General features: G+C 67.1%; 96 protein-coding genes, 1 tRNA gene and 1 riboswitch (2 of these 98 cut by a window edge). Of the genes, 60 read left to right on the top strand and 37 right to left on the bottom strand.

Annotation, left to right across the window (positions count from 1 at the left end; translation table 11 throughout):
• Positions 1–1,652, bottom strand: partial view of a bifunctional diguanylate cyclase/phosphodiesterase gene (locus tag QY917_RS11605; RefSeq protein WP_123676104.1) — the 5' portion only. 439 nt of this gene lie to the left of the window's left edge; only the first 1,652 of its 2,091 coding nucleotides appear in the window; its start codon is at positions 1,650–1,652; the stop codon falls past the left edge of the window.
• A gap of 125 nt (positions 1,653–1,777) precedes the next feature.
• Between QY917_RS11605 and QY917_RS11600 the strand changes: the two genes are divergently transcribed.
• Genes QY917_RS11600 through dbpA form a run of 3 tightly spaced genes read left to right on the top strand, consistent with a single transcriptional unit; the run spans position 1,778 to position 4,614 of the window.
• Entirely contained in the window at positions 1,778–2,737 is a 960-nt protein-coding gene (locus tag QY917_RS11600) for a cation diffusion facilitator family transporter (RefSeq protein WP_011806800.1), read from the top strand.
• Positions 2,734–3,195, top strand: coding sequence for a D-aminoacyl-tRNA deacylase (dtd, locus tag QY917_RS11595; protein WP_123676105.1), 462 nt, complete (start codon positions 2,734–2,736; stop codon positions 3,193–3,195). Before QY917_RS11600 ends, dtd begins: the two co-directional genes overlap by 4 nt.
• Before the next feature lie 9 nt (positions 3,196–3,204).
• Entirely contained in the window at positions 3,205–4,614 is a 1,410-nt protein-coding gene (dbpA, locus tag QY917_RS11590) for an ATP-dependent RNA helicase DbpA (protein ID WP_123676106.1), read from the top strand.
• 27 nt (positions 4,615–4,641) lie between these two features.
• Here dbpA and QY917_RS11585 read toward each other — a convergent pair whose 3' ends face one another.
• From QY917_RS11585 to QY917_RS11575, 3 genes are all read right to left on the bottom strand, one after another.
• Positions 4,642–5,418: a sulfite exporter TauE/SafE family protein gene (locus QY917_RS11585; RefSeq protein ID WP_123676107.1), complete on the bottom strand. Its 777-nt coding sequence runs from the start codon at positions 5,416–5,418 to the stop codon at positions 4,642–4,644.
• Positions 5,419–5,575: 157 nt separating this feature from the next.
• Positions 5,576–6,034 (bottom strand): rRNA maturation RNase YbeY, encoded by a 459-nt coding sequence (gene ybeY, locus QY917_RS11580; RefSeq protein ID WP_011806796.1) that lies wholly within the window; start codon positions 6,032–6,034, stop codon positions 5,576–5,578.
• Between the two features lie 65 nt (positions 6,035–6,099).
• Positions 6,100–7,053, bottom strand: a complete 954-nt coding sequence (locus tag QY917_RS11575; protein WP_041838940.1) for a PhoH family protein — start codon at positions 7,051–7,053, stop codon at positions 6,100–6,102.
• A 56-nt stretch (positions 7,054–7,109) separates the two neighbouring features.
• Between QY917_RS11575 and ruvA the strand changes: the two genes are divergently transcribed.
• From ruvA to QY917_RS11560, 3 genes are all read left to right on the top strand, one after another.
• Positions 7,110–7,682 carry a Holliday junction branch migration protein RuvA gene (gene ruvA, locus QY917_RS11570; protein WP_011806794.1) on the top strand — a complete coding sequence of 191 codons (573 nt, stop codon included), beginning with the start codon at positions 7,110–7,112 and terminating at the stop codon, positions 7,680–7,682.
• 38 nt (positions 7,683–7,720) lie between these two features.
• A complete protein-coding gene (locus tag QY917_RS11565; RefSeq protein WP_123676108.1) occupies positions 7,721–9,172 on the top strand; it encodes a serine protease in 1,452 nt (483 codons plus the stop codon).
• 105 nt (positions 9,173–9,277) lie between these two features.
• Entirely contained in the window at positions 9,278–11,188 is a 1,911-nt protein-coding gene (locus QY917_RS11560) for a trypsin-like peptidase domain-containing protein (RefSeq protein WP_123676109.1), read from the top strand.
• A 33-nt stretch (positions 11,189–11,221) separates the two neighbouring features.
• Here the strand turns inward: QY917_RS11560 and QY917_RS11555 are convergent, their stop codons facing one another.
• From QY917_RS11555 to QY917_RS11540, 4 genes are read right to left on the bottom strand one after another with little or no spacing between them, the layout of a single operon-like run.
• Complete coding sequence (locus QY917_RS11555; protein ID WP_123676110.1) at positions 11,222–14,077, bottom strand: Hsp70 family protein; 2,856 nt, start codon at positions 14,075–14,077, stop codon at positions 11,222–11,224.
• Positions 14,078–14,081: 4 nt separating this feature from the next.
• On the bottom strand, positions 14,082–14,675 hold the full coding sequence (locus QY917_RS11550) for an NAD(P)H-dependent oxidoreductase (protein WP_123676111.1): 594 nt from the start codon (positions 14,673–14,675) through the stop codon (positions 14,082–14,084).
• A gap of 10 nt (positions 14,676–14,685) precedes the next feature.
• Positions 14,686–16,596: an Hsp70 family protein gene (locus QY917_RS11545; RefSeq protein ID WP_123676112.1), complete on the bottom strand. Its 1,911-nt coding sequence runs from the start codon at positions 16,594–16,596 to the stop codon at positions 14,686–14,688.
• An 8-nt stretch (positions 16,597–16,604) separates the two neighbouring features.
• A complete protein-coding gene (locus QY917_RS11540) occupies positions 16,605–17,243 on the bottom strand; it encodes a DUF2760 domain-containing protein (RefSeq protein WP_123676113.1) in 639 nt (212 codons plus the stop codon).
• 224 nt (positions 17,244–17,467) lie between these two features.
• On the opposite strand from QY917_RS11540, the gene ruvB reads away from it, so the two are divergent.
• Positions 17,468–18,538 carry a Holliday junction branch migration DNA helicase RuvB gene (gene ruvB / locus QY917_RS11535; protein WP_011806788.1) on the top strand — a complete coding sequence of 357 codons (1,071 nt, stop codon included), beginning with the start codon at positions 17,468–17,470 and terminating at the stop codon, positions 18,536–18,538.
• 4 nt (positions 18,539–18,542) lie between these two features.
• Here the strand turns inward: ruvB and QY917_RS11530 are convergent, their stop codons facing one another.
• The 5 genes from QY917_RS11530 to QY917_RS11510 form a co-directional block, all read right to left on the bottom strand.
• Positions 18,543–20,336, bottom strand: a complete 1,794-nt coding sequence (locus QY917_RS11530; protein WP_123676114.1) for a lysoplasmalogenase family protein — start codon at positions 20,334–20,336, stop codon at positions 18,543–18,545.
• 182 nt (positions 20,337–20,518) lie between these two features.
• A complete protein-coding gene (locus QY917_RS11525) occupies positions 20,519–21,319 on the bottom strand; it encodes an rRNA pseudouridine synthase (protein ID WP_123676115.1) in 801 nt (266 codons plus the stop codon).
• Complete coding sequence (locus QY917_RS11520; RefSeq protein WP_123676116.1) at positions 21,312–23,018, bottom strand: MBL fold metallo-hydrolase; 1,707 nt, start codon at positions 23,016–23,018, stop codon at positions 21,312–21,314. The genes QY917_RS11525 and QY917_RS11520 overlap by 8 nt, the downstream gene beginning before the upstream one ends.
• 34 nt (positions 23,019–23,052) lie before the next feature.
• A complete protein-coding gene (locus tag QY917_RS11515; protein WP_123676117.1) occupies positions 23,053–23,253 on the bottom strand; it encodes a hypothetical protein in 201 nt (66 codons plus the stop codon).
• An 83-nt stretch (positions 23,254–23,336) separates the two neighbouring features.
• Positions 23,337–23,534: a hypothetical protein gene (locus QY917_RS11510; RefSeq protein WP_015914278.1), complete on the bottom strand. Its 198-nt coding sequence runs from the start codon at positions 23,532–23,534 to the stop codon at positions 23,337–23,339.
• Positions 23,535–23,728: 194 nt separating this feature from the next.
• Between QY917_RS11510 and dapF the strand changes: the two genes are divergently transcribed.
• The 24 genes from dapF (at position 23,729) to ftsZ (ending at position 51,932) form a co-directional block, all read left to right on the top strand.
• Positions 23,729–24,607: a diaminopimelate epimerase gene (gene dapF, locus QY917_RS11505; RefSeq protein ID WP_123676118.1), complete on the top strand. Its 879-nt coding sequence runs from the start codon at positions 23,729–23,731 to the stop codon at positions 24,605–24,607.
• Entirely contained in the window at positions 24,604–25,296 is a 693-nt protein-coding gene (locus QY917_RS11500) for a DUF484 family protein (protein ID WP_088888329.1), read from the top strand. The genes dapF and QY917_RS11500 overlap by 4 nt, the downstream gene beginning before the upstream one ends.
• Before the next feature lie 99 nt (positions 25,297–25,395).
• The gene (gene xerC, locus QY917_RS11495) at positions 25,396–26,367 is read left to right on the top strand and encodes a tyrosine recombinase XerC (protein ID WP_123676119.1); all 972 of its coding nucleotides are present in this window, start codon (positions 25,396–25,398) and stop codon (positions 26,365–26,367) included.
• A gap of 83 nt (positions 26,368–26,450) precedes the next feature.
• Complete coding sequence (locus tag QY917_RS11490) at positions 26,451–27,638, top strand: class I SAM-dependent rRNA methyltransferase (RefSeq protein WP_123676120.1); 1,188 nt, start codon at positions 26,451–26,453, stop codon at positions 27,636–27,638.
• A 107-nt stretch (positions 27,639–27,745) separates the two neighbouring features.
• Entirely contained in the window at positions 27,746–28,864 is a 1,119-nt protein-coding gene (locus QY917_RS11485) for a GTP-binding protein (RefSeq protein WP_123676121.1), read from the top strand.
• A 23-nt stretch (positions 28,865–28,887) separates the two neighbouring features.
• Entirely contained in the window at positions 28,888–29,733 is an 846-nt protein-coding gene (gene dksA / locus QY917_RS11480) for an RNA polymerase-binding protein DksA (RefSeq protein WP_312035125.1), read from the top strand.
• Between the two features lie 53 nt (positions 29,734–29,786).
• Positions 29,787–31,595, top strand: coding sequence for an STAS domain-containing protein (locus tag QY917_RS11475; RefSeq protein WP_123676122.1), 1,809 nt, complete (start codon positions 29,787–29,789; stop codon positions 31,593–31,595).
• A 93-nt stretch (positions 31,596–31,688) separates the two neighbouring features.
• The gene (gene hslV / locus QY917_RS11470) at positions 31,689–32,234 is read left to right on the top strand and encodes an ATP-dependent protease subunit HslV (RefSeq protein ID WP_041836099.1); all 546 of its coding nucleotides are present in this window, start codon (positions 31,689–31,691) and stop codon (positions 32,232–32,234) included.
• Positions 32,235–32,329: 95 nt separating this feature from the next.
• Positions 32,330–33,670 (top strand): ATP-dependent protease ATPase subunit HslU, encoded by a 1,341-nt coding sequence (gene hslU, locus QY917_RS11465; RefSeq protein WP_123676123.1) that lies wholly within the window; start codon positions 32,330–32,332, stop codon positions 33,668–33,670.
• Positions 33,671–33,934: 264 nt separating this feature from the next.
• On the top strand, positions 33,935–34,363 hold the full coding sequence (gene mraZ, locus QY917_RS11460; protein ID WP_011806773.1) for a division/cell wall cluster transcriptional repressor MraZ: 429 nt from the start codon (positions 33,935–33,937) through the stop codon (positions 34,361–34,363).
• A 9-nt stretch (positions 34,364–34,372) separates the two neighbouring features.
• On the top strand, positions 34,373–35,299 hold the full coding sequence (rsmH, locus tag QY917_RS11455) for a 16S rRNA (cytosine(1402)-N(4))-methyltransferase RsmH (RefSeq protein WP_123676124.1): 927 nt from the start codon (positions 34,373–34,375) through the stop codon (positions 35,297–35,299).
• Positions 35,300–35,408: 109 nt separating this feature from the next.
• Positions 35,409–35,711 (top strand): cell division protein FtsL, encoded by a 303-nt coding sequence (gene ftsL, locus QY917_RS11450; RefSeq protein WP_123676125.1) that lies wholly within the window; start codon positions 35,409–35,411, stop codon positions 35,709–35,711.
• Positions 35,708–37,456, top strand: coding sequence for a penicillin-binding protein 2 (locus tag QY917_RS11445; protein WP_088888338.1), 1,749 nt, complete (start codon positions 35,708–35,710; stop codon positions 37,454–37,456). The genes ftsL and QY917_RS11445 overlap by 4 nt, the downstream gene beginning before the upstream one ends.
• Positions 37,453–38,958, top strand: a complete 1,506-nt coding sequence (locus QY917_RS11440) for a UDP-N-acetylmuramoyl-L-alanyl-D-glutamate--2,6-diaminopimelate ligase (protein ID WP_123676126.1) — start codon at positions 37,453–37,455, stop codon at positions 38,956–38,958. Before QY917_RS11445 ends, QY917_RS11440 begins: the two co-directional genes overlap by 4 nt.
• Positions 38,955–40,403, top strand: a complete 1,449-nt coding sequence (gene murF, locus QY917_RS11435) for a UDP-N-acetylmuramoyl-tripeptide--D-alanyl-D-alanine ligase (protein WP_123676127.1) — start codon at positions 38,955–38,957, stop codon at positions 40,401–40,403. The genes QY917_RS11440 and murF overlap by 4 nt, the downstream gene beginning before the upstream one ends.
• Positions 40,394–41,572, top strand: a complete 1,179-nt coding sequence (gene mraY, locus QY917_RS11430) for a phospho-N-acetylmuramoyl-pentapeptide-transferase (RefSeq protein ID WP_011806767.1) — start codon at positions 40,394–40,396, stop codon at positions 41,570–41,572. The genes murF and mraY overlap by 10 nt, the downstream gene beginning before the upstream one ends.
• The gene (gene murD, locus QY917_RS11425; protein ID WP_302076921.1) at positions 41,569–43,467 is read left to right on the top strand and encodes a UDP-N-acetylmuramoyl-L-alanine--D-glutamate ligase; all 1,899 of its coding nucleotides are present in this window, start codon (positions 41,569–41,571) and stop codon (positions 43,465–43,467) included. The genes mraY and murD overlap by 4 nt, the downstream gene beginning before the upstream one ends.
• Complete coding sequence (gene ftsW, locus QY917_RS11420; protein WP_011806765.1) at positions 43,464–44,744, top strand: putative lipid II flippase FtsW; 1,281 nt, start codon at positions 43,464–43,466, stop codon at positions 44,742–44,744. The genes murD and ftsW overlap by 4 nt, the downstream gene beginning before the upstream one ends.
• Positions 44,745–44,838: 94 nt before the next feature.
• A complete protein-coding gene (gene murG / locus QY917_RS11415; RefSeq protein WP_123676128.1) occupies positions 44,839–46,038 on the top strand; it encodes an undecaprenyldiphospho-muramoylpentapeptide beta-N-acetylglucosaminyltransferase in 1,200 nt (399 codons plus the stop codon).
• Complete coding sequence (murC, locus tag QY917_RS11410; RefSeq protein WP_123676129.1) at positions 46,035–47,468, top strand: UDP-N-acetylmuramate--L-alanine ligase; 1,434 nt, start codon at positions 46,035–46,037, stop codon at positions 47,466–47,468. The genes murG and murC overlap by 4 nt, the downstream gene beginning before the upstream one ends.
• Complete coding sequence (locus tag QY917_RS11405) at positions 47,465–48,463, top strand: D-alanine--D-alanine ligase (protein WP_123676130.1); 999 nt, start codon at positions 47,465–47,467, stop codon at positions 48,461–48,463. Before murC ends, QY917_RS11405 begins: the two co-directional genes overlap by 4 nt.
• Positions 48,460–49,293, top strand: coding sequence for a cell division protein FtsQ/DivIB (locus QY917_RS11400; protein ID WP_015914260.1), 834 nt, complete (start codon positions 48,460–48,462; stop codon positions 49,291–49,293). The genes QY917_RS11405 and QY917_RS11400 overlap by 4 nt, the downstream gene beginning before the upstream one ends.
• Positions 49,294–49,310: 17 nt before the next feature.
• Positions 49,311–50,540, top strand: coding sequence for a cell division protein FtsA (ftsA, locus tag QY917_RS11395; RefSeq protein ID WP_015914259.1), 1,230 nt, complete (start codon positions 49,311–49,313; stop codon positions 50,538–50,540).
• A 162-nt stretch (positions 50,541–50,702) separates the two neighbouring features.
• The gene (gene ftsZ, locus QY917_RS11390; RefSeq protein ID WP_011806759.1) at positions 50,703–51,932 is read left to right on the top strand and encodes a cell division protein FtsZ; all 1,230 of its coding nucleotides are present in this window, start codon (positions 50,703–50,705) and stop codon (positions 51,930–51,932) included.
• A gap of 141 nt (positions 51,933–52,073) precedes the next feature.
• Here ftsZ and QY917_RS11385 read toward each other — a convergent pair whose 3' ends face one another.
• A complete protein-coding gene (locus QY917_RS11385; protein WP_123676131.1) occupies positions 52,074–53,813 on the bottom strand; it encodes a methyl-accepting chemotaxis protein in 1,740 nt (579 codons plus the stop codon).
• 219 nt (positions 53,814–54,032) lie between these two features.
• On the opposite strand from QY917_RS11385, the gene lpxC reads away from it, so the two are divergent.
• The 3 genes from lpxC to thiC all read left to right on the top strand — a co-directional run bounded on the left by lpxC (position 54,033) and on the right by thiC (position 57,240).
• Positions 54,033–54,956, top strand: a complete 924-nt coding sequence (lpxC, locus tag QY917_RS11380; RefSeq protein WP_088888345.1) for a UDP-3-O-acyl-N-acetylglucosamine deacetylase — start codon at positions 54,033–54,035, stop codon at positions 54,954–54,956.
• A gap of 18 nt (positions 54,957–54,974) precedes the next feature.
• Positions 54,975–55,151, top strand: coding sequence for a hypothetical protein (locus QY917_RS11375; RefSeq protein WP_011806756.1), 177 nt, complete (start codon positions 54,975–54,977; stop codon positions 55,149–55,151).
• A 33-nt stretch (positions 55,152–55,184) separates the two neighbouring features.
• A riboswitch (TPP riboswitch) is annotated at positions 55,185–55,294 on the top strand.
• A 101-nt stretch (positions 55,295–55,395) separates the two neighbouring features.
• The gene (gene thiC, locus QY917_RS11370) at positions 55,396–57,240 is read left to right on the top strand and encodes a phosphomethylpyrimidine synthase ThiC (RefSeq protein WP_123676267.1); all 1,845 of its coding nucleotides are present in this window, start codon (positions 55,396–55,398) and stop codon (positions 57,238–57,240) included.
• Positions 57,241–57,291: 51 nt separating this feature from the next.
• On the opposite strand, the gene QY917_RS11365 is transcribed toward thiC, so the two are convergent.
• Positions 57,292–58,917 carry a methyl-accepting chemotaxis protein gene (locus tag QY917_RS11365; protein WP_123676132.1) on the bottom strand — a complete coding sequence of 542 codons (1,626 nt, stop codon included), beginning with the start codon at positions 58,915–58,917 and terminating at the stop codon, positions 57,292–57,294.
• Positions 58,918–59,171: 254 nt separating this feature from the next.
• Between QY917_RS11365 and QY917_RS11360 the strand changes: the two genes are divergently transcribed.
• Entirely contained in the window at positions 59,172–60,824 is a 1,653-nt protein-coding gene (locus QY917_RS11360; protein WP_123676133.1) for a methyl-accepting chemotaxis protein, read from the top strand.
• A 36-nt stretch (positions 60,825–60,860) separates the two neighbouring features.
• On the opposite strand, the gene ruvC is transcribed toward QY917_RS11360, so the two are convergent.
• The 5 genes from ruvC to QY917_RS11335 all read right to left on the bottom strand — a co-directional run bounded on the left by ruvC (position 60,861) and on the right by QY917_RS11335 (position 66,185).
• Positions 60,861–61,421, bottom strand: a complete 561-nt coding sequence (gene ruvC, locus QY917_RS11355; protein WP_015914253.1) for a crossover junction endodeoxyribonuclease RuvC — start codon at positions 61,419–61,421, stop codon at positions 60,861–60,863.
• Positions 61,422–61,500: 79 nt separating this feature from the next.
• A complete protein-coding gene (mtgA, locus tag QY917_RS11350) occupies positions 61,501–62,223 on the bottom strand; it encodes a monofunctional biosynthetic peptidoglycan transglycosylase (protein WP_123676134.1) in 723 nt (240 codons plus the stop codon).
• A 3-nt stretch (positions 62,224–62,226) separates the two neighbouring features.
• On the bottom strand, positions 62,227–63,075 hold the full coding sequence (gene aroE / locus QY917_RS11345; RefSeq protein ID WP_123676135.1) for a shikimate dehydrogenase: 849 nt from the start codon (positions 63,073–63,075) through the stop codon (positions 62,227–62,229).
• Positions 63,075–63,935: an energy transducer TonB gene (locus tag QY917_RS11340; RefSeq protein ID WP_015914250.1), complete on the bottom strand. Its 861-nt coding sequence runs from the start codon at positions 63,933–63,935 to the stop codon at positions 63,075–63,077. Before QY917_RS11340 ends, aroE begins: the two co-directional genes overlap by 1 nt.
• Before the next feature lie 78 nt (positions 63,936–64,013).
• A complete protein-coding gene (locus tag QY917_RS11335) occupies positions 64,014–66,185 on the bottom strand; it encodes a ribonuclease catalytic domain-containing protein (RefSeq protein WP_123676136.1) in 2,172 nt (723 codons plus the stop codon).
• Between the two features lie 128 nt (positions 66,186–66,313).
• Here QY917_RS11335 and QY917_RS11330 point away from each other — a divergent pair, with 128 nt between their 5' ends.
• From QY917_RS11330 to QY917_RS11315, 4 genes are all read left to right on the top strand, one after another.
• On the top strand, positions 66,314–67,045 hold the full coding sequence (locus QY917_RS11330; protein WP_123676137.1) for an RNA polymerase sigma factor: 732 nt from the start codon (positions 66,314–66,316) through the stop codon (positions 67,043–67,045).
• 108 nt (positions 67,046–67,153) lie between these two features.
• Positions 67,154–67,738: a ferritin-like domain-containing protein gene (locus tag QY917_RS11325; protein ID WP_123676268.1), complete on the top strand. Its 585-nt coding sequence runs from the start codon at positions 67,154–67,156 to the stop codon at positions 67,736–67,738.
• A gap of 38 nt (positions 67,739–67,776) precedes the next feature.
• Entirely contained in the window at positions 67,777–68,205 is a 429-nt protein-coding gene (locus tag QY917_RS11320) for a cytochrome c family protein (RefSeq protein ID WP_162844553.1), read from the top strand.
• A gap of 146 nt (positions 68,206–68,351) precedes the next feature.
• Complete coding sequence (locus QY917_RS11315) at positions 68,352–69,905, top strand: Wzy polymerase domain-containing protein (RefSeq protein WP_123676138.1); 1,554 nt, start codon at positions 68,352–68,354, stop codon at positions 69,903–69,905.
• On the opposite strand, the gene QY917_RS11310 is transcribed toward QY917_RS11315, so the two are convergent.
• Positions 69,906–70,493 (bottom strand): YqiA/YcfP family alpha/beta fold hydrolase, encoded by a 588-nt coding sequence (locus QY917_RS11310; protein WP_123676139.1) that lies wholly within the window; start codon positions 70,491–70,493, stop codon positions 69,906–69,908.
• Positions 70,494–70,584: 91 nt separating this feature from the next.
• Between QY917_RS11310 and QY917_RS11305 the strand changes: the two genes are divergently transcribed.
• The 6 genes from QY917_RS11305 to QY917_RS11280 all read left to right on the top strand — a co-directional run bounded on the left by QY917_RS11305 (position 70,585) and on the right by QY917_RS11280 (position 78,111).
• The gene (locus QY917_RS11305) at positions 70,585–73,008 is read left to right on the top strand and encodes a serine/threonine protein kinase (protein ID WP_123676140.1); all 2,424 of its coding nucleotides are present in this window, start codon (positions 70,585–70,587) and stop codon (positions 73,006–73,008) included.
• 57 nt (positions 73,009–73,065) lie between these two features.
• Positions 73,066–74,238 (top strand): rod shape-determining protein RodA, encoded by a 1,173-nt coding sequence (gene rodA / locus QY917_RS11300; RefSeq protein WP_011806742.1) that lies wholly within the window; start codon positions 73,066–73,068, stop codon positions 74,236–74,238.
• A gap of 61 nt (positions 74,239–74,299) precedes the next feature.
• Positions 74,300–75,760 carry a metalloprotease TldD gene (gene tldD / locus QY917_RS11295; RefSeq protein WP_123676141.1) on the top strand — a complete coding sequence of 487 codons (1,461 nt, stop codon included), beginning with the start codon at positions 74,300–74,302 and terminating at the stop codon, positions 75,758–75,760.
• A gap of 22 nt (positions 75,761–75,782) precedes the next feature.
• A complete protein-coding gene (locus QY917_RS11290; protein ID WP_123676142.1) occupies positions 75,783–76,331 on the top strand; it encodes a hypothetical protein in 549 nt (182 codons plus the stop codon).
• Between the two features lie 255 nt (positions 76,332–76,586).
• Entirely contained in the window at positions 76,587–77,705 is a 1,119-nt protein-coding gene (locus QY917_RS11285; protein WP_011806739.1) for a 3-deoxy-7-phosphoheptulonate synthase, read from the top strand.
• A 94-nt stretch (positions 77,706–77,799) separates the two neighbouring features.
• A complete protein-coding gene (locus QY917_RS11280) occupies positions 77,800–78,111 on the top strand; it encodes a hypothetical protein (RefSeq protein ID WP_011806738.1) in 312 nt (103 codons plus the stop codon).
• A 48-nt stretch (positions 78,112–78,159) separates the two neighbouring features.
• Here the strand turns inward: QY917_RS11280 and mpl are convergent, their stop codons facing one another.
• Complete coding sequence (mpl, locus tag QY917_RS11275) at positions 78,160–79,584, bottom strand: UDP-N-acetylmuramate:L-alanyl-gamma-D-glutamyl-meso-diaminopimelate ligase (protein WP_123676143.1); 1,425 nt, start codon at positions 79,582–79,584, stop codon at positions 78,160–78,162.
• Between the two features lie 216 nt (positions 79,585–79,800).
• On the opposite strand from mpl, the gene QY917_RS11270 reads away from it, so the two are divergent.
• The 7 genes from QY917_RS11270 (at position 79,801) to QY917_RS11240 (ending at position 86,335) form a co-directional block, all read left to right on the top strand.
• Positions 79,801–80,412 carry a hypothetical protein gene (locus tag QY917_RS11270; protein WP_103737170.1) on the top strand — a complete coding sequence of 204 codons (612 nt, stop codon included), beginning with the start codon at positions 79,801–79,803 and terminating at the stop codon, positions 80,410–80,412.
• Positions 80,409–80,996 carry a TlpA disulfide reductase family protein gene (locus QY917_RS11265; protein ID WP_123676144.1) on the top strand — a complete coding sequence of 196 codons (588 nt, stop codon included), beginning with the start codon at positions 80,409–80,411 and terminating at the stop codon, positions 80,994–80,996. The genes QY917_RS11270 and QY917_RS11265 overlap by 4 nt, the downstream gene beginning before the upstream one ends.
• A gap of 110 nt (positions 80,997–81,106) precedes the next feature.
• Complete coding sequence (accB, locus tag QY917_RS11260; RefSeq protein ID WP_011806734.1) at positions 81,107–81,571, top strand: acetyl-CoA carboxylase biotin carboxyl carrier protein; 465 nt, start codon at positions 81,107–81,109, stop codon at positions 81,569–81,571.
• 113 nt (positions 81,572–81,684) lie between these two features.
• The gene (gene accC / locus QY917_RS11255; RefSeq protein ID WP_011806733.1) at positions 81,685–83,034 is read left to right on the top strand and encodes an acetyl-CoA carboxylase biotin carboxylase subunit; all 1,350 of its coding nucleotides are present in this window, start codon (positions 81,685–81,687) and stop codon (positions 83,032–83,034) included.
• Between the two features lie 85 nt (positions 83,035–83,119).
• A complete protein-coding gene (gene prmA, locus QY917_RS11250) occupies positions 83,120–84,013 on the top strand; it encodes a 50S ribosomal protein L11 methyltransferase (RefSeq protein ID WP_123676145.1) in 894 nt (297 codons plus the stop codon).
• Between the two features lie 63 nt (positions 84,014–84,076).
• Positions 84,077–85,360: a DUF3426 domain-containing protein gene (locus tag QY917_RS11245; RefSeq protein WP_302076890.1), complete on the top strand. Its 1,284-nt coding sequence runs from the start codon at positions 84,077–84,079 to the stop codon at positions 85,358–85,360.
• A 78-nt stretch (positions 85,361–85,438) separates the two neighbouring features.
• Positions 85,439–86,335, top strand: coding sequence for a carbohydrate kinase family protein (locus tag QY917_RS11240; protein ID WP_123676147.1), 897 nt, complete (start codon positions 85,439–85,441; stop codon positions 86,333–86,335).
• 96 nt (positions 86,336–86,431) lie between these two features.
• On the opposite strand, the gene QY917_RS11235 is transcribed toward QY917_RS11240, so the two are convergent.
• From QY917_RS11235 to QY917_RS11200, 8 genes are all read right to left on the bottom strand, one after another.
• Positions 86,432–87,070 carry a histone gene (locus QY917_RS11235; protein ID WP_302076888.1) on the bottom strand — a complete coding sequence of 213 codons (639 nt, stop codon included), beginning with the start codon at positions 87,068–87,070 and terminating at the stop codon, positions 86,432–86,434.
• A 180-nt stretch (positions 87,071–87,250) separates the two neighbouring features.
• Positions 87,251–88,441 (bottom strand): ribonucleotide-diphosphate reductase subunit beta, encoded by a 1,191-nt coding sequence (locus tag QY917_RS11230; protein ID WP_123676148.1) that lies wholly within the window; start codon positions 88,439–88,441, stop codon positions 87,251–87,253.
• 138 nt (positions 88,442–88,579) lie between these two features.
• On the bottom strand, positions 88,580–91,498 hold the full coding sequence (locus QY917_RS11225) for a ribonucleoside-diphosphate reductase subunit alpha (protein ID WP_123676149.1): 2,919 nt from the start codon (positions 91,496–91,498) through the stop codon (positions 88,580–88,582).
• Between the two features lie 356 nt (positions 91,499–91,854).
• A complete protein-coding gene (gene ampD, locus QY917_RS11220; RefSeq protein ID WP_123676150.1) occupies positions 91,855–92,454 on the bottom strand; it encodes a 1,6-anhydro-N-acetylmuramyl-L-alanine amidase AmpD in 600 nt (199 codons plus the stop codon).
• Positions 92,435–93,943, bottom strand: coding sequence for a sigma-54 dependent transcriptional regulator (locus tag QY917_RS11215; RefSeq protein WP_123676151.1), 1,509 nt, complete (start codon positions 93,941–93,943; stop codon positions 92,435–92,437). The genes ampD and QY917_RS11215 overlap by 20 nt, the downstream gene beginning before the upstream one ends.
• Positions 93,944–93,958: 15 nt before the next feature.
• Positions 93,959–95,659 carry a PAS domain-containing sensor histidine kinase gene (locus QY917_RS11210; protein ID WP_123676270.1) on the bottom strand — a complete coding sequence of 567 codons (1,701 nt, stop codon included), beginning with the start codon at positions 95,657–95,659 and terminating at the stop codon, positions 93,959–93,961.
• Positions 95,660–95,663: 4 nt separating this feature from the next.
• Positions 95,664–95,894 (bottom strand): PP0621 family protein, encoded by a 231-nt coding sequence (locus QY917_RS11205; protein ID WP_123676152.1) that lies wholly within the window; start codon positions 95,892–95,894, stop codon positions 95,664–95,666.
• Positions 95,891–96,691, bottom strand: coding sequence for an inner membrane protein YpjD (locus QY917_RS11200; protein ID WP_123676153.1), 801 nt, complete (start codon positions 96,689–96,691; stop codon positions 95,891–95,893). The genes QY917_RS11205 and QY917_RS11200 overlap by 4 nt, the downstream gene beginning before the upstream one ends.
• A 91-nt stretch (positions 96,692–96,782) precedes the next feature.
• On the opposite strand from QY917_RS11200, the gene ffh reads away from it, so the two are divergent.
• Positions 96,783–98,162 (top strand): signal recognition particle protein, encoded by a 1,380-nt coding sequence (ffh, locus tag QY917_RS11195; protein WP_123676271.1) that lies wholly within the window; start codon positions 96,783–96,785, stop codon positions 98,160–98,162.
• 122 nt (positions 98,163–98,284) lie between these two features.
• On the opposite strand, the gene miaB is transcribed toward ffh, so the two are convergent.
• The 7 genes from miaB to QY917_RS11160 form a co-directional block, all read right to left on the bottom strand.
• Entirely contained in the window at positions 98,285–99,631 is a 1,347-nt protein-coding gene (miaB, locus tag QY917_RS11190) for a tRNA (N6-isopentenyl adenosine(37)-C2)-methylthiotransferase MiaB (protein WP_015914226.1), read from the bottom strand.
• Positions 99,632–99,768: 137 nt separating this feature from the next.
• Positions 99,769–100,218 (bottom strand): hypothetical protein, encoded by a 450-nt coding sequence (locus tag QY917_RS11185; RefSeq protein WP_162844551.1) that lies wholly within the window; start codon positions 100,216–100,218, stop codon positions 99,769–99,771.
• A 102-nt stretch (positions 100,219–100,320) separates the two neighbouring features.
• Positions 100,321–100,397, bottom strand: a tRNA-Met gene (locus tag QY917_RS11180).
• Positions 100,398–100,423: 26 nt separating this feature from the next.
• Positions 100,424–101,203, bottom strand: coding sequence for an enoyl-CoA hydratase (locus QY917_RS11175; RefSeq protein ID WP_015914224.1), 780 nt, complete (start codon positions 101,201–101,203; stop codon positions 100,424–100,426).
• A gap of 50 nt (positions 101,204–101,253) precedes the next feature.
• A complete protein-coding gene (locus tag QY917_RS11170; RefSeq protein WP_123676155.1) occupies positions 101,254–103,035 on the bottom strand; it encodes a M61 family metallopeptidase in 1,782 nt (593 codons plus the stop codon).
• Positions 103,036–103,201: 166 nt separating this feature from the next.
• Entirely contained in the window at positions 103,202–103,912 is a 711-nt protein-coding gene (locus QY917_RS11165; RefSeq protein WP_011806716.1) for a DsbC family protein, read from the bottom strand.
• Positions 103,913–103,954: 42 nt separating this feature from the next.
• Entirely contained in the window at positions 103,955–105,094 is a 1,140-nt protein-coding gene (locus QY917_RS11160; RefSeq protein WP_123676156.1) for an FAD-dependent monooxygenase, read from the bottom strand.
• Positions 105,095–105,195: 101 nt separating this feature from the next.
• On the opposite strand from QY917_RS11160, the gene QY917_RS11155 reads away from it, so the two are divergent.
• From QY917_RS11155 to QY917_RS11125, 7 genes are all read left to right on the top strand, one after another.
• Positions 105,196–106,065, top strand: coding sequence for an MOSC domain-containing protein (locus QY917_RS11155; RefSeq protein WP_011806714.1), 870 nt, complete (start codon positions 105,196–105,198; stop codon positions 106,063–106,065).
• 125 nt (positions 106,066–106,190) lie between these two features.
• Positions 106,191–107,285: a redox-regulated ATPase YchF gene (gene ychF, locus QY917_RS11150; RefSeq protein ID WP_011806713.1), complete on the top strand. Its 1,095-nt coding sequence runs from the start codon at positions 106,191–106,193 to the stop codon at positions 107,283–107,285.
• Between the two features lie 196 nt (positions 107,286–107,481).
• Positions 107,482–108,693, top strand: coding sequence for a site-specific integrase (locus QY917_RS11145; protein WP_123676157.1), 1,212 nt, complete (start codon positions 107,482–107,484; stop codon positions 108,691–108,693).
• A 348-nt stretch (positions 108,694–109,041) separates the two neighbouring features.
• The gene (locus QY917_RS11140) at positions 109,042–110,103 is read left to right on the top strand and encodes a Fic family protein (RefSeq protein WP_123676158.1); all 1,062 of its coding nucleotides are present in this window, start codon (positions 109,042–109,044) and stop codon (positions 110,101–110,103) included.
• Between the two features lie 36 nt (positions 110,104–110,139).
• Complete coding sequence (locus QY917_RS11135) at positions 110,140–113,028, top strand: DEAD/DEAH box helicase family protein (protein WP_302076870.1); 2,889 nt, start codon at positions 110,140–110,142, stop codon at positions 113,026–113,028.
• 15 nt (positions 113,029–113,043) lie between these two features.
• Positions 113,044–114,708: a class I SAM-dependent DNA methyltransferase gene (locus QY917_RS11130; protein ID WP_123676160.1), complete on the top strand. Its 1,665-nt coding sequence runs from the start codon at positions 113,044–113,046 to the stop codon at positions 114,706–114,708.
• A gap of 5 nt (positions 114,709–114,713) precedes the next feature.
• On the top strand, positions 114,714–114,931 hold the 5' end (the start) of the coding sequence (locus QY917_RS11125; RefSeq protein WP_302076868.1) for a restriction endonuclease subunit S. The gene runs 1,390 nt beyond the window's last position; only the first 218 of its 1,608 coding nucleotides appear in the window; it begins with the start codon at positions 114,714–114,716; the stop codon falls past the right edge of the window.

Genomic DNA, 114,931 nt, shown 5'->3' with positions numbered 1-114,931 from the left:
GCGATCTCGCCCACCACGTCGCGCTGGCGGAACTCGATGGCCGAGAGGTTCACTGCCACCGGCACCCGGGGCAGCCCTTCGTCGTGCCATGCCTTGAGCTGGCGACAGGCTTCGTGCAGCACCCAGCGGCCAATGGGCGTGATGAGCCCGCGCGATTCGGCGAGCGGAATGAACTCATCCGGCCCCACGAGGCCGCGCACCGGGTGTCGCCAACGCACCAGCGCCTCAAAGCCCACCAGCCGGCCGTCGGCCACCCGCACCTGGGGCTGGTAGTGCAGTGCGAAGGCTCCCTGGAACACGGCCTCGCGCAGCAGGTGCTCTTGCTGCAGCAGCTCCGTGGGTTGGCCTTCCATGCCCGGTTCATAGAACATGCGCGTGCCCCGCCCGCTTTCCTTGGTGTGGTGCATGGCCGCGTCGGCGCGGCGCAGCAGCTCGTCGGGGCTGTAGCCGTCGTCCGGAAAGACGCTGATGCCGATGGAAGGCGACAGCGACAGCGGCGTGCCACCGATGGCGAACTCGGCGCGCACGCGCGCCAGCAGCGCATCGGCCACTTCGGCCGCTGTGGCGCGGTTGGCCAGGTCGGGCAGCAGCACGATGAATTGGTCGCCGCCCACACGCGCGACGAAGTCGGTGGCCTTCACCCCGTCCTGCAGGCGCCGCGCAATCTCGATCAGCAGCTGGTCGCCGGCCTGGTTTCCCAGGGACTCGTTGACCGTCTTGAAGTGGTCCAGGTCGATGAACAGCACGGCTGCGCGGGTCTGCCGCTCCTGCGCGGCACTCGCCATGCGTGCCAGCTGCATCATGAGGTGGCGCCGGTTGGGCAGTTGGGTCAGCGTGTCATGCAGCACCAGGAAGCGCGCCTGCTCCTGCGCCTGCTTGCGCGCCGTGATGTCGCGCACCACCACCACGCGGTAGTCACCCTCCTGCTGGGGCATGGTCTTGCCCACCACCTCGATCGGGATCACGCGGCCGTCCTTGTGGCGCATGGCGAGCTCGTAGGGCTTCTCGCTGCCGCGGCGCGTGTATTCCACGGCCAGCGCGCGGTACTCGGGTAGCGCGAAATCGAAGATGGACTGGCCTACGAGCTCGGCCAGCGAATAGCCGACCATGCGCTGCAGCGCTTCGTTGGCATCCAGAATGCGCCCGTCGCGGTGAAAGGCAAGTCCCTCCTCGGTAGCGATGGCGAACTTGCGCATGCGCTCCTCGCTCTGGCGCACGGCGCGCTCGGCCTCCCAGTGGTGGGTGATGTCGTTGATGAGCACGAATGCACCCACCATCGCGTTGCGTCCTTCGCGCACCCCGAAGTGCGGCTGCAGGCTGATCTCCAGCATATGCGCGCGCCCCTGCGGGCCGGCGTATTCGCGGGTGTACTGAACGCTCTCCCCAGCCAGCGCGCGCTGCACGTAGGGCAGGATCTCCTGCCAGGCCTTTTCGCCGATCGCCTCGCGCACCGTCTTGCCGATGATGCTCTGCACCGTTTGCCCGCTGAAAGTGGCATAGCGCTGGTTGGCGAACACGCAGCGCAGGCTGGTTGATTCGTAATAGGCCAGCATGACGGGCACCGAGTCGGCGATGAGCCGCAGCAGCGCATCACTGGCGCGGGGGCCCAGGTCGGGCAGGGAGGGGGAGGCAGGGGGGCGAGGGGAGGGCATATCCAGTGGGCGGTCGGTCCCGGAGCTTATATCTCAACGCCTGGCCTTTGGCGAGCAGGCGCGTCCGGCGGCGCGCCGGGCGCTTGTGTGCCAGCAGGGCGGCACGGCGGCGGGATAATCGCTGTATGCCTTCCGCACCCTCCGGCCCCTTGAGCGTTCCCGCGTGGATGACGCCCCACAACCTGCTGCGCGCCTCGGTGGGCGTGGCCCTGCTCACCATCGTGCTCAAGACGCTGGCCTGGTGGGTCAGCGGCTCGGTGGGCCTGCTGTCGGATGCGCTGGAGTCGTTCGTCAATCTGGCGGGCGCGATGTTCGCGCTGGCCATGGTGACCATTGCGCGCCGCCCGGCGGACGAGGACCACCCCTACGGACACCACAAGGCGGAATATTTCTCGTCCGGCTTCGAGGGCATTCTCATCGTGGGGGCCAGCATCGCCATCCTCTGGGCGGCCGTGCTGCGGCTGATGCACCCGCAACCGCTGGAGCAACTGGGCTGGGGCATGGGCCTGTCGCTGTTGAGCACGGCCTGCAACGGCCTGCTCGCATGGGGCATGCTGCGCGCGGCGCAGGTGCACCGGTCGCTGGCGCTGGAAGGCGATGCGCGGCACCTGATGACCGATGTGTGGACCTCCATCGGCGTGGTGGGCGGGCTACTGGCCGCTGGCGCCACCGGTTGGCTGTGGCTGGACCCGCTGGTGGCGATCGCGGTGGCGTTGAACATCCTGCGCGAAGGGGGCGCGCTGATCTGGCGCGCCTCGCAGGGCCTCATGGACGAGGCCATGGAGCCCAGCCTGCTGGCGCGCGTGTTCACGGTGTTGGGCGAGCACAACCACGCCAGCGCAGGGGTGGTGTATTTCGACAGCCTCACCTCGCGCCGCGCCGGCGCGCGCAACTACGTGGATCTGCACATGCATGTGCCCGCGCACTGGACGCTGGGGCACGCCGCCGAGCAGCGCACCGCCGTCGAGCAGGCCTTGATGCAGGCCGTGCCCGGCCTGCGCGCCACCATCGAACTGCTGCCCGAGGGGCAGGCTACGGTGTTCGAGACCGCCGAGGCGGCCGCGCCGGGAGGAGCCGGCACATGATCGGCCTGCTGCAGCGCGTGCGCGAGGCGCGCGTGGAAGTGGCCGGCGAGATCGTGGGCCGCATCGGCCCGGGGCTGCTGGCGCTGGTGTGCGCCGAGCAGGGCGACAGCGAGGCGCAGGCCGACAAGCTGCTGGCCAAAATGCTCAAGCTGCGCATCTTCAGCGACGAGGTCGGCAAGATGAACCGCAGCGTGCAGGACCTGGACGGGCAGGGCACCTGCGGCGGCCTGCTCATCGTCAGCCAGTTCACCCTGGCCGCCGACACGCGCGGCGGCAACCGGCCCAGCTTCACGCAGGCGGCACCGCCGGCGCAGGGGGAGCGGCTGTACGACTACTTCGTCGCCCAGGCGCGCGCCGTGCACCCCATGGTGGCCACGGGCCGCTTTGCCGCCGACATGCAGGTGCACCTGGTCAACGACGGACCGGTGACCCTTCCGCTGCGGATAGCGCCGGGATAATTGGCGACCATGACCATCTCTTCAGGCGCGTCGCCTGCCCCGTCCGCCACCGCCTTCTCATCGCTGCCTCTGTCCCCTGAAATGCTGGCCAACCTGCAGCAGCTGGGCTATGCGCAGATGACGCCCATCCAGGCCGCCAGCCTGCCCTTCAGCCTGCAGGGCCGGGATCTGATCGCCCAGGCCAGCACCGGCAGCGGCAAGACAGCGGCCTTTGGCTTGGCCATGGTCGATCGGCTGAACCCGCGCTGGTTCGCCGTCCAGGGCCTGGTGCTGTGCCCCACGCGCGAGCTGGCCGATCAGGTGGCCACCGAGATCCGCCGCTTGGCGCGTGCGCAAGACAACATCAAGGTCGTCACTGTGTATGGAGGCGTGCCTTCGCGCGGCCAGATTGCTTCGCTGGAGAACGGTGCCCACATCGTGGTCGGCACGCCGGGCCGCGTGATGGACCTGATGGAGCGCGGCAAGCTCGACATCGCCAACCTCAAGACCTTGGTGCTTGACGAGGCCGACCGCATGCTGGACATGGGCTTCCTGGCCGATATTGAGACCGTGGTGCGCCAGTGTCCGGCCGAGCGCCAGACCCTGCTGTTCTCCGCCACCTATCCCGACGGCATTGAGGGACTGGCACAGCGTTTCATGCGCGCGCCCCAGATGGTGAAGGTGGCCGCGCAGCACGGTGCCGGCAAGATCGCGCAGCGCTGGTATGAGGTGGATGCACGCGAGAAGGTCGACGTGGTGGCGCGCATGCTCGCGCACTTTCGCCCTGCGTCGAGCATTGCCTTCTGCAATACCAAGCAGCAGTGCCGTAACGTGGTGACTGCGCTGCAGAGCCAGGGATTCAGTGCCCTCGCCCTGTTTGGCGAGTTGGAGCAGCGCGAGCGTGACGAGGTGCTGGTGCAGTTTGCCAACAAGAGCTGCAGCGTGCTCGTGGCCACCGACGTGGCGGCGCGCGGCATCGATATTGCCGACCTCTCGGCCGTGATCAACGTCGATGTGACGCCCGATCCCGAGGTACACATCCACCGCATCGGCCGCACGGGCCGTGGCGATGCCGAGGGGCTGGCGCTGCACCTGGTCAGCATGGATGAGATGGGCAGCGTGGGCAAGATCGAATTGCTGCAAGGCCGTGCCTGCGAGTTCTTTCCGGTGGATGAACTCACCCCCACGGCAGGGGGCGAACTGCAGCCACCCATGTGCACCATCCAAATCATCGGCGGGCGCAGGGACAAGATCCGCGCCGGCGACGTGATGGGCGCCATGTGCGCCGACTTCGGCTATGCGCGCGAGCAGATCGGCAAGATCAGCGTCAACGATTTTTCCACCTACGTGGCCGTGGACCGCGCCATCGCGGCCCAGGCCTGCGCCAAGCTGAATGCGGGCCGCGTCAAAGGCAAGATGGTGAAGGCGCGCTTGCTGTAGCGCGCCTGGGGCCTTGAGGGGCGGGGTTCAGCCCTTCAGGAAGAACAGCCCCGCCATCACCAGCCCCGTGGCCACAATGCCCCAGCGCAGTACCGACGCGGGCAGTTGCCGTGCCACGCGCGCGCCGCCGTAGCCGCCCAACGTGGCGGCCACCATCATCACCAGGGCCTGCGGCCACAGCACGATGCCGCCTGCGGCATAGATGGCCACGGCAATCGCTGTGAGCAGGGCCGACACGAGGTTCTTCATGCCATTCATGGCGTTGAGCTGCGTCTGCCCCAGCAGCCCGAACAGCGCCAGCAGCAGGATGCCCAGGCCCCCGTTGAAATAGCCCCCGTAGGCCGCCACCGCCAGCATGCCCGCGCCGGCTTTCAGAGCCGAGGGCGTGCCATGGCCGGCTTTGCCGGCCCATTGCCGCAGCTGCGGGCCAAAGGCGAAGAGTGCCGTGGCCGCCAGCAGCAGCCAGGGCACGACCTTGCGGAAGGTGGCGTCGGGCGTGAACAGCAGTAGCGCCGCACCGGCCGAGCCGCCGATGAGCGACAGCACGACCACGGCGCGCATCGACAGGCCCGGCGGCGGCTGCATGTCTTCCCGAAAGCCCCAGGCACCGGCCATGTAGCCGGGCAGCAAGGCCACAGTGCCGGTGGCGTTGGCGACCACGGGCGGCACACCGGTGAACACTAGCGCGGGCAGGGTGAGGAAGCTGCCGCCGCCGGCTACAGCGTTGAGCGCACCGGCGATGAATGCGGCGGTGAGCAGAAGTGCCAAGTGGCCGATGGAGGTCGTCCAGCCCAGGATGTCCATGCGTGGGTTCTTCCCTTAAGAGATGGTCGCCGCGTGAGAGGCGGACCTGCAGGACGCAGGCGCGCGGCATCTTAGGCCGCACCGGCGGGCGCGTTTGTGACCTGGGCGCAAAACAGCTTTCCGCACCCCGGCGCCCGCGGTGGTGAGCGCCTGCCAGTTATGCCGCGTAGGGGTCCGCGAAGCCCAACTCCTGCAGGATGGCGGTCTCGTACGCCTCCATTTCCTGCGCGTCCTGTTCGCTGGTTTCGTGGTCCCAGCCCTGGGCGTGCAGCGTGCCGTGCACCAGCAGGTGGGCGTAGTGCTCCTCTAGCGTCTTGTTCTGCTCGCGGGCCTCGCGCTCGACCACGGGGGCGCAGAGCACCAGATCGGCCACGGCCACGGGCTCTTGCTGGTAGTCGAAGGTGAGCACGTTGGTGGCGTAGTCCTTGTGGCGGAACTCGCGGTTCAAGCGCTGGCCTTCCTCGGCGCCCACGATGCGCACGGTGATCTCGGCATCCACGGCCAGGGCGTGGCGGATCCAGCGCGCAACCGCGTGGCGGGGCAGGGTGGCGCGGTGCGCGGTGGCCTCCGCGTCGCGTGCAAATTGGAGGGACAAGGACAATTGGTTCAAAGCCATTTTGGCCTCCAGCGCTTATCTATCAAGCGCGAGTAGCTATGAATTTGTGAGCTTTTGGCAGGCGACTACTCGCCTGCGCCGCGGCGGCTGCGCTGCGCGTCGTAGGCATCCACGATGCGCGCCACCAGCGGGTGGCGCACCACGTCGGCGCTGGTGAAGCGCGTGACGGCGATGCCCTTGACGCGCTTCAAAACCCGCTCGGCGTCGATCAGGCCGCTCATCGCGCCCTTGGGTAAGTCGATCTGGCTCACGTCGCCTGTGACCACCGCGCGCGCGCCGAAGCCGATGCGCGTGAGGAACATCTTCATTTGCTCGGGCGTGGTGTTCTGCGCCTCGTCGAGGATGACGAAGGCATTGTTCAGCGTGCGCCCGCGCATGAAGGCCAGCGGCGCGATCTCGAGCGCATTGCGCTCGAAGGCCTTCTGCACGCGGTCAAAGCCCATCAGGTCGTACAGCGCGTCATACAGTGGGCGCAGGTACGGGTCCACCTTCTGCGTCAGGTCGCCCGGCAGGAAGCCCAGGCGCTCACCAGCTTCCACGGCCGGGCGGGTGAGCACGATGCGCTGCACGCTGCTGCGCTCCAGCGCATCCACCGCGCAGGCCACGGCCAGGTACGTCTTGCCGGTGCCCGCCGGGCCGATGCCGAAGGTGATGTCGTGCGTGGCGATGTTTTCCAGGTAGGTGGCCTGCGTGGGCGTGCGCGCGCGCAGGTCGGCGCGGCGCGTGGTGAGCTGGATGGCGCTGGCTTCGTCATCGCCCTGCATGCTGGCGTCGCCGGCCAGCATGAGCTGCAGGTGTTCTTCCTTGATGGGGCGATCCGCCATCTCGTACAGCGCCTGCAGCAACTCCATGGCTTGCGTGGCCTTGGCCTTGGGGCCGTCCACTTTGAACTGCTCGTGCCGGTGGGCGATGGAGACCTGCAGCGCCGCCTCGATGGTGCGCAGGTGCACATCGGCGGGGCCGCACAGATGGGTCAGGCGCGTGTTGTTATGGGGGGTGAAGGTGTGGCGCAGGATCACGCTGATAATTCCGGTCGAAGTTCCGCGGCGGGTGTCCGGCGCGGCAAAGGACATCCATGATAGGCAAATTGACCGGCACGCTGCTGGAAAAGAACCCCCCCGAGGTGCTGGTGGACTGCCACGGCGTGGGCTACGAGGTGCAGGTCAGCATGAGCACCTTCTACAACCTGCCCGCCGTGGGTGAGCGGGTGAGCCTGCTCACGCAGTTCATCGTGCGCGAGGATGCGCAGTTGCTGTACGGCTTTGGTACGGCGCAGGAGCGCCAGGCGTTTCGCGAACTCATCAAGATCAGCGGCGTGGGGCCACGCACAGCGCTGTCCATCCTCTCGGGCATGGGCGTGGCGGACCTGGCGCAGGCCGTTTCGCTGCAGGAAGCAGGGCGCCTGGTCAAAGTGCCGGGCATCGGCAAGAAAACCGCCGAGCGGCTGCTGCTGGAGCTGAAAGGCAAGCTGGGCGCGGACGTCGGCGTGCGTGCGCATGCGGCCAACGACAACCAGGCCGACATCCTGCAGGCGCTGCTGGCCCTGGGCTATAACGACAAGGAGGCCGCCGCGGCGCTCAAGGCGCTGCCGGCGGATGTGGGAGTGAGCGAGGGGATCAAGCTGGCGCTGAAGTCCCTGTCCAAGTAACCCCGCGGCCTGGTGGTCGCGCTCTGGAGGTCTTCACCATGAATCCATCCCGACTCGGCTGGGCGACGCTGCCCCTCGTATTGGCACTGGCTGCCTGTGGCGGCGGCGGCAACGACACGCCCTCTCCTGCGCCTCCGGTGGCGGGCGACCGCATCGAGCCCTACGATCCCAGCGGCACGGCCAAGGTGGCCACCTCGCAGCAGCCGGTGAGCCCGGTCGTCAGTGCACAGGCAACCCGCACCATCGCCCTCGGCGCGCTCACGGCCGTGAAGGGCGTGGTCTCCGCCACTCCCGGAACGCCCTTGCAGATCGGCGAGGCGCGCAGCGTGGCGGACACCGCCACCGTCGCGGCCACTGCGGCCCTGCTGCGCTGGCAACCGACGGCGCGGGGCACGCAGGCCGCTGCGCTGCGCTTCACGGCCGACGGAGCGTATGGCGTGCGTCTGGGCGTGCTCGTGCAGTCGCTGCCCGAGGGCGCGGTGCTGCGCTTCTACGGCGAGCAGGGCGCGGGGGCCATGGAGGTGCGCGCGTCCGAGCTGCAGGACATCGCCGCGCGCAATGCGCGTGGCGGTGCGGATGACACCACCGCGCGCACCTATTGGAGCCCGGACTTCAGCGGCCCGCAAACCACACTGGAAGTGGAGATTCCCGCTGCGGCCTCGCCAGCGGCCGTCCGGCTGTCCGTGCCGCGGCTGTCGCATTTCACGCTGGCGCCCGCACAGGCGGAGCAGGCCTTTGCCCAGAAGGTGGGCGAGTCGGGCAGCTGCAACGTGGACGCGACCTGCCGACCGGAGTTCAACGACCAGAGCCGCTCGGTGGCGCGCATGATCTTTGTGCGCGACGATGGCAAGAGCTACCTGTGCACCGGCACGCTGCTCAACGATGCGGCGTCCAGCGGTACGCCCTACTTCCTAAGCGCCAACCATTGCATTTCCACGCAGGCCGTGGCGTCCACGCTCACCACGGACTGGTTCTACCGTTCCAGCAGCTGCGGCACTGCCACCGTGAACCCCGCCGCCGTGCGCGTCACCGGCGGTGCGGCGCTGCTGTACGCGTCGGCCACCACGGACACGGCCTTCATGCAGCTCAACAGCCAGGCGCCTGCCGGCATCGTCTATGCAGGCTCGTACTTTGGCGGCGTGGGCGTTGGCACGGCGCTGGCGGGTGTGCACCACCCCCAGGGCGATCTGCAGAAGGTCAGCCTGGGCTCCATGCAGCGCTACAGCACATGCGTGGACAACAGTTGCCGTTCCAGTAATGCGGACGACGGCACCTTCCTTACGCTGGGCTGGCAGGAGGGCACGACGGAGGGCGGCAGCAGCGGCTCGGCCGCGTTCGTGACGTTTGGCGAGCGCCGCTATGTGGTGGGCCAGCTTCTGGGCGGAACCGCCAGCTGCGCTGCGCGCGACGGCGTGGACTATTACGGTCGTTTCGACACCAGCTACCGCACGGCGCTGCGGCGCTGGCTGAATCCCGCAGCGGGGCTCTGATCGTGGCTTGATTGCCGCAGCGGTGATGGCTTTGGGGCAGTTGCGTCTTTGGGGTAAGCGCCGCTGCCGACTCTAGAATGTGGCGCCACTACATTGGGAGAGGGTATGCCACTCAAAAAGATCCGAGGCGCCATCGCGGGGGCCGCTGTCGTCTGTCTTAGCGCGGCGTTGAGCTTCGGTGTCTACGCGCAATCAGTTCATCTCGATCCCTTGCGCGTGCAGGCTTATACCCAGCCTGGGGACACCCCCGAGGAATTCGTGCCCACCAAGCGCATGGCCGCTGCCGTGATTCCCGCCGCTCAAGTGAATTTGGGCGCCTGGGTCGCCGAGAAGGCTGCCGTACCGCTAGGTGGCGCTCTGCAGGTGGGCGCGCAGCGGACGAGCTCCACGACTGCGACACCCCAGGCACTGGGCGAAATGTTGCCCTGGCAGAGGTCTGCCAACGGTGGCTGGGTGGCTGCGGTGAGTGTGACGTCAGAAAACGCATATGGACTGCGCCTGGGCGTCGTAGTGGAACAGCTTCCCGGCAGCGCTTTGCTGCGCGTCTATACCCAGCGCAACCGCGATGCCGTATTTGAAATCGCAGGCCAGCGTGTCCTGCAGATCCTGCAGGCCAACGCCGCGGCGGGGGATGTCAGCGCCGAGGGTCGTACCTGGTGGACACCTGACAGTGGCGGTGACGAGGTGACACTGGAGATCGAACTGCCGCCCGGCACCTCCACGGACACCCTGCGCTTGTCCATTCCCCAGGTGATGCATGTCTACGAAAACCTCTCGCTGCCGCTGGAGGATGAGCAGGCCATCACAGCCAAGATCAATGAATCCGGCTATTGCAACCTGGACGCCACCTGCTACGACAACTACAGCACACAGCGCAATGCGGTTGCGCGCATGCTGTTCGTGAAGGACGGATACGGCTACCTCTGCACGGGCACGCTGCTCAATGATCGCAACAGTACGGCGACGCCTTACTTCATTACCGCGAATCATTGCATCAGCAGCCAGACCGTGGCGTCCACATTGCAAACCTCGTGGTTCTATCGCTCGCCCAGCTGCGATGCGCGCACGCTTTCTGCGTCCTATCGTGTGCTACGCAACGGCGCGACGCTGCTGTATACGTCGGACAACCCGGACTCTACCCTGTTGCGCTTGAACGACACGCCGCCCGCAGGCGCCGTCTTTGCGGGATGGGACGCCGGCACACGCTCTGCAGGCCAGAGCGTGGTAGGGGTTCACCACCCGCGCGGCGATCTGCAAAAGATCAGCTTTGGTGCGGTACGTGGCCTGAACAACTGCATTCCCGCCGATGCAGGCTCGTACCTGTGCGGTGCTTCATCCAGCGGCTACTACTACAACGTGGGCTGGAGCCAGGGAACGACCGAGCCCGGCAGCAGCGGTTCGGGGCTCTTCTTCGACGGACGTTTGACGGGTACGCTCTCCAATGGCAGTGCCACCTGCTCCACCACCGCAGGCTCCGACAACTACGCACGCTTCGACATCGTGTATCCGGCCCTCAAGCAATGGCTGGAGGCAGGTTCCGCGGGGACGCCCGGAGGCGGTACGGGTGGCTCGCGCACAGCGGTCTACCGTTTTTACAATGTACAAACCGGCGCACATTTCTACACCAACAGCGCTGCAGAGCGTGATTACGTCATCGCCACACTGCCTGCATTCCAGTACGAGAACGTGGCGTTCTATGCTTACCCCGTGCAGCAAGCGGGCTTGAGCGCGGTGTACCGCTTCTACAACACGGGCACCGGCGCGCACTTCTACACGATCAGCACGGCCGAACGCGACTATGTGAATGTCACCCTGCCGGCGTTCCAGTACGAAGGCCCCACCTGGTATGCACAAAGTGCAGCGGGTGGCAGTGCCATGCCCGTCTACCGTTTCTATAACTCCCAGACGGGCGCGCATTTCTACACGGTGAGTGCAGCAGAGCGTGACTTCGTCATCTCAACCCTCCCGGCGTTCATGTACGAAAACGTCGCCTATTACGTCTGGACGTCGCAGTAACCAGCACCCTTCTGGGTGGGCGTCTGCGAGGCCTCATCCCACCAGCACCAGCCCGGGCGGCAGGCTGTCGCCCAGGCTGCGCTGCTGGTCCTCGGCCTCCATGGCCGTGGGCTGTTCCACCAGCGCGATCCAGCGTGCGGGCGCGTGGGTGGCGCGCATCTTTTCCAGCACTTCGGTGCGCAGAGCGTCGGGTAGGTCGCGGGCGCGGTCGCCGGTCATGCGGGCGATCTGCGCGGCGGCGAACAGGGCATGCTCGTTGTGGCGCCAGTCCTCGCGCAGCGTGGCATGCAGAAACTCGGCCGCGGCCTCGGGCGGCATCACGCGGTGGGCGTTGGCTGCCAGCGGCTGGCGCGCTGCCAGGCGGCCGATGGCCCACCAGGTCTGTGCGGACTCATCGGGCCGCAGCAGGCGCTGCAGCATCCACTGGCCCATTTCCTGGCGGTACTGCCAGGGCACGGCCTCCATGGCGGCGAACAGGCGCAGCATGTCGTCGTAGCTGCCCCACGCGGCCTTGCCCTGGCTGCGTTGCACGGTCTTTTGCATGCAGCCGGCCACCGCTTCCAGCACCTGCATCTGCTGCGCCTCGTCCAGACCCGCGGCCACACGGCGCCAGAACACCCACCATTCGGTCCAGTTGGCGGCGTCCTGGCCGTGGCCCAGGCCCTGGGGGTAGAGCTGCCAGACCTGCGCGATGCGCCACGCGTCCAGCTCGGCGCCCACCCCCGGGCGCAAGCACCAGCCTGCCAGGTTGAGCCACGTGCGTTCGTGCTCGGGCGTGCGCCGGCGGCGGCGCGCACGCGCCAGCAATGCATCGAACAGCGCGCGCAGCAAGGCCACGTCCCAGCCGGCGCGGGGGCCCAGGATTTTTTCCAGCGACTGGCGCAGCTGGCGGACCTCCTTGGGCGCCACGTCCTGTGCCTGGGTGCCGAAGATGCGGTCGATCAGCGCCAGCGCCTGGGGCAGGCGTGAGGCTTTACCCTCCGAGCCTTTTTGGCCGCTGACGCTTTCTAGTTCTGTGCGAGAAGCTATCGATTTGGAAGCGCCATCGGTGCCCGCCGCGCCGCGCACGGCAAAGGGCAGCCGCCAGGATTGGTCCGCCTCCTGCGTTGCCACGCAGCGCACCTCCAGCGTGCCCACCTCGGTCATGCAGGCCTGCAATTGCACTTCCACCTGGGCGGTGGCGCGGCCTTCGGGTGCGGGCAGCGCCGTGGCCAGCGGCGGCAGTTCCGCCCAGCCGTCGCCCTCCAGCGGTGCGATCTGCCCGGCCTGCGCCTGGCCCTGGCTGCGCGCCACCAGCGCGAAGCGCACGGCCTGGCCCAGCCGCAGCGCGAAGCGCCGGCTCGTCAGGACCAGGCGCACGCCTTCTTCGGTGCCGCGGGGCAGCAGGCAGATGCCCTGCGGCGCAGTGCCCGCCTTGCCCGGCAGCACCAGCCAGTAGCTGCGCGCCGAGCCGCCGCCGATGCGTGGGACTATGGTTTTAGGAGCTGCTGGCGCTTGTCCTGACTGGGCTGTGTGCGTATTTGATGATGAATGCTGCGCCAACCCGTACGCCGCAGCGCCGCGCGCCACGGCCCAGTCGGGATGCGGGTTGTGCAGCACGCGGGGCAGTGCGCCGCGCCAGTGCGCAAGCACCTCCGTGAGCCGCTGCACCAGCGCCGGCGCATGGAATACCCCGCCGTTGAGCAGCAGGGTGTCGGGCAAATCGCCCCCAGCGTGCTGCGCCAGGAACTGCGCCAGATGGCGCGTGATGGCCGCGTCAGCGGGGTAGGGCAGGCCCAGCCCGCGCAGCGCACCCTGGCGGCGCGCCGGGCGATCGCCGATCGGTACCTGCGGCAGAAAGCCTTCCACCACGCATTGCAGCACCTGCGCGCGTGTGAGCGTGGCCGTGTGTGTCTGCGCCAGCATGCGGCTGCCCGTGCCCAGCAGGGTGACTGCGGCGCTGTCGGGGGCGCCGTCGGCCAGCAGCAACTCCTTGGCCTGCCGGCAGCGCTGCACCAGTTGGGCGAAGCGCGCGGCGGGCAAACGCGCGGCGGGTAACCGCGCGGCGGGCAGGTGGCCACCGTCGCCGGCGAACTGCGGCTCCAGCAGGTGCGCCAGCGCCAGATCCATGTTGTCGCCGCCCAGCATCAGGTGCTCTCCCACGGCGATGCGCGTCAGCCGGGGCGTGCCGCCGGCCTGCGTGTCCACGCGGATCAGCGTGAGATCCGTGGTGCCGCCGCCCACGTCCACCACCAGTACCAGGCGGCAGCCCGCCAATTGCGCGGCCAGTTGTTCGCCTTGCAGCGCCAGCCAGTCGTGGAATGCGGCCTTGGGCTCTTCCAAGAGCTGCAGCGCTGGCAAGCCGGCCAGGCGTGCGGCCTCCAGCGTGAGCGCGCGCGCGCCCTCGTCGAACGAAGCCGGCACGGTGAGCACCAGGTCTTGCGCATGCAGCGGCGCATCGGGGTGGGCGGCGTCCCATGCCGCGCGCACATGTGCCAGGTACGACGCGCTGGCCTGCACCGGCGAGACCCGGGCCACGTCCTGCGGCGCGCCCCAGGGCAGGATGGGCGCCGTGCGGTCCACGCCTGGGTGGGACAACCAGCTCTTGGCACTTTCCACCAGCCGCCCTGGCACGGCTGCACCCAGGTCGCGCGCCCAGCGGCCGAGGGTGGCCGGGGTGTCGTCCGTGGCCTCCAGGGGCGGCCACGGCTGTCGCCACGCCTCGCCCAACTCGCCGGGTGCCGCCTGGTAGCGCAGCGAGGGCAGCAGCGGCTGCGCCTGCACCTCGCCCGCCGAGAGGCGCTGCGGGATGGGCAGCAGCGCGATGTCCGCCGCGCGGCCTTCCAGCGGCGCATAGGCGCAGGCGGTGTGGCTGGTGCCCAGGTCGATGCCGACGGTGTAGCGTTTCACCCGGCTAAGCCCATGAAGACAGCGCGCGTGCGATGCGCGCGTTGAACCGCTGCACCTGGGCGGCGGACAGGCGCTCGGCGCCGTAGAGCGAGAGCATGTCGAAGGCACTGCGTGGCGCGCAGGTGCCCAGCAGCGCCGTCTTGAGCACGCGCCGCACAGGCCGGCGCAGCACCAGCCGGTCCACCCACCAGGGCGAGCCCAGCGTGGTGATGGCCAGTGTCCTGCGCAGCCGGTGCAGGCGGGGGCGGATGGGCCCCAGGTCGGTCGCATGGTCGTAAGCCACGCCGGGCGCCCATACGCGGTCGAACCAGCCCTTGAGCACCGCCGGAAAGCCGAACCACCAGGTCGGAAAGACCAGCACCAGCGCCTCGGCCTGCAGCAGCCGGTCGATCTGCGCTTGCACAGCGCCGCCGTCGAAGGCCGTGCCGTAGTAGCTGCGGCGCTCCGCCGCCGTGAGCGCGGGCGCGAAGCCCGTGCGGCACAGGTCCTCCACCTGCACCGTGTGCCCTGCGGCGGTGAGGGTGCGGATGGCTTCCTGCGCCAGCGACTGGCACAGGCTGTCCTCCAGCGGATGCGCGATGACGACCAGGCAGTGCATGGCGCTGGCGTCAGGCCTGTGTCTGGGCGCGCACGTCGAACTCCACCTTCCAGCGCTCATGGCCTCCCACGGGAACGGCGCTCAGCTCCAGCGTGCCGATATCGGTCACGCGGGCGTGCAGGGTGACGGGTACGACCTCGCCGGGCGTGCGGCCCTCGGGGGGCAGGTGGGCCTCGATCTCCTGCAGTTCCACCAGCTCTTCGGGCCCCCAGAAGTCCAGCAGCGTGCCCACGGTGTCGCCGCGGCGCACGCTGGAGCCGAAGAAGCGCAGCCGCACCGGCTCGCCCACCACCAGGCCGAATTCCTGGGCATGCAGCGCGACCTCGGTGCCTTCCTCCATGCCGAACGGCGCCAGGCACAGGGCGCTCAGGGGCGGCTCCATGCCGGGAATGGCGGGCATGTTGCTCTCCACGCCCACGTAGTAGCTTTGCGCCGCGCCGCCGCGGATGCGCACGCCGCGCCCCGCCGCAGTGACATGGCCGAAGTACGCCGCGCCGCGTGCCACGGCCAGGTCCAGCTGGGCGCCTTCCAGCAGCCGGGCCGGGGCGGCGCCCTCGGCAGCCAGCCAGCCGTTGATGACGCCGACGATGCGCTCAGCGATCTGGGGGGCCTTCAGCACGCCGCCGTTGAACAGAAGGGCCGTGGGGTGCAGGAAGCTGGCGCCCCCCGCCTGCCTGTCGGCCAGGCCAGGGATCTGTGCCGTGGCATCGAGCTGGCGCGACAGGAAGGCCGCCAGGTGGCGCGTGACGGCCGCGTCCTGCGCGTAGGGCAGGCCCAGTTGCGTGAGCGCGCCGCGCGCGCGGGTCAGGGGCTTGTCGCCCACGGCCACCTGCGGGAAGAACCCCTCGACCAGCAGCGCCTGCACTTCGGCGCGCGTCACCTCGGTGCGGATGCTGCCGCCGATCAGCTTGCTGCCGCGGCTGGGGACAACCACAGGCACGGATGGCAGCGCCTCGTCGGCCAGCAGCTGCTCCTTGGCCGCGCGGCAGCCATGGGCGAGGGCGCGGGTCTGCCAGGCGTCCAGCGGCTTGCCCTCCTGGGCCAGCTTGCGCGCCACGCCATAGGCCAGGGCCAGGTCCATGTTGTCGCCGCCCAGCAGGATGTGCTCGCCCACCGCCACGCGCTGCAGTTCCAGGGCGCCGTCCTTCTCCAGCACCGCGATCAACGACAGGTCCGTGGTGCCGCCGCCCACGTCCACCACCAGGATGACGTCGCCGCTCGCGACCTGCTTGCGCCACCCGCCGCCGCTGGCCTGGATCCAGCTGTACAGCGCGGCCTGGGGCTCTTCCAGCAGCGTCAGGCGCTCCAGGCCGGCGGCGCGGCAGGCCTCGGCCGTCAACTCGCGCGCGGCCGGGTCGAACGATGCGGGAATGGTGACGGTGATGTCCTGCTGCTCCAGCGGCGCCTCGGGGTGGGCCTGGTTCCAGGCCCAGCGCAGGTGCGACAGGTAGCGCGCCGATGCGGCCAGGGGCGACACGCGTGGCACCTCCGACGGCGCATCGGGCGGCAGGATGGGCGCACGCCGGTCCACGCCCGGGTGGCACAGCCAGCTCTTGGCGCTGGACACCAGGCGGATCGGCGTGGCCGCGCCGCGCGTGCGCGCCAGCTCGCCCACCACGCCGTCCTGGCCTGCGCCGCCACCGGGCAGCGCCGTGTCGGCGGCGCTCAACTCGCTCTCATGCGGCAGGTACAGGAAGGAGGGCAGCAGCGGCCGCGCCTCCACGCTGGCCGGTCCGGTGAGTTGCGGAATATCCAGCACCTGCTGCACGACGGCGTCGCCGTCGCTGGCGTGCCGGTCCACGTACGACAGCGCGCAGTGCGTGGTGCCCAGATCGATGCCGATGCTGTACTGGGCGTTGTTTTTGCCTGTAGCGCTTGCAGGGTAAGCGCTGGCAGCTATGGTTTCAGGAGTGTTGGGCATATCCGTGTTCACAGCTCCACCTCGGCCTGGGCCAGCACGGCGGCTGCCCGCGGGTCGGTGAGCTGCGGCAGGCGCACGGCGGTCGCCTTCCAGCCGCGGTGGGTCAGCTGGCCCGTGAACGGCGCCTGGCCCAGCACATTGCCCGTGAGGCGCACGGCCGTGGAGTCAAAGCCGACCGGCAGGGTAACGTGGCTGCCCTCGCCCTCGGGGCGCACGGCCTCGATGGTGAAATGCTCGCGCAGCACCTTGCTGCAGCCCTCGTGGACCACGCGCGCGGCGGCGCCGATCTCGGCATCGGAGTAGGGCGCCACGTCTTCCTGCAGAAAGTCCACCAGGCGCGCCTCGCGCTGCAGCAGGCCCAGCAGCTGCAGCGCGGCGGTGTCGGTGGCGACTTCGACGCGCTTTTCCACCACTTTCTCGACGGGCACCTCCACGCGGACCTCGACGATCTTCTCCACGATTGTTTCCACGGGCACTTCCACCCGCACTGCCTGGGGAGCCGGTGGCGCCACGTCGGCGGCCAGCGCTTCACCCGCGCGCAGGCGCTGGATGTCGGCGGCCAGGCGGCCGTTGCCCAGGATGGCGAAAAAGCTGCCGATGGCGATGGCCATGCGGCTCAGGAAGGAGGGGTGTGCTGGAGTGTTCATGGGCTGTCGCTGCAAGGGGGCGCCGGGCCGAGGCGGCGCGGCGCACAGGGGCGGGTGCGGCGTTCGAGTGGTCCGGGAGGGGGACGGGGCTCGCCCGCGCGCGGCGCGCGAAGGCGGCGATGTTACCGAAAGGCGGCTATCCCTGGCCCGCGCGGGGTGGCGGCGCGGCTCGGCTGCGCGGGGGAATGGGGGACAATGCACGCGCCCTTCCTGGTCCGCTTCGCATGACGATCCATACCGACGACTTTGCCCCCTCTCCCCCTCCTGCGCGCGAGCGCGTGGTGTCGGCCGCACCGGCCTCCTCGCAGGAGGAAGCGCTGGAGCGTGCGCTGCGCCCCAAGCTGCTGCAGGAGTACGTGGGCCAGGCCAAGGCGCGCGAACAGCTCGAGATCTTCATCGGCGCGGCCAAGAAGCGCGGCGAGGCGCTGGACCATGTGCTGCTGTTCGGCCCGCCGGGCTTAGGGAAGACCACGCTCAGCCACATCATCGCCACCGAACTGGGCGTGAACCTGCGTCAGACCAGCGGCCCCGTGCTGGAAAAGCCCAAGGATCTGGCAGCGCTGCTCACCAACCTGGAACGCAACGACGTTCTCTTCATCGACGAGATCCACCGCCTTTCGCCCGTGGTCGAGGAAATCCTCTACCCCGCGCTGGAGGACTACCAGATCGACATCATGATCGGCGAGGGGCCGGCCGCGCGCAGCATCAAGCTGGACCTGCAGCCCTTCACGCTGGTGGGCGCCACCACGCGCGCGGGCATGCTCACCAACCCGCTGCGCGACCGCTTCGGCATCGTCGCGCGGCTGGAGTTCTACACGCCCGATGAATTGGCGCGCATCGTCATGCGCTCGGCCGGCTTGCTGGGCGCGCCCATCGACGCCGAGGGCGGCATGGAAATCGCGCGCCGCTCGCGCGGCACGCCGCGCATCGCCAACCGCCTGCTGCGCCGCGTGCGCGACTATGCCGAGGTGAAGGGTTCGGGCCACATCACTCTGGACATTGCCAACCGCGCGCTGACCATGCTGGACGTGGATCCGCAGGGCTTCGACGTGATGGACCGCAAGCTGCTGGAGGCCGTGGTGCATCGCTTCGACGGCGGCCCCGTGGGACTGGACAACATTGCCGCCAGCATCGGCGAGGAGAGCGGCACCATCGAGGACGTCATCGAGCCCTACCTGATTCAGCAGGGCTATCTGCAGCGCACACCTCGCGGGCGCGTGGCCACGCTGGCCGCCTACCGCCACCTGGGCGTGGCGCCGCCGCGCGCCGCGGGCGGGCTGTTCGAGTCCGCCTGATCGCTCAGGCCGCGTGGGGGGTGAGCGGCTGCGTCCGTGCGTCGGCTTGGTGCGCCGCGCCGCGGGTCAGCGCTGTGACCATCCCGCTCACGATGAGCACCTGGGCCGCATAGTAAGTGGCCAGCACCCACAGCTGCGACAAGGGCAGCGGCTGCACGAAGCGGTTGGTGGCCAGCAGCGAATCGCTGAGCATGAAGCAGCACGCGCCCAGCGCCACCGCAAGCGACGAGCGCTCGCGCAGCGCCGCGTGGCGCCCCCAGGCCTGCGCCGCCATCAGCGCGATCACCACCACATACACGGCCACCGGCACCCGCAGCGCTGCCGGCAATCCGCCGTGCCAGAGGAAGGCGTACATGCCGATGCCCAGCGCCAGCGTACCCCCGAGTGCCCCGCGGTGGCCGAACCAACCCACGCCCTGCTTGAACAGCGCGATGTAGCACAGGTGCGCCAGCAGGAAGCTCACCAGCCCGGGAATGAACAGGTGCTCTGACAGCATCAGGAACACGTCGCCCGCCAGCGAACCCAGCAGCGCGCTCAGCAGCAGCCAGCATGACCGGTGCAGGCCAAAACGGCCTGTAGCGCTCATTGGATAAGCGTGATTAGCTGCATAAACAATAGCAATCGCCATGGTCAGCGGCTTGAACAGCAGGTGCCACGCCGTGAACCCCAGCGCGCTGGTCGCCGTGGCCAGCGCCCCGGCTTCGATCATCAGCGCCAACCCCATGCCAATGCGCCCCTGCATGGCCGCGCCCAGCGCCCACTGGCAGGCCAGCAGCGTGGCGAACCACACGGCGTTGGTCGCCAGCGGTGCGCCGTCGGCCTGCCACAGGAATGCCGCCACGCCCGCCAGCAGCAGCACGAACTGCACGCCGGCAAACCAGCGCAGCGGCGCGGACAGGGGTGGGTCGAACAGGGGCATGTCGTGGAGGTTGAAGGCCGGCTTGGGAAAGCGCTGCGCCACATCGGCGGGGCGCCAGCCCGGGGCTTTCAGCCACACGCGCAGCTTGTCCGCCCAGCGGCGGGCGTGCCAGCTGTCGTGCAGCAGGCCTGCATACACCTGGGCGTTGGCCCAGAGCGGGTCCCAGCTGTTGAGCAGGCCGCGCGTGCCGTACACGCATTTCTCCCGCGGGTCCTCGTCCTTGAAGGTACCGAACAGCCGGTCCCACACGATCAGGATGCCGCCGTAGTTTTTGTCCAGGTAGCTGTCGTTCACGGCGTGGTGCACGCGGTGGTTGCTGGGGCTGCAGAACCAGCGGTCGAACCAGCCCAGCCGCCCCACCTGCTCGGTATGCACCCAAAATTGGTACAGCAGGTCGACCAGCCCCACCACCACGAACACCAGCGGCGGCACGCCCGCCAGCGCCATCGGCAGGTAGAACACCCAGCCCAGGACCGCGCCGGAACTGGTCTGGCGCAGCGCGGTGGACAGGTTGTAGTCCTGGCTCTGGTGGTGCACCGCATGCGCGGCCCACAGCACGGCCACTTCGTGCCCCATGCGGTGCAGCCAGTAGTAGCAGAAGTCGTAGAACACCAGCGCGATGAGCCAGCCGTACCAGGTGGTCCAGAACGCCTCGCTGCGCCACAGCGCCAGGTGCTCATAGGCCAGCGTGTACAGCCCCACGCGCAGCAGCACGGTGAACACCGCGCTGGTCTGGCTGAGCATGCCCAGGCTGACGCTGCTCACCGCATCGGCCAGCCGCAGCGCGGGCCGCCCGCGCCGACGGCCGATGGCCCATTCCAGCGCCATGAGGGCGAGGAACACCGGGGTGACGAGGACGATGATCTGGCTGCCGGACATGGGAACGATTGTGGGCTGCAGCCAAGTCCGCCGCGAGGAGGGCAACCCTTAAGCGCCTGCGCCTGAAAATCGGGTAGGTGGGCCTGGCTGCGCTGAAGGGGGCCGCGCCCTTCCACGCCGCCGCAAGGCGACCCGCGTCGCCGTCATCGCTGTCCGTCCCGGCCGCCGGGGCCCGCGTCCGTTCAGAACCGCTCCCACGGCTGCAGGTAGCGCCACTGCCCCTCGGGCACCTTGGCCAGGGGCACGCGGCCGATGCGGATGCGCTTGATGGCCCGCACGGACAGGCCCACGGCTTCGCACATGGCCGGGATCTGGCCGGGGCGGATGCCCTTGAGCGCGAAGCGCAGGCGTGTCTCGCTTTGCCAGCTGACCTTGATGGGCGGCAGTGGTCGGCCGTTGAAGCTCAGGCCGTGGCAGAGCTTTTGCAGTCCGCCGTCCGCGATCTGGCCTGCCACCTCCACGATGCACTCCTGTTCCAGCGTTTCGATGTCTTCCTGCAGCTTGCGGGCCACGCGCCGGTCCTGCGTGTAGACCACCAGGCCCGTGGCCTCGGTGGGCAGCGGCGTGAAGCACTCGAGCTGTTTGAAATGGCGCAGCAGCACGCGCGTGCCGGCGGCGTCTTCGGGCAGGTGCGACTGCGCGTTGAGCAGCGCGACGGCTTGCGGCGCGCCCTGGCTGCGGCTGCCGTGCGCGCCCGGTGCGCCGTGCGTCGCGCCAGTGACCAGGCCCAGCCCCGCCTCGTAGCCCGGCGGCTTGTGCAGCAGCAGGGTGACGGGGGTGAGCTCCATCAGATTGGCGTCTGGCGCCAGCACCACGCTTTGCGCGGACGCCACGCGCGCGCCGGGCAGCTCGACCACCTGGCCGTCCACCGACACCCACCCACCCTCGATGTACTGCTCTGCCGTCGTGCGCGAGCACTGGAACTGCTGCGCCACGCGCTTGGACAGGCGCACCGCGTCCGTTGGATGGCTGGACTCAGTCATTGCCGGGCTCCAGCATGCGGATGCGCTCCACATGCGCGAGCAGCGAGCGCTGCGCGATGGGCCACATGCGCGGCGGCACGTCGTCGTAGGCCAGGCGCACCCAGTCGTCCATGCTGCCTTCGGGCTGGGCCTGCATGGCGGCCAGCACCTTGGCCTCGCGCGCCAGGCGGTGGGCCTTCAGGCGCGCGATGGCGGTGCGCGCCCCATCTTCCGGGCCTCCCAGCACGTAACCGTGCGCGGGCAGGATGAATTCGGCGCCGTGCTCGGCGCACAGCGCGTCCAGCCGGTCCAGCGAATCCAGGTAGTCCGCCATGTTGCCGTCGGGCGGGTCGATGACGGTAGTGCTGCCGTTCAGGATGTGGTCGCCCGAGAACAGCAACCCGTCCTCGCGCAGCAGCAGGCACAGGTGGTTGGCCGCATGGCCGGGCGTGTGGATGACCTGCAGGGTATGGGTGATTTCGCCGTCTGGCCCTTGTCCAGCAAGCGTGATAAGCTCATTATCTTGTAGCGAACGGTCGGGCGTGAACTGGCTGGCCGCACGCGCCGTGGGCGCCGAGGGCAGTCCCAGGATGGGCGGTGCGGCGCGCCCGGCGCGCACGCACATCGCCTGCAGCGGCGCGGCGCCGGGGGAGTGGTCGGGGTGCGAATGGGTGCACACGATCATGCGGATGTCCCCCCCCGCGGCGCGCCAGAGCTTGTCCAGGTGCTCGGTGTCGGCCGGACCGGGGTCGATGGCGATGTAGCCCGTGGCCGGGTCGCCCACCAGGTAGCTGTTGGTGCCGGGGCCGGTCATCACGCCGGGGTTGGGGGCGGTGAGGCGCTGCACGTTCTTCAGCAGCGGCACGGGCGTCTCGCTCTGCCAGTCCAGCGCATGCTCGCCGCGGCCCGTGGGCGTGACCAGCGCTAGCTCGCCGAAAGGCGCCTCGTCCTCCATGAAGCGCGCCTCCTTGCCGCCCAGCAGGCCCGAGCGCGGGCTGCTCACCCACAGGGGCTGCTCGTGCGCGACGGCGGCGAGCACAGCGTCCACGTCCGCAAACTGCGCCAGGCGCTGCAGCGTGCGGATGGTGGGGAAGATCATGAAGAACTGCCCCGCCTCGTGGCGCGCCAGCGCGTCGGCCGGGCTCACCCACACGGGCTCGAACTGCTCGGTCTCGTCGGCCACGGGCTCCTGCCCCTCGGGCATGCGCGCGACGAGAAAGGGCACGGCGAAGCGCTTCGGTAAATTGCGGTCGGCCGTCCAGTGGGCCAGCCAGTACACGCGGTCGGCCGCCAGGCGCAGGCCGCGCTCGGCGCATTGCGCGGCGAACGTGGTGCCGGCCGGTGCTTGGCGTGCGATGGCGGCGATGTCGTCGGCCCCGGCCCAGCGGCCGTCGCCGTGGCGCGCCAGCAGCACGCCCAACTCCTCGAAGCTTTCGCGGATGGCGGCCAGCGCGTCGGTCAGGCGCGCGGCGGTCTGCGCCGGGCGGTGGTCGGCCAGGGCGTGGGTGGCGGGGTCGGCGTCCTGCGTCTCGATGCCGCCGCCGGGGAACACGTAGGCGCCGGGCACGAAGCTGGCCTTGTCCGAGCGGCGCGTCATCAGCACCTGCAGCGTGCTGCCGCCGCCGGGCCGAGGCGCATCGCGCAGCAGCAGCACGGTGGCTGCATGAAGGGGGGTGACCGGCTCGCGGTGGGGGTGTAGTTGTTGGCTCAGGCGTGGCATCGGCGCATTATCGGCAGGCGCACGCCGCCCGCCATCAGCCCTGCAGCGGGCGCAGCTGGGACAGGCGGTCCAGCACCGGGCCGATCAGCGGCTTGGCGCGCGGGATGCCCACGCTCCAGAGCATCTCCAGCAGCTCGATCAGCGCGGCGCCGTCGGCGCTGCGCTGCACGAGATGGGTGGCGGTGGCAACGTCTTCGGCGTGCAGCCGGTCAAGTACGTCAACGGTCAGAGTCATGGTGGCCTCGCTCTCTCTTTTCTGGGGGCGATCAAAGGGACAACCTGCCCATGCCGGCCGAACCGCATCCGCGGCGGACGTGTTCAATCCGTGGGACGCAGCTGCAGCAGCCGCTGGAGCACGGGCTCCAGCAACTGCGGCGCGCGCGGAATGCCGCAGTTCCACAGCATCTCCAGCAGTTCGATGAGCGCCACGGCGTCGGCGCTGTCTTGCACCAGTTCCGTCGCGGCATTCGGGTCGGCGGCATGCAGCCGGTCGAGTACATCCATCGTCAGGGTCATCGCACCTCCGTTGTCGTTATCGTGGCCCGCCGCGGCCGGCAGGGCGGCGCAGCGGGAACCCCGGATGCTCCCCATGCAGCCCAGGGGCGGGCTGATCGAAATCAATAGCCGAGCAAAAAACTCGGATGTCAGCCGTGCGGGGTTTCCCCATGGTTGCACCCAGGCGACGCGCGCATGCGGCGGATAATCGCGCCATGCACATCCGCTTCACCAAGATGCAGGGCGCGGGCAACGACTTCGTGGTACTCGACGAGACGCAGGGGCGCCTGGGGCTCACGCCCGCGCAGTACCGCTTTCTGGCCGACCGCCACTTCGGCGTGGGCGCCGACCAGATCCTCACCGTGCGCCCCTCGCCCGGCGCGGGCATCGACTTCGAATACGTGATCCACAACGCCGACGGCGGCCAGGTGGAGCAGTGCGGCAACGGCGCGCGCTGTTTCGCGCGCTATGTGCGCGACAAGGGCCTCACCGCGCAGGACACGATCCGCGTGCAGACCATGGCCGGCGTGATCGCCCCGCACCTGACCGCCGACGGCCGTGTGACGGTGGACATGGGCCGCCCCGAGCTGGAGCCGGCGCGCGTGCCGTTCGACACCACGGGCCTCGCGCCCGTGTCGCAAGGTTCAGGCCAAAAATGGCCTCTGGCGCTTGATGGACAGGCGTCAGCAGCTACGCTATTAGTAGCAGTGGTGTCCATGGGCAACCCGCACGCCGTCCAGTTGGTCGACGATGTGGACACTGCCCCCGTGGCGCAGACCGGTCCCTTGATCGAAAGCCACCCGCGCTTTCCCCAGCGCGTGAACGCGGGCTACCTGCAGATCGTGAACCGTGGTGAAGTGCGCCTGCGCGTGTACGAGCGCGGCGCGGGCGAGACGCTGGCCTGCGGCACGGGCGCCTGCGCCGCCGTGGTGGCCGGCATCCGCCTGGGGCTGCTGGATGCGCGCGTGCAGGTGCACACGCGGGGCGGCGTGCTCACCATCGACTGGGCCGGCGGCTTGCAAGACCCCGTGTTCATGACCGGCCCCGCTACCACCGTCTTCGAAGGCGAGATCGACATTCCGGACGCTTTATGACCTCTTCCTCTCCCGTATCCCCCATCACCGAAGATGACATCGCGCACTTCCTGGCGAACACGCCGGGCTTCTTCGAGCGCCATGCCGAGTTGCTGGCGAGTGTCACCATCGCCAGCCCCCACGGCCAGCGCGCCGTGAGCCTGCACGAGCGCCAGGCCGAGATGCTGCGCGAGAAGATCAAGGGCCTGGAACACCGCGTGATGGAGATGGTGCGCCACGGCACCGAGAACGCCGCCATCACCCAGAAGATCCACCAGTGGACGCGCGAGGTGGCCGCCGTGCGCGATGCGGCCCGCCTGCCGCGCGCCGTGGAGAACGGCCTGCGCACGCTGTTCGACGTGCCACAGGTCGCGCTGCGGGTGTGGAACGTCGCGCCCGAGCACGCGGGCCTCGTCGCCACCCAGCCGGTGAGCGAGGATCTGCGCCTGTTCGCCTCGTCGCTGACCATGCCGTTCTGCGGGCCCAACCTGGGTTTCGAGGCCACGGCCTGGCTGCCCCAGGCGGGCGAGGTGCAGTCGCTGGCGCTGCTGCCGCTGCGCGAAGGCGCGATCGACAGCGCCGACCAGCCGGCCTTCGGCTTGATCGTGCTGGGCTCGCACGACCCGCACCGCTTCGAGGCCACCATGGGCACGGAATTCCTCTCGCGCATGGCCGAGCTGGCCAGCTCGGCACTGTCGCGCATGCGATGAAAAAGTGAGCGGCTTGCGCTGAATGGATAAGGGTTTGCGTAGGTTTTTTGCCTGAGAACACCACGCATCAAGCGCAAGAAGCTCCTTATTCAGTAGCAAATGAACGATACGCCAGTTGCCCTGCACCTGCCGCCTGAGGCGTTGCAGTACCTGGAGCATGTGCGCGTGGAAAAGCGCCTGGCCGCGCGCACCCTCACGCTCTACACGCTGGACCTGCAGCGCCTGGCCGCCATGGCCGCGGGCGTGGATCTGCCGCTGCTGCGCCTGACCAGCGCGCACATCCGCCGCTTCGTCGCGCAGATGCATGCCGGCGGGCGCAGCGGGCGCGGCATCGCGCTCATCCTCTCGGGCTGGCGGGGTTTTTACACCTGGGCTGCGCGCCAGGGGCTGGTGCCGCACAACCCCGTGCAGGACGTGCGCGCGCCCAAGGCGCCCAAGCCCCTGCCCAAGGCCCTGCCCGTGGACGAAGCGGTGCGCCTGGCCGAGCACCAAGAGACGGGCGCCGACCCCTGGCTGGAGGCGCGCGACGCGGCCATCGTCGAGCTGCTCTACGGCTGCGGCCTGCGCGTGGGCGAACTGGTGGGCCTGGACGTGGCGCCCAGCCCCGCCGCGCACCAGCAGGGGCGCGGCTGGGTGGACCTGCAAGCGGGCGAGGCGCATGTCTTCGGCAAGGGCTCCAAGCGACGCAGCGTGCCCGTGGGCCGCGCCGCGGCCGAGGCGCTGCAGGCCTGGCTGGCGCAGCGCGCGCTGCCGTTGGGTGCCGCGGGCGCGGCGCGGCTGGAGCCGGCGCTGTTCATCGGCCGGCGCGGTGCGCGGCTGACGGCGCAGTCCGTCTGGTCGCGCCTGCGCCAGCGCAGCCAGGTGGCGGGCCTGACCACGCCCGTGCACCCGCACATGCTGCGCCACTCGTTCGCCAGCCACCTGCTGCAGTCCAGCGGCGACCTGCGCGCCGTGCAGGAGCTGCTGGGCCACGCCAACATCACCACCACCCAGGTCTACACGCGGCTGGACTTCCAGCACCTGGCGCGGGTGTACGACGCGGCGCACCCGCGCGCACGGCGCAAGCCCTAGGTGGCGGGCGGCAGCGCGGCCCGCACGCTCTGCGTCCGGCCGTGTGCAACAAAAGCGCTCACCCGCGCGCGCACAATCCAGGGATGAAAACCATTCGACTGAAACCCGGCAAGGAGCGTTCGCTGCAGCGCCGCCATCCCTGGATTTTTGAAGGTGCCATCGCCAAGGGCGGCGGCGACAGCGGCGAGACGGTGCGGGTGGAGTCGGCGGAGGGCCAGTTTCTTGCCTGGGCGGCGTTCAGCCCCCAGTCGCGCATCCGTGCACGGGTGTGGAGCTTTGACGAGAAGCAGCGCATCGATGCTTCTTTTTTTATAGCTGCTTGCGCCCGATCCATAAGCGCTAGAGGCCGTTTTTCTATTGAAAGCAATGGCGTGCGGCTGGTCCATGGCGAATCCGATGGGCTGCCGGGGCTGATCGTCGACCGCTACGAGGACACGCTGGTGGCCCAGTTCACCAGCGCGGGCACGGAGCGCTGGAAGGCCGTCATCGCCGATGCGCTGCTTCAGGCGACAGGCCTGTCGCGCCTGTACGAGCGCTCCGACGCCAGCGTGCGCCAGTTGGAAGGCCTGGCGCCGGCCACCGGCTGGCTGCGCGGGCAAGGGCCGCAAGAGCTGACGATCCGCGAGCATGGCTGGCGGCTCACGCTCGACATTGCCGAAGGGCACAAGACGGGCTTCTACCTGGACCAGCGCGACAGCCGGCACCATTTCTTTGGCACGGTGCAGCGCCTGGGCCTGCAGCGCGTACTCAATTGCTATTGCTATACGGGCGGCTTCACGGTGGCGGCGCTGGCCGGCGGCGCGGGGCAGGTCACGTCCATCGATTCTTCCGGCCCCGCGTTGGAGCGTGCGCGGGCGCACGTGCAATTGAACGGGTTCGACGCGGCGCGGGCCGAATTTCTGGATGCCGACGTGAATGGATCCCTGCGCCGCTTCCTGGCCGAAGGGCGGCGCTTTGACGCGATCGTGCTCGACCCGCCGAAGTTCGCCCCCACGGCGGCGCATGCCGAGCGTGCGGCGCGCGCGTACAAGGACATCAACCGCCTCGCGCTGCAACTGCTGGAGCCGGGCGGCGTGCTGTATACCTTTTCCTGCTCGGGCGGCATCAGCGCCGACCTGTTTCACAAGATCGTGGCCTCGGCGGGTGCGGATGCGGGTGTGGACGGCTACGTGCTGGGGCGCCTGGCCGGCGCGCCCGACCACCCGATGACGCTGGAGTTCCCCGAGGGCGAGTACCTCAAGGGTCTGGCCGTCATGCGCAAGCTGGCATGACGCTGCGGGCGCGAAGGTCTTGACAGGCTCTGTACACTGAAATTCGATTCCCATGCGGCGGTCGTCCAGGCCGCCGTTTTGCGTTTGCACTCCACGGAAAGCGACCCATGGCCCTGATTCCCGTCACCATCCTCACCGGCTTCCTCGGCTCCGGCAAGACCACGCTGCTCAAGCGCGTGCTGTCCGAAATGCACGGCCAGAAGATCGCCGTGATCGAAAACGAGTTCGGCGAGGAAAACATCGACACCGACATCCTCAAGACCGAGTCCAAAGAGCAGATTCTGCAGATGAGCAACGGCTGCATCTGCTGCACCATCCGCGAGGATCTGCGCGAAACCCTGCAGTTGTTGGCCGCCAAGCGCCGCAAGGGGCTGGTGGCGTTCGACCGCGTGGTGATCGAGACCACGGGGCTTGCCGACCCCGGCCCCGTGGCGCAGACTTTTTTCATGGACGATGAGATCGCCGAGACCTATCTCATCGATTCCATCATTACTTTGGTGGACGCCAAGCACGCCCAGCAGCAGCTGGACGACCGCCAAGAGGCACGCCGGCAGGTGGGCTTTGCCGACCAGATATTCCTGTCCAAGACCGACCTGGTGAGCGAGGAGGAAAAGAACGACCTGATCCACCGCCTCAAGCACATGAACCCGCGCGCGCCCATCCGCGCGGTGCATTTTGGCGATGTGCCGCTGGCCGAGGTGCTGGACCTGCGTGGCTTCAATCTCAATGCCAAGCTGGACATCGACCCGGACTTCTTGAAGGAAGAAGACGCGCACGACCACAGCCATTGCGACCATGACCACGGGCACTGCGAACACGAGCACGACCATGGGCATGACCATGCGCACGGCGAGCACGGCGGCCACGACCATGGCCATGAGCACAAGCATGACGAGCACTGCAAGCACCCGCATCACCACCACCATGACGACGACGTCAAGAGCTTTGTCTACCGCGCCGACCGTGCCTTCGATCCGGCCAAGCTGGAGGACTTCCTGGGCGCCATCGTCAATATCTACGGCCCGCGCATGCTGCGCTACAAGGGCGTGCTGAATATGAAAGGCACCGATCGCAAGGTGATCTTCCAGGGCGTGCACCAGCTCATGGGCAGCGACCTGGGCCCCCAGTGGGCCGAAGGCGAGGCGCGCCAGAGCAAGATGGTGTTCATCGGCATCGACCTGCCGCAGGACATCCTGCAACAGGGGCTGGAGCAGTGCCTGGTGTGAGGCCCGTGGTGGCTGGCGGTAAAGTGCACTACGCCTGTGTGGTATCCACAACGTTTTGCGCTCGGCCAGCGCAGGTCTATACAATCGCGCCCCGGCAAAAACGCCCCCTGGGGCGCGTGCCATTCGCACCGTGCTGCACGAGGGGCCCTGGGCCCCGCACGCAGGCGGAAAAAGCCCGAACTGCGAGGAGACAGGAAGTGAAAGCCCAGTCCAGCAAAGCCCAGGCTGCGGCCCAGGCCAAGCGCGCGGGCGACGAACCCGCGCCGGTAACCGCGCGGCGCCTCCGGCCTTCTCCTTCCGGTTCCGGGCAATTGACCGTACCATCCAAGGCCACCGCGGCGGCGCCCGGCGCCCCCGAAGCCAGCTTTACCAAAACTATGCCTACGACCCTGCAAACCCCTGTGGCGGCCGCCAAGAAAGATCCCAAGCTGGCCAACAACTGGAAGACCAAGTCTGCCGAAGACCTGACGGACGCCGAAGTGCTGGCCATGCCCGAGAGCGAGTACATGAATGAGAAGCAGCTGGCGTTCTTCCGCCACAAGCTGGCTCAGCTCAAGCAGGACATGCACAACAACGCGGGCGAAACCACCGAGCACCTGCGCGAGGACACCGTGGTGGTCCCCGATCCGGCCGACCGCGCGACGATCGAGGAAGAGCACGCGCTGGAACTGCGCACGCGCGACCGCGAGCGCAAGCTGCTCAAGAAGATCGAGCAGTCCATCGCGCGCATCGACGCCGGCGACTACGGTTATTGCGACGAGACGGGCGAGCCCATCGGCGTAGGCCGCCTGCTGGCGCGCCCCACGGCCACGCTGTCGCTGGAGGCGCAGCAGCGCCGCGAACTCAAGCAGAAAATGTTTGGCGACTGATCCAGCGGTCGATTGCCGCAAGACGCCCGCACTGCGCACGCCCATTTGCATCCATGAGCAAGGAAGACACCACCACATCCGGCGGCCTGCTGTCCAAGATGGTGCGGTTCGTGCGCAATCCCACCGTCAACTGGTCCGATCTCGATGCGGTCGAGGCGGACCGCGAGAGCCAGTACAGCAAGCAGATGCTCAAGGAGATGATCGAGCGCAAGCGGCGCAACGATTTCGTGCGCCGCCGCGAGTTCGATCAGCTGCGCAAGCTGCGCCAGCGCGAGGCCCTGCACGGCCAGCGCCCTGAAGACATCACTGCGCGCACGTCGTTCTTCCAGACCAGCATGACCTCGCCCGATGAGCGGGCCGTCACGCTCAAGAAGATCGACGAGATCGAGGCGCAGATGTCGCAGCAATGGTGGAAGGGCAAAGGGTCGGGAGAAACCCCGGCCCCAACCCCTGCGGCGCCCGCGCCTGACGGTGCGGCGCTGCCCGCAGCGTCCGCAGCCCCCGCGCCGCGACCCGCACCGGTGGCTGCCGCGGCTTTTGCCGCTGCACCCATCGCAGGACAACCGTCGCCTGCGGCCGCGGCCATGGCGGCGGCGCTGGCCTCCAGCGGGCTGGCCGGCGACCCCGCGCGCGCCTTTGCGCCGACTGCGCCGCTGAGCCTGCCGCCGACGCTCGACAAGGCGCCCGCCGTCGAGCCGATGTTCCACGACGCGAGCCCGGTGGTCGTACCCCCGCCGCTCGCGGAGGACGCGCCGCAGCCCGCGCCGTCCCAACCGGAGAAGTTCGTGCACGAACCCGACCTGGAAGAGGCCGCGATCCGCTTTGCCAATGGCGACTATGCCGGCGCGGAGTCGGGCCTGAAGGAAGTGCTGGTCCAACACCAGCACAGTGACCCCCAGCAGCAGCATGACATCTGGATGACCCTGTTTGACCTGTACCGGGCCACGGGCCAGCAGGAGCCTTTCGACGCGCTGGCCATTGACTATGCCGCTCGTTTCGGTCGCTCGGCGCCGCTGTGGTTCTCGTTGCCAGAACAGCTGGGTTTGAAGGCCATGACGCCTGACGTGGGTGCACCCGCCATCCCGCAGAGGGAACTGAGCTGGAGTGCACAATCCACCCTCACGCAGCAATCGATTGCGGCGCTGCAGGCCTCGCTGGCGCGTTCCGCGCCGCCCTGGACCCTGAACTGGACGCGGCTGACCGCGATCGATCTGCCGGCGGTCACCGCGCTGGCCGAGCTGTTCGAGGCCTGCGCGGAGCGGGATGTGCAGATCCACTTCGTCGGCACCGCCGCGCTGCAGGGGGTCCTGCAGGCCCACACCCAGTCGGGGGACCGCGGCGCCGATCCACAGTGGTGGCGGCTGCGCATGGCGGCGCTGCGGCTCATGGGGCTGCCCGATGAGTTCGAACTCGTCGCGCTGGACTACTGCGTCACCTACGAGGTCTCGCCGCCATCGTGGGCGCCTCCGCGCTGCGGCTACAGCGGCGACGACGGTGCGCAGCCACCGGCCACGCCAGAGGCGGCCGACAGCGCGCTGTACGCGTCGGGGTTCGCACTGTCGCAGCCGGGCGGCGTGGACGAGGGGCCTGTCGCCACGCTCGAAGGCCACATCGAGGGGGATGCGGCCTCCGTCCTGGAGCCGCTGGAGCCTCTCGTGCGCCCCGGCGTGCCGCTGAACGTGGCCTGCGACCGGCTGATCCGCATCGATTTCGCTGCCGTGGGCTCGGTGCTGAACTGGGCGGCCACCCAGCAGGCGCAAGGGCATGTGGTGCAGTTCACCAACCTGCACCGGTTGGTCGCCGTGTTCTTCAACGTGATAGGCGTGAACGAGCACGCCTGGGTGGTGCCCCGCAAGAACTGAGGCCGCACCGGCTATTTGCCACTCCGGGGCCGTTGCCGAGAAGGTGCTCTGCCGTGCTTGCAAGGCGGCGTGGCGCCCCCATATGCACGAGCTATGGAACAGTACCACGGCACCACCATCCTCAGCGTCCGACGCCAGACGGCGGACGGCATCCAGGTCGCCCTTGGCGGCGACGGACAGGTCACCCTGGGCAACATCGTTGTCAAGGGCACGGCGCGCAAGGTGCGCAAGCTCTACCAGGGGCGGGTCCTGGCGGGCTTTGCCGGCGCCACGGCCGATGCGTTCACGCTGTTTGAGCGTTTCGAGGCCAAGCTGGAAAAGCACCAGGGCCAACTGACGCGCGCGGCCATCGAACTCACCAAGGATTGGCGTACCGACCGCGTGCTGCGCCGCCTGGAGGCCATGCTGGCCGTGGCGGACCATTCCGCATCCCTCATCATCACCGGCAACGGCGACGTGCTTGAGCCCGAGCAGGGCATCATCGCCATCGGCTCGGGCGGCGCCTACGCCCACTCGGCCGCCAAGGCGCTCTTGAGCAACACGGACCTGCCCGCGGCCGAGATCGTCAAGAAGTCGCTGGAGATCGCGGGCGAGCTGTGCATCTACACCAACATGCACCACACCATCGAGACGTTGTAGGCGTCGTGTGGTGAGCTATCTTTTTTGTAGCTGTTTGCGCTTGTCTATCAAGCGCCAACAGCTCATTTGAATCATAAAGACAGGCAGTCTGCAGCATGTCCTCCATGAGTCCCCAGGAAATCGTCTCCGAACTCGACCGCCACATCGTCGGCCAGAACGGCGCCAAGCGCGCCGTGGCCATTGCGCTGCGCAACCGCTGGCGCCGCCAGCAGGTGGACGCCAGCCTGCGGCACGAGATCACGCCCAAGAACATCCTCATGATCGGCCCCACGGGCGTGGGCAAGACCGAGATCGCGCGGCGCCTGGCGCGCCTGGCGGACGCGCCGTTCATCAAGGTCGAGGCCACCAAGTTCACCGAGGTGGGCTACGTGGGCAAGGACGTGGATTCCATCGTCCGCGATCTGGTGGAAGTGGCCGTGAAACAGACGCGCGAAGCCGACATGAAAAAGGTGCGCGTGCGTGCCGAAGACGCCGCCGAGGACCGCATCCTGGATGTGCTCATCCCTCCGGCGCGCGGCGCCAGCGTCGATACCGCGCGCACCGGCGATCCCGCGGGCGACAGCACGGCGCGCCAGGTGTTCCGCAAGAAGCTGCGCGAGGGCCAGCTGGACGACAAGGAGATCGAGATCGACCTGGCCGATGCGCGGCCGCAGTTCGAAATCATGAGCCCGGCCGGCATGGAGGAGATGGCCGAGCAGTTGCGTGGCATGTTCAGCCAGATGGGCCAGGAGCGGCGTCGCGCGCGCAAGCTCAAAATCGCCGAGGCTATGAAGCTGCTGGTCGAGGAAGAGGCCGCCAAGCTGGTCAATGAGGAAGAGGTCAAGACGCGGGCGCTGGCCAACGCCGAGCAGAACGGTATTGTTTTCATCGACGAGATCGACAAGGTCGCGTCGCGCCAGGAGGCCGGCGGCGCCGACGTCTCGCGCCAGGGCGTGCAGCGCGACCTGCTGCCGCTGGTGGAAGGCACCACGGTGTCCACCAAGTACGGCATGGTCAAGACCGACCACATCCTGTTCATCGCCTCGGGGGCGTTCCACCTGGCCAAGCCGAGCGACCTGATCCCCGAGCTGCAGGGGCGCTTCCCGATACGCGTGGAACTCACCTCCCTGTCGGTGCAGGACTTCGAGGCCATCCTCACGCAGACCCATGCGTCGCTGGTCAAGCAGTACCAGGCGCTGCTGGAGACGGAAGGCGTCACCTTGGATTTCACGCCCGAGGGCATCACCCGCCTGGCCCACATTGCCTTCGAGGTGAATGAGCGCACCGAAAACATCGGCGCGCGCCGCCTGTCCACGGTGATGGAGCGGCTGCTGGACGAGGTGAGTTATGACGCCACGCGCCTCTCGGGGCAGACCGTGGTGGTGGATGCCGGCTACGTGAATGCGCGGCTGCAGTCGCTGAGCCAGGACGAAGACTTGTCCCGATACATCCTGTGATGCCTGGTTGCGCGGGGCGTCAAGCCTTCATAAACCACTTGCATACCTACAGCTAAGTGCTTAATCAATAAGGACATTTGCCCGATTTTCACCTTGGAAATCGGCGCTAAGTCCTTGATTTCATTGCAAAATTTTGTTGCGGCGCCTCTTGCCTGGTGTTCTTTTCCTGCTACAGTGCAAAAAAGTGCAATTAAGTGGTGAAAAGTGCCCTTTGCACCCTCTCTCGGGGTGGAAAGCGGCAGTAGCGGGCAAGGGGTTCCATCGGTGTTTCAAGGGGCGTCATCGCTGAGTCTGGATGCAAAGGGGCGGCTGTCCGTGCCGACCCGGCATCGTGACGCCCTCACGGCGCAGGCGGGCGGCCAGCTCACCCTCACCAAGCACCCCGATGGCTGCCTGATGGTCTTCCCCCGTCCCGAGTGGGAGAAGTTCCGCGAGCGCATTGCCCAGCTGCCCATGTCCGCGCAATGGTGGAAGCGCATCTTCCTCGGCAACGCGATGGACGTGGAGATGGACGGCACCGGCCGGGTGCTGGTCTCCCCCGAATTGCGCGAGGCTGCCGGCCTGTCCAAGGACGCCATCCTGCTGGGCATGGGCAACCACTTCGAGCTGTGGGACAAGGCCACCTACGAGGCCAAGGAAGCCGCGGCCATGCAGGCCGAGATGCCCGATGTCTTCAAGGATTTCTCTTTCTAGGGGCCGCGTGTGAACCAGCCCCTGCAACACACCACGGTCCTGCTCGACGAGGCGGTGCACGCCTTGCTGGGCGATGGCGATGCGCCTGCGGGCACCTTCGTGGACGGCACCTTTGGCAGGGGAGGGCATTCGCGGCTCATCCTGCAGCGGTTGGGGCCGCAAGGCCGGCTGGTGGCGTTCGACAAGGACACCGAAGCCATTCAAGCAGCGGCGCGCATCACGGATGCGCGCTTTTCCATTCGGCACCAGGGGTTCAGCCATCTCGGGGAACTGCCCGCCGCCAGCGTGTCCGGTGTGCTGCTGGACCTGGGCGTGAGCTCCCCGCAGATCGACGACCCCCAGCGCGGGTTCAGTTTTCGTTTCGATGGCCCGCTGGACATGCGCATGGACACCACGCGTGGCCAGAGCGTGGCCGAGTGGCTGGCAGATGCCGAAACGGCACAGATTGCGGAGGTGATACGTGACTACGGTGAAGAACGGTTTGCTGGCCCCATTGCAAAGGCGATTGTTGCTCGGCGCACGGAACGCGGCCCCATTGCAAGCACCGCCGAACTGGCCGACATCGTGGCTGGCGCGGTCAAGACCCGCGAGCCGGGCCAGAACCCTGCAACGCGCACATTTCAGGCTCTTCGGATTTTCATCAACGCCGAGCTTGAGGAGCTGCAGCAGGCGCTAGAAGGCAGTCTGCGCGTGCTGCGGCCCGGTGGCCGGCTGGTGGTCATCAGCTTCCACTCGCTGGAAGACCGCATCGTCAAGCAGTTCATCGCACAGCACTCCAAGGAGGTCTACGACCGCCGTGCACCGTTCGCGCCGCCCCAGCCGATGCGGCTCAAGGCGCTGGAGCGCATCAAGCCAAGCACGGACGAGGTGGCCGCCAACGCGCGTGCGCGCAGCGCCGTGATGCGCGTGGCAGAACGCACGGAGGTGCCCGCATGAGCGACGCGCGGATGTGCCATGTCGCCACGCCGCTGCACGCGCATGCGCGGGGCGCGCTCGCTTCGCGGCACAGTCCTTCGAGCGTTGCAGGGCACACGGGAGGCGGGCGATGACGCGCATCAGCCTTGTGCTGCTGCTGGCGGTGATGGCCAGCGCGCTATACCTCGTGCATACGCAATACCAGTCGCGAAGGCTGTTCACCGAACTCGATCGCGCGGTGGCTGAGTCGCGCCGTTTGGAGACCGAACACCAGCGCCTGCAGGTGGACAAGCGCGCGCAGGCCACGCCGCTGCGCGTGGAGCGCCTGGCGCGCGACCGGCTGCAGATGCGTACCGCCACGCCGGCCATTACCGAATACGTGACCGACGGCGGTAACGTCGCCGTGCCAGCCGGCGAGGGGCGCGCGCCGTGAGCAGCCGCAGCGTCAACTACACCTCCAGCCCTCTGCTGGCCAGCAAGACACCTGTCTGGCGCAGCAAGTTCATCGTCGCCCTGGTGGCGCTGGGTTTCGTGGGCCTGGCGGGGCGCGCCGCCTACGTGCAGGTGATCGGCAACGACTTCTTTCAGCGCCAGGGCGAGGTGCGCTTTGCGCGCACGCTGGAGCTGCCGGCCAACCGGGGCCGCATCCTCGACCGCAATGGCCTGATCCTCGCTTCCAGCGTTCCGGCGGCCAGCATCTGGGCCATCCCTGAAGATGTGGAAATGGCCAAACCCGAGGTGCGCGCCAAGCTCAAGGACCTGGCGCGTCTCATGGATATGCCGCTGTCCACGCTGCAGGGCAAGCTGGCCGACGAGGACAAGACCTTCGTCTGGATCAAGCGCCAGCTCGACTGGGACGTGGGCCAGCAGATCACCGCCCTGGGGCTGAAGGGCATCTACCTGCGCAAGGAATACAAGCGCCAGTATCCAGAGGGCGAAGCCGCCGCGCACGTGGTGGGCTTCACGAACGTGGAAGACCATGGTCAGGAAGGCATGGAGCTGGCCTTCGACAAGGATCTGGCGGGCAAGCCGGGGTCGCGCCGTGTCATCAAGGATCGCCTGGGCCGCGTGGTGGAGGGCGTAGGCGCCGAAGTGCCGCCCGTGGATGGCAAGGACATGCAGCTGTCCATCGACAGCAAGGTGCAGTTCTTCGCCTACCAGAAGCTGCGCGACACCGTGCAGGCGCACAAGGCCAAGGCCGGCAGCGTGGTGGTGCTGGATGCGCGCACGGGCGAGGTGCTGGCCTTGGCCAACTACCCCAGCTATGTGCCCGACAAGCGCCAGAACCTGACGGGCGAGCAACTGCGCAACCGCGCGCTCACCGACGTGTTCGAACCCGGCTCCACCATCAAGCCCATCACGGTGGGGCTGGCGCTGGAGAGCGGCCGCTTCAAGCCCGAAACCAGCGTGGACACCACGCCAGGCCGCCTGACCATCACCGGCTCGACGATCAGCGACACGCACAACTACGGGCTGTTGACCGTGGAGGGCGTGATCCAGAAGTCCAGCAACGTGGGTACCACGAAGATCGCGATGCAGCTGCCGGCGCAGGAAATGTGGGAAACCTTCTCTGCCGTCGGCTTCGGGCAAAAGCCGCAGATCGCCTTTCCGGGGGTGGCGAGCGGGCGGCTGCGCCCCTACAAAAGCTGGCGGCCCATCGAGCAGGCCACCATGTCCTACGGCTACGGGCTGTCGGCCAGCCTGTTCCAGATGGCGCGCTCCTATACCGTGTTTTCCAACGGCGGCAAGGTGATTCCCGCCACCATGCTGAAGACCCACGAAGCGCCCGTGGGCGTGCCCGTGTTTTCCGAACGCACCGCCAACCAGGTGCGCAAGATGCTGCAGATGGCCGCGGGGCCCGGCGGCACGGGCCAGAAGGCGCAGACGGTGGGCTATTCCGTGGGCGGCAAGTCCGGCACGGCGCGCAAACAGGTGGGCAAGAGCTACGCCTCGGGCAAGTACCGCGCCTGGTTCACCGGGCTTGCGCCCATCGACCACCCGCGCATCATCGTGGCCGTGATGGTCGACGAACCCAGCAACGGCGTGATCTACGGCGGTGCGGTTGCGGCGCCGGTGTTCAGTGAGGTGGTGCAGCAGACCCTGCGCATGATGGGCGTGGCGCCCGACATGGCTGTCAAGCCGCTCATCGTCTCCAACGGTGTGGAGGAATCGCTGTGAACGCACTGCACACGCTCACCACCCTGCAGGAGGCCGTGGACTGGCTGCGCCAGCGCGTCACGGGTACGCTGCAGACGGACAGCCGCCTGATCCAGCCGGGCGATGGGTTCATCGCCTGGCCCGGCGCGGCCACGGACGGGCGCGCCCACGTGGGCGACGCCGTGGTGCGCGGCGCTGCCGCCTGCCTTGTGGAGTGCGAGGGCGTGGAGCCCTTCGCCCTCGCGGGAGACCACATCGCGGCGCTGCGCGGCCTCAAGGCCGCGACCGGCATGATTGCCTCCGAATGGTTCGGCCACCCCACCCAGCGCCTGCAGGTGTTGGCCGTGACCGGCACCAACGGCAAGACCAGCACGGCCTGGTGGCTGGCGGATGCGCTCAATCAGCTATCAAAAGAAGAGCTGCCAGCGCTTGCTGGATGTGCGCTGGTGGGCACTTTGGGTATGGGCGTTCCGCCAGCGTTGCAGACCACGGGCATGACGACCCCCGACCCGGTGCGCCTGCAGCGCGCCTTCGCGCAGTTTGCGGACGCGGGGCGCCGTGCCTGCGCCATCGAGGCATCGTCTATCGGCCTGGCCGAGCACCGCCTGGACGGCACACGCATTCACGTGGCGCTGTTCACCAACTTCACGCAGGACCACCTGGACTACCACTCTGGCATGGCCGCCTACTGGCAAGCCAAGCGCGCACTGTTCGACTGGCCGGGGCTGCGCGCATCTGTGGTGAATGTGGACGACCCGCAGGGCGCCGCTCTGCACGCCGAGCTGCAGGGCAGCGACCTGGATTTGTGGAGCGTCTCTCTGCAGGGCCCCGCCCGCCTGCAGGCCAAGCACATCGTGCACACGGGTGCCGGCCTGGCCTTCACGGTGGCCGAAGGCGCGCATACCGAGGTGCTGCAAACGCAGGTCATCGGCCTGTACAACGTGTCCAACCTGCTGGGCGTGATTGCAGGCATGCGTGCGCTGGGGGTGCCCCTGGCGCAGGCGCTCCAGGCCTGTGCGCGCCTGCGGCCCGTGCCCGGGCGCATGGAGCAGTTGGCGGCCGCTGGCCAGCCGCTGGTGGCTGTGGACTATGCCCACACGCCCGATGCGCTGCACCAGGCGTTGGCCGCGCTCAAGCCCGTGGCGGCGCAGCGCGGAGGGCGGCTGTGGTGCGTGTTCGGCTGCGGTGGCAACCGCGACGCCGGCAAGCGCCCGCTGATGGGAGCCGTGGCACAGCGCGAGGCCGACGAGGTCATCGTCACCAGCGACAACCCGCGGGGTGAGGAGCCGCAATCCATCATCCACCAGATCCTGCTGGGCACGATTGCAGGCACCAGCGTGCGTGCCGAGGTCGACCGCGCCGCGGCCATCGCGCAAGCGCTGGCCGAGGCCGGCGCCAACGATGTGGTGCTGGTTGCCGGCAAGGGCCATGAGGACTATCAGGAGGCGGCGGGCCAGCGTGTGCCGTTCTCCGACATGGCGCACGCGCGTGCAGCGCTCGCGCGCCGAGGAGGCGTGGCATGAGCCACCACCAGAACAACTCCCCCATGATGACGCTGCAACAGGCGTTTGATCTGCTGCGCGCCTGCATTCCTGGTGCGCGACTGATCGGCGAAGGTGCCACGCCGCTCGCGCGCGTGCACACCGATACCCGCACGCTGGCCGCAGGTGACCTGTTCGTGGCGCTCAAGGGTGAGCGTTTCGATGCGCACCAGTTTCTGTCCCAGGCGCGAATGGCCGGCGCCGCGGCGGCCATTGCGCATGCGGGCCTGGCCGACGCCGGTCTGCCCGGCATCGAGGTCCCCGACACCCTGGCCGCCCTGGGTGCGCTGGCCGCTGGCTGGCGCGCGCAGCGGGATCTGCCGCTGATCGCCGTGACCGGCAGCAACGGCAAGACCACGGTCACGCAAATGATCGCGGCGGTGCTGCGGGCCTGGAAAGGCGACGCCGCGCTGGCCACGCAGGGCAACTTCAATAACGACGTGGGCGTACCCCTCACGCTGCTGCGCCTGCGGCCGGGCCATGAGGCCGCGGTGGTCGAGTTGGGCATGAACCATCCCGGCGAGATCGCGAATCTGGCGGACATTGCCCGGCCCACCGTGGCCCTGGTCAACAACGCCCAGCGCGAGCACCTGGAATTCATGCACACGGTCGAGGCCGTGGCGCGCGAGAACGGCAGCGTGCTGTCTGCCCTGCCGGCCGATGGCACGGCTGTGTTCCCGGCGGCAGATGCCTTCACGCCCTTGTGGCGCGAGCTGGCCGGCACGCGGCACTGCCTGACCTTTGGCGAGGCCGCGGGCGAGGTGCGCTGCGCCGCAGCGCAATGGGGCGACGGCGCATGGCAGGTGCGCATTGACACCCCCAACGGCGCATTCGATACGCGGCTGGCCATCGCAGGGCGCCACAACGTCACCAATGCCCTGGCCGCCACGGCCTGCGCGCTGGCCGCGGGGGTGCCTCTGGCGAGCATTGCGCAAGGGTTGGCGGCTTTCGTGCCGGTCAACGGGCGCTCGCGCGCCCTGGCCGTGCGTTGCGGGGGACGTTCCATCACGGTGGTGGACGACAGCTACAACGCCAACCCCGACTCGGTGCACGCGGCCATCGAGGTGTTGGCCGCACTGCCTGGCCCGCGCCTACTGGTGCTGGGAGACATGGGCGAGGTGGGCGACCAGGGGCCGCAGTTCCACGCCGAGGCCGGTGCGCACGCCCGTGCGCGCGGCATCGAGCAGCTGTTTGCGCTGGGCGACCTGAGCGCCCACGCCGTGCAGGCCTGTGGGACGGCCGCACGGCATTTCAAGGACATGGCCACGCTGCAGGCCGCAGTGGGGCAGGCCCTGCCCACGGTGGGCAGCGTGCTGGTGAAGGGATCGCGATTCATGAAGATGGAACAGGTCGTGCAGGCGCTGCAGGCACTGCATGAGGACGGCGCCGCAGGCGCTGCCGCGCAAGGGGGAGCCGCATGCTGCTGATGCTGACCCAATGGCTGCAAGGCCTGTCGCCCGAGCTGAGCTTTCTGCGGGTGTTCCAGTACCTCACGCTGCGGGCGGTGATGGCGGCGCTGACGGCGCTGCTCATCGGCCTGATCGCGGGGCCGAAGGTCATCCGCATGCTGACCTCGCTCAAGATCGGCCAGCCGATCCGCGGCTACGCCATGCAGACGCACCTGTCCAAGAGCGGCACGCCCACCATGGGCGGCGTGTTGATTCTGGGTTCCATTGCCATCTCCACGCTGCTGTGGTTCGACCTGTCCAACCGTTTCGTGTGGATCGTGCTGGCCGTGACGCTGGGGTTTGGCGCCATCGGCTGGGTGGACGACTGGCGTAAGGTGGTCAACAAGGACCCCGAGGGCATGCGTTCGCGCGAGAAGTATTTCTGGCAATCGGTGATCGGGCTGCTGGCCGCGCTGTACCTCGTATTCAGCATTTCCGAGAACTCCAACACGCGGGTGTTCGAGCTGTTCATCACCTGGGTGCAGTCCGGCTTTTTGATGGACCTGCCGCCCAAGGCAGGCCTGCTGGTGCCGTTCTTCAAGGAAGTGAGCTACCCGCTGGGGGTGCTGGGCTTCGTGATCCTGACCTACCTGGTGATCGTGGGCTCCAGCAACGCCGTGAACCTGACCGACGGCCTGGACGGCCTGGCCATCATGCCCGTGATCATGGTGGGCGCCTCGCTGGGCATCTTCGCCTACGTGACCGGTAACGCGGGCTATGCGAAATACCTGCTGTTCCCCTATATCGCCGGCTCGGGCGAGCTGTTGATCTTCTGCGCCGCCATGGCGGGCGCGGGCCTCGCCTTCCTGTGGTTCAACACCCACCCCGCCCAGGTTTTCATGGGCGACGTCGGCGCGCTGGCTTTGGGCGCTGCGCTGGGCACGATCGCGGTCATCGTGCGCCAGGAGATCGTGCTGGCCATCATGGGCGGCATCTTCGTGGTGGAAGCGCTGTCGGTGATGCTGCAGGTGACCTGGTTCAAGTACACCAAGCGCAAGTATGGCGAGGGCCGGCGCCTCCTCAAGATGGCGCCGCTGCACCACCACTTTGAGAAGAGCGGCTGGAAGGAGACGCAGGTCGTCGTGCGCTTTTGGATCATCACCATGCTGTTGTGCCTCGTGGGTTTGACCACGCTGAAGCTGCGATGAACACTGGCCACCACGATCCCCTGCACCCCGACGCACTCGGCGCCGCAGCGACGACTGTGCCCCCGGCGCCCCCGTCCACGCCCACGCCCGGGGAGCGGGACGACGCGTTGCCGCAGGATGCGGCGCACGACAGTCCGCCGCAGGATCTATCGCCCTTGCCAGCGCCCGCGCAAGATGCAGCGGCGCGCTATGACTACACCGCACCCGCGGTGTCGGCTGCGGCTGCCGCGGCGGAGTTCGTGGCGCGCATCTTTGCCGACGCGGCTCCGGCGGACGGTGGCGCTGGCACGTCTGCTGAAGACACCCCCGTTTCTCCGGCTGCGGACCACGCCGTTGAGGAGCCTGCCGTCGCGTCCGAGGAGGCCCCGCAGGCGCCGCCCGCGCTTGCCGGCAAGCAGGTGCTGGTGCTGGGTCTGGGCGCCTCGGGCCTGGCCATGGTGCGCTGGTGTGTGCGCTGTGGTGCGCAGGTCACCGTGGCCGACACGCGCAGCAGTCCGCCGCAGCTGGCGGTGCTGCGCGCAGAACTGCCGCAGGTGGAGTTCATCGCCGGCGCCTTCGATGAGACCCTGGTGCAGGGGCGCGCGCTGCACGCGGTATACCGCTCGCCAGGTCTGAGTCCGAATGAGATTGCTCCTGTTGTTATAGCTGCTCGCGCCCGCCAGATAAGCGTGGAAGGCGAATTGGGTTTGTATGCGCAGGCGCTGCGCGAGCTGCGCGTCGGTCAGGGCTACGCGCCCGCGGTGCTGGCCATCACTGGCACCAATGGCAAGACCACCGTGACCTCGCTCACGGGGCTGCTGGTGGAGTGCGCGGACAAGCGCGTGGCGGTGGCCGGCAACATCGGCCCCACGCTGCTGGATACGCTGGCGCAGCACATCGACGCGGGCACGCTGCCCGAGGTGTGGGTGCTGGAGCTGTCGAGCTTTCAGCTCGATGGCGTGCAGGGCTTCGAGCCCACGGCCGCGGCCGTGCTCAACATCACGCAGGACCACCTGGACTGGCACGGCAGCCTGCAGGCCTACGCACAGGCCAAGGGTCGCATCTTCGGCGAAACCGGCCTCATGGTGCTCAACCGCGAGGACGCGGAAGTCATGGCCCTGCTGCCGCCGCCAGTGCGCGTGAAGCTGCAAAAACCCCAGTTGCGCGCACACGTGACCTTCGGTGGCGACATGCCGCAGCGCCCGGGGGACTTCGGCATCGAGGTGGTCAGCGGCATGGCCTGGCTGGTGCGTGCACACGAAGCGGACGAAACGGCCAAGCGCGGCAAGGCGCAGGACGCCGAGCTGCACATCCAGCGCCTGATGCCCGCCGACGCGCTGCGCATCCGCGGGCGGCACAACGCCATCAATGCCCTGGCTGCGCTGGCGCTGGCCCAGGCTGCGGGCTGCCCGCTCGCGCCCATGCTCTACGGCCTGCGCGAATACCGCGGTGAGCCGCACCGCGTGGAGCCCGTGGGCATCGTGCGCGAGGTGGAGTACTTCGACGACAGCAAGGGCACCAACGTGGGCGCCACGGTGGCTGCGCTGACCGGGCTGGGCGCCGACCGGCGCCTGGTGGTGATCCTGGGTGGCGACGGCAAGGGTCAGGACTTCTCGCCGCTGGCCGCGCCCGTGGCGCGCTATGCGCGCGCGGTGGTGTTGATCGGGCGCGACGCGCCGCAGATCCGCGCCGCGCTGCAGGGCTGCGGCGTGCCGCTGCAGGACGCCGCCACGCTGCCCGAGGCCGTGCAGTTGGCCACACAGCGCGCCCATGCGGGCGACGCCGTGCTGCTGTCGCCCGCCTGCGCCAGCCTGGACATGTTCGACAACTACGCGCACCGCGCTCGCGTTTTCTGCGACGCCGTGCAGGCGCTGGCCGAAGACGCCGGCCAGACGCTGGAAGGAGGGACGGCATGACCGCCGCGACCGCCGCTTCCCGTCCCTCGTTGTGGCAGCGCATGCGGGCCTGGGCGGGTGCCGCGCCGGCCGCAAACGCCGACGTCCTGCCCGTGCGTGTGGGCGGCACCGAATACCGTCGCACGGCCGCCACGCCCGCGCGCGTGCTGGGCTTTGACCAGGCGCTGCTGTGGGTGGTGGTCCTGCTGCTGGCTTTCAGCGTGGTGATGGTGTATTCAGCCTCGATCGCCATGCCGGACAACCCGCGCTTTGGCAACATCGCGCCCACGCACTTTCTGCTGCGCCACGCGATTGCCATCGGCGTGGGGTTCGTCGCGGCACTGATCGCGTTCCAGGTATCGATGGACACCTGGGAGCGCATGGCGCCGTGGTTGTTCGTGGCCTCCATCGTGCTGCTGATCGCGGTGCTGATCCCGCACGTGGGCACCATGGTGAACGGCGCGCGGCGCTGGCTCAGCCTGGGGTTCATGAACTTCCAGCCGTCCGAGCTGGCGAAGTTCGCGGTGCTGATCTACGCATCGGACTACATGGTGCGCAAGATGGAGGTCAAAGAGCGGTTCTTTCGCGCCGTGCTGCCCATGGCCGCCGCCGTGGCGGTGGTGGGTGCGCTGCTGCTGGCAGAGCCCGACATGGGCGCCTTCATGGTGATCGCGGTGATCGCCATGGGCATCCTGTTCCTGGGGGGCGTGAACGCGCGCATGTTCTTCCTGATAGCGGGTGTCCTGGTGGCGGCCTTCGCCATCATGATCGCCAGCTCACCCTGGCGGCGCGAGCGCGTGTTTGCCTACCTCGATCCGTTCAGCGAGCAACATGCCCTGGGCAAGGGCTACCAGCTCTCGCATGCGCTGATCGCCATCGGCCGCGGCGAGATCTTCGGTGTGGGGCTGGGTGGCAGCGTCGAGAAGCTGCACTGGCTGCCCGAGGCGCATACCGACTTCCTGCTGGCGGTGATCGGCGAAGAATTTGGCCTGGTGGGTGTGCTCACGCTGATCGTCGCCTTCCTGTGGATGACGCGGCGCATCATGCACATCGGCCGCCAGGCCATCGCGCTGGACCGCGTGTTTTCGGGCCTCGTGGCCCAGGGCGTGGCGATATGGATGGGCTTTCAGGCCTTCATCAACATGGGAGTGAACCTGGGGGCGCTGCCCACCAAGGGGCTGACGCTGCCGCTGATGAGCTTTGGCGGATCGGCCATCCTGATGAACCTGGTCGCCATCGCGGTGGTCCTGCGTGTGGATTACGAAAACAAGCTGCTCATGCGCGGAGGCCGTGCATGAGGAACCTTATTCACCACCTCGGGCTTGTGGCAGTGCGTCGGTACTGCCGGCTTGCCATGCCCCTGCGCGCGCGCCGCGCACCAGGAGCGCCGACATGACGTCACGTTTCGGCCACAGCCAGCACCCCCGCCGTGGGCGATCCGCGCGCGCGCGGGCCGGACGGCGCGAGGGCGTTCAGTCCAATTTTCCCGCGACGCAGGTCCTGGAGCGCTCTGCGCACTCCCTTCCCGCGCGCCAACGCACGGCGCTGGTCATGGCCGGTGGAACGGGCGGACATATCTTTCCTGGGCTGGCACTGGCCGAGGCGCTGCGCGAACGTGGCTGGCAGGTGCATTGGCTGGGTACGCCCGGCAGCATGGAAGAGCGCCTGGTGCCGCCGCGCGGTTTCGCGTTCGAGGCCATCGACTTCTCCGGCGTGCGCGGCAAGGGCCTGAAGACACTGCTGGCCTTGCCGCTGCGGCTGGCACGCGCATGCCTGCAGGCGCGCGCGGTCGTGCGCCGGTTGCAGCCGGACGTGGTGATCGGTCTGGGCGGGTACGTCACCTTCCCTGGCGGCATTGCCGCGCGCCTGGCGCGCAAGCCGCTGCTGCTGCACGAGCAGAACTCCGTGCCCGGCATGGCCAACAAGCTGCTGTCGCGGCTGGCCACGCGGGTCTACACGGCCTTTCCCAATGTGCTGCCCGATGCGCAGTGGGTAGGCAACCCCATGCGGCGCGCCTTCACGCGCCAGCCCCGTCCCGAGCGGCGCCTTGCCGGGCGCGAAGGTCCGCTGCGCCTGCTGGTGGTGGGCGGCAGCCTGGGCGCCAAGGCGCTCAACGACATCGTGCCCCAGGCGCTGGCATGGATCCATGAGCAGGACCGACCCATCGTCACCCACCAGAGCGGAGAGTCCCAGATCGAGGCGCTGCGCCGCAGCTACGCGGCGGCGGGCGTCGAGGCCACGCTCACGCCGTTCATCGAGGACACCGCGGCCGCGTTCGCCGAAGCGGACCTGGTGCTGTGCCGCGCGGGCGCCAGCACGGTGACGGAGATTGCGGCCGTGGGGGCTGCGGCGGTCTTCGTGCCATTCCCGCACGCGGTGGACGACCACCAGACCACCAACGCGCAGTACCTGGTGAAGGTGGGCGGGGGCTGGCTGGTGCAGCAGGCCGACCTGACCGCCCACGGCCTGGCCGAGATGCTGCAGAACATGAAGCGCCAGGACCTGCTGGCCAAGGCGCAAAAGGCACGCACGATGCGAAAGATCAACGCAACCCGCGACATCGTCGCGGCATGTGAAAGGCTGGCACGATGAAGCAGGCCATTCGCCACATCCACTTCGTCGGCATCGGCGGCTCCGGCATGTGCGGCATTGCCGAGGTGCTGCACAACCTGGGCTATGTGGTTTCCGGCTCCGACCTGGCCGACAGCCCCACGCTGCGCCGCCTGCAGTCACTGGGCGTGGCCACCCATGTGGGCCACGCGGCGGCGCACATCGCTGGTGCGGACGCCGTGGTGACCTCCACCGCTGTGCAGGCCGACAACCCCGAGGTGCTGGCCGCGCGTGAGCGCAAGATACCCGTGGTGCCGCGCGCGTTGATGCTGACCGAGCTGATGCGCCTGCGCAAGGGCATCGCCATTGCCGGCGCACACGGCAAGACCACCACCACCAGCCTGGTGGCCAGCGTGCTGGGGGAGGCGGGGCTGGACCCGACCTTCGTGATCGGCGGGCGGCTGAACAGCGCGGGCACCAATGCCAAGCTGGGCCAGGGCGAGTACATCGTGGTCGAGGCCGACGAGTCGGATGGCTCGTTCCTCAACCTGCTGCCTGTGATGGCCGTGGTCACCAACATCGATGCCGATCACATGGAGACCTACGGCCACGACTTCGGCCGGCTCAAGCAGGCCTTCGTGGACTTCCTGCACCGCATGCCGTTTTACGGCACGGCCATCCTGTGCATCGACAACCCGGCGGTGCGCGACATCCTGCCGCTGGTGACCTGCCCGGTGACGAGCTACGGCCTGTCCGAAGATGCCGAGGTGCGCGCCGTGGATGTGCGTGCCGTGGGCACGCAGATGCATTTCACCGTGCAGCGGCGCAACGGCGTGACGCTGCCGGACCTGCAGGTCGTGCTCAACCTGGCCGGCGAGCACAACGTGCTCAACGCCCTGGCGGTGATCGCCGTGGCGGCCGAGCTGAACGTGCCCGACGAGGCCCTGCTGCGCGCACTCGCCGGTTTCACCGGGGTGGGTCGGCGCTTCCAGCGCCACGGCGACCTGCCCGCGCAGGGCGGGGGGCACTTCACGCTCATCGAGGACTACGGGCACCACCCTGTGGAGATGGCGGCCACGCTTGCGGCCGCGCGCGGGGCGTATCCGGGGCGGCGCCTGGTGCTGGCCTTCCAGCCGCACCGCTACAGCCGCACGCGCGACTGCTTCGAGGACTTCGTCAAGGTGCTGGGCACAGCCGACGCGGTGCTGCTGACCGAGGTCTATGCCGCGGGCGAGGCGCCCATCGTGGCGGCCGACGGCCGGTCGCTGGCGCGCGCACTGCGCGTGGCCGGCACGGTGGAGCCGGTGTTCATCGACAACGTGGCCGACATGCCGCAGCGCATTGCCGCGGGCGCCCGGGATGGTGATGTGGTGCTGTGCATGGGGGCGGGCTCGATCGGTGGCGTACCCGCCAAGGTGGTTGATTTGCTGCAAAAAAATGAGCTGCTAGCGCAGGAAGGACGGGCGCAATGAGCCAAAATGACCCCAAGATTGATGTAAAGGCGCTGGGCAAAGTGGCCGTGCTCATGGGGGGCACGTCGGCCGAGCGTGAGGTGTCGCTGATGTCGGGCGGCGGCGTGCTGCAGGCGCTGCGCTCGCGTGGCGTGGACGCGCATGCGTTCGACCCCGCGCACAGTGATCTGTCGGAGCTCAAGGCCCACGGCTACAGCCGCTGCTTCATCGCGCTGCACGGCCGCCATGGCGAGGACGGTACGGTGCAGGGCGCGCTGGAGCTGCTGGGCATTCCGTACACCGGTCCCGGCGTGATGGCGTCCAGCATCGCCATGGACAAGATCATGACCAAGCGCATCTGGCGCGCGGACGGCCTGCCCACGCCAGACTGGCGCCTGGTGTCCAGCAGTGCGGAGACGGCCCAGGCCTTCCAGGAGCTGGGCGCGCCGATGATCGTCAAGCCCTCGCGCGAGGGCTCCACCATCGGCCTGACCAAGGTCACTTCGCTGGGGCAGTGCGAACAGGCGTATCGGCTGGCCGCGCAGCATGACCCCGAGGTGCTGTGCGAGCAGTTCATCGATGGTGACGAGACCACCTGCCCCATACTGGGCCAAGGCGCCGAGGCGCGCGCGCTGCCGGTGATCCGCATCGAGGCGCCCCAGGGCAACTACGACTACCAGAACAAGTACTTCACCGACGTCACGCAGTACCACTGCCCGAGCGGCCTGCCCGAGGCCGAGGAGCGCGAGATCCAGCGCATCGTCGTGCAGGCTTACCGTACGCTGGGTTGCCGCGGCTGGGCGCGCGCCGACATCATGATCCGCGCGAGCGACCGCAAGCCATTCCTGCTGGAAATCAACACCTCGCCCGGCATGACCGGCCACTCGCTGGTGCCGATGTCGGCCAATGCCAGCGGCATCAGCTACCCCGACCTGTGCCTGCGCATCCTGGCGAGCGCGTCGCTGGACGCGCTGCAGGGCCGGGCCGGTGCGGCAGGAGGACGGGAGTCGGTATGAACAACACGCTGCCCGCACCGCTGGACGTTCGCCTCATGAACATGACCGCCACGGTCCTGTTCCTGGGCTGCGCCCTGGCCGTGCTGGCGGTGGGCGGGGGCTGGCTGCTGCGCCATCCCGCGTTCTCGATCGGGCGCATCGTGGTGGAGGGCGACCTCGTGCACACCAGCGCGTTGAGCCTGCGTGCCAACGTTGCGCCGCAACTCGTGGGTAACTTCTTCACCATCGACTTGCAGGCCGCGCGCCGCGCCTTCGAGCAGGTGCCCTGGGTGCGGCAGGCCTATGTGCGCCGCGAGTTCCCCAGTGGCCTGCGCGTGCAGCTGCAGGAGCACGACGTGGTCGCCTACTGGGGCGCCGAAGGCAGCGACACCCTGGTCAATAGCCGGGGCGAGGTCTTTGAAGCCGACGCGGGCGACCTGGAGCAAGACAACCTGCCGCGCCTGATGGGCACGCCCGAGCGCTCCGCGGAGTTGCTGCAGATGTACCGCCAGCTGGCGCCTGCGTTGGCGCCGCTGGGTTCCGGCATCGACTCGTTGCAGCTCACGGGGAATGGAGGCTGGCGGGTCACGCTGGACAGCGGTGCGGTGCTGGAGCTGGGGAGTGGCTCGACGCAATTGCTGATGCAGCGCGTGTCGCGTTTGGTGCACACGCTGCCGGACGTGGCGCAGCGGCAGGGGCGTCGTGTGGATGCGCTGGAGTACGCCGACTTGCGGCATGAAAGCGGCTATGCGCTGCGCCTGCGCGGCGTCACCACCGTGAGTACGGACGCACAGAAGGCGGCTGCGCTGCGCGCGGCGTCGCGTGCGCGCAGGGCGGGGCAGAACAACTGAGGGCAGGACAGAGAACTATGGCAAGAGAATACAAAGACGTGGTCGTGGGGCTGGACATCGGCACCGCCAAGGTCATGGCAGTCGTCGCTGAAGTGCTGCCCGGGGGCGAGCTGAAGCTGGCCGGCCTGGGCGTAGCTCCCAGCAATGGCTTGAAGCGCGGTGTGGTGGTGAACATCGACGCCACGGTGCAGAGCATCCAGCAGGCGCTGAAGGAGGCCGAGTTGATGGCCGACTGCAAGATCCAGCGCGTCTATACCGGCATCACGGGCAGCCATATCCGCGGCCTCAACTCCAGCGGCATGGTGGCCGTGAAGGACAAGGAGGTCACGCCGGCGGACGTGGCGCGCGTGGTGGAGACGGCCAAGGCCATCAACATCTCCAGCGACCAGCGGCTGCTGCTGGTGGAGCCGCAGGAATTCGTGATCGACGGGCAGGATGTCAAAGAGCCCATCGGCATGAGCGGCATCCGCCTGGAGGCCAAGATCCACATCGTGACCGGCGCGCAGAGCGCGGCCGAGAACATCATTAAGTGCGTGCGCCGCTGCGGCCTAGAAGTGGAGCAGCTGATGCTGAACCCGCTGGCGAGCAGCCAGGCCGTCCTTACCGATGACGAGCGCGAACTGGGCGTGGCCGTGGTGGACATTGGCGCGGGCACCACCGATGTGGCCATCTTCACCGGGGGGGCGATCCGCCACACGGCGGTGATCCCGATCGCGGGCGACCTGATCACCAGCGATATCGCGATGGCGCTGCGCACACCCACCAAGGACGCCGAGGACATCAAGGTGGAGAGCGGCTACGCCAAGCAGTTGCTCGCCGACCCTGAGGCGCAGGTCGAGGTGCCGGGCCTGGGCGATCGCAGCCCGCGCATGCTGTCCAAGCAGGCGCTGGCGGGTGTGATCGAACCGCGCGTGGAGGAGATCTTCTCGCTGGTGCAGCAGGTGATCCGCGAGTCCGGCTATGAGGAGGTGCTGTCCTCGGGCATCGTGATCACGGGCGGCAGCTCCGTCATGCCGGGCATGGTGGAGCTGGGCGAGGACATCTTCCTCAAGCCCGTGCGCCGCGGCATCCCGAAGTACTCCAGCGCGCTGGCCGACATGATTGCCCAGCCGCGCGCCGCTACTGTCATGGGCCTGCTGGAAGAGGCGCGCCTGGCGCGCCTGCGCGGCTTCAAGGTGGCAGCCAAGAGCGGGTCGGTGAAGACCGCATTTGGCCGGTTCAAGGACTTCATCGTGGGGAACTTCTGACATGACCTTCCCCCCGCTCTGGATGGCACGCGCCAGTCCGCCGCCGCGGCGCCGCGGGCGATGGCGAAGTACCGCGCCTCCGCCCGACGGCAATGACCGTCCCCTAACAAACACCAACCTACGGCAATTGCAAATCACAACCCAAGTTTCAGGAGCACCATCATGACCATCGAAATGATCGAGTCCGAAGAGTTCAACCAGGGCACGCAGATCAAGGTGATCGGTGTCGGCGGGGGCGGCGGCAACGCCGTCGAGCACATGATCTCGCGCAACGTGCAGGGCGTGGAGTTCGTCACGGCCAACACCGACGCGCAGGCGCTCACCCGCAGCACGGCGCATCGCACCATCCAACTGGGCGCAAGCGGCTTGGGCGCAGGCAGCAAGCCTGACAAGGGCCGCGAGGCCGCCGAGGCTGCGCAGGAGGACATCCGCCAGGCCATCCAGGGCTCGCACATGCTGTTCATTACCGCCGGCATGGGCGGCGGCACGGGCACGGGCGCTGCGCCCGTGATCGCGCGCGTGGCCAAGGAGATGGGCATCCTCACGGTGGGCGTGGTCACCAAGCCCTTCGACTGGGAGGGCGGGCGCCGCATGAAGAACGCCGACGATGGGCTGGCTGAGCTCGAAGCCAACGTCGACTCGCTGATCGTCGTGCTCAACGAGAAGCTGCTGGAGGTGCTGGGCGATGACATCACCCAGGAAGAAGCCTTCGCGCACGCCAACGATGTGCTCAAGAACGCGGTCGGCGGTATCGCCGAGATCATCAACGAGTACGGCCAGGTGAACGTGGACTTCGAGGACGTGCGCACCGTGATGGGCGAACCCGGCAAGGCGATGATGGGCACGGCCACGGCCAGCGGCCCGGATCGCGCGCGCATCGCGGCCGAGCAGGCGATCGCCTGCCCGCTGCTCGAAGGTATCGACCTGTCGGGTGCCAAGGGCGTGCTGGTGCTGGTCACGGCAAGCAAGGGCAGCCTCAAGCTGGCCGAATCGCGGCTGGCAATGAACACCATCAACGCCTACGCCTCGCCGGACGCGCATGTGATCTTCGGTGCGGCATACGACGACACGCTGGGTGACGAGATCCGCGTGACCGTGGTGGCCACGGGCCTGTCGCGCCAGAACGCGCGCCGCCAGCCCATGCAGGTGGTGCAGGGCAGCCTGCGCACCGGCACGGACAACGTGGCGTACCAGATGCCGATGGCCGGCGCAGCGGTCGGAGTTTCCGCCGGCATGGTGGGCGGTGCGGCCCAGGCCGACTACGGCAGCATGGCCGTGCCGAGCGTCTGGCGCACCAACCGTTCCGTGGCCACGGCGCGCGTGGATGCGCTGTCTTCGGGCGGCATGGACGAACTGGAGATTCCGGCCTTCCTGCGCAAGCAGGCGGACTGAAGCTCCACCGGCGCCACGACCAAGGTGCCTGAATGAGAAAGCCGCTGGCGTGCCAGCGGCTTTTTCATGTGCGGTCGCGCATCCGCATGACGTGCGCTACACGGCGCGCGCTGGCGCCTGCGGGCGCCGCACGGATCGGCGTCAGAACGACTCCCAGTCGCCGTCGTCCGGGCCGGCGCCGGGCGCCTTGGCGGGCTTGGCCTGTAGCGCGGGTGCCGCGGGAGTGGACAGAGTGCGAGGTGCGCTTGCGGCCGGGCGCGCCGCGGGGGGGGCAGCACGCGTGGGCGCCGTGGCGGGGCGGGGCCGCTGTACCTCGCCTGCCTGCACGCGGAACAGCGCCACCACGTCCGTCAGCTTCATGGCCTGCTCGCGCAGGCTGGCCGCCGCGGCGGTGGATTCCTCCACCAGCGCGGAGTTCTGCTGCGTCATCTGGTCAAGCTGGTGCATGGCGGTGCTGACCTGGGCAATGCCCTGGCTTTGCTCGGAGGTGGCGGCGCGCACTTCGCCAATGATGTCCGTCACCCGCTGAACGCTGCTGACGATCTCGGTCATGGTGCTGCCGGCGCTGTCCACCAGTGTCGTGCCGGAGCGGACCTTTTCCACCGAATCGTTGATCAACGCCTTGATTTCCTTGGCGGCTTGCGCACTGCGCTGCGCGAGTGTGCGGACTTCTCCGGCCACCACGGCAAAGCCCCGGCCTTGTTCGCCGGCGCGCGCGGCCTCCACGGCAGCGTTGAGCGCCAGGATGTTGGTCTGGAAGGCGATACCGTCGATCACGCCGATGATGTCGCTGATCTTGCCGCTGCTGGCGTTGATGCCTTCCATGGTGCTCACCACCTGGGATACCACGTCCCCGCCGCGTGCCGCCACCTGCGCGGCCGATGCGGCCAGTTGGTTGGCGGTCTGGGTGGCGTCGGAGGTCTGGCGCACCGTGCTGGAGAGCTCTTCCATGCTGCTGGCCGTGGCCTGCAGGTTGCTGGCCGTGTCCTCGGTGCGATGGGCCAGGTCGTTGTTGCCCTGCGCGATCTCGCTGGCCGCGGTGGCAATGCTGTCTGAGGCGCTGCGCACCTCAACCACGAGGCGGCGCAGCGAGGCCACCATCTGCGACAGCCCATCCATCAGCGATCCTGCGGGCGCGGGAGGGATGGCGGTGTCCAGATGGCCCTGCGCGACTTCCGACATGACGCTCATGGCGTGGGCGGGTTCGCCGCCGATCTGGCGCACCACCGAGCGGAACACCGCAAACCCGACCACTCCCACGGCAAGGGTGACGATCGCGACCACCAGCAGGTCGGTCAGCAGCGCCTGGCGCACTGCGGCATCGATATCGTCGGTGTACAGGCCGGACCCCACCATCCAGTTCCATCCATCGATGCGCACGGCGTATTGCAGCTTGGGTGCGAGCGTCTGCTCGCCAGGGCGCATGAACCTGGCAGAGACATACGCCTTGCCATCCTTGCTGCGCTGCAGTGCGTCCGTGATCTGTTTGAGCAGGTCGTTGCCATCGCCGTCCTTGAGCTTGCCGGCCATGTCCTGGCCTTCCCACTCGGGCTTGATGGGGTGCATCACGCCGCGGCTGTCCATGGTCCAGATGTAGAAATACTCGGTCTTGCCTTCCGCGCCGCCGTAGCGCGACAGGCGCAGGGCTTCCTTGGCGGCCTTCTGCGCGTCCTCTACGCTCATCGCGCCCTTGTCGGCCGCTTCCTTGTAAGCGGCGACGATGCTGTGCGCCGTCTGCACGGCGGTGGTCAGGGTTTCCTTGCGGGCGTCGATGATGAGCTTGCGCTCCTGCAGCAACGACAGGGTCGACATCACGATCAGCGCGAGCAGCGCCGTTCCCAGCATGGCAAGAATCTTCATCTTGAGGCTGAGCTTGGTCATGGGGGCTTTCTCCGAAATTCGCCAAGATGGCGAGTTTTGTAAACATTTATTAACATAATTATCGCATTTGTTCCAATTTTGTTCGGCGACGCGCTCGTTGTCCGTATGTCAGCGCTTCTGCAGATCGACGCGCAGCGCAGGCGGCAGAACGTTTCGCTGCTATCAACGTCATAGAAAAGGGGTACTGCCGGCCCGTGTCTGGCCGCCTAAAATCGGCGGATGCTTCAGCAACGCACCATCAAGACCCTGACCCGCGCCGTGGGCGTAGGCCTGCACAGCGGCCAGCGGGTCGAGTTGACGTTGCGCCCGGCACAGCCGGACACGGGGATCGTGTTCCGCCGCGTGGATCTGCCGGAGCCGGTGGACATTCCCATTACCGCCACGGCCGTCGTGGATACGCGCATGGCCTCGACCATTGGCGCTGGTGGTGCGAAGGTGCATACCGTGGAGCACCTCATGTCGGCCTGCGCAGGGCTGGGGCTGGACAACCTCTACATCGACATCACGGCGGAGGAGGTGCCGATCCTCGACGGATCGTCCGCTTCCTTCGTGTTCCTGCTGCAAAGCGCGGGGGTGGAGTTGCAGAACGCGCCCAAGCGCTTCATACGGGTCAAGCGCCCCGTGGAAGTGCGTGAAGGCACGGGCCAGCAGCTCAAGTGGGCGCGGCTGGAGCCCTACCATGGCTTCAAGCTGCGCTTCGACATCGACTTCGCCCACCCCGCCGTGGATTCCACCGGGCAGAGCGTGGAGTTCGATCTGGGCGAAGGCAACTACGCGCGCGACATTGCGCGCGCCCGCACCTTCGGCTTCACGAAGGACGTGGAGATGCTGCGCTCCAGCGGCCTGGCGCTGGGTGGCGGGCTGGACAACGCCATCGTCATGGACGACTACAAGGTGCTCAACGCCGATGGCCTGCGCTACGACGCCGAGTTCGCCCGCCACAAGATCCTCGATGCCATGGGTGACCTGTACCTGGTGGGCAAGCCGCTGCTGGCGGCCTATAGCGCCTTCCGCTCGGGCCACGCCATGAACAACCTGCTGTTGCGCGAACTGCTGGCCCACGAGGATGCGTGGGAGATCGTGACCTTCGAGAATGAGCGCCAGGCGCCCGCAGGTTTCACACAGCCGGTGCGTGCCTGGTAACGGACGGGGGACGCGTGCATGTTGATCTTCCGATGGGCTGTCCTTCTGCTGCTGCTGGCTGCTGGCGTGTCGTTTGCCTTTTTTGCCGCTACGGGACAGCAGCGCTACAAGCGTTTTGGACTGGTCATCGTCAAATGGACCGTGATCGCGGCGTCCATGTTCTTCCTGGTGCTGATCCTCGAGCGTCTGCTGTAAGGCACCTTGCTGGCGGTCAAGTCGCCTATACTCGGCCCCGCTCCGGGGTGCACGTAACGGCGTGCTGAGATGGCGGACCTGACCGCCGGAACCGCGAACTTGATCTGGTTCATACCAGCGTAAGAAGAGCTGCAGTCGGATAGGGGGAAACGGGTACACCCGCAAGAAGGGTCGTGCTCCGTCCGTCCATCCGATCGATAGCGGAGCAATTCCATCCATCCCGCCGATGAAGGAGCTGCCCGCCATGAATGCCCCCGACAAGTTCGCCAGCCTGCTTGCGCTCACGCGCGAACCCTTTCCCGCTTCCACCAAGTCCTACCTCGCCGGCAGCCAGCCCGGGCTGCGCGTGCCGGTGCGCGACATTCAGCTCACCAACGGCGAAGTGGTGAGCGTGTACGACACGTCCGGCCCCTATACCGATCCTGCCGTGCAGATCGACGTGCGCAAGGGCCTTGCGAGCGTGCGGGGCGAATGGATTGCCGCGCGCGGTGACACCGAGGGCTATGAGGGTCGCGTACGCAAGGCGCTGGACGACGGCCAGAAGGCCGAGGATGGCGACCGCCTGGCCCAGCTGCGCGCCGAGGCTGCGGCGCTGCAGCGCCAGCCGCTGCGCGCCAGGAGCGGCGCCAACGTCACGCAGATGCACTACGCGAAGAAGGGCATCGTCACTCCCGAGATGGAATACGTGGCCTTGCGCGAGAACGGTCGCCGCGAGTGGATGCAGCAATACATGCAGGACGCCGCGCGCGAGCAGCGCCTGGCCGGCAACCCGCTGGGTGCAAGCATCCCGAAAATCATCACGCCCGAGTTCGTGCGCGACGAGGTCGCCCGTGGCCGCGCCATCATTCCCGCCAACATCAACCACCCCGAAGTGGAGCCCATGGCCATCGGGCGCAACTTCAAGGTGAAGATCAACGCCAACATCGGCAACTCCGCCGTCACGTCGAGCATCGAGGAAGAGGTGGAGAAGCTCGTCTGGGCCATCCGCTGGGGCGCCGACAACGTGATGGACTTGTCCACCGGCAAGAACATCCACACCACGCGCGACTGGATCGTGCGCAACTCGCCCGTGCCCATCGGCACGGTGCCTATCTACCAGGCGCTGGAAAAGGTCGGCGGCATTGCCGAGGACCTGACCTGGGAGATCTTCCGCGACACGCTGGTCGAGCAGGCCGAGCAGGGCGTGGACTATTTCACCATCCACGCGGGGGTGCGCCTGGCCTACATCCAGCTCACCGCCGCGCGCCGCACGGGCATCGTGTCCCGTGGCGGCTCCATCATGGCCAAGTGGTGCATGGCGCACCACAAGGAGAGCTTCCTCTACACACACTTCGAGGACATCTGCGACATCATGAAGGCGTACGACGTGTCGTTCAGCCTGGGTGATGGCCTGCGCCCCGGCTGCGCCTCGGACGCCAACGACGAAGCACAGTTTGCCGAGCTGCACACGCTGGGCGAGCTGACGCAGATTGCCTGGAGGCACGACGTGCAGACCATGATCGAAGGCCCCGGCCACGTGCCCATGCACATGATCCAGGCCAACATGACGGAGCAGCTCAAGACCTGCCACGAGGCGCCGTTCTACACCCTGGGCCCGCTGACCATCGACATCGCTCCCGGCTACGACCACATCGCCAGCGCCATCGGTGCCGCCATGATCGGCTGGATGGGCACGGCCATGCTGTGCTACGTGACGCCCAAGGAGCACCTGGGCCTGCCCGACCGCGACGATGTCAAGCAGGGCATCATTGCCTACAAGATCGCGGCCCACGCGGCCGACGTCGCCAAGGGGCATCCGGGTGCCCGTGCGCGCGACGACGCGCTGAGCCAGGCGCGGTTCGACTTCCGCTGGCAGGACCAGTTCAACCTGGGCCTGGACCCCGATACGGCCAAGGAATACCACGACGAGACCCTGCCCAAGGACAGCGCCAAGGTGGCGCACTTCTGCTCCATGTGCGGGCCGAAGTTCTGCTCGATGAAGATCACGCAGGAAGTGCGCGAATTCGCCCAACAGGGCCTGCAGTCCAAGGCCGAGGAGTTCAACCGCACGGGCGGCGAGCTCTACGTGCCCATCCACCGCGCCGACTGACCCACGCAAAGCCGCCGGCCTGTCATGCCCGGCCGGCTCCAAGTGACCGTATCAGGCCGCGGCCAGCAGCCGGGTGGGCATGGGCGACGGCAGTGCGTGCGCCAGTTCACCCGGCAGGCGAAAGCGGCTGACCTGCGCCGCCAGCTCATGGGCCTGGCCGCGCAAACTCTCGGTGGCGGCCGCGGACTCTTCCACCAGGGCCGCGTTCTGCTGGGTCATCTGGTCCAGCCGCGACAGGGCCGAGTGGATGGAGAGGATGTCCTGCTGCTGCGCATGGTGGCTGGAGCGTATGTCGGCCATCGTGCGTGCGGCGTCCTGGATGGCCGCTACCACCTGCTCCATGGTCCGCCCCGCATCAGCGGCCAGGGTGGCGCCGGCATCCACCTGCTGCACGGACGCCTGGATCAGTGCCTTGATCTCTCGCGCGGCCTCGGCCGAGCGGTTCGCCAGGCTGCGCACTTCGCTGGCCACCACCGCGAAACCGCGGCCCTGTTCGCCGGCACGTGCGGCTTCCACCGCGGCGTTCAACGCCAAGATGTTGGTCTGGAACGCGATCGAGTCGATCATGCCCGTGATGTCGCCGATCTGGTGCGCGCTGTGGGCCACTTGCTGCATGGTCTGCTCCATGCGCGTCACCACGTTGCTGCCTTCGTGCGCGGTGGCTGCCGCCTGTGCGGCGCGTGCCTCGGCATGCTCGGCGGTCTCGGCCGATTGTTGAACGGCGCGTGTCACATGCTCCAGCGCGGCGGCCGTTTCCTGCAGGCTGGCTGCGGCCTCCTCGGTGCGGGTGGACAGGTGGGCGTTGCCGTTGGCCATCTCGGACGAAGCCGTGTGCAGGCTGTGCACGGAGGTGCTCACCTGTCCCGCCAGGCTGCGCAGCGCGGACTGCATGACCGACAGAGACGTCAGCATGTGCCCGGTTTCGTCCCGGTCGTGGCCCACGATGTCCTGGCGCAGGTCCAGCCCCGCAACACGCTGCGCGGTGTCGCTGGCCAGTGCAATGGGCCGCGTGATGCTGCGCACCAGCCACAGCGCGAGCAGGGTGCCCAGCACCAGGGACAGGCTGCCGAATGCCAGCAGCGACCAGCGCGCCTGCTGGCTCCAGCCGCCCACGGCCAGGGCGGCCGTGTCGATGGACTGGCGCTGCGACTGCGTGAGCGCATCCAGCGACCCCAGCAATGCCTGGGACGCGGGCAGGAAGCGCTCGCCATACACCTGCTGAATGCGTGACGTGAGGCCGAAGTCGCGTGCTTGCACCAGTGCGGCCTGGGCCTCGTGGAACTCGGCGGCCCGCGCCTTCACGCGGGACAGCAGTTCCTCATCGGCTGTGCCGGCCAGCCGCTGCGCCAGGGTGGCTACCAGCCTGTCGTACTGCTGCTGCGTAGCGGCAATGTCGGCGCCGATGGCTTGCCCCACCTCGGGTTCTGAACTCAAGGCCACGGCCTTGTAGCGCTCGGCATTGATGGCCTGCAGCCGATAGGCGTCGGCCACCAGTCGTTCGTTGGCCACGCTGTGCTGAACCATGTCGTCGGTCGACTGGCCGATGTGTCGCAGCGACCACACGCCGATGGCCGAGCCGACCAGACTCAGCGCCAGCACCGTCATGAACAGGCCCACCAGCCGGCGACCCAGCGGGCCGATGGAAAGAGAGCGGGTAGGGGAAGAAGAGAAGGACATGCGCGTGTTCGGGGTGAGCAAAGCCCTGGGGCCGAACCGCACTATGGACAAAGATTGTGACAATATGTTTTCTAGGCATGCCTTGCCGCGTTCCCTAAGCCCCATCTCACCAGAGACAACGGGACCGTGATTACCCTGCCTTGGGATTGAGCGCTTGCAACATACAGTTGCATTCCGGTCCGCCCACGAGGCGGTATCTCTGCCATGGCGTGGAACTTGCACACGCCGGTCATCATGTTCAGCAAAGGAATGCCATGAGGGTTCTGGGGCAGCTTTCCATTCGCGCGCGGCTGTATTTCGCCACGACTTTTTCCCTGGTCCTGCTGACTGCAGTGGGCGCTCTGGGCTACGTTGCGCTCGACCGCTCGCGCAGCACGCTGCAAGAGCTGTTTGCGCGGCAGGTGCAAACGCTCACCGACATGGCCGAACTTCGCACCGGCTTGGGGCACCTGCGCCGTGCCGAGAAGGACATCATCATCAACTTCAACAACGCCGTGGAGGTGCAGGCGCTGCGTGAGGGCTGGAGCCGCCAGTTGGATGCGCTGCGCAAGAGCATGGCGCAGGTGCGCGAGGTGCAGGCCGGCAACGTGGAATTCACCGGCGCACTGGACAAAGCGCTGGCCGAGGTCGGGCAGTACGAAGGCGGGCTCGTGCCGATCTTCGACCAGATCGAGCGCGCCCTGCTCGATGGCGCGGGTGCGGGGGCGTATGCCGAGCGTTTCAAGGCCCACATGGACACCACCGATGCCCTGCTGGCCAGCCTGGCCACGCAGGCGCGCGGCCACATGGAAGAGGCGCGCGCCGCCCTGGACCAGCGCACCGCCACCATGTCCACGCTGATTGCTGCAGCCGTGCTGTTGGGGTTGGCGGTGCTGGTGCCGCTGACGTTGTTCAGCGTGCGTTCCATCACGCAATCGCTGGAGCAGGCGCGCGCGCTGGCCGAGCGCATTGCCGCGGGCGACCTGTCGCATGCGGTGCAGTCCCGCCAGCGTGACGAGATCGGCAACCTCGTCGCTGCCATGGGCCGCATGCAGGATGCGCTGCGCACCCTGGTGGGCCAGGTGCAGCAGGCCGCGGGCAGCATCGCCACGGCCAGTGACGAGATCGCCCTGGGCAACCAGGACCTGAGCCAGCGCACCGAGCAGACCGCCGCCAGCCTGCAGCAGACCGCCTCGTCCATGGAGTTGCTCACCGGCACGGTGCAGCACAGTGCCGAATCGTCCCGCCAGGCCAGCGGGCTGGCGGCCAACGCGGCCGAGGTGGCGGTGCGCGGCGGCGCGGTGGTTGCGCAGGTGGTGCAGACCATGGGCGAGATTTCCGACAGCTCGCGGCGCATCGGCGACATCACGGGCGTGATCGACTCCATCGCGTTCCAGACCAACATCCTGGCACTCAATGCCGCCGTGGAGGCCGCGCGCGCCGGCGAACAGGGCCGGGGCTTCGCCGTCGTGGCCAGCGAGGTGCGCAGCCTGGCGCAACGCAGCGCCGACGCCGCCAAGGAAATCAAGGCGCTGATCGGCGCCTCCGTCGAGCGGGTGGAGGGCGGCTCGCGCCTGGTGGCGCAGGCGGGCGAGACCATGACCGAGATCGTGGCCAGCGTGCGCCGGGTTTCCGACATCGTGGCCGAGATCACCAGCGCGGCCGCCGAGCAGGCGGGCAGCATTGGCCAGGTGGGCCAATCGGTCAGCCACCTGGATCAGATGACGCAGCAGAACGCCGCGCTGGTGGAAGAGTCCGCAGCCGCGTCGCAGTCGCTGCGCGACCAGGCGGGCCGACTGACCGAGGCGGTCAGCCGCTTCAAGCTGCAGGGCGGCGCGCCGCAGCCGGGGGCCGTGGCGTTGGCGCGCGCAACCGCCGCTCGGGAAATGGCGGACAAGGACGTTGGCTTGCCCGCGCTCGCTGCGTAGGGAAAGGCCCCAGAGGCAAGGGCCGCGTTCAGTCGTTCAGTAACTGCGCCCGGCCTTGTACATGGCGTGCTGGCGCCGCGTGAGCTGCGCGACCTCGCCCACGCGGGCCATGGCCGCGCCGGCGTGCGCGTGGGTGATGGCCAGGCCCAGGGCGTCGGCGGCATCGGTGCCCGGCAGGCCGGGCAACTCCAGCAGACGGCGCACCATCTCCTGCACCTGCGACTTGGCCGCGCGGCCGTGGCCTACCACGGCCTTCTTCATCTGCAGCGCGGTGTATTCGGCCACGGGCAGATTGGCATTCACCAGCGCGGTGAGCGCCGCGCCGCGCGCCTGGCCCAGCAGCAGCGTGGACTGCGGGTTGACGTTGACGAAGATGATTTCCACCGCCGCCGTGCTGGGCTGGTAGCGCGCGGCCACTTCGCTCACGCCGTCGAACAGCACCTTGAGCCGGCCCGGCAGATCCCCCAGCGCGAGGCCCGTGGCGCGCCCCGTGGTGCGGATGGTGCCGCTGGCCACGTAGCGCAGGCGATGGCCGTCCACGTCCACCACGCCGAAGCCCGTGGTCTGCAGTCCGGGGTCGATGCCAAGGATTCTCATGGACTATTAAATTTATAGCTGTTTGCGCTTGCTGATATTGGCTTGGAGGCCGATACTGCTTGTATAAATGACACGTGGTTCAGGGCAACTCGCTGCGCCCCATGCGCGCCAGCAGCGCGCGCGTGCGCCCGGCCAGGTAGGCCGAGCCGGGCGCCTTCTCGAAGCGTTTGGGCGCCGGCAGCATCACGGCCAGGCGCGCGGCCTCGGGCGCGGTGAGCTGGCGTGCGCTCTTGCCGAAGTAGCGCTGCGCGGCGGCCTCGGCGCCGAACACGCCTGCCCCCCATTCCACGTTGTTCAGGTAGATCTCCAGGATGCGCTGCTTGGGCAGGAGCTGCTCCAGCGCCAGAGTGAGCACGAATTCCTGCCCCTTGCGCACCAGGTTGCGCTCGCCCGACAGCAGCAGGTTCTTGGCCAGTTGCTGGGTGATGGTGGAGCCGCCGCGGATCTTGGGCGCGCGCCCCGTGGCCGACGGCCGGGCGGCCAGCTGCGCCTCGATGCGCGCATTGCGCTCCCAGGCCTTTTCGATGGCATCCCAGTCCACGCCGTCGTGGTTGACGAAGTTATCGTCCTCCGATGCGACCACCGCGCGCTTGAGGTGGTCGGATATCTGTGCGTACGGCACCCACTGCTGGCGCCAGCGCACGCCGCTGCCTTGGGACCATTGCGCCCAGGCCTCGGACCGCTGGAAGGTGGTGGATTCCGGGTCGATCACCGCCATGGCCGCGATGCGCGCCACGAAGAACAGCTGCAGCGCCAGCAGTGCCAGCAGCACCAGCATGCACCAGCGCAGTGCGCCCCGCATGCCTCAGGCCCCCGCGGCGATGGCCGCGCGCAGCTCCTGCAGCACCGGGGCCGACGGCGGGCGCACGCCGCGCCAGAGCAGGAACGCCTCGGCTGCCTGCTCCACCAGCATGCCCAGCCCGTCGCGCACGGTGGCGCCGTGGGCCGTGGCCCAGTCCAGAAAGGGCTGCGCCGCGGGGCCGTACATCATGTCGTAGGCCAGGCTGCCGGGGCGCAGCACGCTGGCGGGCACGGGCACCGCGCCGCCTTCCAGGCTGCTGGCCGTGGCGTTGATGATTATGTCGAAATCGGCCCCTGGCGCTTGCATATTCAGCGCCAGTAGCTCTGTTTTTTGTAGCGCTGCGAGTGCGGCGTGGCTGTCCACCAGTGCCTGGGCGCGCGCGGGCGTGCGGTTCACGACGGCGATGCGCCGGGGGTGCTGCCGCAGCAGCGGGCCCAGCACGCCGGCGGCCGCGCCGCCCGCGCCCACCAGCAACACGTCGCGCCCGGCGAGTGGAGCGCCAGCGCCTTGCGTGATGTCGGCCACCAGGCCCAGGCCGTCGGTGTTGTCGGCATGGATGTTGCCGCCGTCGAACACGAGGGTATTGGCCGCGCCGGCCAACTGCACGCGCTCGCTGCGCGTGGTGGCCAGCTGCGCGGCCTCCAGCTTGAACGGCACGGTGATGTTGCAGCCGCGCCCGCCTTCGGCGGCGAAGCTCTGCAGCGCCTGGGCGAAGCCGTCCAGCGGAACCAGGCGGCGCTCGTAGTGCAGCGACTGGTCCGTCAGTTGGGCAAAGCGCGCGTGGATCCAAGGCGAGCGGCTATGGGCGATGGGATTGCCCATCACGCAGTAGAGGTCGGCGGCGGCGGTCATCAGCGCAGGTCGGTTTCCAGGGTCTGGTCGCGCGTGAACTTGAAGCGCGAGACCACGGCGATCTGATCGGCCTTGGCGCGCATTGCCGGGCCGAAGTGGCCAAAGGGCCCCGCCGCGCGGGCGATGGCCTCGGCGCGGCGGTCCAGCAGGCGGTTGCCCGAGCCCTGCACCACCTCGGTGGCCAGCACGCGGCCGTCATGGTTCACGGTCAGGATCATGATCAGCTCGCCGTAGAGCTTCTTGCCGCCCTGCTCGGGGAAGTTCTGCGTGCCCTTGTCCTCGACCTTGCGGCGCAGCGCGTCGTAGTACACGGCGTACACCTCCTCGCGCGTGGCGGGGCTGATGTAGCGCTTGCGCGGGCGGGCGTTTTCCTCGTTGATGCGCTTTTCGATCTCGGCCAGCAGCTTCACCAGCTGGCGGCGCTTTTCGTCCTGGGCCTGGCTGTCGGTGCTCTGGCTGGGCTTGCGCGGGTCGGGCTCGGGCAGCACGGCGAGCTGCTTGCGCAGCTGGGCCAGCATCTGGGTCTGCTGCTCCAGCATTTGGTCCATCTTGCGCTGGGCTTCTTCCAGGTCGTCGCCGATCGTGGTGAGGGCCGAGTAGGGCAGGGGGCTGGTGGCGCGTCCCTTGGCGGCCTCGCCGCCACCGGCCAGCGACGCCTGCGCGATGGCCTGCGCCTTGTCGGGGCGCTCGTTGGACTGCGCGTTGACCAGGATCACCTCCAGCGGCGTGTCCTGGAACACGCGGTTGAAGCTCTCGGGGTCCACGAAGCGCACCGTGAGCAGTGCGGCATGCACGGCGATGGAGACGCCCAGCGCGATCTGCAGCGTCGTCAGGCGTTGAAGCAGGGTGGAGATTTTCATCGTCGGGCCGCCATCACTGCAGGCCGCGGCGCCCTGTGGGGCGGCGCGCTGCATGGCGGTGGAGCAAGGGAGCGGTTGTCACGGCGCCCGATTATCAGCGGTGCCGCCGGCGCCCTCGCCCTCGGCCTCGTTGACATCGACCGCGATGGCGATCGGGCCGGCCACGGCCTCCTCGTCGCCCTCGTCCTCGTCCACCGGGCCGTCGTCGCTGGCATCCAGCGGGTCGTCCAGGCGCGCCACCAGGGTGCCCGCCACGTCCAGCGTGATCTCGTCGATCTCGCCGAGCTTGACGCGCACGCGCGCGCCGCGCGGCAGCTGCTGCGCGCCCAGCACGGGCAGCACCAGTGGCAGGGTGTCGGCGCGCACCAGGAAGCTGCCGTTCGGCCCTTCCTTGAACACGGTGGCGTCCAGCTCGGTGATCTGGTTCTGCTGCAGGTACTTGAGCGTCCAGAAGCGCTCCATGCCGGCCTGGTAGCCGTTGTAGGCGCTGTAGGCGGCATCGAAGCTGCTGATGATGGAGAACAGCTCCGCGTCCTTGGGCTTGAACGGTGCGGCCAGTGCAGCGGTCTTGCCGTGGCGCGCGCAGGCAATGATCTGCCACTGGTTCACCAGGTCCACGTAGCGGCGCAGCGGCGAGGTGGCCCAGGCGTAGCTCTTCACGCCGATGCCGGCGTGCGGCAGCGCCTTGGTGGACATGCGCACCTTCACACCGGGCGCCAGGCTCGCCTGGCTGCGGTAGATGCCCGGCACGCCGTGCTCGGCCAGCATGTTGCCCCAGGTGCTGTTGGCGACGATGGCGGCCTCGGCCACGATCAGGTCCAGCGGCGCGCCGCGCTTGCGGGTGGTGATGTTCACCGTTTCGCTGCCGTTGGGCTCGGCGCCGTCGTTGCGGGGCTTGTGGGCCCCCACGCTTGCCGCTTCGCTGGCTGCGCTGCCCCCCGCGGGGGCGTTCGCGCCTTCGGGCGGCCGGGCGGCGCTCAGCCGGAAGGTGTAGTCGGGGCGGTTGAAGGTTTCGGGCTTGCCGCGCACGACTTCGCGCTGGGCCTTGAGCTGCTTGGCCAGTCGGTGCAAAAAGGAGAGCTGCTCACGCAGATCCAGCAAGGCCTGAGGCGTGTTTTCGGTCTGAATCGACGCATCCTGCAGCCATTCCTCGGTGACGATGTGGTCGAGCTGGTCGTGGCGCAGGTTCACCGTCACGGGCACGCGCTCCAGGCGCGTCTCGGTGGCGGTGATGGCCAGCGTGGCCTCGTCGATCGTCACATACAGCGACACGGCCGGGTTGGCGCGGCCCTCGTCCAGCGTGTAGATCTGCACCACCTCGTCGGGCAGCATGGTGATCTTGTAGCCCGGCATGTAGACGGTGGACAGGCGCGTGCGCCCCAGCTTGTCCAGGTCGCCCCCGGGTTGGATCGCCAGGCCCGGCGCTGCAATGTGGATGCCCAGCGTCACGGTGCCGGTGCCCAGGCCCTGCACCGACAGGGCGTCGTCGATCTCGGTGGTGGCCGAATCGTCGATGGAATAGGCCTGTACATCCGCCAGCGGCAGGTCGGCCGGCGGCTGGGGTGCCGCCAGCTGGGGAAAGCCCGTGCCCTTGGGGAAGTTGTCGAACAAAAAGCGCTTCCAGTGGAACTGGTAGCTGGAGTCGATCGCACCCGCGGCCTGCAACAGGTCCAGCGGAGCCTTCTGCGCGCTGCGGCTGGCCTCGACCACGGCCTTGTACTCGGGCGCGTTCTTGTCGGGGCGGAACAGAATTTTGTAGAGCTGCTCGCGCACGGGCTGCGGGCAGGTGCCGGCGACGAGTTCGGCGGCCCAGGCGTCGATCTGCGCCTGGATCTGCTTCTTCTTCTCGATGGCGGCGAGGGCCTGCTGCAGCACCTCGGCCGACGCCTTGCGAAAACGCCCTTTGCCCGCGCGGCGGAAGTAGTGCGGCGCCTCGAACAGCGCCACCAGCATGCCGGCTTGCTCGGTCACTGGCGCCTGGGCAGAAAAATAGTCGCGCGCCAACTCGGCGAAGCCGAACTCCTCCTCGGGCGCGAACTCCCAGGCCAGCGGAAGCTCCACGCCGGCGGCGATCTCGCGCGCCTGCGCCAGCAGCTCGGCCGGGGCGGGCTTGTCGAACTTCAACAGGATGTTGGCGGCCTTGACCTTGACGCGTTTACCCGAGTCGAGCTCAATCTGTGCCGAGCTTTCGGCTTCGGAGAGGATGCGGCCGGCCAGGAACTTGCCGGCTTCGTCGAACAGTGCATGCATAGGGGCGCGATTTTCCCATGGCGGCGGGCAGCGCCCCTGTTCGTGGCAGGTGATTGCGGGTGTTTGTCACGCCAGGCCTTCGGCGTGCGTCCAATGGGCAAAGGGTCTCAACGAAAGCGAGGCGAGCCATGCACCCATCCGAGGACTTACCGCAGGCGGCGGTTGTCACTGCCATTCCCATCGCCGACCGTGCGGCGGACGCGGCCTTGGTGACGCGCGCCCTCGCCGGCGAGGCGGGAGCCTTCGCCGCCATCATGCGGCGCCACAACCGGCTGATGTTTCGCGCCGCGCGCGGCGTGGTGCATGACGACGCCGAGGCGCAGGACGTGGTGCAGGAGGCCTATTTGCGCGCCTTCACGCGGCTGCGGGCCTTCCGCGGCGATGCCGCGCTGGGCACCTGGCTGGCGCGCATCTGCCTGCGCACGGCCTTGGACGTCTTGCGCCGGCGTGCGCGCAGCGTGGCGATCGACCCCGCGCAGGCCAGCGACCAGGAGCCGCAGCCGGAGGATGCCATGTCCTATTTCGCCCCGCCCGACGACGCGCCCGACCAGGCACTTGCGCGTGCCCAGTTGCGCGCCCTGCTGGAGTCGGCCGTGCACAGCCTGCCGCCGCTGTACCGCAGCGTGTTCCTCCTGCGTGCCGTGCAGGAGATGAGCGTGCAGGAGGCGGCCTTCTGTCTGGACATCAGCGAAGAGCTGGTGCGCACCCGCTACCTGCGTTCGCGCGCCATGTTGCGCGACGCGCTGGGCGCGCGGGTGGAAGCCTGCGCCGACAGCGTCTTTCCGTTTGCGGGCGCGCGCTGCGACCAGGTCGTGCAGCAGGTGCTGGACGCACTGGCGCGGCGCGGGCTGCTGGCCTGACGGGCCGGCGCCACCCCGCCCACGCCTATGGCCCGTGCGCCGCTGCGCGCCGCGCCGATTTCCCGCGCCGCCGGCGCGGCACTTGTCCCTTTCTTCAAGGAGATGACCATGAACCACTCTTCCTTCCTCTTGACGCCTTCTTCCGCGCTGCTCGCGCGCCGCCGCACGGTGGGCGCGGCCGTGCTCTCGGCCTCGGCCGTGGCCCTGCTGGGCGGGCGCGACGCGCTGGCCGCTGGCGCCAAGACCGATGCGCGACAGCACGAGGCCGACGTGCGCATCCTCAACACCGCACTGGCGGCGGAGTACGAGGCCGTGGCCGCCTACCAGGTGGGCGCCGAGAGCGGTCTGCTCACCTCCGGCGTGCTGCCGCTGGCGCAGCAATTCCAGGGCCACCACAGGGAGCATGCCGACGCGATCGCCGGCGCCGTGCAGAAGATGGGCGGCAAGCCCGTGCAGGCCAAGGCGCAGTACGGCTTCCCGACCGACAAGCTCAAGGCCGAAGCCGACGTGCTGCGCTTTGCCGCCGGACTGGAGCGCGGCGCCGTGTCGGCCTACCTGGGTGCGGTGCCGCTGTTTGCCGACCGTGCCCTGGCGCAGGTGGCCGCCAGCATCCTGGGCGACGAGGCCATGCACTGGGCCGTGCTGCGCCAGGCCCTGGGTGAGGCGCCGGTGCCCTCGGCGTTCCTGTCATGACCCGAGTCCAGGCAGGTGGGCGTAGGCGGGCCTGGGCATTGGTGGGCGGATTGGCGCTTGGTGCTGCGGGCATGGCGGTCGCCGGGCCCGCACCGGCAACGCCAGCGCCGGCCGCGCCCCAGCCCATGGCGCCTGACGCAGCCCAGCTGGCACGCGGCCAGCAGATCTACGCGCGCTGCGCGGGGTGCCACGCCATCGAGGGCCACCGCACGGGACCGCAGCACTGCGGCCTGTTCGGCCGCCGCGCGGGCACGGCGCCGGGGTTCGACGGCTACTCCCCGGCCATGAAGGCCAGCGGCATCGTCTGGGACGAGCGCACGCTGCAGCGCTTCCTGAAGGATCCGCCAGCCACCGTGCCCGGCACGTCCATGGGCTACGCAGGCGTGAAGGACGATGGCGAGCGTGCGGCGCTCATCGCCTGGCTGCGCCAGGCCACGCAGCCGGGGAGCGCCTGCACGCCCAGGTAACCCATTGCTCTGTTTTTGATAGCTGCCAGCGCTTACTACAAAAGCGCTGGAGGCATTTTTGGCTTGAAGTGCGGCTGGTGCCATGGCGGCGCCTATGATGGGCGCCACCATGACGTCCACGATCGCCTTTGCACCACCACCCCGCTATGCGTCCTGATTTCACGCCGCTGGCGATTTTGGCGATGGCGCTGCCCTTCGTCTTTGGCATTACCGAGGCTCCGTATTCCAACTTTTGGCCGCTGCTGGCCAGCGGCGCCTGCGCCTGGCTGCTGGCGGCGCTGGCCTGGTGCGGCGCCTGGCGTCCAAGTGCCGCGCGCCTGGGCGCCCATCTGGCGGCGGGTCTGCTGCTGGCGGCGCTGGTGGCCGCGGCCATCGGCCTGGTGCAGTTCTTCATGGGCGACCCGGGGTGGGCGCCGTGGGTGCATGCCTCCAGCCCGGGCCTGGCCTTCGGCAACTTGCGCCAGCGCAACCAGCAGGCCACGTTGCTGGCGCTGGGCGTGTGGGCGCTGCTGTGGTGGGTGGCGCGCCTGCAGGAGCAGGTGGACGGCAACCCGGTGCTGGCAGGGCGCGGCGCGCGCTGGCCGGTGCTGGCGGCGGTCGCGGTGCCCTGGGCCATGGTGCTGCTGGCCACTGCGGGCGCGGCCACGGCCTCGCGCACGGGGGCGCTGGAGTGGCTGGTGGTGTTGGCGCTGCTCGCCGTGTGGCGGCGCAGCAGCGGCGCACTGGCGCTCGGCATGGCCGGCGTGGGGCTGGCGGTCTATGCGGTGGCCGCGTGGGGCTTGCCGCAACTGCTGCTGCGGTGGACGGGCATGCGCATGGACGGCCTGTTCATGCGGATGGCCGATGGCTCCCAGACCTGCGTCGGCCGCGCTACGCTGTGGTCCAACGTGCTGGAGCTGATCGCCCAGCGGCCCTGGGCCGGCTGGGGCTGGGGCGAGCTGGACTACGCGCACTACATCCACCCGTTTGCGGGAGAGCGTTTTTGCGTGCTGCTGGACAACGCCCACAACCTGCCGCTGCATCTGGCGGTGGAACTGGGCCTGCCGGCTGCGCTGCTGCTGTGCGGCGTGCCGCTGTGGGCCGCGCTGCGCGCGCGCCCCTGGCGCGAGGCGCAGCCCCACCGCCAACTGGCCTGGGGCGTGCTGGCCCTTGTGGGCGTGCACAGCCTGCTGGAGTTCCCGCTGTGGTACGGGCCGTTCCAACTGGCCACCGCGCTGGCCGTGCTGGTGCTGCTGGCGCCCTGGCTGTCGCGTGCGGCGCGCTGGCGCCCCGTGGGTGCGGTGGTGGCGGGCGTGGCACTGCTGGCGGCACCGGCCATGGGGTTCGTGCTGGTGCGCGACTACGCGCGCGTGAGCGCGCTGTACCGTCCCACGGCAGAGCGGCCCGCGGCGCTGCGCGCGCTGACGGCTGCCGACGCGGCGCGGCAGGTGTGGTTCTTCCGCGCGCCAGCGCAGTTCGCGCAGCTCACCACTGCGGTGGTCACGCCTGCCAATGCGGCCGAGATGCATGCCCTGGCGTTGCAACTGCTGCACTACTCGCCCGAGCCGCGCGTGATCGAGAAGCTCATCGCCAGCGCGCGGCTGCTGGGCCGCGAGGACGAGGTGGCGCTGCACACCGACCGCTACCGCCGCGCCTATCCGTACGACTTCGGGCGCTGGCAGCGCGGTCAGCCTTCCGGTGGCCCGCCGCTGGAGCGCTGATCAGGCCAGGTCGCAGAACGCCAGCACCTCGGGCAGGTGCCGGGCGAAGTCGCTCAGCGCGTGGTCGCCGCCGGGCAGTACGCGCTGGGTGGCTTGCGGGTAGCGCGCGACCATCTCGCGCCAGTCCAGCAGTTCGTCACCCTGCGCGGCGATCAGCAGCTCCGGCCCCGCGGGCGGCAGGTGGCGCACGTCCAGCGCCTGCAGCTCGGCGATGTACTCGGGGCGGAAGAAGAACCGCTCTTCGGGGTTGTGCCACGCGGTCTGCTCGCCGATGTAGCGTTCCAGGTCGCGCGCGGGGTGGACGGCGGGGTTGAGCAGCACGCTGGTACAGCGCGCCTGTTGCGCCACCCAGCTGGCGTAGTAGCCGCCGAGCGACGAGCCGACCACCGCCATGCCCGGTCCCTGTGGCCAGGTGGCGATGCCGCCTGCGACCAGCGCCATCGCCGCGCGCGGCGAAGGGGGCAGCTGTGGGCACCAGAACGTTACGCCCGGGTGGTGCTGGGCCACGTGCGCGGCCACCTGGCGGGCCTTGGTGGACTGGGGCGAGGAGCGAAAGCCGTGCAGGTACAGCAGGTGGGTGGTGGGCATGGCTGTCAGCGTCGGCGCTGTCGAAAGGCAAGTGCCGGTCCGGCAACGGTTTTTGGTGGATGATGCGTGGATCTTGTAGCCAGCTTACGCCATGCCCGATTCCGTTTCCCGTCCGGCCACCCTGGGCGCTGCAGCGGGCGCCATGCCCGCTCGCCAGCGCCTGGGGCGATTCGAGTTGCAGCACGTGCTGGGCCGGGGCGCGCAGGCGACCGTGTGGCTGGCGCGGGACACGCGCCTGCACCGCGAGGTCGCGGTCAAGTGGCTGGCCGACGGCGGCGACGCGCAGGCGCAAGAGCAGTGGCTGCGCGAGGCGCGCCATGTGGGCCGGCTGTCGCACCCGCGCATCGTGCCGGTGTTCGAGGCCGACGTGCACGAAGGCCAGCCCTACCTGGTGTTCGAATATGTGCCGGGCTGCACGCTGGCCGAGCATCTGGCGCATCAGGGCCGCTGTGCGGTGCACGACGCGGTGGAGCTGATGGTGGACGTGCTCGAAGGACTGCAGGCGGCGCATGAGGCCGGCATCGTGCACTGCGACCTGAAGCCGTCGAACGTGATGGTGGATGCCCAGCGCCATGCGCGGATCATGGATTTCGGTATCGCCGCGGCCATGGCCAGCCCTGCGGGCGGCCCCATTGCGCGCGGCACGCCGGCCTACATGGCGCCAGAAGCGGTGGCGGGCGCGGCGCCCGCGCCCGCATCGGACATCTACGCTGCTGCGCTGGTGCTCGTGGAACTGCTCACCGGCAGGCGTTTGATTACTGAGCGCGATCCGGCGCAGGCGCTCGCGCATGTCGCCCGGCACGCGCCGCAGCTGCCCGACGATCTGGGGGCGGGTGTGGACGATGGCCTGCGCTCCATCCTGCGCCGGGCCCTGGCGCGCGACCCTGCCGAGCGCTACGCCAGCGCGCAGGAGATGTGCGATGCCTTGCGTGCCTGGGCGGCGCCGGTGAGCGCCCCTACCGCGGCAAGCAATGCCGCGCTGGACTTCCTGCTGCGGCGCATGCGCCACAAGAGTGACTTTCCGGCGCTGTCCGATTCGGTGGCGCGCATCCAGCGCATGACCCACTCGGAGGACGACAGCATTGCCGATCTGACCAACGAGATCCTCAAGAGCGTTGCCCTCACCAACAAGCTGCTGCGATTGGTCAACAGCGCCCCCTTTTCCCACCTGGGGGGCGGCATCGGCACGGTCTCGCGTGCGGTGAGTCTGGTGGGCTTCAATGCAGTGCGCAACATGGCGCTGTCGCTGGTGCTGCTGGAGCACATGCAGGACCGGGGGCATGCCAAGCAGATGCGCGAGGAATTCTTGCGCACCATGATGGCCGGCGCCGTGGCGGCGCAGTTGTGTGGGCCGAGCGACCAGCGTGAGGAAGCCTTTCTCGGCGCGATGTTCCAGGGCCTGGGGCGCATGCTGTGCTCGTTTTATTTCCCGGAGGAGGCGGCCCAGATCCGCGCGCTGGTGGCCTCTGACCGGCCGTCGGGGGGCGATGAGGCCGCGGCTTTGCAGGTGCTGGGACTGAGCCTGGAAGATCTGGGTGTCGGCGTGGCGCGTGTGTGGAGCCTGCCCGATTCCCTGCAGCGCTGCATACGGCCACCGCAGGGGCGGCCGCCGCAGCGCCCGCCCGAGGGCGTGGAGCGGTTGCGCTGGGTGGGACGTGCCGCGAACGAGGCGGCCACCATCATGCTGCTGCATGAGCCGGAACCCGCGGGCGCCCGCCTGCAGCAGCTGGCGGCGCACTATGCGGTCGCTTTCTCGATGACGCAGCAGGAGTTCGTCAAGGCCACGGTGCTGGCACGCGAGCAGCTCATCGCCATGGCCGACGCCCTGGACTTGCGCGTGGACAAGGGCTCGCCCGCGGCGCGCCTGCTGGCTCCGCCCACCGCCCTGGATGCGCCGCCGGTATTGGCCGACCCGGCCACGGGCCATGAGCTGCATTACGACGCCCTGCAGACCCTGCCCCTGACGCTGGCGCAGTCCACTGATGCGGCGCCTTCCGCCAGCCAGGCGGCCGAGGTGCTGGCCGCTGGCATCCAGGAGGTCAGCAACGCCATGGTGGAGGACTTCCGCCTCAATGACATCGTGCGCATGGTGCTGGAAACCATGCTGCGTGCCCTGGGCGCGCGGCGCATCGTGTTCTGCCTGCGCGAGGTCAAGACCGAGCGCATGACCGGGCGTTTCGGACTGGGCGAAGGCAGCGCAGACGCCGTGCGCGCCCTGGCCGTGCCCCTGAAGGGCGCGGATGACCTGTTTGCCGCCGTGTGCCAGCGGGGCGCCGATACCCTGATTGCCGACGCCACCGAGGAGCGTGTGCGAGCGCGTCTGCCGGCATGGTTCCTCGGCAGCTTCGATGCCACCAGCTTTCTGCTGCTGCCGCTGTCGATCAAGCAGCGTCCCTTTGCGCTGATCTATGCCGATCATGAGCGCCCTGGCGGCCTGGTGGTGGACGACAAGGTGCAGGGGCAGCTGCGCACGCTGCGCAACCAGTTGGTGCTGGCGTTTCGCCAGGCCGACTGATGCCTAGTCCTGGAATCACGCAAGGGGGCTTGGTCTGGCGCCCGATAATCGCGCCCCATGGCCGCCGCTTTCGACAAACCTTCCCTGCCGCAACGCCTCCTGCCGCTGCTGCGCGGCTTTGACTGGCCGCTCATCGCGCTGCTGCTGGCGCTGTCTTCCATCGGCCTGGTGGCCATGTATTCGTCGGGTTTCGATCATGGCACGCGCTTTTACGACCATGGCCGCAACATGCTGCTGGCCGCGGGCATCCTGTTCGTGGTGGCCCAGGTGCCGCCGCAGCGGCTGATGATGCTGGCCGTGCCGTTGTACACGCTGGGCGTGGCGCTGCTGGTGGGCGTGGCGCTGTTCGGCATCACCAAGAAGGGGGCGCAGCGCTGGATCAACGTGGGTGTGGTGATCCAGCCCAGCGAGCTGCTGAAGATCGCCACCCCGCTGATGCTGGCCTGGTGGTTCCAGAAGCGCGAGGGCCAGCTGCGTGCGCTGGACTTCGTGGTGGCGGGGGCGCTGCTCATGGTGCCCGTGGGCCTGATCATGAAACAGCCTGACCTGGGCACCTCGCTGCTGGTGATGGCCGCGGGGCTGTCGGTGATTTTCTTTGCGGGCCTGCCTTGGAAGCTGGTGGTGCCGCCGGTGCTGCTGGGCGCGGTGGGCATTGCGCTCATCGTCTGGTTCGAGCCGCAACTGTGCGCCGAGGGCGTGCGCTGGCCGGTGCTGCACGACTATCAGCAACAGCGCATCTGCACGTTACTGGACCCCACGCGCGATCCGCTGGGCAAGGGCTTTCACATCATCCAGGGCATGATCGCCATCGGCTCGGGCGGCGTGTGGGGCAAGGGGTTCATGGCCGGCACGCAGACGCACCTGGAGTTCATCCCCGAGCGCACGACCGACTTCATCTTCGCCGCGTTCTCCGAGGAGTTCGGCCTGGTGGGCAACCTCACCCTGATCGTCTGCTTTGTGCTGCTGGTCTGGCGCGGGCTAGCGATTGCGGCCAACGCCAATACGCTGTTCGGGCGCCTCATGGCGAGTGCCGTGGCGATGATCTTCTTCACCTATGCCTTCGTGAACATGGGCATGGTCAGCGGCATCCTGCCCGTGGTGGGGGTGCCGCTGCCGTTCGTCAGCTACGGCGGCACGGCCATGGTCACGCTGGGGCTTGCGCTGGGGGTGCTGATGTCGGTGGCACGCGCACAGCACCAGCCCGAGCAGGGGCCGCCGCGGGCGCGGTAGCGAGGCTGCGGAGGGAACCTGCGTGCACGCAGGGTCTAGGGCGCCTGCCTACAATCGGCCGATGATTTCCCGCGAACCCACCATCGAACGCCTGGGCCTGGCCCGTGAGCTGCTGCTCACCCCCTTCGGCCTGGACGAGTCCCACCTCTCCCGCGCCCTGGCGGAGATCCGCGCGCACCGCGTGGACGACGCCGACCTGTACTTCCAGTACACGCGCAGCGAAGGCTGGAGCCTGGAAGAGGGCATCGTCAAGACGGGCTCGTTCTCCATCGACCAGGGCGTGGGCGTGCGCGCGGTGAGCGGCGAGAAGACGGCCTTCGCCTACTCGGATGATATTTCCGAGGCCTCGCTGCTCGACGCGGCCCGTACCGTACGGTCCATTTCGGTTGCGGATAAGGTGGGACGTGCGCGAGTAGCTTCCAAAAAGATAGCAAACAGCCGTTCGCTGTACCCGCACATCGACCCCATCGCCTCGATGGACAGCACCGACAAGGTGCGCCTGCTGGAGCGCGCCGAGCAATGTGCCCGCGCCAAGGACCCGCGCGTGGTGCAGGTCATGGCGGGCCTGGCCAGCGAGTACGACGTGGTGCTGGTGGCGCGTGCCGATGGGCTGATGGCCGCCGATGTGCGCCCGCTGGTGCGCCTGTCGATCACCGTCATCGCCGAACAGAACGGCCGCCGCGAGGTGGGCTCGGCCGGCGGGGGCGGGCGCTTCGGTCTGGCCTATTTCACCGACGAGCAGATCGGGCAGTATGTCCATGAAGCCGTGAATGCTGCGTTGGTCAACCTCGAGTCGCGCCCTGCGCCCGCGGGCGAGATGACCGTGGTGCTGGGCCCCGGTTGGCCCGGTGTGCTGCTGCACGAGGCCGTGGGCCACGGGCTGGAGGGCGACTTCAACCGCAAGGGGTCGAGTGCCTTCAGCGGCCGCATCGGGCAGCGCGTGGCGGCCAAGGGCGTCACCGTGCTGGACGATGGCACGCTGGCCGACCGCCGCGGCTCGCTCAACGTGGACGATGAGGGCCACGCCACGCAGCGCAACGTGCTCATCGAGGACGGCATATTGAAGGGCTACATCCAGGACGCGATGAATGCGCGCCTCATGGGTGTCAAGCCCACGGGCAACGGCCGGCGCGAGAGCTATGCCCACATCCCCATGCCGCGCATGACCAATACCTACATGCTGGGCGGCGACAAGGACCCGCAGGAAATCGTCGCCAGCATCAAGAAGGGCCTGTACGCCACCAACTTCGGCGGCGGACAGGTGGACATCACCAGCGGCAAGTTCGTGTTCTCCGCGAGCGAGGCCTACTGGGTGGAAAACGGCAAGATCCAGTACCCCGTGAAGGGCGCGACCATCGTCGGCAGCGGCCCGGAGTCGCTCAAGAAGGTGACCATGATCGGCAACGACATGCGCCTGGACAGCGGTGTGGGCACCTGCGGCAAGGAGGGTCAGAGCGTGCCTGTGGGAGTGGGCCAACCCACCATGCGCATCGATGGCCTGACGGTGGGCGGCACGGCCTGAGCGCCGCGGCCGGTTGTGTGCCATGCCCGTGCCACTCTCCAGCCGCCCGCAGACTTTCACCGATCCGGACCGTAACCCGCACGGCGGAGAGGCGGACGAGGACGCGCGTGCGCTGCGCGACAGCCTGGGCGAGCTGGCCCAGCATATCGAGGCCGCCACGCGCGCGCGCCGGGGGCAGTTGGGGCCCGAGGCCGTGCGGCGCAGCGCCGAGGCGCTGGCGCATTGCGCAAGGCGCCACCAGTTGCACCTCACAGGGCTGGGGTCGGCCTGGCATGCGCTGTATGAATTCGGTGTCTACCAGCGCGCGTTGCGCGAATTGCGCGATGCCCTGGCGCAATGGCAGCAGGCCTTGCAGCAGCGTAGCCCCTCTGAGGCCGAGCGCTTCAGTACTTTTGAGCGGCAGGCGTGGCGCACGCTGGGAGAGGCGCGGCTGGTGCTCGACATCTATATGCAGGGCGACCCCTGCATGGAGCGATCGGCGCCCGACACCCGGCCTGCCGCGGAGCGCCCACCGCGTGCGCCACTGCTGGCGCGCCTGCGCCGGTGGTGGTTCGAGGGACGGCATCCGTAAGCGGTTGTAGCGCGACGGCAACATGGTGCCTATGTTGCGGTGCCGCAATACGTGCTACATTGGTTCGCATGTCAGTTCACAGCGCGTTTTACTTTTACTTTTGGTTCTCTGTCCCTGGCGGATGAGAGGTACGCGCGCACCCAGACTGAGCCCCCTTCTCTAAGAAACCGCCGAAGCTGAAAAGCCCGGCGGTTTTTTGTTATCTGTTCTCCGTTTTCCATCTTCACCCCCCCACACACCCGAGAGGAAGCACCCATGAACGCCCATGTCTCCAGCAGCGATGCCTGGTATCCCAACGTCGAGAAAACCAGCGAGACCGACGACCAACGCATCAAGGACATCACCGTGCTTCCTCCTCCAGACCACCTGATTCGCTTTTTCCCGATCCGCGGGTCGGAGGTGGAGTCGCTGATTGCCAACACACGCCGCAGCATCCAGCGCATCATGAGCGGCGAGGACGACCGGCTGCTCGTCATCATCGGCCCCTGTTCGATCCACGACCCGCACGCCGCGGTGGACTATGCGCGCAAGCTCAAGGCCGTGCGTGAGCAGTACAAGGACCAGCTGGAAGTGGTGATGCGCGTGTACTTCGAGAAGCCCCGCACCACCGTGGGCTGGAAGGGCCTGATCAACGACCCCTACCTGGACGGCAGCTACCGCATCGACGAGGGCCTGCGCATCGCTCGCCAGCTGCTCATCGACATCAACCGCCTGGGCGTGCCGGCGGGCAGCGAGTTCCTGGACGTGATCTCGCCCCAGTACATCGGCGACCTGATCAGCTGGGGCGCCATCGGCGCGCGCACCACCGAAAGCCAGGTACACCGCGAGCTGGCCTCCGGCATTTCGGCCCCCATCGGCTTCAAGAACGGCACCGACGGCAACATCCGCATCGCCACCGATGCCATCCAGTCCGCCAGCCGCGGCCACCACTTCCTGTCGGTGCACAAGAACGGCCAGGTGGCCATCGTGCATACCGCGGGCAACAAGGATTGCCACGTGATCCTGCGCGGCGGCAAGGCGCCCAACTACGACGCCGCCAGCGTTGCCGCGGCTTGCAAGGACCTGGAGGCCGCCGGCCTGCCGGCGTCGCTGATGGTGGACTGCAGCCATGCCAACAGCAGCAAGCAGCATGAGAAGCAGCGCGATGTGGCGCGCGACATCGCCGCGCAGATCGCAGGCGGCTCGCGCAGCGTGTTCGGCGTGATGGTGGAAAGCCACCTGCAGCCCGGAGCGCAGAAGTTCACGCCGGGCAAGGACGATGCCACGACGCTGGAATACGGCAAGAGCATCACCGATGCCTGCTTGGGCTGGGACGACTCCGTTGCCTGCCTGGCCGAGCTGGCGGCCGCCGTGCAAGCGCGGCGCGCGCGTTGAAGCGGGCGCGGTGTAAGCTCGCGGCACGGGAATGGCGCGGCCGCGCCGTCCCGTTCACCCGTCAACACTATTCCCTCAAGAGGCGAGACAGCTCATGCACAGCGAAGTATTAGTCACCCTGAGCCCCGATCAGGAATTCCGTCTGGACGCGCAGGGGGGACAGCCCCTGTCGCACGAGGACGCGCGCCGCTGGCTGGACGATGAATTTCTACGCCTGGAATGCGAGCCGCTGCGCGCCAGCGGCAAGGTGCTGCTGGCCGACAAGGTGCTGACCGTGGCCCGCGCCGCGGGGGCGACGCTGCTGGCCGATCCTGCATGGTCCGGCCAGTTTGCCCGCGCCACCGTCGCTGCGCTTGCCAGGCCCGTCGTGCGCGTGGACGTGCCGGGCATGGCTGTCAGTTTCTAAGTCTCAAGCCAAAAAGGCTGCTAGCGCTTATTAATCAAGCGCTAGCAGCTATTGTTTTGATAGTTCTGCGAGCAGTTGGGCGTGCACTCCGCCAAAGCTGCCGTTGCTCATGCAGACGATGTGGTCGCCCGGCTGCACCGCTGCGCGGATCTGGCCCACCAGCGTGGGCAGGTCGCCCGCCGTCTGCGCGCGCGCACCCATAGGGGCCAGCGCCGCAGCGGCGTCCCAGTCCAGGCCGGCGGTATGGCAGAAGGCCAGGTCGGCCGGCTCCAGCGCCCAGGGCAACTGCGCCTTCATGGTGCCCAGCTTCATGGTGTTGCTGCGCGGCTCGAACACCGCCAGGATGCGCCCGCGGCCTTCGCCCTTGGGGCCCACGCGCCGGCGCAGTCCGTCCAGCGTGGTGCGCAGCGCCGTGGGATGGTGCGCAAAGTCGTCATAGACAGCGATGCCCCGTACCGTGCCGCGCAGCTCCATGCGGCGCTTGACGTTCTCGAAGCGCGCCAGTGCCTCGGCCGCCTGGGCAGGCGTCACGCCCACATGCTCGGCGGCCGCGATGGCAGCGAGGGCATTGAGCTGGTTGTGCACGCCCGTCAGCGTCCACTGCACGCGTGCCACTGTGCGGCCCCGCTGCAGCACCTCGAAATCGTGCGGCTCGCCTTGCGCGCCGAAGTCGCTCACCGCGGTGCCAAAGTTGGCCACGCCGCTCCAGCAGCCGGCGTGCAGTACGCGTGCCAGGCTCTCCTCCAGCCCATTGACCACCACGCGGCCCGAGGGCGGCACCGTGCGCACCAAGTGGTGGAACTGCCGTTCGATCTGGCCCAGGTCGTCAAAGATGTCGGCGTGATCGAACTCCAGGTTGTTCAGCACGGCGGTGCGGGGGCGGTAGTGCACGAATTTGCTGCGCTTGTCGAAGAACGCGGTGTCATATTCATCCGCCTCGATCACGAACAGCGGCGCCGTGGCGAGCGGTCCTGGCCCGGCCAGGGGCCGTACGGGTGCGCCCAGACGCGCGGATACGCCGAAGTTCATCGGCACACCGCCCACCAGGAAGCCGGGCGCCAGGCCCGCGCATTCCAGAATCCAGGCCAGCATGGACGTGGTGGTCGTCTTGCCGTGCGTGCCGGCGACGGCCAGCACATGGCGGCCCTGCAGCACATGCTCGGCCAGCCATTGCGGCCCGCTGGTGTAGGGCGCGCCCGCGTCGAGGATGGCCTCCATCAGCGGAAACTTCGGCGTGCCGTCCGCCAGCCGCGCGCGGCTGACCACGTTGCCCACCACGAACATGTCGGGCTTCAGCGCGAGCTGGTCGGCGCCATAGCCTTCGATCAACTCTATTCCCAAGGCGCGCAACTGGTCGCTCATGGGAGGGTAGACGCCGGCGTCGCAGCCGGTGACACGGTGGCCCGCCTCGCGCGCCAGCGCGGCCAGGCCGCCCATGAACGTGCCGCAGATGCCCAGGATGTGTATATGCATGGCTCCCGATTCTATGGACCTCGGTGGAACCTCCAGGATTTATGAAAAAAATGGGTCTAACGCCCGTTGATAAAGCGCGAACAGCTATCGAATAGGGAGCAAATGGCGGATGCATGGTGCATTACCCCTGCGGCGGGTGCGCCGTCACGGTTGCGTCAACGGTATTGCGGGGCATTGGGGCGACAATGGACGTCCTGCGTTCTGGACCGTGCCGCCATGCAAAACGCCCTTGCCATCGAAATCGCCAATGCCGCAGCCCGCCTGGTGGTCGAGGAGGGGCTGGAGTGGGGGGCGGCCAAGCGCCGCGCGGTCAAGGAGTTGGGGCTACCCCAGCGCACGCCGCTGCCCGACAACGACCTCGTCGAGGATGCAGTGCGGGAGTACATCGGCCTGTTTTGCGCCGATACCCAACCCTCCGAATTGCGGGCGCTGCGCGAATTGGCACTGGTGTGGATGCAACGCATGCAGGACTTCCGCCCCTACCTGGGCGGTGCGGTCTGGCACGGCACGGCCACACGGCTGTCCGACATCTACCTGGCGCTGTTCTGCGACGATCCCAAATCGGCCGAGATTGCCCTCATCGACCACCATGTGAATTACGAGCCCCGCACCGTCATGGGTTTCCGGGGCGAGCCGGTCGATGCCTTGAGTCTGAGCAGCCGATCCGCCGCGTTGCACGAAGAGATCGGCGTGCATCTGCTGATCTATGACCTGGACGACCTGCGTGGCGCGCTGCGCCCCGACGCCCGGGGGCGCGCGCCCCGGGGTGATCTGCAAGCCGTGCGCCGGTTGCTGCAGGAAATGCCTACTTCCACCCTGTCTTCATGAACGAGCCCACTCTTTCCTCTTCGGCGTCTGCCGATTCCGCAAAGGCGCCGAGCGCCCATCCGCTCCGCCGCCGCCGCTGGCTGCTGGTGGGGGCCGGTGCCCTTGCCGCCCTGGGGGGCGCGGGGCTGGCGGCCTGGCGGCTGCGGCCGGGCCCGGTGCAGGAGGGCGTGTCCGACGCCGTCTGGGGCGCGCAGTTTGAAGGCCCGGCGGGCGAAGTGCTGTCCATGGCCGCCTTGCGGGGTCGCCCCCTGCTGTTGAATTTTTGGGCCACCTGGTGCCCCCCGTGCGTGGAAGAACTGCCGCTGCTCAATGCCTTTTATGGGGAACACCGCGCCAAAGGGTGGCAGGTTGTGGGCTTGGCGATCGATCAGCCTTCCAACGTGCGCAAATTTCTAGAGCGCATGCCTCTCGATTTCCCAATCGCCTTGGGGGGGCTGGGCGGCACCGACCTGGCGCGCGGGCTGGGCAACGAAAAGGGCGGGCTGCCCTTTACCGTACTGTTTGGCGCAAATGGCAGCATTTTGAAGCGTAAAATGGGCCAACTGACGGCGCAGGATCTCCAAGGCTGGTCCACAACGTTGTGAGCGCCTGTGTTTCCTCAATGGAGATGGTGGCAATTGGGGTCGTTTCGGTGAAATAGTCCGAAATTAGGGTAAATTCGCTCCCCATTCCGTTTCTAGCCGTTGGAGCCCCCATGGATTTGCGCAAACTCAAGACCCTCATCGATCTGGTCTCCGAGTCGAATGTTTCTGAACTCGAGATCACCGAAGCCGAGGGCAAGGTCCGCATCGTGAAGAGCGGCGGGGCCGTGGTGCAGCAGTTCGTCGCCGCTCCCGTCCAAACCCCCATGGCCGCCGCGCCCGTAGCGGCCGCGCCCACCGCGCCCGTTGCTGAATTGCCTGCCCCCGCGGCGGCGGCCCCTTCTGGCCATATCGTCAAGTCGCCCATGGTGGGTACGTTCTATCGCGCGTCCAGCCCGGGCGCGAAGCCGTTTGTCGAGGTGGGCAGCAAGGTCAAGGAAGGTGACACGGTGTGCATCGTCGAAGCCATGAAGATCCTGAACGAGATCGAGGCCGACAAGTCCGGCACGGTGACCCGCATCCTGGGTGAGAACGGGCAGGCGGTGGAATACGGGCAGCCGCTGTTCGTCATCGAGTAAGCCGCGCATGAGCGCTTCAGCCCCCGCCGCATGCGCTCGTTGCGCGTGCATGGCAGCACCAGGCGCTGGCGCGGGTTTTTGTCTGCATGCGGCCTTGAGCCGCGAGGCCAACCATGTTTAAGAAGATTTTGGTCGCCAATCGCGGCGAGATTGCCCTGCGAATCCAGCGTGCCTGCCACGAACTGGGTGTGAAGGCCGTGATGGTCTATTCCGAGGCCGACCGCGACGCCAAATATGTCAAGCTGGCGGAGGAGGCTGTGTGCATCGGCCCCGCGCCCTCGCCGCTGTCCTACCTCAACATGCCTGCCATCATTTCGGCGGCCGAGGTGACGGACGCCGAGGCCATTCACCCGGGGTATGGCTTCCTGTCGGAAAACGCCGATTTCGCCGAACGGGTGGAAAAGAGCGGGTTCCAGTTCATCGGCCCGACGCCCGACTCCATCCGCATGATGGGTGACAAGGTGTCGGCCAAGCAGGCCATGATCCGCGCGGGCGTACCCTGCGTGCCGGGCTCCGATGGCGAGTTGCCGGATGATCCAGTGCAGATCCGCCGCATTGCCAAGAGCATCGGTTACCCGGTCATCATCAAGGCCGCTGGCGGTGGTGGCGGCCGTGGCATGCGAGTGGTTCACACCGAGGCGGCGCTGGTCAACGCGGTGCAGATGACCAAGGCCGAGGCGCAGGCCGCCTTTGGCAACCCGGCCGTGTACATGGAGAAATTCCTCCAGAACCCGCGCCATATAGAGATCCAGATACTGGCCGACAAGTACCGCAATGCCGTGTACTTGGGCGAGCGCGACTGCTCCATGCAGCGTCGCCACCAGAAGGTGATCGAGGAAGCGCCGGCACCGGGTATTCCGCGCAAGCTGATCGAGAAGATTGGCGAACGCTGCGTGGCCGCCTGCAAGAAGATCGGCTACCGCGGTGCGGGTACGTTCGAGTTCCTGTACGAGAACGGCGAGTTCTACTTCATCGAGATGAACACCCGCGTGCAGGTGGAGCACCCGGTGACCGAGTGGATCACGGGCGTGGACATCGTGCGCACGCAAATCATGGTGGCTGCGGGCGAAAAACTGCCGTTCACTCAGCGCCAGGTTCAGATCCATGGCCATGCGATCGAGTGCCGGGTGAACGCTGAGGATCCCTACAAGTTCATCCCGTCGCCGGGGCGCATCACGATGTGGCACGCGCCTGGCGGCCCGGGCGTGCGCGTGGACTCGCACGCCTATACGAACTACTACGTGCCGCCGAATTACGACTCCATGATCGGCAAGATCATCGTGCACGGCGATACGCGCGAGCAAGCCCTGGCGCGCATGCGCACGGCACTGTCGGAAACGGTGATCGAAGGCATCAATACCAACGTGGCGCTGCACCGCGAACTCATGGTGGACGCCAAGTTCGTAGCGGGCGGCACCAACATCCACTACCTGGAGGAGTGGCTGTCGCAGCGCCAGCGCTGATCGTCAGCACTTCTGACCTGCCCGCTGGCATCCGGAAACGGATGCCAGCTTTTTTTCATGGATCGCGTGCAAGGAGGTTGATCCCATGTTCGAGCTGAACCTGTTGTGTCCCGAGGAACGGGTGGAGACCGTGAGCGACGCGCTCGATGCGCTGGAAGCCTTGAGCGTTTCGGTGGAAGATGCCGACGCGCACACCGATGCCGAGCAGGCGCTTTTTGGAGAACCTGGCATGCCGGCCCCGCGTGAGGGTTGGCAGCGTAGCCGCATCACTGCCCTGTTTCCTACGCAAGAGGCGGCCGAGGAGGCGCGGCAACTGTTGCAGGCCCAGGATTTCTTCGAGGGCTGCATCGTGCAGGGGGTGAGTGTGGTGCAGGAGCAGGACTGGGTCCGGCTCACGCAATCCCAGTTCGCGCCGGTGGACATCACGCCCGATTTCTGGATCGTGCCGACGTGGCACGAGATGCCCGCGGCTGCGCGCCGTAGCATCCGCCTGGATCCAGGGCTGGCCTTTGGCACGGGAACCCACCCAACCACGCGCATGTGCCTGCGCTGGATTGCCAAACATGGCGACGCGGCCGGGCAGGCGCTGGGGCGCGTGCTCGACTATGGCTGCGGCTCCGGCATCCTGGCGATCGGCGCCGCGAAATTTGGCGCCACAGAGATCGACGCGGTGGACATTGACGCGGCAGCCGTGGAATCCACGCGACAAAATGCGCAAGCCAACGGCGTGCAGGTGAACGCGGGTCTGCCCGAGCGGGCGCAAGGGCAATACCAGACCGTGTTGGCGAATATTCTGGCGACGCCGCTCAAGGTGCTGGCGCCCTTGCTCAGCGGCCATGTTGCGCAGGGCGGGCACCTTGTGCTGGCCGGCATCCTGGAGCGGCAGGCGGAGGAGCTGCAGGAGGCCTATGCGCCGTGGCTGCAGTTGCAGGTGTCGGACCGTGAGGATGGCTGGATCCTGATGACCGCGCGTCGCTAACCGCGCGTCGCTGACCGCGCGGGCTGCGCGGGGCCGTAGAGGGGCCCCTACAATCCACAGCCGATGAGCCAGATCACCCGCTGCCCCCACTGCTCCACCACCTTTCGGGTGGTTGCCGATCAGCTGCGGATATCGGAAGGCTGGGTGCGATGCGGGCACTGCAAGGAAGTGTTCGATGCATCGCAGCACTTGCAGGTGCAGGAGGCGGAGCCGTTGCTTTCCGACCTGCTTCTGGATGCGCTCAAGCCTCCGCCACAGCCCGTCGGTAAAGCCTCGGAAGGCATTCAGGTCTGGGGCAGTGCGCGGCATGTGGAGGCTCCAACATCGCTTGCGCCGGACCCGGTGATGTCTGCAGCGGCCGCGTGTGCACCGCAGGAAGTGGTTCCCGCGGTGGATGAAGGCCTGCGTACGGAAAGCGAAACTCCACCATGGGTTCCCCCACCGCCCCCGGTCCCCGCCTTTCTGCTGGCGAATCCTGAGGGCGCAGCGCCTGCGAAGACGCCGAAAGCAATGGCTGCGCCCCCGGTGGATGCCGATGCGGCGCCCCTGTCTCCAGCCGCGCGCGATATTCCCGCCCCGCCAGTCCATACGCTCCCGCAGGGTTACGAGTTACCGGCGGCGCCTCTTGAGGACGATGCGGAATCGGAGGAACCCAGCAGCCACGAATCCGCGGAAGCACCTGCCGTTCTGGTTTCACCGGTACCCACAGAGGAGGGGGCCACGTCCGCTGCGGGGAGGGCGGCGCAGGAGACCATCGAATCACCAGAGATGGCGCCCAGCCCGACTGAACCGCTGGAGTCCCTGGCGCCATCGGAGGATGCAGGCGCGCCATCGCTGGAGCGGGAAGAAGGGCGCGCCGACGACCGCACGGATTCCGTTATTGAACCTGGCTTCGTGAAGGCTGCGCGCCGCAACGCGTTCTGGCGCAGGCCCTCGGTACGTGTGGGCCTGTCCTTGGTCGGCCTGACGTTGGTGGTGGCCTTGCTTCTCCAAATCACCATCCAGGAACGGGACGACATCGCATCGCGTCATCCCGCGGCCCGCGCATGGATGGAGCGACTGTGCGCGCGCTTGCAGTGCGTGCTGCAACCTCCACGGCACATCACGGCAGTGGTCATCGACAGCTCATCGTTTCTGAAGGCGCGCCACGATCCGTCCGGGTACCAGTTGCAGATGAGCGTGAAGAATACGTCGACCCAGGCCGTTGCGATGCCGGCGCTGGAACTCACGCTGACGGATGCGCAAGACCAACCCATTGTGCGGCGCGTATTGCTGCGTGACGAACTGGGGGCCCCCTGGAATTGGCACCAGGTTTCGTGTGGAGCGGTGCACTGCCGTTGCAGGTGATCCAGGGCGCTGCGCAGGTGGCCGGCTATCGGCTGGTGGCCTTCTATCCCTGATTTTTTACTCTTGAGCTTTGACCCTATGGCTGCGCTGATTTGCGGTTCCCTGGCCTTCGACACCATCATGACGTTCGATGGGCGTTTTGCAGAGCAAATATTGCCCGAGCAACTGCATATCCTGAATGTGTCGTTTCTCGTTCCCACATTGCGCCGCGACTTTGGAGGATGCGCTGGCAATATCGCATACAGCCTCAAGCTGTTGGGAGGCAACCCGCTGCCCATGGCCATGCTGGGCGCTGATGGCGGCGAATACTTGGCGCGACTGCAGCAACTCGGCGTCGACACCCGCTTTGTCGGCCGCGTGGAGGATACATACACCGCCCAGGCGATGATCATGACCGATCGGGACAACAACCAGATCACGGCGTTCCACCCCGGTGCCATGATGCAGGCCCACCTGCACCGCATCCCGCCCGGGGCGGGTGCGCACGTGGGCATCATCGCGCCGGACGGCCGTGAGGCCATGCTGCAGCACGCGGCGCAATTCGTCGAGGCGGGCATTCCGTTCGTGTTCGATCCGGGACAGGGGTTGCCCATGTTCGATGGCGCAGACCTGCGTCGATTCATCAAGCAGGCGAGCTGGATCGCCGTCAATGACTACGAAGGCAAGATGTTGTGCGACCGTACGGGCTGGAGCCTGGCAGAGATCTCGCATCGGGTCCGCGGCCTGATCGTCACACTGGGAGCACAGGGATGTGAGATCTGGGAACAGGGTGTCAGGACGCATGTTCCCCCTGTGCAACCGGCGCAGGTGGTGGACCCCACGGGCTGCGGGGATGCCTGGCGTGGCGGTTTGCTCTACGGCCTGGAGAAGGGGTGGACCCTGGCACGTTGCGCTCAGTTGGGCAACCGGCTGGGCGCGCTCAAGATCGCGCAACGCGGCCCGCAGAATTACCAGCTGGACTTTCAACCTGACTGAGCGAGCGCCGGGATTGAAGCAGCGTTTCTGACTGCGGATTCGCCATAAAAAAACCCGGTGCAAGCACCGGGTCGTAGGCTGGACTGTCCCGTAGCCTTATGGCTTGCCACCCGTAGGGAAGGGCCATGCGGCTTGCGGGTTCAGCGTTGTTTGCGCGACAGGAGCAGGCGCTGCGGCAGGAGCCTTAGCCTTCTTCGCGGGCGCGGCTGCCTTCTTGGCGGGCGCTGCCTTCTTGGCTGCTACGGCCTTTTTGGCAGGAGCGGCTGCCTTCTTGGCGGGTGCTGCCTTCTTGGCTGCTACGGCCTTTTTGGCAGGAGCGGCTGCCTTCTTGGCGGGTGCTGCCTTCTTGGCTGCTACGGCCTTTTTGGCAGGAGCGGCTGCCTTCTTGGCGGGTGCTGCCTTCTTGGCTGCTACGGCCTTTTTGGCAGGAGCGGCTGCCTTCTTGGCGGGCGCTGCCTTCTTGGCTGCTACGGCCTTTTTGGCAGGAGCGGCTGCCTTTTTGGCGGGCGCTGCCTTCTTGGCTGCTACGGCCTTTTTGGCAGGAGCGGCTGCCTTCTTGGCGGGCGCTGCCTTCTTGGCTGCTACGGCCTTTTTGGCAGGAGCGGCTGCCTTCTTGGCGGGCGCTGCCTTCTTGGCTGCTACGGCCTTTTTGGCAGGCGCTGCAGCCTTCTTGGCTGGAGCCGTCTTCTTAGCGGGAGCTGCTTTCTTTGCAGCGGGTTTCTTCGCAGTTGCCATCATTTTCTCCTTGGGTCGATTTGCAAAGAGCACCCCACGCCTGCATTGGGCGTGGAGCGATCCATGGCGACGACTGAATATGCGTCACCACGAATGCGGAAACGCCCCAAAGCCACAGCGCCGAACGGTGCTGTGTGCGCGGAGCGTGGTTGAAAAATCATGGCCTGGTCTACGAAGATGTCAGTCCCAGGACAAGGCGCCGCCCGACTGGTACTCGATGACGCGCGTCTCGAAGAAGTTGCGTTCCTTCTTCAGATCAATCATCTCGCTCATCCAGGGGAATGGATTCTCTTCATTCGGAAAGAGCGCTTCCAGCCCGATCTGTGTGGCGCGGCGGTTCGCGATGTAGCGCAGGTAGCCCTTGAACATGGAGGCGTTCATACCCAGCACGCCACGCGGCATGGTGTCTTCGGCATAACGGTATTCCAGTTCCACTGCCTTGATGAACAGGGCCTTGATCTCGTCCTTGAACTCGGCCGTCCACAGATGTGGGTTTTCGAGCTTGAGCTGGTTGATCAGGTCGATGCCGAAGTTGCAGTGCATGGACTCGTCGCGCAGGATGTACTGGTACTGCTCGGCAGCGCCGGTCATCTTGTTCTGGCGGCCGAGTGCCAGGATTTGCGTGAAACCCACGTAGAAGAACAGACCTTCCATCAGGCAGGCAAAAACGATCAGCGACTTGAGTAGTGTCTGGTCGCTCTCGGGTGTGCCGGTCGTGAAGCGCGGATCCATGATCGCTTCGATGAAGGGGATCAGGAACTCGTCCTTGTCGCGGATGGACTGGACCTCGTTGTAGGCATTGAAAATCTCGCCTTCGTCCAAGCCCAGTGACTCCACGATGTACTGGTACGCATGGGTGTGGATGGCTTCCTCGAACGCCTGGCGCAACAGAAACTGCCGGCATTCCGGCGCCGTGATGTGGCGGTAGGTGCCTAGAACGATGTTGTTGGCGGCCAGCGAGTCGGCCGTGACGAAGAAGCCCAGGTTGCGCTTGACGATGCGCCGCTCGTCCTCGGTCAGGCCGTTCGGGTCCTTCCAGAGTGCGATGTCCCGCGTCATGTTCACTTCCTGCGGCATCCAGTGATTGGCGCAGGTGGCGAGGTATTTCTCCCACGCCCACTTGTACTTGAACGGCACCAACTGGTTGACGTCGGTCTGGCCGTTGATGATGCGTTTGTCGACCGCAGACACGCGGCGGTGTTGGGGTGCTGCAGACGCGGTAGGGGCAGTGCGCGTCGAAGTGCTGGCGACGGACTGCAACACGGGTGTTTGGAAACCGTTTGGCGGAGGCTCCACAGGGCGGTCGTTGGAGTGACTGCCGTCCAAGAGTTTTTGCGATGAGGGCTTGACTTCGTCGTCCCAGGTGAGCATAGGTTTTCCAGTGGTCGGATTATGGAAGCAGTGCTTCAAAATGAAAAGCACCGAAGCGTTGCCGGGCGTGATCTGTTGCTTCACGACACATGCGAACGAGGCGACGGAGTGTCACGCTGCGCCCGCATGCGCACGGCATCACTGGCAGGCTTCGCAGCCGGGGTCGTCAATGGCGCAGAACTTCACGTCGGTCGCAGGGATGGCAGCAGCCTGTGCCTGCGCTGCAGCCACGGCAGCGTTCAATGCCGAGCTTGGTGCCATCGTTCCCTCCCCCGTGTCGCTTGCGCCAGACGCGACGGCATTGAGCTGGCGTGTGTTCACGGTACTCATCTCCACATGCGTCGCGCTCTGCGTGCGCAGGTAGTAAGTGGTCTTCAGACCGCGTATCCACGCAAGCTTGTATGTCTCGTCGAGCTTCTTGCCTGAGGCGCCGGCCATATAGATGTTCAGGCTCTGCGCCTGGTCGATCCATTTCTGTCGACGCGCCGCCGCTTCGACGAGCCAGGTGGGAGCGACTTCAAAGGCCGTGGCATACAGTGCCTTGACGGTGAGGGGAACGCGGTCGATCGCGTGCAGCGACCCCTTGAAGTGCTTGAGGTCCATGAGCATCACGTCGTCCCACAGGCCCAGCTGCTTCAGGTCGCGCACCAGGTACTGGTTGATGACCGTGAACTCTCCCGAGAGGTTAGATTTGACGGAGAGATTGCCGAAGGAGGGCTCAATGGAGGCGTCCACGCCAACGATGTTAGAGATGGTGGCTGTGGGCGCAATGGCGATGCAGTTGGAGTTGCGCATGCCGTCTTGCGCGATCTTGGCGCGCAGCATGTCCCAGTCCAGACGGATCGTACGGTCCACCTCCACGTACCCGCCACGTTCCTGTTCCAGCAACTGCAGTGAATCCAGCGGCAGGATGCCCTGGGACCACAGAGAACCCTGGTAACTGGAGTATTGGCCCCGTTCTTGGGCGAGATCGGTTGAGGCCCAGTAGGCGTAATAGCAGAGAGCCTCCATGGAGGTATCGGCAAACTCCACTGCGGCGTCGCTTGCGTAGGGGATGCGCAGTTCATACAGCGCGTCCTGGAACCCCATCAGGCCCAGGCCGACGGGGCGGTGGCGCAGGTTGGAGTCCTTGGCCTTCTGTACGGCGTAGTAGTTGATGTCAATCACGTTGTCCAGCATGCGCATGGCCGTGCTCACGGTTTTGCGCAGCTTGTCGTGGTCGATGCCTCCGTCCTTGAGATGGCGCGCGAGGTTCACCGATCCCAGGTTGCACACGGCCGTCTCGGCATCGCTGGTGTTGAGCGTGATCTCGGTACAGAGATTGGAACTGTGCACTACGCCTACATGCTGCTGGGGAGAGCGGATGTTGCACGGGTCCTTGAAGGTGATCCAGGGATGGCCGGTCTCGAACAGCATGGACAGCATCTTGCGCCAGAGGTCGACGGCCGGTACGCGTTTGAACAGGGGCAGCTCGCCGCTCTCGGCCTTGGCCTCGTAGGCGATGTAGGCTTTTTCGAAGGCCTGTCCGTACAGGTCGTGCAGCTCAGGGACATCCGAGGGGGAAAACAGTGTCCACAGGCCCTTTTCCATTACGCGTTTCATGAACAGGTCGGGAATCCAGTTGGCCGTGTTCATGTCGTGTGTGCGTCGCCGGTCGTCGCCGGTGTTCTTGCGCAGCTCCAGGAATTCTTCGATGTCCAGGTGCCAGCTTTCCAGGTAGGTGCAGACAGCACCCTTGCGCTTGCCGCCCTGGTTCACGGCCACGGCCGTGTCGTTGACCACCTTGAGGAACGGCACCACGCCTTGCGACTCGCCGTTCGTGCCCTTGATGCGTGCACCGAGGGCGCGTACGCGTGTCCAGTCGTTACCCAGGCCGCCCGCGAACTTGGACAGCAGGGCGTTTTCCTTGATGGATTCGTAGATGCCCTCCAGCTCGTCGGGCACCGTGGTCAGGTAGCAGCTGGACAGCTGCGAGCGCAATGTGCCGCTGTTGAACAGCGTGGGCGTGCTGCTCATGAAATCGAAGGAGCTGAGCAGTTCGTAGAACTCGATGGCGCGGGCGTTGCGGTCGTCCTCGCGCAGCGCCAGTCCCATGGCCACGCGCATGAAAAAGGTCTGAGGCAGCTCGATGCGCGTTTTGCGCACATGCAGGAAGTAGCGGTCGTACAGCGTCTGTAGGCCAAGATAGTCGAACTGCAGGTCGCGCTCTGCCTTCAGTGCGCTTCCCAGGCGCTGCAGGTCGAATTCCATCAGGCGCGGGTCGAGCAACTCGTTGTCCACGCCCTGGCGGATGAATTGTGGAAAATTGTCGGCGTAGGCCAGGGCCATGTCGGCGGGATTCACGTCGCGGCCTAATACCTCGCGCACGATGGTGTGCAGCAACAGTCGTGCCGTCGCGTAGGTGTAGCCGGGATCTTTCTCAATCAGGGTGCGCGCCGCGAGGATGGATGCCTTGTACACCTCGTCCATGGGTACGCCGTCGTACAGGTTGCGCATGGTCTCCGCGATGATGGGCGCGGCCTGGACGTCCGATCCCAGGCCCGTGCATGCGGCTTCCACCAGGCTCTGCAGGCGCAGAATGTCAAGCTCCACGCGCTGACCTTGGTCCTGTACATACAGGGCCGGCATCTGGGGTAGCAGTTGTTCCTTCTTCTGTGCGCGTTCTTGCGCGCGGCGCTCGCGGTAGAGCACGTAGGCGCGTGCCACCTCATGATGGCTGCCTCGCATCAAGCCCAGCTCCACCTGGTCCTGCACGTCCTCAATGTGGAACGTTCCTCCCGCGGGGCGCGAGCGCATCAGCGCGCGCACGACTGCCCGGGTCAGCTGATCCACCACTTCGCGCACGCTCGCCGAGGCTGCTCCCTGTGCCCCGTGAACGGCCAGGAATGCTTTCATCATCGCCACGGCGATTTTTTGCGGCTCGAAGGGCACCACGGCGCCGTTGCGGCGGATGATCTGGTAGTGCATCAGTGGATGGGCCCCGGTGGGCGTGGCCGACGGGGTGGCCCGCGCAGGCGATGGGGTGTCAACAGGAACGGATAGGGGCGCAGCGTGCATGGAGGTCCTCGGAGGTGTTCGGAGAAATGGCCAGGCGGACGGGCAGTCACCTTCGGCCGGCGAAACGGCGGCGTAGACTGTCGCCGCACACTATATCTAGTGTGTCTTGATGGTTCAAGACACTAGGGGTAGTGTATCCCCGTAAGAGGCTGGCGAGATCGTTTCGTCGTGATTGAACGCCTGGGCCTTCTACTGCCGTCGCAGCCCCCGTAGGATCAGGCCCGCATCCGACGGCTTGAGCCATGGTGCGGCATGCTGGCCGATCTTGCGCGCAAACGCGCGTGCAACTTCATCATGCGGAGTGAAGGCGAGGCGAAGGCGCAAAGTGCGGCAATGCGTCCGCGTGGCAGGAGGGATCAGCACCCCGGCGGAAAAAGAACACCCGTGCCGGCGAAGGCACCATGAAGTACACGCCAGTCAAACCCAGGGCCTGGGTCGTGTTTGCGTTCAGGGGCGATGTGCTCATGCCCTGCGATGTAGCGCACGGGGTAGCGCTGCCGCAGCGCCTTGCAAAGGGTCACAAGGGTGGCGTACTGCGCCTGCTCGAAGCTCCCACCTTCCAGCCCCTCGAGCTCAACGCCGATCGAGTCGTCGTTGCAGGCATCGCGCCCCCGGTAGTGGGAACGGCCCGCGTGCCAGGCGCGTCGGCCCACGTCCACGAACTGCCACAGCACACCTGCGCGCGTGATGAAGAAATGCGTCGACACTTCCAGGCCGCGAATCTGCTGGAAATAAGGATGGGCGCCCCAGTCCAGCTGGTTCATGAAAAGCCGGTGGACATGGTCCCCGCCAAACTGCCCGGGGGGAAGGCTGATGGAATGCACCACGATGAGGTCCACGCTGGCCTGCGGGGGGCGTGGCCCGTGGTTGGGCGAGTCCATGCGTCTCGCATTCGCGAACCAGCCGCCGTGCCAGGCAGGCCGCCGGGCCGCAGGCTCAGGGCTGCGCGTCGCCATGGCTGTCGCCGTCTTGCGGTACCTCGATGTGCAGCCGGGCAATCCGGTAACGGATCTGGCGCAGGCTGATGCCCAGGCGGGCTGCGGTGGCCGTGCGGTTGAAACCCGCCTCGCGCAGGGCGCGCACGAGTATTTCCCGTTCCTGCTGGTCGAGCCAGGCTTGCAGATCGTTGGGCAGGGGCATGCCTTCGCTGATGCCGGACCAACGAGGGGGCGCGTGCGGCTCAGCGGGCTGCGCGATGGCTGGTGCGGACGGTACGGGCTGCGGTAGGGGCGGCGGTGCCTCCACGGTGGAGGCTGGCGCGCCTTCAACGTGCAGCTCATGGCCATCGCTGAGGGCTACCGCGCGGTGCAGCAGGTTTTCCAGCTCGCGCACATTGCCGGTGAGCGGGTGCTGTGCGATGCACCGCAGCGCTTCTTCCGTCAGGCGGGGAACGGCCACACCCGATTCTTGCTCGATACGGGCCAGCAAGGCCTCGCACAGCGCGGGTAGGTCCTCTCGCCGCTCGCGCAACGGTGGGATCAGCAGTTCGATGACATTCAGCCGGTAATACAGATCCTGGCGGAAGCGCCCCGCCTGCACGTCAGCGGCCAGGTCTCGGTGCGTGGCGCTGACGATGCGCACGTCCACGGCTTCTTCCTGCGTGGAGCCCAGGGGCCGTACCGTGCGCTCCTGGATCGCACGCAGCAGTTTGGATTGCATGGGCAGCGGCAGGTCGCCAATTTCGTCAAGGAACAGCGTGCCTCCACGGGCGGCCTGGAAGTAGCCCTCCCGGTCGTGCGTAGAGCCGGTGTAGGAACCCTTGCGCGCGCCAAAGAACTCTGCCTCCAGCAGGTTCTCGGGAATCGCGCCGCAGTTGACGGCGATCAGCGGGCCTTCGGAGCGCTGGCTGCTGGCGTGCAGCGCGCGGGCCACCAGTTCCTTGCCCGTGCCTGACTCGCCACGCACCAGCACGGGGGCCATGCTGCGCGCCACCTTGGCGATGCGCTGCTTCACATTGCGCATGGCTTCGGAGTCGCCGATCAGGCGATCCAGCACAGGATCTTGCATGTCCGGCCACTGCGTGACGTTGCGTGCGCCGGGGCGGGCGGCTTTGGGCGCCGCCAGTACGGCGCCAATACCCTGCACCGCCGAGGCCACCACGGCACGGAATTGCTTCAGGTCCACGGGCTTGGTCAGGTAGTCGAACGCGCCCGCGCGCAGCGCCTCCACCGCGTTCTCGGCCGATCCATAGGCCGTCATGACCACGCAGCGTTCACGCCGCTGCTGGCTGCGCAGGTCGTGCAGCAAGTCCATGCCGAAGCCGTCGGGCAGCCGCATGTCGGTGATCACGACATCGAACTTCTGCGTCTGCAGCTGTTGGCGCGCGCCGTCCACGCTGGCGGCGGTTTCCACGCGGTAGCCTTCGCGCAGCAGGGTCAGCTCATAGAGGGTGCGCAGATCGGGTTCGTCATCGACGACAAGAATGGAGGCGGTGGATGCATTCATGGTCTGTGGGCCGTGTCAGACCACGATTGTGTCAAACAGTGATGTGCTGTCCGCAGGGCGCGAAAGGCTGCGGAAGGTCACAGTGAAGGCGTTTCCCGCCACCTCGCCGCGCGCCAGGCTGCGTGTGGTGCGCTGGTGACCGATGGCCGCCCCGTGGCGCTGGCACAGCTCGCGGCAGATGTACAAGCCCAGCCCGCTGGAGCGGCTTTCGGATGAGAAGAAAGGCTCGAACAGATGCCGCTCCACCGATTTGTCCAGCGGTGCGCCATCGCTCCACACCTGCACGCCGGCCTTCCCGCCGGGGGTGGCGCGCGTCGCGAGGCACAGCGAGTCGGGTTCGGGCCCCTTGTAGCGCAATGCGTTGTCCAGCAGGTTCACCAGCACGCGCCGCAGGTGCTCGGCGTCGAACTCCACCTGCGCCGCGCCCGCGTCCAGTACCAATTGCCCCTGCCGGCGTGCGGGGTCCTGCGCCGTCCAGTCGTTCCACACCTGCTGCACGGTGGCATCCAGTGCCACGGTGGAGGAGCTGGCCTGGTGGATCTGGTGCTGCACGCGCGCAATGTCCAGTACGTCTTCCGTGATGCGCACCAGCCGGTCGGCGTTTTGGCGCACCATGTGTGTCAGGCGCTTCTGTGTGGGGTCGTCCAGGTCTTCGTCCAGCAGTTCGTTGGCTTGCACGATCGCTGCCAACGGGTTGCGGATCTCATGTGCCACGGCGGCTGACATGCGCCCCATGGCGGCCAGCTTCTCCGTGCGCAGGCGCGCTTCCATCTCGCGCAGGTCGTGCAGGAACATCACGCACAGCGGCTCCCCCGGAGAGTCGTCCGGGGTGTCCTGCGTGTGGGTGAGCCATGCGCGCACGCGCAGGGCCATGGGGATCTGGCCATCGTGCAGGACGTTGACATCGGCATGCTGGGGACGCTCCATCTGGAAAGTGGCGCACGCCAGATCCATGAGGGGTTTGAAGGCCGCCGTGTGGGTGAGCGTCAGGGAGGAGTCTCCGGAGATCTTGTGGCCGAGCATCAGCAACGCCGCAGGGTTGGCCAGGCGGACCTGGCCATGCAGGTCCAGCACCAGCACGCCATCGGCCACGTGCTGCATCACCAGGGCACTGACCGCGCGGTGGGTGCGCGCATCCATCTGGCTGCGCCGGGCCATCTGCTGCTCGCTGGTGAGCTTGGCGGCCAGCAGATGCACTAGATAGGCGACGATGAAGTAGCCGGTGCCTGTTAATGCCGCCTGCAGGTAGCGCTGCGTGCCGTCTCCGGCGCCGCCGTATGTGCCTAGCCACCAGGCCCAGGCCAGCAGCAGCAGCGTGGCGCCGGCCGTGGTTGCCAGAGCCAGAGTCAAGGATCCCAGCACGCCTGCCATCAGGACCGGAAGCCCGAACAACGGCGTGAAATTCAAGCCGCCCGACTGCTGCAGCGCCTGCAGCACGCTGACCAGCAACAGATCCAGCCCGATGGACGGCAACCACTGGATGCCGGGCCGCGGATCAGGGACGGCGCCGTGCCCCCACACCCGCAGCGCCACCGTGGCCACCAGGTAGCCCAGGCAGATGCTGAACAGCAGCGGTTCGCCGGCCTGGTTGAGTGCAATGCCCAGCAACTGCAGCAGCAGCAGCGCCAGCGCCACCATCACGCGCGCTGTGAGGAAGGCATTCCACAGGCGATGAAAGGGCAGGGGAGAGGCGGCGGCTGCCAGCTTGGAGGGCATTGGCTCAGGCGGGCCCATGGTCCCGGTGGGCGGTGCTGCAGTACATATGCGCCCCCCCGGGCACGGCATCGCCACGTGGCAGGTGCACGCCGCAGTGGGCGCAGCGCACCATGTCCTGTGGCGGTGCGATGGACGGGCGCTGGGTGTTGCCTTGCCGCGGCGCAGACGCACGGCGCTGCGCGCGCCACACCGCGTAGACCACGGCCAGCACAGCGAACAGGACCAGGTATTTCATGTCGCCCGCCCCAGCACCACTTCCATCACGAAGCGCGAGCCCACGTAGGCCAGCAGCAGCAGTGCAGTGCCTGCATACAGCACGCGCACGGCGCTGCGGCCGCGCCAGCCAAAGCGCGAGCGGCCCAGCAGCAGCACTGCGAAGGTGATCCAGGCCAGCAGCGAGAACACGGCCTTGTGGTCCCACAGCCAGGCGCGGCCGTAGAGCTGCTCGCTGAACAGCCAGCCCGCCACCAGCGTGGCCGAGAGCAGCACAAAGCCCGCCGTCACGAAGCGGAACGTGAGCCGCTCCAGCGTCAGCAGCGGCATGCCGCTGTGCGAGTCGGCAGCCAGGCGCATCTGGCGCTCGGCACGGCTCATGAGCCAGGCGTGCACCACCGCTGCGGCAAACAGGCCATAGCATGCAATGCCCAGCGTGAGGTGCAGCGGCAGCCAGGGCGAGGCGGATACGTGCAGTGGCCGGCCCGGAAACAGCGCTGCCACCAACACGGCCGCGCCGCCCAGTGCGCACAGCACCCAGCGCGCGCGCATCTGCGGAAACAGCTGCCGCTCAACGGCGTAGGTGGTCAGTACCAGCCAGGCCGTCATCGACAGGGCGGCGGCAAAGCCGAAATGCGGCGTGCTGCCCAGCAGGCTCCAGACCAGCGCAGCGCCATGCAGCATCCAGGCAGGGGCCATGATGGCCAGTTGGCCGCGGCCTGTGGAGGTGCGCGGCGCCAGGGCCGCCGCCAGCGCGTAGGCGGCGGCGGTGGCCAGGGCGAGCAGCCAGCCGAGCGGGGAAGCACTGGGTAAAATCATGGGTTCGCAGTTTAGCCTTTCGCCCCTGGTCGTCGGGGCTGTGCCATCGGCCGGCATTACGCCCGGGCCGGTGCATCTGGAGCATTTGGCCATGGCCTCCGCACTCACCGAAAAACTCACCCGTCTCGTCAAGGAGATGCGCGGCCAGGCCCGCATCACCGAAGCCAACGTTCAGGACATGCTGCGCGAGGTGCGCATGGCCCTGCTGGAGGCCGACGTGGCGCTGCCCGTGGTGCGCGACTTCATCGCCCGCGTGAAGGAAAAAGCCCTCGGCCAAGAGGTACTGGGCAGCCTGAAGCCCGGCCAGGCGCTGGTGGGCATCGTGAACAAGGAGCTGGCCGCGACCATGGGCGAGGGCGTGGCGGACATCAATCTCAACGCGCAGCCGCCGGCGGTGATCCTGATGGCCGGCCTGCAGGGCGCGGGCAAGACCACCACCACGGCCAAGCTGGCCAAGCACCTGATCGAAAAGCGCAAGAAGAAGGTGCTGACCGTCTCGGGCGACGTGTACCGCCCCGCCGCCATCGAGCAGCTCAAGACCGTGACCAAGCAGGCCGGCGCCGAGTGGTTCCCCAGCACGCCCGACCAGAAGCCGCGCGACATCGCCCTTGGAGCGCTGGACTACGCCAAGAAGCACTTCTTCGACGTGCTGTTGGTGGACACTGCCGGCCGCCTGGCCATCGACGAGGTGCTGATGCAGGAAATCAAGGACCTGCATGCCGTGCTGACCCCGGTGGAGACGCTGTTTGTCGTCGATGCCATGCAGGGCCAGGACGCGGTGAACACCGCCAAGGCTTTCAAGGAAGCGCTGCCGCTCACGGGCATCGTGCTCACAAAATTGGACGGTGACTCGCGCGGCGGTGCGGCGCTGTCGGTGCGCCAGGTGACGGGCGCGCCGATCAAGTTTGCCGGCGTGTCCGAAAAGATCGACGGCCTGGAGGTGTTCGACGCCGAGCGCCACGCGGGCCGCATCCTGGGCATGGGCGACATCGTCGCGCTGGTCGAGCAGGTCACGGCCGGCGTGGACATGGAGGCGGCGCAAAAGCTCGCCGCCAAGGTCAAGAGCGGCGACGGGTTCGATCTGAACGACTTCCTGGCCCAGTTGCAGCAGATGAAGCAGATGGGCGGCCTGTCCAGCCTCATGGACAAGCTGCCCGCGCAGCTCACGGCCAAGGCCGGTCAGGTAGACATGGACAAGGCCGAGCGCGACATCCGCCGCAAGGAGGGCATCATCTGCAGCATGACGGCGCTGGAGCGCCGCAAGCCCGAGCTCATCAAGGCCACACGCAAGAAGCGCATCGCCCAGGGCGCCGGCGTGCAGGTGCAGGAGGTCAACCGCCTGCTCAACGAGTTCGAGCAGATGCAGGGCATGATGAAGAAGATGAAGGGCGGCGGCCTCATGAAGCTCATGAAGAAGATGGGCGGCATGAAGGGCGGCCTGCCGGGCATGGGAGGCATGCCGCGGTTCTGAACAGGGGAGCGGTGACCGCTCCTATAAATAGAGCTGCTTGCGCTGGTATTTCAAGGATTTCAGGTGGAAAACCATCTGAAATCTAGGAATGGCAAGCGCTGGTAGCTATGTTTTTTTGATGATTATCCGGCCGCGGTCGTGATCTCGCCCGTCACCACCTCGCCGCGCAGCGTGTAGGTACGCGCCTCGGTGATCTTCACGTCGATCATCTGGCCGATCAGCCGCTCGTGGCCGGGGAAGTTGACCACGCGGTTGCATTCGGTGCGGCCCATCAGCTCGCTGCCGTCGCGCTTGGATACGCCCTCCACCAGCAGACGCTGCACCGTGCCCACGCGCTCCTGGCTGATCTCCAGGATGTTGCGGTTGATCACGGCCTGCAGCTCCTGCAGGCGGCGCAGTTTCACCTCATGCGGCGTGTCGTCGTGCAGGTTGGCGGCGGGCGTGCCGGGGCGCGGGCTGAAGATGAAGCTGAAGGAGTTGTCGAAGCGCACGTCGTCGATCAGCTTCATCATCTTCTGGAAGTCTTCCTCGGTCTCTCCCGGGAAGCCCACGATGAAGTCGCTGCTCATCGCCATGTCGGGGCGGATGGCGCGCAGCTTGCGGATAGTGCTTTTGTATTCCATGGCCGTGTAGCCGCGCTTCATCGCCATCAGGATGCGGTCGCTGCCGTGCTGCACGGGCAGGTGCAGGTGGCTCACCAGCTTCGGGATCTTGGCGTAGGCCTCGATCAGGCGGGGTGTGAACTCGTTGGGATGGCTGGTGGTGAAGCGGATGCGCTCGATGCCGGGGATTTCGGCCACGTACTCCAGCAGCAGCGCAAAGTCGGCTTTCTCCGCCGTGTCGCCCATGGCGCCCAAATAGGCGTTCACGTTCTGGCCCAGCAGCGTGACTTCGCGCACGCCCTGGTCGGCCAGGCCGGCGACCTCCACCAACACGTCCTCGAACGGGCGGCTGACCTCTTCGCCGCGCGTGTAGGGCACCACGCAGTAGCTGCAGTACTTGGAGCAGCCTTCCATGATCGACACGAACGCGCTGGCGCCCTCCACGCGCGCGGGCGGCAGGTGGTCGAACTTCTCGATCTCAGGGAAGGAAATATCCACCTGCGGCCTGGCCTTGGCGGCACGGGCGTTGAGCAGATCGGGCAGGCGGTGCAGCGTCTGCGGGCCGAAGACCACATCCACGAACGGGGCGCGCTTGATGATCTCCTCGCCCTCTTGGCTGGCCACGCAGCCGCCCACGCCGATGAGCACGCCCTTGTCCTTGAGGTGCTTGACGCGGCCGAGGTCGCTGAACACCTTCTCCTGCGCTTTCTCGCGCACCGAGCAGGTGTTGAACAGGATCAGGTCGGCTTGCTCCGGGTCGTCGGTGGGCTCATAGCCCTGGGCGGCGCCCAGCACATCGGCCATCTTGTCCGAGTCGTACTCGTTCATTTGGCAGCCGAAGGTCTTGATGAAAACTTTCTTGGACATGGCTTGTGTCTCTTCAATCTCGCGAAAGACCAGCCACCGCGGCGCAGGCGGCAGCGGGGCGGTTGCGGGCTGGCCAGCGGGGCCGGCGAAACGCGAACGCGCGCCGGGCTTCAGCGCGCTGGATCAGCGCGGGTGTGTCAGCGCAGCGCGGCGGGCTTGGTGTCCCACTCGAAACGCACGTTGGTTTCGGTGTCGCTGCCCTTGCGGGGCAAGGCGGCCTCGGCGGGCGTGAGGATCCAGGCGGTGAGCAGCATGCCCGTGCTGGCCTCGGTCACGTAGTTCACCTTCAGGGGCTTGCCCTGCACGGTGTGGGTCATGACCAGCGCGTTCTGCGGGCTGAACAGGCGCATGCCCGGCGCCACCTGGATGGCATTGCCGTTGAGCAGGGCCGTCGTGCGGTTTTGGAAGTTCAGCGTGCCGCGCAGCGCATTGGCGGGGAAGGTGCGCGCAAGGCCGGTGGCCGCCACCGTCTGGGCCGTGGCGGCCGTGGACGCGGCGCCGCCCAGCAGTGCCAGGCATGCGAGGGTCGCCAGCCAGGCGCCGCGGGTGCGGGTGGACGCGAAGGTGCGGGTGTTGCAGCGATTCATGGTGTACATCCAGGGGCTGAAACGAAAATTCTAGTGGCAGGCACCGGCCCGCCACGCGGCTAAAGAAAAACCCGCAGCACCTGGGGCGCTGCGGGTTGTATCTGGTGGTGGTACCGGGACTTGAACCTGGGACATCAGCATTATGAATGCTGCGCTCTAACCAACTGAGCTATACCACCGAAGCCGCGAATTATAGAACAAAAATTTATTGGTGCGTGAAGACTGCGGCGCGCTTGTTCACGAAGGCGTCCATGCCTTCCTTCTGGTCCTGGGTGGCGAACAGCGCATGGAACAGGCGGCGCTCGAACATCACGCCATCGCTCAAAGTCCCTTCGAAGGCGCGGTTCACCGATTCCTTGGCGGCCATCACGGCGATCTGCGAGAAACCGCTGATGACGAGGGCCGCACCCAGGGCTTCTTCCATCAGCTTGTCCAGCGGCACCACGCGGCTGACGAGGCCGGAGCGCTCGGCTTCCGTGGCGTCCATCATGCGGCCGGTGAGGGCCATGTCCATGGCCTTGGCCTTGCCCACGGCGCGCGGCAGGCGCTGCGTGCCGCCCGCGCCGGGGATCACGCCCAGCTTGATTTCGGGCTGTCCGAACTTGGCATTGTCCGCCGCGATGATGAAGTCGCACATCATCGCCAGCTCGCAGCCGCCGCCCAGGGCGTAGCCGCTCACGGCCGCGATGACGGGCTTGCGGATGCTGCGGATCTGCTCCCAGTTGCGCGTGATGTAGTCACCCTTGTAGGCATCGGCAAAGCTGTACTTGGCCATGGCGCCGATGTCGGCGCCCGCGGCGAAGGCCTTCTCGCTGCCCGTCAGGATGATGCAGCCGATCTTCTCGTCAGCGTCGAACGCCTTGAGGGCTTCGCCTAGCTCGGTCATGAGCTGGTCGTTGAGCGCGTTGAGCTGCTTGGGACGGGCGAGCGTGATGATGCCGACCTTGTCCGCTTCGGTGCGGACTTCGATGCATTCGTAGGCCAAGGTGATCTCCTGTTTGTAGTGGGTGGGATGCCGGGAATATACCCAAGCCTTCATGCCTGAGGGCCCGGCTGGGCTGGCCCCAGCCAGCGCTGGGCCGCGGCGGCGTCTTGCACGTCCAGGCGCACCGTGTCAGAGGCCGCGCCGGCGCCTGGCAGAGTGAGCGCCAGGCGCATCAGACGCTGGTCGCGCGCCACCAGGGCCGTGATCTGGGTGGCGCTGGCGGCGTACAGCGGCACATCGTCCAACTTGTGCAGGCGCCAGGCCTGGCCCGGCGTTTCCAGCGCCAGCCATTCGTCGCCGGCCATGAAGCCGGCGGCCTCTGCCGCACCGCCGCGCAGCACGGTCTTGATGTGCACGCCGTGGTTCTCGTTCACGCGCAGGCCCAGGCGCTGGGCGATCTGCGCGGGCTCCGCCTGCAGCCGGATGCCATGGGCGGCCAGCAGCTCGGCCAGCGGCAGCTCCGCCGTGCCGTGCGCCCACTGCCCGATCTCGCCGGACCAGTCGCGCCCCGACAACTCCTGCAAAACGGCCAGCAGGTCGGTCTCGGCCATGGGGCCGCCGCCGGTGCGCTGCCACAACGCGCGCATCACGTCGTCCAGCGTGGTGCGGCCTTCGCGGCGCAGCGCGAGGTCCAGGCACAGGCCGACCAGCGCGCCCTTGGTGTAGTAGCTCACGGTGCTGTTGGGCGTGTTCTCATCCTGGCGGTAGTACTTGACCCAGGCGTCGAAGCTGGCCTGCGCCACCGACTGCACCTGGCGGCCCGGCGTCTGCAGCATCTGGTTGATGTTCTTGGTCAGCAGACGCAGGTAGGTGGCGTGGTCCACCAGGCCCGCGCGGCGCAGCAGCAGGTCGTCGTAATAGCTAGTGAAGCCTTCGAAAAACCACAGCAGCTCGGTGTAGTTCTCGCGCGTGTAGTCGTAGCGCGCGAATTCGGCGGGGCGCAGGCGCTTGACGTTCCAGGTGTGGAAGTACTCATGGCTGATGAGGCCGAGCAGGGTGGTGTAGCCCTCGGGCGTGGCGGCGTCGCCCACGCGCGGCAGGTCGCGCCGGCCGCAGATGAGGGCGGTGGAGTTGCCGTGTTCCAGCCCGCCGTAGCCGTCGTGCACCACGTTGAGCAGGAACACGTAACGCGTGAACGGCGGCTGCTGCGCGCCATGCCAAAAGCGGATGGCCTCCTCGCAGATGCGTTGCACGTCGCGCAGCAGGCGTTCGCCATCCAACGACGGCGCGGCGCCGGCCACCACTAGCTGGTGCGCCACGCCGCAGGCGGTGAACTGGGCGCTCCAGAACGGGCCCATCTCCACGGGGCAGTCGACCAGTTCGTCATAGTTGCGTGCGCGGTACAGCCCGAAGCCGGACGGGGCGACCTCCACCGGCTCCAGCCCCGTGGCCAGCGACCAGCCGGCCAGCGCGGGCGGGCAGGCGACCTCCAGCGTGTGCGGCGCGTCCTCTTGCCCGTGCACGCGCAGGCACAGGCTGGTGCCGTTGAAGAAGCCCCGCGTGGCGTCCAGCCAGGCGGTGCGCACCGAGGTGTCGTAGGCGGCCACCTCGTAATTCAGCACCAGCGGCGTGCCCGCCGTGCACTGCGCGCGCCAGCGGTGCTTGTCCAGCTGCTGCAGGGGCACGGGGGCGCCGCCCTGCTGCGCCTGCAGCGACTGCAGGTTCTTGGAGAACTCGCGCACCAGGTAGCTGCCCGGAATCCACACCGGCAGCGACAGTTCCTGCTGCGCCGCCGGTACCGCCACGGTGAGCGTGACGCGGTACAGGTGGGCGTGGGTCTGCGTGGGGTCGATGCGGTAGTGGACGGCGGCGGTGCTGGCGGCAAGAGACATGGCGGGAGGCAGCGAGAGGGGGTGATATCAAAAAAATAGCTGCTCGCGCTTGCCGCACAAGGGTTTCAATATGAAATGTATTGAAAGTCCTCAGTGAGCAAGCGCTAGCAGCTCTCATATTTGCAGCGCATGCGATGAAGGATGCGCGGTGGGCGGCAGTGGCGCCTTACTTCCCGGCAGCGGCCAGGCGCTTTTCCACGTCCTGCGCGCCGATGGCGCCGGGCACGCGCGAGCCGTCGGCAAAGATCAGCGTGGGCGTGCCGGTGATCTTGTGCTTGCGTCCGAACGCCAGGTTGCGCTGCAGCGCTGCCGTGTCGCAGCTGGCCGCTGCGGGCGTCTTGTCGCGCAGCATGTGGTCGTCCCACGCGGCCGCGCGGTCCTTGGCGCACCAGATGTTGCGCGACTTCTCGGCCGAGTCGGGGCTGAGGATGGGGTAGAGGAACAGGTACACCGTCACGTTGTCCACGTTCTGCATGTCCTTCTCGAAGCGCTTGCAGTAGCCGCAGTTCGGGTCCTCGAACACCGCCAGCTTGCGCTCGCCGTTGCCACGCACCAGGGTGAAGGCGTCCTGCAGTGGCAGGGCCTTGAAGTCCACCGCCGTCAGTTTGTTGATGCGGTCCTCTGTGAGGTTGCGCCGCGCCTTGGTGTCGATCAGCTCGCCCTGGATCAGGTAGTTGCCCTGGGCGTCGGTGTAGAACAGGTCGGTGCCGATGCGCACCTCGTACAGCCCCTTCATGGGCGTGGAGCGCACTTCGTCGATCTGCTGCAGCTGCGGGATGCGCTCGGCCAGCGCCTTGCGGATCGCGGCGTCCTGTGCCGATGCGTTCAGGCCCAGGCACAGGGCAGTGGCGGCCAGCAAGGTGGGGAGGAGTTTCATTGCGTTGGTTTCCGTTCTACTCAGAAAAAGGGGCTCGTCGTGTCAGTCAGCGCCCATGGCCTGGCGGGCCACCCAGGCCTTGAGCGGGCCGCTGCGCTCGAAGCCCTTCATGCCCCAGTTGCGCAGCGCGGCCAGCGCGCCCTCGCGCCGGGTGAAGAGCTGCTGCAGGCCGTCCATGGCCATGCCCATCGGCAGCAGCGTGGCCTTGCGTTCGCGCTCGTAGCTGCGCAGCAGGCGCAGATCGCCCACGCTGCGCCAGGCCGCGCGCTCGTGCAGCACACGCGCCAGCGTGCGCGCGTCGCCCAGGCCCAGGTTCAGGCCCTGGCCGGCCAGGGGGTGCACGTTGTGTGCGGCGTCGCCGGCCAGTGCCCAGCTGCGGCGCGCACCCAGGGCGGACTGGCCGGGCAGGGCGCCGCACCAGTGGCGCGCCTGGGCCTGCTGCAGCGGCCAGCTGGCGCGCGGGCCCGCGAGCTGCAAAGCGCCCAGCGCATCGCGGCTGGCTTCGCGCAGGCGCTGGGTGAAGCTGCCCTCGTCGGCCTGCAGCCAGTGCGGAGCCTGCTCCTGCGGCACCGACCACACCACGGCCACGGTGCGCCCCTGGGCGCCGTCCAGCGGCAGGAAGGCGAGGATGCCGCCGTCGGGCAGGAACCACTGGCGCGCCACCTGGCCGTGGGGCCGCTCGCACACCAGCCGCGTGGCGATCGCGTGCTGGGCGTAGGGGGTGATGTCGAATTCGGCACCGAACTCGGCGCGCGTGCGGCTGGCGCGGCCTTCGCATACCACGGTGAGCGCGGCGTCCACGGGCGCGGCGACCGGCTCCACCAGCGGCTGAAAGCGCACGGCATCTGCCAGGCGCGCCTCCAGCGCGGGCACGTCCACGATCCAGGCCAGCGCGTCGTGGCCCTGCTGGGCCGCGTCAAAGCGCACCTGGCCGTCCTGGTCGGCGTGCACCTGCATCTGCAGCACGGCCGTCGCATGCTGCGCGTCGGGCCAGCCGCGCACGGATTCCAGCAGCGCGCGCGAGGCGGCATTGAGCGCGTAGGCGCGCACGTCGCCGTCGGAGGGGGAGCCCTCCGGCGGGCCCACCAGCGCCACGCGCAGGCGGTCGCGCGCCAGCAAGAGTGCCAAGGTGCGGCCCACCACGCCCGCGCCGCGGATACATACGTCAAATGTCTGCGCCATCCCGGGATTGTAGGAGCCGCGCTACGCCCCTGCGCCGGGTGGGGCGGCGGCACAATCGCGGGCCAATCCCCTCATCCATCGACAGCGACAGGAGCAGCAGCGTGAGCTTTCGTGCAGACCATGATTTGACCGGTACCGTGGCCCGGCTGTTCATCCATCCCGTGAAGTCCTGCGCGGGCATCGAGGTGCAGCAGGCCTTGCTGACCGATACCGGGCTGGACCTGGACCGCGCCTGGATGGTGGTCGACGCGCAGGGCGTGTTCCTGTCGCAGCGCACGCTGCCGCGCATGGCGCTGATTCGCCCGCAGTTGCGCAGCGACGACCTGGTGCTGCGCGCACCCGGCATGCTGGCGCTGCATGTGGCGCTGGACCGGGTGGAGCAGCCGGCCACCGTGCAGGTGTGGGACGACACCGTGCCCGCCTGGGACATGGGCGACCTGGCCGCGCAGTGGTTTTCGGACTTTTTGGGGCTGCGCTGCCGGCTGGTGCGGTTTGACCCGGAGCACCGCCGGCTGTCCAGCCTGCGGTGGACCGGCGGCATCGAGGCGCCCACCCAGTTCGCGGACGGCTTTCCGCTGCTGGTGGCGAGCCAGGGGTCGCTGGACGGCCTCAACGAGCGGCTGCTGGCCGCGGGCGAGGGGGCGGTGGGCATGGAGCGCTTTCGGCCCAACCTGGTGATTGCCGGGGTCGAGGCGCACGACGAAGACCGCATCGACGAGCTGTTCATCGGCACGGGCGAAGGCGAGGTGCGGCTGCAGCTCGTCAAGCCGTGCACACGCTGCCCCATCCCCAACATCGACCCCGCCACGGCCGAGAGCACCCCGGCCGTCAGCACGGCCCTGCGCCGTTACCGCCAGGATCCGCGCATGGACGGCGCGATCACCTTCGCCATGAATGCCATCGTGCGCGAGGGCACGGGCACGGTGCTGCGCGTGGGCCAGCCCGTGGCGGCCAACCTGCGGTTCGACTGAGGGTGGCCCTGCGGGGGGCGCCTGGCGAGGGGAGCGCCTGCGGGGCATTGGCGCGCGCGCGCTTCGCTTCATACCCCCTCCCGTAAAATGGCGGGTTTGTCTCCCGAACCTACGAAAGCCCTGCCATGAGCCTGAAATGCGGCATCGTGGGCCTGCCCAACGTCGGCAAGTCCACCCTCTTTAACGCCCTCACCAAGGCCGGCATTGCCGCCGAGAACTACCCTTTTTGCACCATCGAGCCCAACACTGGCGTGGTGGAGGTGCCCGATCCGCGCCTGCAGCAGCTGGCAGAGATCATCAATCCCGAGCGCATCGTGCCCGCCATCGTCGAGTTCGTCGACATCGCGGGCCTGGTGGCCGGTGCCTCCAAGGGCGAAGGCCTGGGCAACCAGTTCCTGGCGCACATCCGCGAGACCGATGCCATCGTCAACGTGGTGCGTTGCTTCGAGGACCCGAACGTGATCCACGTGGCCGGCCGCGTGGACCCCATTGCCGACATCGAGGTCATCCAGACCGAGCTGTGCCTGGCCGACCTGGCCACCGTCGAGAAGGCCCTGCAGCGCTACAGCAAGGCGGCCAAGAGCGGCAACGACAAGGAAGCCGCCAAGCTGGTGCAACTGCTCACGCCCATCCAGGCTGCGCTGGATGAGGGCAAGCCGGCGCGCACCGTGCCCGTGTCCAAGGAAGACGCGCCGCTGCTCAAGCAGTTCTGCCTGATCACCGCCAAGCCGGCGATGTTCGTGGGCAACGTGGCCGAGGACGGCTTCGAGAACAACCCCCTGCTGGACAAGCTCAAGGCCTATGCCGAGGCCCAGGGCGCGCCCGTGGTCGCCATCTGCGCCAAGATCGAAGCCGAGATGGCCGAGATGGGCGACGAGGACCGCGACATGTTCCTGCAGGAAATGGGGCTGGAGGAGCCGGGCCTGAACCGCCTGATCCGCGCGGGCTTCAAGCTGCTCGGCCTGCAGACCTACTTCACGGCCGGCGTGAAGGAAGTGCGCGCCTGGACCATCCACGTGGGCGATACCGCGCCGCAGGCGGCCGGCGTGATCCACGGCGACTTCGAGCGCGGCTTCATCCGCGCGCAGACCATCGCGTTCGAGGATTTCATCCAGTACAAGGGCGAGCAGGGCGCCAAGGACGCGGGCAAGATGCGCGCCGAAGGCAAGGAATACGTCGTCAAGGACGGCGACGTGATGAACTTCCTGTTCAACGTCTGACGAATTTCGCTGGATCTCGGTGGAGCTCAGTAGCGCTTGGTGGACAGGTTGCTCCATTTGAAATCAATGGGTTGCGTAAACAATACGGTCTACTGAGCGTTCCTATTGTTCATCGAGGTTCGGAAAATTCGGGGGTAGCGTTGGGGGTACTCGTGTTCAACCGTGGGGGTACATCTCCCCGCAGTGGAGTCCAACGATGCCCGAAAACCTACTCACCGACCTCAAGGTCAGGTCGGCCAAATCGACTGATCGAGACTGGAAACTTTCAGACGGCGGGGGCTTGTTCCTGCTGGTCAAGCCCACCGGCGGCAAGCTCTGGCGGTGGAAGTACCGCCTGCAAGGCAAGGAGAACCTCTTTGCCATTGGCGGCTTTCCTCAAGTAAGCCTTGCTGAGGCGCGTGCAGCCCGTGAGAAGGCACGTGCCTTGGTCAAGCAAGGCATCCATCCTGCCCATGAGCGGCGGCAGGTCAAGGAGCGCAACCTGGAAGCGCTGGAGGAACGCAAGCGCGCAAAGGAAAGTTCGTTCGCCAAGGTGGCGCGGGCGTACCTAGCCGAGATCAAGCCAGTCTTTGCACAGAGTTCCTACCGCACGAAAGAATCCCGCATCAGGAAGTACCTGTCGCCCAAGTTCGATGGGATGCCGATGAGCGACATTGGCGTGAAGCAGATTCGCCCGCTGCTGGAGGAATGTAAAGCTCATGGCGCGTGGGCGGCCATCCATGTCAAAGGTGATCTTTCGGCGATCTTCGAGTTCGCGGTGGTGCGGGGTTTGGTCGAGGCCAATCCGATCCCCAGTCTGCGCGGGCTGCTGCGCGTGCCGTTCAGCGAGAGCAAGGCGGCGATGACGCGAGAGCAAATCCAGAAGTTCTACCAGGAGTTGCGTGGCTACCGGGGCTATCCGGAAACCTCGTTGTGTCTGCGGCTGATTGCGCTGACCGCCTGCCGTCCAGGCGAAGCGGCGGATGCCGAGTGGGATGAGTTCGACTTTGAGGATGCGTTGTGGCGTCGGCCTGCGGCGAAGATGAAGGCGCGGCGTGACCATGTCAGTCCGTTGTCCACGCAGGCCATAGCGGTGCTGAAAGACTTGCTGCACATCACGGGCGGCGGGCGCTATCTGTTCCCGCACCGGAGCGGCAAGGGCTTCACCACGCCCAATCGGCTGACCTACGCAATGCGCGACATGAACCTGGGCCGGGGTACGACGCCGCATTGCTGGCGGACGACCTTTTCCACCTGGGCCAATGAGAACGGATACCGGCCTGATGCGATTGAGCGGCAGCTTGCCCACGTGGAAAGCAACAAGGTGCGGGCGACGTACAACAAGGCGCTGCTGCTGGATCAGAGAAGGACACTGTTGCAGGACTGGGCGGACTATCTGAGTGCGGCGGAGGGAAGCTGCACAGCATAGGGAAGAGTTGGCTGGGTGTTGCAGAACCAATGGACAGGGCGACCTTTTCCTTTTCTTGATAGGGCCGTTGTCCCTTGAGTGCCGTTCCCTTGCCATTTGCCTTTGCCCAAAGCTGGGCGCTAGAAATGGGGTAAACAATGGATTGAATGGGGTATTTTTGATTTAATTACCTTTTTTTTGAGATTCATGTCGCTCATTTCTTTCCTGGTCGCCTATGCCGGCCCCTTACGACCGGTCCAATGCTCAGGAAATGGGGTAATCAAACACCGGTAATGAGGTATTTTTAGAGACAATACCCCATTTAATAGCTATAATTACCCCATTTACACAGCCCAGGCTTACATTTCCATGCACTCGCTCACACTCGAGTACCTTGCCGCGCTTCGCTTCGATGGCACTCAGGCCGCCACGCTGCGCACACTGGGCGAGTACCAGGGCAAGCAGCAACTCTACGCCGCGCAGTCGCCCGAAGCCCTCAAAGGGCTACGCCAGATCGCGGTAGTCGAATCCACCGAGTCATCCAACCGCCTGGAAGGCATTGTCGTCGCACCCTCGCGGCTGAAGTCTTTGGTCATCCGCAACGCAACGCCAAAGAGCCGTTCCGAACAGGAGATCGCCGGCTACCGTGACGCCTTGGCGTCGATCCACGAATCGGCCGCGCACATGCCCTTCAGTGAGGGAGTGGTGCTGCAACTGCACACCCTGCTGTACCGCTATATGCCGCAGGCGGGCGGGCGCTGGAAGGCCACCAATAACGACATCATCGAGCGTCACCCGGACGGCACGTCACGTCTACGCTTCCAGCCAGTCGCTGCGCACCTTACGCCCATGGCCATGGGCGATCTGACCGGGCGCTACGCCACCGCGCTGGATCAGCACCTGGCCGACCCTCTGGTCCTGGTGCCGCTGGCGATGCTCGACTTCCTATGCATTCACCCCTTCCCGGACGGCAACGGTCGCATGTCCCGCTTGTTGACCTTGCTGCTGCTCTATCACTTCGACTATGCCGTGGGCCGCTACATCAGCCTGGAACGCATCTTCGAGGACACCAAGGAAGGCTATTACGAGACGCTGGAAGCCAGCTCGCAGGGCTGGCACCAGGGGCAGCACGACGTCAAACCCTGGCTCGACTACTTCTGGGGCGCCTTGCTAAGGGCCTACCGCGAGTTCGAGGAGCGTGTTGGCACCATCGAGCGTGGCCGTGGCAGTAAAGGCGACCGGGTGCGGACGGAAGTTCTGGGGCGCACCTTGCCGTTCTCGATTTCCGAGATTGAAGAAGCCTGCCCGGGCGTGAGTCGGGACATGGTTCGGCTGGTATTGCGGGCGATGAAGTCAGAGGGACTGATCGAATCGACCGGCAAGGGGCGTGGAGCAAAGTGGCTTCGCATCAATCAAGGCGGTGAGAAATGAAGACTAGAAAAAGTATTTTCAGCCTCGACATCCGCGATGATCACACTTGCGGCAACGTGCCCGCGTTCCAGACCGAGGAAATGGCCGCAGGTAGCCAACACTTCCGCATCGCCAGGGATGCTAGGCATGTCTAAATCCGAGGCACAGACACGAGCCGACTTGATTGACCAGCAACTCGCGTTATCAGGCTGGAACGTCAAAGACCCCACCCAGGTTGTCGAGGAATTCGACATCCTCACCGCCTTGCGAGTGGGCGTGGCCGAGCCGCGCACGCCCTACGAGGGCCACCAGTTCAGCGACTACGTCCTGCTCGGAAAAGACCGCAAACCCCTGGCAGTGATCGAGGCCAAGAAGACCAGCCGCGATGCCGCCATTGGCCGCGAGCAGGCCAAGCAATACTGCTACAACATCCAGAACCAGCTGGGTGGTGAGCTGCCATTTTGCTTCTACACCAACGGCCACGAGCTCTATTTCTGGGATCTGGAGAACGCGCCGCCGCGCAAGGTGGTTGGCTTTCCCACCCGCGACGACCTCGAACGCTTCGCCTACATCCGTCGCAATCGCAAGCCGCTGACGCAGGAATTCATCAACACTTCGATTGCCGGACGTGATTACCAGATTCGCGCGATACGCTCGGTGCTCGAAGGCATCGAACAGAAGAAGCGCGATTTCCTGCTGGTGATGGCCACCGGCACCGGCAAGACCCGCACCTGCATCGCCATGGTCGATGCCTTGATGCGGGCTGGCCATGCAGAAAAGGTGCTGTTCCTCGTGGACCGTATCGCGTTGCGTGAACAGGCACTGGCCGCCTTCAAGGAGCACATGCCCAACGAGCCGCGTTGGCCCAATGTGGGTGAAAAGCTGATCGCGACGGATCGCCGTGTGTATGTCGCCACCTACCCGACGATGCTCAACATCATCCGGGACGAGGCACAGCACTTGTCGCCGCACTTCTTCGATTTCATCGTCGTCGATGAAAGCCATCGCTCCATCTACAACACCTTTGGCGAAGTGCTGGACTACTTCAAGACCATCACGCTGGGCCTCACGGCCACGCCGACCGACATCATCGACCACAACACCTTCCAGCTTTTTCATTGCGAAGATGGCATTCCCACGTTTGCCTACACCTATGAAGAGGCCGTGAACAACGTGCCGCCCTACCTCTGCAACTTCCAGGTCATGAAGATTCAGACCAAGTTCCAGATGGAGGGCATCAGCAAGCGCACCATTTCGCTGGAAGACCAGAAGAAGCTGATCCTCCAAGGCAAGGAAGTTGAAGACATCAACTTCGAGGGCACTCAGCTTGAAAAGCAGGTGATCAACAAGGGCACCAACACCCTGATCGTCCGCGAATTCATGGAGGAGGCAATCAAGGACGCCAACGGCGTGCTGCCAGGCAAGACCATCTTCTTTTGCGCCACCAAGGCCCATGCCCGGCGCATGGAAGAAATCTTCGACAAGCTCTACCCGCAACACCACGGTGAGCTGGCCAAGGTGCTGGTGTCAGACGACCCGCGCGTCTACGGCAAAGGTGGGCTGCTCGATCAATTCACCAACAACGACATGCCTCGCATCGCTATCAGCGTGGACATGCTCGACACCGGCATCGATGTGCGCGAAATCGTCAACCTCGTGTTCGCCAAGCCGGTCTACTCGTACACCAAGTTCTGGCAGATGGTCGGGCGCGGCACACGCCTGCTGGAAACCAGCAAGCCCAAGCCTTGGTGCCTTGAGAAGGATGTGTTCCTGATCCTCGACTGCTGGGACAACTTCGAATACTTCAAGCTCAACCCCAAGGGCAAGGAGCTTAAACCGCAGTTGCCGCTCCCGGTGCGGCTGGTGGGCCTGCGCCTCGACAAGATCGAAAAGGCCAATGACAGCGGCCATGCCGACATCGCCACGCGTGAAGTCGCCAAGCTCCGCCTGCAGATTGCCGCGCTACCCAAAGAGTCGGTGGTGATCAAGGAAGCCGCCGCCGCGCTGACGCGGCTGGACGATGACAACTTCTGGATCAGCCTCAGCCACGACCGGCTGGAGTTCCTCCGTGCTGAAATCAAGCCGCTGTTCCGCACCGTGTCCGAGGCCGACTTCAAAGCCATGCGCTTCGAGCGCGACCTGCTGGAGTACTCGCTGGCCGTTTTGAGCGGCGAAAAGGAACAGGCCGACACCCTCAAGGAAGGCATCGTCGAGCAGATCGGCGAATTGCCACTCTCGGTCGGCTTCGTCAAGCAGGAAGAGGACCTGATCCGCGCTGCGCAAACCAGCCACTACTGGGCCAAGGCGGATGAAGACGCCTTCGACGAACTGGTCGCCAAGCTCGGCCCGCTCATGAAATTCCGCGAGCAATCCAGCGGCCAGGAGCAAACCCACCTCGATCTGGCCGATGAGCTGCACAAGAAGGAATGGGTGGAGTTCGGTCCACAGCACGAGGCGGTCAGTATCACCCGCTACCGCGAAATGGTGGAAAACCTGATCGCCGAACTCACCGCGCACAACCCGGTGCTGCAGAAGATCAAGAACGGCGAGGTAGTGAGCAGTGAAGAGGCCAAAGAGCTGGCCGAACTACTGCACGAAGAACATCCGCACATCACTGAAGACCTGCTGCGCCAGGTTTACAAAAACCGCAAGGCGCGCTTCATCCAGTTCATCCGCCACATCCTGGGTATTGAGGTGCTCAGGAGCTTCCCAGACGAGGTCAGCGCCGCCTTTGACCAATTCATCCGCGCCCACACCACGCTCAGCAGCCGGCAGATGGAGTTCCTCAATCTGTTGAAGAACTTCATCGTCGAGCGCGAAAAGGTAGAGAGAAGAGACCTGATCAATGCCCCCTTCACGGTCATCCACCCGCAAGGCATCCGTGGCGTGTTCAGCCCGGCAGAAATCAACGAAATCCTGCTGCTGACCGAACGGTTGGCAGCTTAAAGAACAGGGCATCCCATGCTACAGAACAACCCCGAACTCAAAAGCAAGATCGACCAACTCTGGAACAAGTTCTGGAGCGGCGGCATTAGCAACCCGCTCACTGCCATCGAGCAGATCACCTATCTACTGTTCATGAAGCGGCTGGACGAACTGGATCAGAAGAGACAGGCCGATGCCGAGTGGACCGGCGAGAAATACACCTCCAAGTTTGAAGGCACCTGGATTCCACCCGAGGAGCGCAACTGGCCTGTGGCGGAACAGCGCCCCATCGACAAACGCACGTTGCGCTGGAGTGAGTTCAAGCGCATGCAGGCCGAAGAGATGTTGCAGCATGTGCAGGGCAAGGTGTTCCCTTTCCTGAAAGACCTGAACGGTGCCGAATCCAATTTCACCCACCATATGAAAAACGCAGTGTTCATCATTCCCAAGCCAGCCCTGCTGGTGGAGGCGGTGAAGACCATCGACGAAATCTTTGAGGTGATGGAGAAGGACTCACGGGAAAATGGCCAGGCCTTTCAAGACATCCAGGGAGATGTCTATGAAATGCTGCTGGCCGAAATCGCTACCGCTGGCAAGAATGGCCAGTTCCGTACCCCGCGCCACATCGTCAAGCTGATGGCCGAACTGGTGCAGCCCCAACTGGGTCACAAGATTGCCGACCCGGCGTGCGGTACTGGTGGCTTTCTGCTGGGTGCCTATCAGTACATCGTCACACAGTTGGCTATTAACGCCGGTGCCAAGAACCTCAAGCCCGATGAAGACGGTTTTATCCGCACCTCAGTTGCTGCAACATTCGATGAAAAGCGTCAATTCGTCCTGCAAGAAAGCCTGTACGGCTACGACATCGACGCCACCATGGTGCGCTTGGGCCTGATGAATCTGATGATGCACGGCATCGACGAGCCGCACATCGACTACAAGGACACCCTTAGCAAGAGCTACACCGAGGAGGCCGAATACGACATCGTGCTGGCCAACCCGCCTTTTACCGGTAGCATCGATAAGGGTGATATCAACGACAATCTGCAACTGGCCACCACCAAGACCGAGCTACTGTTTGTTGAGAACATCTATCGCCTGCTCAAGAAGGGCGGCACTGCATGCGTGATCGTGCCGCAGGGCGTGCTGTTCGGCTCTGGCGGGGCATTTAGGACGCTGCGTCAGTTGCTGGTGGAGCGCTGCGACCTCAAGGCTGTCATCACCCTGCCCAGCGGGGTGTTCAAACCCTATGCTGGGGTCAGCACCGCCATTCTGCTGTTCACCAAGGTCTGGGGGGTGAAGGACAAGGTTACCAAGCCCGCCACCGAGCATGTCTGGTTTTACGAGATGGCCGCCGATGGCTACTCGTTGGATGACAAGCGCACCAAACAGGCAGGTTTTGGTGACCTGCAAAACATCATTGCCGAATACCACACCCGTGATGCGGCGACCGATACGGACCGCACTGTCAAGTGCTTCATGGTGCCACGCACCGAGATCGCTGATGAAAAAAACAACTATGACCTATCACTGTCGCGCTACAAACAGGATGTGTTCGAGGACGTGCAGTACGACGCGCCAAGTGTGATTCTGGATCGGCTGCTTAAGGCGGAAGTAGGTGATGCGGATGAAGCGGAACTGGCCAAGGTGCAGAGCGGAATCGTCCGTGAACTATTGGAGCTGAAGGGGATGGTGGAATGATCCCAATGAAACCAACTCCATTGAGCCAACTGGCAATTGTGTCAGCAGGGCAAGCGGCGCCAAAGAGTGACGAATTTTCCGACTACGGTACACCATTTGTCCGAGCAGGTAGCCTGGATAGACTGCTGTCAGGTGAACCCGAGTCCGGCCTTGAACTTGTCAGCGAAGAAACAGCCAAGCAACGGAAGCTGAAGACCTATCCAAGAGGAACTGTTCTTTTTGC

It is taken from the genome of Diaphorobacter sp. C33 (assembly GCF_030503915.1).
Lineage (GTDB): Bacteria > Pseudomonadota > Gammaproteobacteria > Burkholderiales > Burkholderiaceae_C > Diaphorobacter > Diaphorobacter nitroreducens.
The sequence above is the reverse complement of the archived record's forward strand: the minus strand, read 5'-3'. Positions and strand labels throughout refer to the sequence as shown.

Excerpts from the sequence above, each read along its gene's own strand:
- QY917_RS11600 (WP_011806800.1), top strand. The coding sequence starts at position 1,778 with ATGCCTTCCGCACCCTCCGGCCCCTTGAGCGTTCCCGCGTGGATGACG.
- dtd (WP_123676105.1), top strand. The coding sequence starts at position 2,734 with ATGATCGGCCTGCTGCAGCGCGTGCGCGAGGCGCGCGTGGAAGTGGCC.
- dbpA (WP_123676106.1), top strand. The coding sequence starts at position 3,205 with ATGACCATCTCTTCAGGCGCGTCGCCTGCCCCGTCCGCCACCGCCTTC.
- QY917_RS11585 (WP_123676107.1), bottom strand. The coding sequence starts at position 5,418 with ATGGACATCCTGGGCTGGACGACCTCCATCGGCCACTTGGCACTTCTG.
- ybeY (WP_011806796.1), bottom strand. The coding sequence starts at position 6,034 with ATGGCTTTGAACCAATTGTCCTTGTCCCTCCAATTTGCACGCGACGCG.
- ruvA (WP_011806794.1), top strand. The coding sequence starts at position 7,110 with ATGATAGGCAAATTGACCGGCACGCTGCTGGAAAAGAACCCCCCCGAG.
- QY917_RS11565 (WP_123676108.1), top strand. The coding sequence starts at position 7,721 with ATGAATCCATCCCGACTCGGCTGGGCGACGCTGCCCCTCGTATTGGCA.
- QY917_RS11560 (WP_123676109.1), top strand. The coding sequence starts at position 9,278 with ATGCCACTCAAAAAGATCCGAGGCGCCATCGCGGGGGCCGCTGTCGTC.
- QY917_RS11550 (WP_123676111.1), bottom strand. The coding sequence starts at position 14,675 with ATGCACTGCCTGGTCGTCATCGCGCATCCGCTGGAGGACAGCCTGTGC.
- QY917_RS11545 (WP_123676112.1), bottom strand. The coding sequence starts at position 16,596 with ATGCCCAACACTCCTGAAACCATAGCTGCCAGCGCTTACCCTGCAAGC.
- QY917_RS11540 (WP_123676113.1), bottom strand. The coding sequence starts at position 17,243 with ATGAACACTCCAGCACACCCCTCCTTCCTGAGCCGCATGGCCATCGCC.
- ruvB (WP_011806788.1), top strand. The coding sequence starts at position 17,468 with ATGACGATCCATACCGACGACTTTGCCCCCTCTCCCCCTCCTGCGCGC.
- QY917_RS11530 (WP_123676114.1), bottom strand. The coding sequence starts at position 20,336 with ATGTCCGGCAGCCAGATCATCGTCCTCGTCACCCCGGTGTTCCTCGCC.
- QY917_RS11525 (WP_123676115.1), bottom strand. The coding sequence starts at position 21,319 with ATGACTGAGTCCAGCCATCCAACGGACGCGGTGCGCCTGTCCAAGCGC.
- QY917_RS11520 (WP_123676116.1), bottom strand. The coding sequence starts at position 23,018 with ATGCCACGCCTGAGCCAACAACTACACCCCCACCGCGAGCCGGTCACC.
- QY917_RS11515 (WP_123676117.1), bottom strand. The coding sequence starts at position 23,253 with ATGACTCTGACCGTTGACGTACTTGACCGGCTGCACGCCGAAGACGTT.
- QY917_RS11510 (WP_015914278.1), bottom strand. The coding sequence starts at position 23,534 with ATGACCCTGACGATGGATGTACTCGACCGGCTGCATGCCGCCGACCCG.
- dapF (WP_123676118.1), top strand. The coding sequence starts at position 23,729 with ATGCACATCCGCTTCACCAAGATGCAGGGCGCGGGCAACGACTTCGTG.
- QY917_RS11500 (WP_088888329.1), top strand. The coding sequence starts at position 24,604 with ATGACCTCTTCCTCTCCCGTATCCCCCATCACCGAAGATGACATCGCG.
- xerC (WP_123676119.1), top strand. The coding sequence starts at position 25,396 with ATGAACGATACGCCAGTTGCCCTGCACCTGCCGCCTGAGGCGTTGCAG.
- QY917_RS11490 (WP_123676120.1), top strand. The coding sequence starts at position 26,451 with ATGAAAACCATTCGACTGAAACCCGGCAAGGAGCGTTCGCTGCAGCGC.
- QY917_RS11485 (WP_123676121.1), top strand. The coding sequence starts at position 27,746 with ATGGCCCTGATTCCCGTCACCATCCTCACCGGCTTCCTCGGCTCCGGC.
- QY917_RS11475 (WP_123676122.1), top strand. The coding sequence starts at position 29,787 with ATGAGCAAGGAAGACACCACCACATCCGGCGGCCTGCTGTCCAAGATG.
- hslV (WP_041836099.1), top strand. The coding sequence starts at position 31,689 with ATGGAACAGTACCACGGCACCACCATCCTCAGCGTCCGACGCCAGACG.
- hslU (WP_123676123.1), top strand. The coding sequence starts at position 32,330 with ATGTCCTCCATGAGTCCCCAGGAAATCGTCTCCGAACTCGACCGCCAC.
- ftsL (WP_123676125.1), top strand. The coding sequence starts at position 35,409 with ATGACGCGCATCAGCCTTGTGCTGCTGCTGGCGGTGATGGCCAGCGCG.
- murF (WP_123676127.1), top strand. The coding sequence starts at position 38,955 with ATGAGCCACCACCAGAACAACTCCCCCATGATGACGCTGCAACAGGCG.
- mraY (WP_011806767.1), top strand. The coding sequence starts at position 40,394 with ATGCTGCTGATGCTGACCCAATGGCTGCAAGGCCTGTCGCCCGAGCTG.
- murD (WP_302076921.1), top strand. The coding sequence starts at position 41,569 with ATGAACACTGGCCACCACGATCCCCTGCACCCCGACGCACTCGGCGCC.
- ftsW (WP_011806765.1), top strand. The coding sequence starts at position 43,464 with ATGACCGCCGCGACCGCCGCTTCCCGTCCCTCGTTGTGGCAGCGCATG.
- murG (WP_123676128.1), top strand. The coding sequence starts at position 44,839 with ATGACGTCACGTTTCGGCCACAGCCAGCACCCCCGCCGTGGGCGATCC.
- murC (WP_123676129.1), top strand. The coding sequence starts at position 46,035 with ATGAAGCAGGCCATTCGCCACATCCACTTCGTCGGCATCGGCGGCTCC.
- QY917_RS11405 (WP_123676130.1), top strand. The coding sequence starts at position 47,465 with ATGAGCCAAAATGACCCCAAGATTGATGTAAAGGCGCTGGGCAAAGTG.
- QY917_RS11400 (WP_015914260.1), top strand. The coding sequence starts at position 48,460 with ATGAACAACACGCTGCCCGCACCGCTGGACGTTCGCCTCATGAACATG.
- ftsA (WP_015914259.1), top strand. The coding sequence starts at position 49,311 with ATGGCAAGAGAATACAAAGACGTGGTCGTGGGGCTGGACATCGGCACC.
- ftsZ (WP_011806759.1), top strand. The coding sequence starts at position 50,703 with ATGACCATCGAAATGATCGAGTCCGAAGAGTTCAACCAGGGCACGCAG.
- QY917_RS11385 (WP_123676131.1), bottom strand. The coding sequence starts at position 53,813 with ATGACCAAGCTCAGCCTCAAGATGAAGATTCTTGCCATGCTGGGAACG.
- lpxC (WP_088888345.1), top strand. The coding sequence starts at position 54,033 with ATGCTTCAGCAACGCACCATCAAGACCCTGACCCGCGCCGTGGGCGTA.
- QY917_RS11375 (WP_011806756.1), top strand. The coding sequence starts at position 54,975 with ATGTTGATCTTCCGATGGGCTGTCCTTCTGCTGCTGCTGGCTGCTGGC.
- thiC (WP_123676267.1), top strand. The coding sequence starts at position 55,396 with ATGAATGCCCCCGACAAGTTCGCCAGCCTGCTTGCGCTCACGCGCGAA.
- QY917_RS11365 (WP_123676132.1), bottom strand. The coding sequence starts at position 58,917 with ATGTCCTTCTCTTCTTCCCCTACCCGCTCTCTTTCCATCGGCCCGCTG.
- QY917_RS11360 (WP_123676133.1), top strand. The coding sequence starts at position 59,172 with ATGAGGGTTCTGGGGCAGCTTTCCATTCGCGCGCGGCTGTATTTCGCC.
- ruvC (WP_015914253.1), bottom strand. The coding sequence starts at position 61,421 with ATGAGAATCCTTGGCATCGACCCCGGACTGCAGACCACGGGCTTCGGC.
- mtgA (WP_123676134.1), bottom strand. The coding sequence starts at position 62,223 with ATGCGGGGCGCACTGCGCTGGTGCATGCTGGTGCTGCTGGCACTGCTG.
- aroE (WP_123676135.1), bottom strand. The coding sequence starts at position 63,075 with ATGACCGCCGCCGCCGACCTCTACTGCGTGATGGGCAATCCCATCGCC.
- QY917_RS11340 (WP_015914250.1), bottom strand. The coding sequence starts at position 63,935 with ATGAAAATCTCCACCCTGCTTCAACGCCTGACGACGCTGCAGATCGCG.
- QY917_RS11335 (WP_123676136.1), bottom strand. The coding sequence starts at position 66,185 with ATGCATGCACTGTTCGACGAAGCCGGCAAGTTCCTGGCCGGCCGCATC.
- QY917_RS11330 (WP_123676137.1), top strand. The coding sequence starts at position 66,314 with ATGCACCCATCCGAGGACTTACCGCAGGCGGCGGTTGTCACTGCCATT.
- QY917_RS11325 (WP_123676268.1), top strand. The coding sequence starts at position 67,154 with ATGAACCACTCTTCCTTCCTCTTGACGCCTTCTTCCGCGCTGCTCGCG.
- QY917_RS11315 (WP_123676138.1), top strand. The coding sequence starts at position 68,352 with ATGCGTCCTGATTTCACGCCGCTGGCGATTTTGGCGATGGCGCTGCCC.
- QY917_RS11310 (WP_123676139.1), bottom strand. The coding sequence starts at position 70,493 with ATGCCCACCACCCACCTGCTGTACCTGCACGGCTTTCGCTCCTCGCCC.
- QY917_RS11305 (WP_123676140.1), top strand. The coding sequence starts at position 70,585 with ATGCCCGATTCCGTTTCCCGTCCGGCCACCCTGGGCGCTGCAGCGGGC.
- rodA (WP_011806742.1), top strand. The coding sequence starts at position 73,066 with ATGGCCGCCGCTTTCGACAAACCTTCCCTGCCGCAACGCCTCCTGCCG.
- tldD (WP_123676141.1), top strand. The coding sequence starts at position 74,300 with ATGATTTCCCGCGAACCCACCATCGAACGCCTGGGCCTGGCCCGTGAG.
- QY917_RS11290 (WP_123676142.1), top strand. The coding sequence starts at position 75,783 with ATGCCCGTGCCACTCTCCAGCCGCCCGCAGACTTTCACCGATCCGGAC.
- QY917_RS11285 (WP_011806739.1), top strand. The coding sequence starts at position 76,587 with ATGAACGCCCATGTCTCCAGCAGCGATGCCTGGTATCCCAACGTCGAG.
- QY917_RS11280 (WP_011806738.1), top strand. The coding sequence starts at position 77,800 with ATGCACAGCGAAGTATTAGTCACCCTGAGCCCCGATCAGGAATTCCGT.
- mpl (WP_123676143.1), bottom strand. The coding sequence starts at position 79,584 with ATGCATATACACATCCTGGGCATCTGCGGCACGTTCATGGGCGGCCTG.
- QY917_RS11270 (WP_103737170.1), top strand. The coding sequence starts at position 79,801 with ATGCAAAACGCCCTTGCCATCGAAATCGCCAATGCCGCAGCCCGCCTG.
- QY917_RS11265 (WP_123676144.1), top strand. The coding sequence starts at position 80,409 with ATGAACGAGCCCACTCTTTCCTCTTCGGCGTCTGCCGATTCCGCAAAG.
- accB (WP_011806734.1), top strand. The coding sequence starts at position 81,107 with ATGGATTTGCGCAAACTCAAGACCCTCATCGATCTGGTCTCCGAGTCG.
- accC (WP_011806733.1), top strand. The coding sequence starts at position 81,685 with ATGTTTAAGAAGATTTTGGTCGCCAATCGCGGCGAGATTGCCCTGCGA.
- prmA (WP_123676145.1), top strand. The coding sequence starts at position 83,120 with ATGTTCGAGCTGAACCTGTTGTGTCCCGAGGAACGGGTGGAGACCGTG.
- QY917_RS11245 (WP_302076890.1), top strand. The coding sequence starts at position 84,077 with ATGAGCCAGATCACCCGCTGCCCCCACTGCTCCACCACCTTTCGGGTG.
- QY917_RS11240 (WP_123676147.1), top strand. The coding sequence starts at position 85,439 with ATGGCTGCGCTGATTTGCGGTTCCCTGGCCTTCGACACCATCATGACG.
- QY917_RS11235 (WP_302076888.1), bottom strand. The coding sequence starts at position 87,070 with ATGGCAACTGCGAAGAAACCCGCTGCAAAGAAAGCAGCTCCCGCTAAG.
- QY917_RS11230 (WP_123676148.1), bottom strand. The coding sequence starts at position 88,441 with ATGCTCACCTGGGACGACGAAGTCAAGCCCTCATCGCAAAAACTCTTG.
- QY917_RS11225 (WP_123676149.1), bottom strand. The coding sequence starts at position 91,498 with ATGCACGCTGCGCCCCTATCCGTTCCTGTTGACACCCCATCGCCTGCG.
- ampD (WP_123676150.1), bottom strand. The coding sequence starts at position 92,454 with ATGGCGACGCGCAGCCCTGAGCCTGCGGCCCGGCGGCCTGCCTGGCAC.
- QY917_RS11215 (WP_123676151.1), bottom strand. The coding sequence starts at position 93,943 with ATGAATGCATCCACCGCCTCCATTCTTGTCGTCGATGACGAACCCGAT.
- QY917_RS11210 (WP_123676270.1), bottom strand. The coding sequence starts at position 95,659 with ATGCCCTCCAAGCTGGCAGCCGCCGCCTCTCCCCTGCCCTTTCATCGC.
- QY917_RS11205 (WP_123676152.1), bottom strand. The coding sequence starts at position 95,894 with ATGAAATACCTGGTCCTGTTCGCTGTGCTGGCCGTGGTCTACGCGGTG.
- QY917_RS11200 (WP_123676153.1), bottom strand. The coding sequence starts at position 96,691 with ATGATTTTACCCAGTGCTTCCCCGCTCGGCTGGCTGCTCGCCCTGGCC.
- ffh (WP_123676271.1), top strand. The coding sequence starts at position 96,783 with ATGGCCTCCGCACTCACCGAAAAACTCACCCGTCTCGTCAAGGAGATG.
- miaB (WP_015914226.1), bottom strand. The coding sequence starts at position 99,631 with ATGTCCAAGAAAGTTTTCATCAAGACCTTCGGCTGCCAAATGAACGAG.
- QY917_RS11185 (WP_162844551.1), bottom strand. The coding sequence starts at position 100,218 with ATGAATCGCTGCAACACCCGCACCTTCGCGTCCACCCGCACCCGCGGC.
- QY917_RS11170 (WP_123676155.1), bottom strand. The coding sequence starts at position 103,035 with ATGTCTCTTGCCGCCAGCACCGCCGCCGTCCACTACCGCATCGACCCC.
- QY917_RS11165 (WP_011806716.1), bottom strand. The coding sequence starts at position 103,912 with ATGAAACTCCTCCCCACCTTGCTGGCCGCCACTGCCCTGTGCCTGGGC.
- QY917_RS11160 (WP_123676156.1), bottom strand. The coding sequence starts at position 105,094 with ATGGCGCAGACATTTGACGTATGTATCCGCGGCGCGGGCGTGGTGGGC.
- ychF (WP_011806713.1), top strand. The coding sequence starts at position 106,191 with ATGAGCCTGAAATGCGGCATCGTGGGCCTGCCCAACGTCGGCAAGTCC.
- QY917_RS11145 (WP_123676157.1), top strand. The coding sequence starts at position 107,482 with ATGCCCGAAAACCTACTCACCGACCTCAAGGTCAGGTCGGCCAAATCG.
- QY917_RS11140 (WP_123676158.1), top strand. The coding sequence starts at position 109,042 with ATGCACTCGCTCACACTCGAGTACCTTGCCGCGCTTCGCTTCGATGGC.
- QY917_RS11135 (WP_302076870.1), top strand. The coding sequence starts at position 110,140 with ATGATCACACTTGCGGCAACGTGCCCGCGTTCCAGACCGAGGAAATGG.
- QY917_RS11130 (WP_123676160.1), top strand. The coding sequence starts at position 113,044 with ATGCTACAGAACAACCCCGAACTCAAAAGCAAGATCGACCAACTCTGG.